Here is a 109,464-nt window from a genome sequence, read left to right on the forward strand (position 1 = left end):
GCCCGCCACCACACACCGTTCGCTGGACGATCTCATTTGGTCAGGACGAGCCATCTCTTGCCGTCGATGAGCTCGCGTGCGGCGTCGAGATGTCCGGCATGGCAGGCCGTCTCGGTGATGACGTGCAGCACGACCTCCCGCAGCGTGCGCGCCTGCCAGTCGGTGAACCACTCCGGCCACCACGCCGGCGCGGCCTCCATCGGGGTGGTGGTGATGACGGTGTTCGCGGCGTCGATCTCCCGCCGGTAGCAGCTGAGGACCGCTTCGACCGACAGGTCGTGGCCCACCTGCCAGGCGTCGTCGGCCTGGCCGAGCTCGTCGATGACGGCCCGGTCGCCGGCGACGACGGCGCGGAACCAGAACCGCTCGACGTCCAGGGCGAGATGCCGTACCAGGCCCAGGCAGCTCCAGGCCGACGGCAGGACCGGCCGCCGCAGGTCCGCCTCGCTCAGGCCCGCCAAAGCGTCGTGGACATGCCGTCGCTGATTGTTCAGGTAGGTGAGCAGGGTCTCGGTCTCCGGGCTCATCATCGACGCGGCTCCCGCCGGGCGTTCTCGTCGGCCCGGTCGAGCAGCGCACGGCGTTCGGGCTCGCTGCGCGCGACGGCGGCCGCCTGCCGGAACAGGGCCGCGGCGCGGTCGCGGTCGCCGCCCCGGGCAGTGAGGTCGGCTTCGGCGGCGATGGCCAGCGGATGACCGTCCAGCGCGCCATCCGAACACGACCGGGCCAGCAGCGCCAGCCCGGCCGGTGGCCCGTGCGCGTAGCCGTGCGCGACGGCCCGGTTCAGCTCGACCACGGGCGTGGAGTGCATCCGGGCCAGGTCGTCGTAGCAGCGGGCGATCGTCGGCCAATCCGTGCCGGACACCGACGGCGCGGTGACGTGGCAGGCGGCGATGCGCGCCTGCAGCCCGTACGGGCCGTCCTGCTCGACCCCGGCCAGCACCTCCAGGCCCTCGCTGATCGAGGCGCGGTCCCACCGGGCACGATCCTGCCTGTCGAGCGGCACCAGATTGCCCTCGGCGTCCTGGCGGGCATCGCGCCGGGAGTGCTGCAGAAGGAAGAGCGCCAGCAGCGCCGACACCTCACTCTGCCCCGGCATGAGCCGGCGCAGCAGCCGCGCCAGCCGGATCGCCTCCTCCGCGAACGCGGGCTCGCCGTCGGCGTCGTAACCCTGCGTGAACAGCAGGTAGAGCACCGCCAGCACGCCGGGCAACCGCTCGGCCAGGGCCGGGCCGGTCGGCACCCGGTACGGGATCCCCGCATCGGCGATCTTCCTCTTGGCCCTGGTCAGGCGCCGGGTCATGGTCGGCTCGGTGACCAGGAAGGCGCGGGCGATCCGCGCGGCCGGCACCGCGCAGATCGTCCGCAGCGTCAACGCCACACGCGCTTCCAGCGGCAGCGCCGGGTGGCAGCACGTGAAGATGAGCCGCAGCCGATCGTCCACGACCTCCTCCGCACCGACGGCTTCAGGGCCGTCGTGCCCGGCCGGCGCGAGCCTGGCCAGCTCCTCCAGCTTGCGGCGCTCCACCGAGGCGCGGCGCAGCGTGTCGATCGCCCGGTTGCGCGCCACCGTCATGAGCCAGCCGCCGGGGTTGGCCGGCATCCCCTCCTCCGGCCACCGCCGCACGGCCAGCGCCAGCGCCTCCTGAGCGCAGTCCTCGGCCAGCGTCCAGTCGCCGGTGACGCGGATGAGCGCGGCGACGATGCGCGGGCAGGCGTCGGCGGCCACTGCCTCCAGCGAGGCCGTCACTGTTCGAAGTCGGCGAACGGACGCAGCTCCAACCGTCCCGCCCTGGCCATCGGGTGAGCGCGGGCGACCTCGATCGCCTCGTCCAGGTCGGCGCATTCGAGCAGGTCGAAGCCCACGATCACCTCCTTGGTCTCGGCGAACGGGCCGTCGGAGAGGATGAGCTCGCCCTGGCGGACGCGGACGGTGGTCGCCGCGGACTCCGGCGCGAGGACCGCGCCCCGCAGCCGCCGCCCGCGCGCGTCGTTCTCGGCCACCCAAACCTCGACGTCCGGCTCGTTCTCCTTGTCCGTGTCAGGCTCGGTGTCGCTGCAGACGAACATCATGTACTTCATGACGCGCTCCTCGGATTGACGGCGTTCACCAGGGTGACGAACGGGCAGGCGGTTTCCGGACACGCCCACCGACATTCGCGTGGACCATGGTGCCACCGCCTTCCTGAGACCGCCATGAACCGGGGACGCGTCAGACGACGGAACCGTACGTGGGCTTGCCCGCCCAGTCGTAGGTGACGTACACGACACCGGCGTCGGTGGGCGTCACCCCCGTGAGCTTCAGCCCCGCCGGGGCGGCACCCTCGGCGAACAGCCGCTTTCCCTCGCCGAGCACGACGGGGAAGACCAGCAGCCGGTACTCGTCGACCAGCTCCGCCTGCTGCAGGGTGCGCAGGAGATCGCTGCTGCCCTGGACGAGGATCTCGCCGCCGGTGCTCCGCTTGAGCTCGGCCACCGTCTGAGCGGCCTCCCCCACCAGCACCTGGGTGTTGCGCCATGCGGCGTCCATCGGCTTCCTGGTGGTGACGTACTTCGGCATGCTGTTGATCTTGGCGCCGCCCTCCTCGTCCGGCACACCGGGCCAGTGCGAGGCGAGGATCTCGTACGACCTGCGCCCCAGCAGCATGCCGTCCGCGCGGTCCAGCTGCTCGCCCATGATGCGGCCGAACCCCTCGTCCACGTACGGGGGCAGCCATCCGCCGTGCGGGAAGCCGTTGGAGTCATCCTCACCGGGCCCGCCGGGACCCTGCATGACACCGTCCAGCGATACGAACGTCGAAACAACCAGCTTGCCGGCCATCTGTCACTCCTTGTTGTGGGACGGGGGAGCTGCTCTCTGACCCCGTGAGCATGGTGGAGTCCGCTTCAGGATTTCTTACGGTCATCCCTGGGTCGTGTAGGTGGCGATGATCACGCCGCTCTTCATGACCTTGGTGTCGGCCAGGGTCAGCGTCGTCGGGACGTCGCTCAGCGGCGCGGACACCGACGGACCGCCGACGAACACCGGGGTGATCCAGAACCGGACCTCGTCCACCAGACCCGCCTTGACCAGGGCGTGCGTGACCGCGCCGTAGCCGTACATCAAAATGTCCGCACCCGGCCCGGCCTTGAGGTCGGCGACCGCCTCGACCAGGTCGCCCCGCAGGACCTCGCTGTTGTTCCACTCCGGGTCGGTGAGAGTGGTCGAGGCAACGTACTTCTTGACGTTGTTGAAGTAGGCCGCGCCGGTGCTCGGGTCGCTCTCGTCCCGTGTCGGCCAGGCGGCGGCGAAGCCCTCGTAGGTGCGCCGGCCCATCAGCAGGGCATCCGCGGCGGCCGTCTGCTCGCCGGCGAAGGCGGCGGCCTCCTCGTCGAAGTAGGGCATGGTCCAGGCGGGGTCCTCGATGACGCCATCGAGGCTGATGTAGGTCGAGTTGATGATCTTACGCATCGTGTGTTCCTCCGAGGTTCGTACGTGGACCTTTCGATGACCACAACTCTGCCCGGAGCTCCTTACGCTTTGCTTCAGACCGCCTTACCGCCCTCTTCTCGCCTCTTCTCGACAGGCGATGTCACGGGCGGGCATCCAGGGCGCGGAAGTAGTCGGTCACGCGTGCGAAGTCGAGGCTGTCGCCGCGGAAGCCGACGTACTTGTCCGGCCGGATCAGGTACAGGCTGGGGCGGCGCACGCCGTAGCGGTTGTGGGCCTCGCTACGCAGGTCGGCGAAGACCCCGTCCATGAGGTCGTGCGGCAGGTGGCCGCGGGACCGTGTGGGATGGGCGGCGTAGGCAGCGGTCAGGACTTGGGCCCGCTGCTGCTGGATCTGTTCCACCAGCAGCTGGGCAACGTTTTTTGAGGTCATGGCCGACCGGAACGCTCAAGCGCGGAGCACGTGGAGATCTCAGATACGCAGAGTCGTCGCGTGGATTTCAGGAGGTCATCGTGAACCTCTCGGGAGTGGGAAAATTGTTCACTCTGTTATTGCCCGCGAGCTATGGGCGGATTCACACGGCAGGGTTTGAGGCCGCCGAGAACTCGATTCGCCCCATCGGGCAACAGCAGGCATGACACGAACACCACCGGAGGAGAGGGTCGAGGCGGACGACGCCGACCTCATCCGCCGGTCGATCGACAATCCCGAACACTTCGCCGGACTGTTCGACCGCTACATCCAGCAGATCCACCGCTATGCCGCCCGGCGACTGGGTGTGCAGGCGGCCGACGACATCGTGGCGGAGACGTTCCTGACCGCCTTCCGCTGCCGCGCGGCCTACGACCACGCGCAACCGCTGGCCCGACCGTGGTTGTACGGCATCGCGACCAACCTCATCGCCCGGCATCGGCGCGACGAGGAGCGCTTCCTGCGGGCACTGTCGCGTACCGGAGTGGAGCCACTGCCGGAGCCGATGGCCGACACGGTGATCGGCCGCGTCGCCGCGCAGGAGGAGGACCGCCGACTGGCAGGGGCACTGACGGGCCTGTCCAGAGGTGATCGCGACGTGCTGCTGCTGGTGGCGGTGGGAGAGCTGACTTACGAGGAGGTGGCCGAGGCGCTCGGCATCCCGGTCGGGACCGTGCGCTCGCGCCTGCACCGGGCCCGCAAGAAGGCGAAAGCCGCCCTCGGCACCGACCACGAGAAGAGACAGGACACATGATGGATGAGTTCGGACGGTTCCTCCACGCCACCCCGGCGATCACCAGCGAGGCGAGAGAGGCGGCGCGCGCTCGGTTGCAGGCGGCGATGCGCGAGCCGGACGCGCACAGGTCGGCTTCCCCGCCGCCGCGGCGCAGGCCGCGCCTGGCCTGGCGGCTGGCGCTGGCCGCATCGGTCGCGGTGGCCGTCGGCACCGGCGTCCTCTTGACCCGCGAGGGCGAACCACCTGCGACGACCCCGGTCGCCAGCGTCCGGGATCTTGGTGACAAGGCCGCCAAACGTGCCGAGACCGACCCGTATACGACCACTCCTTCGCCGGGCCAGTGGCTCTATGTGAAGCAGATCCAAGCTCCCGTCAAGGAACCGGACCCCGAGGTTGATCGCGACAAGCGGATGACTCTCGAGACGTGGCACAGCCTGGACGGCAAGCAGACCGCGCTGGACGACGGCACCGGCAAGATCGTCATCCACGATGTCGGCACCGGCGCAACGGCCGAGGACCTGGCTCGGGCACCGGTCACTCCCGAGGAGATGATCGCCAGGGTCGGGGCGGCGGTTGACGCGACTCCCGCCACAGAGTTCGACGACGTCAGCGCGGCCAGAGGGGAGCGGATCTTCCGGCGGATCTCCGAGCTACTGGCCGAGCAGCCGCTGGTCCCCGACGTGCGAGCCGCGCTGTTCCGGGCGCTGCCCACGATCCAGGGAGTCACTGTCAAGCAGGACGCGATCGACGCGGCGGGCCGCCACGGGATCGCGTTCGTCTGCACGGGAACCTGGGTGCGCTCCGAGATCATCGTGAGTGCTCAGGACTACCGGCTCCTGGGCAGCTACCGCGAAAGCGTCGCCGATCGCACCTACGTCCTCCATCTTGCCGGAGTCCCGCCGCGTACCGTCACCGCGGGCACCCTCCTGGAGTGGAGCGCACGCATGGAGACCAAGGTCGTCGACAAGCCCGGCGACCAGCCGTAGCGACAGGTCTGCGGAGCCGCTACATCTGAGCGGCCCTTCCATGACGAGGTTGCACGGCTACGTCTTGATGTAGATCGCCGAATCGGTGGGAGGCCCAAGCGGAGGACCAGTTTCCCCCGTTTGGGGCCCCCTCGCCGATCTCTGCCTCGACCTCTGATCGCCCCGGCGGCGCTCGATCAGCGCCAGATCTTCCTCATCCAGGAGGAACACCCGATCCAGGTCCGCACGCGCCGGCGGTCCGGCGCACCGGCCGTACGCCGCCGCCGCAACATCAGTCAGGAACTCCACCGGTACAGGCCGCAAAGTAGGGCCGACCCGCCAGTAACTAACTTTACAGTCATCAATCCGTTACACAATGAAACAGGCTGGATGCCCACCGTCATCGGAACGATGGATGGTGGCAATTCCACTCACCTTTGCTCGCTGACGCCACTGGCCGTTCCGTTGTCGATCAAGCCCCGTCTCCTGGTGAGATCAGGCCGGTCTCGTAGGCGACCACGACCGCCTGGACGCGGTCGCGCAGGCCGAGCTTGGACAGGATGCGGGCGACGTGGGTCTTCACCGTCGTCGGGCTGAGGGTGAGCCGGTCGGCGAGCTCGGCGTTGGTCAGACCGGTGGCGAGTAAGCGCAGTACCTCCAGCTCCCGGGGCGTCAGCTCCGACAGATCTCGGTGCAGGGCGGCCTTCGCCTCGTCGCGGCGGGCGAAGCGCTCGATCAGGCGCCGGGTGATGGCCGGGGCGAGCAGGGCGTCGCCGGAGCGCACCAGGCGCAGCGCGGCCACCAGATGCTCGGGGGTGACGTCCTTGAGCAGGAAGCCGCTGGCGCCTGCGGTGAGCGCGGCGTAGACGTACTGGTCGAGGTCGTAGGTCGTCAGGATGAGGACGCGGGTCTCGCTCGCGCCGCCGGCCAGGATCTGCCGGGTGGCCTCCAGCCCGTCCATCCGCGGCATCCGGATGTCCATGAGCACCGCGTCGGGCCTGGTCCGCCGGACGGCGGCGACCGCCTCAGCACCATCGGCCGCCTCGGCCACCACCTCGATGCCGTCAGCGGTGAGAATCATGCGGAATCCGGTGCGCACCAGCGCCTGGTCGTCAGCGATGACGACCCGCAGCGGACCTGGCACACCGGCAGCGCCGCCAGGCAAGCCGGGCACACCGGCAGGCGGGCCAGCCACACCGGCGGACGGGCCGGGCACACCGGCAGGCGGGCCAGCCACACCGGCGGACGGGCCGGGCACACCGGCAGGCGGGCCAGCCACACCGGCGGACGGGCCGGGCACACCGGCAGGTGGGCCAGCCACACCGGCGGACGGGCCGGTGACGCTGGGGCGTGGGCCGGTCATGCTGGTGTCCACGGCAGGCGGGCCTTGATCCGGTATCCGCCGCCGGGTCTCGGTCCGGCGTCCAGGGTGCCGCCGTAGACGGCGAGCCGCTCACGCAGGCCGATCAGCCCGCGACCGGAGCGCGGCAGGACCTTGCGCGCCTTCCGTGTCGCGCCGGTGTCGGTGACCTCGATCTCCAGCCAGTCGCCCGCGCACTCGATCGCCACGGACACCGTCGCGCCCGCCGCGTGCTTGATCGTATTGGTCAGGGCCTCCTGGACGACGCGGTAAGCGGCCAGGTCGATCCCGGCCGGCAGCGGACCGGACGGGAGCGACGTCGTGACATGCACCGCCATCCCGGCACCGCGCACCCGCTCGACGAGGGTGTCGAGCCGGTCGAGTCCGGGCTGCGGTTCGAGGCCGTCGGCCGGGTCGCCTGGATGCTCACCGTCCGGCCCGGCCAGCAGGCCCATGACGTGACGAAGCTCGGCCATGGCGGCTCGGCCGCCGGCTTCGACCGCGAGCAGCGCCTGCTTCGCCTCCTGCGGCGCCACGTCCATCACCTTGCGGGCCGCACCCGCCTGGATCAGCATCACGCTCACATTGTGGGTCACCACATCGTGCAGCTCGCCAGCGATCCGGGAGCGCTCCTCCTCGACGGCCCTGCGCGTGGCTTCCTCCTGGGCCCGCCGCAGGTCGGCCTGCCGCTGCGGCCAGAAGCGGACGAAACCCGCCAGAACCCCGGCGCTGAGCAGCACGACGAAGGGACCCAGCCAGCTCGGCAGCCCGGGGGCGACACTCTCGAACGCGGCCCCGGCCAGCACGGCCGCGAGCGCCAGGCTCGCCACCGCCACCGGCCGGTCCCGGCCGTACGCGATCACGCCGTAGGCGGCGATGGCGCAGGTCAGCACGGTGACCCAGGTCGCCACGTCGGACGTCAGCAGGGCTGCGGCCAGCACCGCCCAGAAGGTGACCAGCGGGAAACGCCGCCGGGCCGCCAGCGGCGACGCCGTCAACCCCACCAGCACGGCCTCGTACATCGCCGGCTCGGCCTGCCCGGGCAGGCCGGCGCCCGGCAACGGCGGCAACAGCGGCAGCGACGGCAAGGCCGGTGGCAGCGACCGGAGGCGCAGCGGCTCGATCAGCTGCGGTTGAGCGATCAGGAACGGGTCGCCGCCGGGGAAGAGGCCCGCGGCCACCACCGCGGCGGCGGTCAGCGCGATCGCCAGCGTCGCGTCCGTGACGAGCGCCCGGCGGGACGGCCTGGCGGACGCCTTCTCCGGGCGCAGCACATCGCGCACGTACAACTGCCACAGCCGCCGGTCACCTGTCTCCACCGGCACATTGTCCCCGCTGTCCACCGCGGCCGGCATCCACCCCGGGGACCAAGAACACGTCCTCGTGGCGTACATCGCAGGGATGACCTCCACGGCTGGATCCTCCCGGGGAGGTATCCGATCTCGGTGCGACGGCCGACGCGCGCGGATCCCGGTCGCGCCTAGCTTCGACTCCGATATCTCGCCTTTCAAGGAGAAATTTCATGACTTATGTGATGAACCCAGATCGCCGTAGTCTCCGGGGCGGGCTGGCCGTGACGCTCGCCCTGCTCACGACCGTCTCCTGCGCGTCCGTACCGGCGTCCCGAGCAGCCGTCGCTGAGCCGGGGCCCTCGCGGAATCTGGGCGCCGAGCCGGGCCCCCAGCGCATCCCGAACGGCAAGCCCGGTCCTTCACGCGAGCCCGCCGGCACGCCGGCCGCCCGGAGCGTGACGCCGGCCCTGCCCGAGCCCACCGGCTCCAAGCCGGTCGGCGTCACGACCCTGCACCTGAAGGACACCTCCCGCACCGACCCGTGGGTTCCTTCCGTGAAGGCGCGGGAGCTGATGATCTCCCTGTGGTACCCCGCCACGGCACCGGGACGCCGGCGGGCCCGCTACATGACGCCGAAGGAGTCGGAGCTCCTGCTGAAGGACGGAGAGATCACCGGCGTGCCGTACGACGTGCTGAGCAAGACCCGCACCAACGCCTTCCAGGACGCCGAACCGGCGGGCCGCAAGCGCGGCCTGCCCCTGGTCGTGCTCTCCCCCGGCTTCACCAAACCCCGCAGCGAGCTCACCGCCCTGGCCGAAGAGCTGGCCAGCAAGGGCTACGTCGTGGCAGGGATCGATCACACGTACGAGAACGTCGCCATGACGTTCCCCGGCGGACGGGTCACCACCTGTGCCGCCTGCGAGATCGACCACGACCCGGCGTTCTGGACGAAGCTGTCGGCGGGCCGGGCGGCCGACGTCTCCTTCGTGCTCGACCAGCTCACGGCGCGGCGCCCGAACACGAAGGCCGCCACCCTGATCGACCCGTCCCGCATCGCGATGGCCGGCCAGTCGGTGGGCGGCGCGAGCACCATCGCCGCGATGGTCAAGGACACCCGGATCCGCGCCGGCGTCAACACGGACGGCACCACGGACGGCTCGATCCCCGCCGGCGGACTGTCGCGACCCTTCATGTTCCTCGGCAAACCCGCCACGTACACCCCCGGATCGGGCAGGCCGGAAGCCGCCACCTGGGAGAATGACTGGAAGCTCCTGACCGGGTGGAAGCGCTGGCTGCTGCTCACCGGCGCGGTGCACCTGTCCTTCACCGACTACGGCACGCTGGTCGACCAGCTCGGCATCGACGTCGGCGCCGAGGTGGCCGGCGCCCGCTCGCTGGAGATCACCCGTAGATACGTCGGCGCCTTCTTCGACCTGCACCTGCGTGGCAAGCCGCAGCCCCTGCTGGACAAGCCGTCGGCCCGCTACCCGGAGATCACCTTCTGCACGGTGAAGACCTGCCGGTGAGCGGCTGAGGCCGTCAGGGAGACGGATCGGCCCTCGCCTCCCCCGTCTCCAGGTCGTACGGAATCGAAAGGTGCTGGTGGACCAGCACCCACGCGCCTGCCCCGCGCTCGAACACCCGCGTCCCCGACAATCGAAAGCGTCCCGATCACCCGCCCGAGCCGCCGCCGGCAGCTCCCCCCATCCCGCCCAACCGTCATCGCCGCCCTCTTCGATCCCGGACCGGTCCGCCTGGGCGCCCAGTAGATCAAACGGGCGCCTGCGGGCGTACAGAGGGCGTTCGAGGGTCACGCTCGTTGATCTGCTTGTGGCCTTGGTATGTCGCGATTTTTCACGAACCATTGGCCTTTACATTGTAGATCATATGAGCGGCGTCGAGGAGACGGCGTAGCGCCAGGAGGTCCGGGGCGACGGCCGTCACCAGGATGGCGGGGCCGGTGAGCGGGGTCAGCACGGCCTCTCCCGCTCCCGGATCACCGCCGAACAGCCGGACGCCGGAGCGCTCCCCCGCCAAGGCCGGATCGACGACGAGCAGTTGACCGACGGCTCGGTGACCACCGAGAACGGCGGGACCGTCCCAGGAAGCGGCGCCCGGACCGTACTCCGTCCGCTGGTCCAGCAGGAGGCGACCGTCGCGCCGGACGGTGAGACGACCGGTCAGCCGCCCCGGCGGCTCGTGGGCCCGCCCCAGGACCTGCTCCTCGCGCAGCACGAGCCGGGCGGTAGTGGCCAGATCGACGGCGCAGGTCTGGCGGAGGTTGCTGCGCGCGGCGGAGATCAGCGGCTTGGGCAGCCAGTGCAGCCGCGCCCCCTCCGCCACGGTCAACCGCACGTCGTAGGTGGCGTGCTCGCGGGTGGGGCCGCGCAGCGCGACGGTCGCGGCCGCCGAGGTGACGTGCAGGTGCGCCCCCTGCTCGGCGGTGACCTCGATCCGCAGCCGGTCTCCGCCGAGCGGGGCGCTCATCGCGCCCAGCACACACACCCGCGCCTGCCCTCCGTACGACCGGCTGCGGCGCAGCTCGAAAGGCCCGTCCCCGTCGAGAACGGGAAGCGCGGTGGCCCCGCCCACCGCGGTCGCCGTGATGCGCGCGGTGGCCCGCACACCAGGGCGCGTGGCCTCATGACCTGACCCGGTGGCCTCATGACCTGACCCGGTGGCCTCATGACCGCACCGGGCGGGCTCGTGACCCGGCCCGGTGGGCTCATGACCTGACCGGGTGGCTGCGACGGTCATGCGGTGCCTGCGGCCCAGGCGGCGAGGCGCTCGCCGACCCAGTCCGCCACCGGCATGACGCCGCCCTCGGACTTCAGCGCGGTGAAGACCACCGGGAGGCCGCCACGCTGGTCCTCGGCGTCGCGGGCCATCCTCGCCAGGTCGACGCCCACGTGCGGGGCGAGGTCGGTCTTGTTGATGACGAGCAGGTCGGCGGTGGTGATGCCGGGACCGCCCTTGCGCGGGATGTCGTCCCCGCCCGCGACGTCGATGACGAAGATCTGGACGTCGACGAGCCCCTTGGAGAACGTCGCGGTCAGGTTGTCGCCGCCCGATTCGACCAGGATCAGGTCGAGCGGGCCGACCTGATCCTCCAGGTCCTCGACGGCTTCGAGGTTGGCGGAGATGTCGTCGCGGATGGCGGTGTGCGGGCACGCCCCCGTCTCGACCGCCTGGATGCGCTCGGCGGGCAGGACGGCCTCGCGGAGCAGGAACTCGGCGTCCTCGCAGGTGTAGATGTCGTTGGTGACGACGGCGATGGACAGGTCGTCGCGCAACGTCCGGCACAGGGCCGCGACCGTGGCCGTCTTGCCGGAGCCGACCGGCCCGCCGAGGCCGATGCGCAGGGCACGGCGACGGCCGTCGGGACGTTCGAGGTCGGCGGGGCCGGCAAAGGCGTCCGCGTGGTGCAGGTGCATGGCTGCTCCGATGGGGTGAACGACTGAGGGTGAACGACTGAGGGTGAACGACTGAGGGTGAACGACTGAGGGTGAACGACTGAGGGTGAACGACTGAGGGTGAACGACTGAGGGTGAACGACTGAGGGTGAACGACTGAGGGTGAACGACGGGCATTGGACGACGAGGAGGGGAACGGCTAGGAGGCGAACAGGCGTGCCGGACGGGCGGCGTGGCGCTCGGCGGCGATGTCGAGCAGTGGTGCCGAGGCCGCGGGCAATGCGTCGACGCCCTCGGCGAAGACCCGTGAGGCGCATGCGGCGCCCCGCTCCGCGACGTCGTCGAGGTCAGTGGTGAGGCGGGCAAGGACGCCGGTGGCGTCGAACGGGTTGAGGCCCAGCAGGCGGACGGTGGCGGTGGCCGGCCCGCTGACGGACTCGTACGCCGCCACGTACGCGATCTCCAGCGGGGTGAGGCCCGCCGATCGGGCGGTGAGGCCGAGGACGACGGGCTGGTGCGCGCCGCGCGGCCGGGCGGCGGCGAGCTCGTCGAGCTCGGCCGAGGGCCAGGTGGCGCGGGCGGCCCGCATCAGCTGACGGCCCAGCCGGCGCGCGGTGTGCCGCAGGGCGGGGGCGGGGGTGCGGGCGTCGGCGGCCTCGTCCAGCAGCAGCGGGTCGTATCCGGCGGCGGCCGCGGCGGCGAAACCCGCCGCGACCAGCCCGCTGGTGTGCAGCCGGCCGCGACAGAACTCCGCCAGGCTCGCGACGTCGTGCACGCGACCCGCCGTGACGGCCGCCTCCGCCCCACCGGAATGGGCGTGCCCACCAGCGGGAAAGCGGCCATCGGCCAGGACGAACAGCGCGCCACCGGTCAACCGGCCCATCTGACTCATCCGCCCACCCGACCCGCCCGACCTATCCGGCCCACCGGGCTTACCCGGCTCACTTGGCCTATCCGGCCCATCCCGGCTCATCAGAAGAGGAAGTAGCGCTGGGCCATGGGGAGTTCGGTGGCGTAGGAGCGTTCGACGAGTTGGTCGTCGATCTCCGTCCGGACGTCCTTGGCCGTCGCTCCGCCGATCAGCACCGTGAACGTGTCGGGGTCGATGTCCACGTCGGGGGTCGCGCTGTTCTCCCGCATGTCCGCCTTACGCACCTCCCGAGTACTGCGTACGGGCCTGAACTGCTTGTCCAGTTTGAGCCGTTCGGGCAGGCCGCCGTCGATGGCCCGCTGGGTCACGAAGTTGACCGAGTTCGCGCGCGGAGCCCGGCCGGTCGCGCCGAAGACGGCACGGGGCAGGACCGGCTGCGGGGTCGGGATGGAGGCGTTGGCGTCGCCCACCTGCGCGTAGGCGAGCTGGCCGCCCTTGATGACCCGATGCGGCTTGATGCCGAAGAACTTCGGCTCCCAGAGCACCAGGTCGGCGAGCTTGCCCGGTTCGATCGAGCCGACCTCGTGGTCGATGCCCTGCGCGAGAGCCGGATTGATGGTGTATTTCGCGACATAGCGGCGGGCGCGATGGTTGTCGGCCCCGTCGTCACCGTCCAGGAAGCCCCGCCGGGCCTTCATGACGTGCGCGGTCTGCCACGTCCGCATGATCATCTCCCCGATGCGGCCCATGGCCTGCGCGTCCGACGACATGATGGAGATCGCGCCGAGATCGTGCAGGATGTCCTCGGCGGCCATCGTGGAGGGCCGGATCCGCGAGTCCGCGAAGGCCCGGTCCTCCTCCACCAGCGGATTCAGGTGATGGCAGACCATCACCATGTCGATGTGCTCCTTGACGGTGTTGTAGGTGAACGGCCGGGTCGGATTGGTAGAGGCGGGCAGTACGTTCGGCCGGCTCACGATGGTGATCATGTCGGGGGCGTGGCCGCCGCCGGCCCCCTCGACGTGGAAGACGTGGATGGGGTGGTCGCCGATGGCATCGATGGTGTCAGCGACCACACCCGCCTCGTTCAGCGAGTCGGCGTGCAGGGCGAGCTGGACGCCCGTCTCCTGGCACACCTCCAGGCACCTGCGCAGGACGGCGGGGGTCGCCCCCCAGTCCTCATGGATCTTGAAGCCCAGGACGCCCGCGTCCACCTGGTCGACCAGCGATTGTCTGGACATGGTGCTGCCCTTGCCGAACAGCCCGATGTTGACCGGGAAGGAGTCCAGCGCCTCGAACATCCGGTCGATGTGCCAGGTGCCGGGCGTGACGGTGGTGGCGGTGCTGCCCTCCGCCGGGCCCGTGCCGCCCCCGATGAGGGTGGTGACGCCGGCGGCGAGCGCCTCGTGGAGCTGCTCGGGGCAGATGAAGTGGACGTGGGTGTCGACCCCGCCCGCCGTGAGGATCTTGCCGTTGCCCGCGATGACCTCGGTCTCCGGACCGATGAGGAAGTCGGTGGCCAGCTCGTGGCCGTCGTGGATCGGGTCCATGGTCTCGTCGTTGTACGCCTTGCCGAGCGCGGTGATCCGGCCGTCGCGGATGGCGACGTCGGCCTTGACGACACCCCAGTGATCGAGGATGACGGCGCCGGTGATGACCGTGTCCGGCGGCTCCCCCTCGGAGTCGCGCGGCGCGCAGGACTGGCCCATCGACTCGCGGATCACCTTGCCGCCGCCGAAGACGACCTCGTTCCCGCTGCGTCCTGGGCCACCGGACCAGTCGTCGCAGATCTCGATCCGCAGGTTGGTGTCCGCCAAGCGAATGCGGTCACCGGTCGTCGGGCCGAACCGGTCGGCGTAGTCGGCGCGGGACAGCGGCTCAGCCATCGAGGTGACCTCCGACCTCGCCGCGCAGGCCCGCGACGATCCGCTTGCCCTCGATGGGCACCAGCTCCGCCTCACGCGGGCAACCGGGCTCGAACCGCATGGAGCTGCCGGCCGGGATGTGCAGGCGCTTGCCGTACGCGTCCGCCCGGGTGAAGGTGAGACCGGGGTTGGCCTCGTAGAAGTGGTAGTGGGAGCCGACCTGGACGGGCCGGTCACCGTCGTTGACGACCGTGACGGTCGTGATCTCCCGACCCACGTTGAAGTGCACGGGCTCGGCCTGCTCGGGATGCTCGACCTTCCCCGGGCTGACCCGCACCTCCTCCCCCGCCTCCGGGAACGGGTCGTGCACGGTGACCAGCTTGGTGCCGTCGCGGAAGGTCGCCTCGACCTGCACGTCGGGGATCATCTCCGGGACGCCCTCCATGACCTCGTCGCGGGTGAGCACCTTCCGCCCGGAGGCCATGAGCTCGGCGACGGTCTGACCGTCCCGTGCTCCTTCGAGCACGTGTACGGTCAGCAGCGCGACCGCCTCCGGATAGTTGAGCAGCACCCCCCGCGCCCGGCGCTTCTCGGCCACCTCCGCGGCCACATGGATCATCAGCCGTTCCTGCTCATGTGGAGTCAGATGCATCTCCGCCACCTCACCTTCCGTCGGCTCTGCTCACTGAACGTAAGCGTGCGACCACCCAATGTGACGTGGCGTGACAGTGAGGTGTCCCTCACCGGGAGGAAGCGGCGATCGATCAGGCGCTTGGCTCGGTGACCTTCAAGAACGCCGCCGTCGTGGCCACGAACCGGTCGGCGTCGTCGAGCCACGGATAGTGGCCTGCCCCCGGCTGCACCACGAGCTCGGCGGCCGGGAACAGCCCGGCGAACTCGGCCACGACGCCCGGGATCGAGTTCATGTCCACCTCTCCGGCCAGCAGCAGCACCGGCGCGTCGAAGGTGGCGAGCGCCGCGCGGGTGGCGGCCGGGTCGAAGGCGCCCTCGGCGCCGAAGGCGGCCGCCGCCTCGTCGTTCCGCCGGCCGTCCTGGGCCGCCAGATGGGCTCGGGCCGCCGCGTCCCATCGGCCGTAGAAGAACGGGTCGACGGCCGCCCAGCTGTCGCCGGTGGCGTTGCCGGCCACGATGTCCTCCAGAGCCGCGAAGGCCGGCGCGAACCAGGGCTCGTCCGCGCGGAGCCGCGCGAGCTCCAGCCGTGCCTGCCCGGTGGCGTCGATGCCGACGGCCCTGGTGCTCGGCGTGATCAGCGCGAGCCTGCCGACCCGTTCCGGGTGCCGGGCCGCGTACAGCGTCGCGAGGTTCGCGCCCGCGCAGTGCGCGAGCAGGTCGACCCGCTCCAGGCCCAGCTCCTCGCGCAGCGCTTCGACGTCATCGACGAGCCGGTCACAGCGGTAGGAGGCGGCGTCCCGCGGGATCGCCGACCGCCCGGTGCCCCGGGGGTCGAGCATGATCAGCCGCCGGTGCGCCGGCAGGCCGCCGAGCTCGCCGAGGTATTCGGTGTCCTGCATGCCGCCCGGCAGGCAGATCACCGGGTCCCCCTCTCCGGACACGTGATAGGCGAGGTTGGTCCCGTCGAATGCGGCGAAAGTGGGCATAGCGGGACATCATGGCAGCCGTGCCCCGGCTACGGCAACCGACTTTTCACCACACCCCTCACGCCCGGCCGATGACCTGTCCCTCGCCGAACACCCAGGGATCCGCCTCGCACTCGGCGATGAAATCGGCCGGGAAGCCCACCGCGAACTCCGTCGCCCCTTCCAGTTCCCCGATCGCCTCCTCGGGCAGCACCACGTCGACCGACCCCAGGTTGTCCCTCACCTGCTCGACGCTGCTGGCGCCGATGATCGGATGCACGCCGCCGTACCGGGCACGGGTCCACGCGAGCGCCACCTGGGCCGCGCTGACGCCCAGCTCGTCGGCGACCTTCCGCACGGCCCGCGCCACCGCGTGATCCCGCTCGGTGAGGGAGCCCGGATCGACCCGGGTCGGCCCCTCGACGCCACCCGGCACGGTGAACTTCGCCGACAGCACCCCACCGGCCAGCGGCCCCCAGGCGGCCACGCTCATCCCGAACGCCTCCGCCATCGGCAGCAGCTCCCGCTCGGCGTCCCGCTTGAGCAGGTTGTACGGCACCTGCACCCCGGCGAACGGCGTCCAGTCCCGCCACTCCGCCAGCGTGTTGGCCCGGCTCACCAGCCAGGCCGGCGCGTCGGAGATGCCCACGTAGAGGATCTTCCCGGCCCGGACCGCGTCGTCCAGCGCCCGCATCGTCTCCTCCACCGGCGTGTGGCGATCCCATAGATGCACCCAGAACAGGTCGAGGTAGTCGGTACGCAGCCGTCTCAGACTGCGCTCCAGCGACAGCGTGAGATTCTTGCGGTGGTTGCCGGCGGCGTTCGGGTCGCCGCCGTCACGGGAGAGCGTGTACTTGGTGGCGACGACGAACCGGTCCCTGCGGCCCTCCAGGAGCTCGCCGAGGACGCTCTCGCTCTCGCCGTACGCCGACGCCGTGTCGATGACGTTGCCACCGGCGCCGGCGTAGGCGTCGAGCATGGCGCGATACCTCGGCAGCGCGTCCCCTCGCTCGTAGAAGGACATCGCGCCGAAGAACAGTTCGGACACCCGCAGCCCGGTACGGCCCAGCAGTCGACAACGCAAGAAATCTCCCTTGATCGGACTTTCATCGAGCCTGCCCGGCCTGGCCACTCCTGGGGAGACCGCCGTGAGACCAGCCCTGCCAGGGCCACGCTGCGCCGATAAACTCCCGGGCATGGGAGACAACGAACTGGGCGCGTTCCTGCGCTCCCGGCGGGAGACGGTCACCCCCGCCGAGGTGGGGCTCCCCGACGGATCGCGCCGGCGCACGCCCGGCCTGCGCCGGGCCGAGCTGGCGACGCTCACCGGAATCAGCGTCGAATACCTCACCCGGCTGGAGCAGGGACGCGACCGCCGCCCCTCCGCCGAGATCCTCGCCGCGCTGGCCGGCGGCCTGGGCCTGTCCACCGACGAACGCGTCCACCTCTACCGCCTGGTCAAGACCGCCACCGGGGGCACCTGCCAGGGGGCGGAGCCGCTGGCCCGCGCGGTGCGCCCCACGGTCGCGGCGCTGCTCGACCGGCTCGGCGCGACCCCGGCGGTGGTGCTCAACCGGCCGGACGACCTGCTCGCCTGCTCCCCCGGTTTCGAGCGCCTGGCCGGCCCCGTCGGCCTGCTGGAGGGCCGGCCGCCCAACCTGGCCCGATTCGTCTTCACCGACGACCGGGCCAGATCCGCCTTCCCCGACTGGGAGCAGGTCGCCGGTCAGCGGGCCGCCGGCCTCAGAGCCGCCGCCTCACTCGGCGATCCGCACGCCGCGCGGCTCGCGGAGGAGCTGTCCGTCAGCGCGGGAGCCGGGTTCAGCGACCGGTACGACACCGCCGGCAGCCTTCCCGGGCGTACCGGCGTCGAGCGCTGGACGCATCCCTTCGCGGGTGAGCTGGTGCTCGCCTACGAGAGCCTCGACCTGCCCGGCCCGGACGAGCACCGGCTGATCGTCTACCTCCCGGCGGACGATGTCACCTCGGCCGCGCTCGACCTGCTCACCGAGCACACCCCGGCCTAGGGTCCTCGCGGCTCAGAGCTTGCCGAGGCCGCGGGCCAGGGCCGCGGCGGTGTCCGCGACGACCTTGTCGACGACGGGGGCGTCGATGGCCTTCCGGTTGGTGTAGATCGCCATGATGATGGGCGCGCCCGTCTTGCGGGGCCAGACGACCGCGATGTCGTTGCCGGACCCGTACTTCGAGGTGGTGCCGGTCTTGTCGCCGATCAACCAGCTCTTGGGCAGGCCGGCGCGGATGCGGGTGCCGCCGGTCTCGGTCGCGATCAGCCAGGCGTTCAGCCGCTGCCGGTCCTTGGCGTCGAGAGCCTTGCCCACCGTGAGCGCGCGCAGGTCACGGGCCATGGCCGCGGGCGTCGTGGTGTCCCGCTTGTCCTTCGGGCTCCAGTCGTTGAGCTCGGTCTCCCACCGGTCCAGCCGGGACACCGGGTCCTTCAACGTACGGAAATAGCGGGTCAGCCCGGCGGGGCCGCCGATCTGCTTCAGCAGCATGTTGCCCGCGGTGTTGTCGCTGCGGGTGATGGCCGCCTTGCACAGCTCGGCGACGGTCATCCCGTCCTTCACGTGCTGCTCGGTGATCGGGGAGTTCTCCTTCAGATCGGCCTTGGTCCAGCGCACGACCTTGTCCATCAGGCCGGGCTCGGAGGTGCGCGCCTTGTGCAGCACGGCCCCGGCGACGACCGCCTTGAACGTCGACAGCAGCGCGAACCGCTCACCCGACCGGTAGGAGATCGTCTTCCCGGTGGCGGTGTCGATGGCGTACGCGCCGATGCGGCCGTCGAAGGACGCCTCCAGCGCCCGCAACTCCTTCCTGGCCTGGGCCTCACCCGACGGCGCCCGGGTCGTCGCCGTCACCGTCGCGGCCGAGGCGGCGCCCGCGCCGAGGGCCCCGCCCGCCAGGAGGGAGAACGTCAACGCGGTCGCCTGCAGCGCCGCCGTGGAACGGCGGGTGCGGAGATGTCTCATGCCTTGTCCTTACTGTCGCTGTCAGCCGGCAGGAGCAAAGCAGATGTGATCAGCGGATGTCTAATAGCGATATCGCGAAGGGATCCATCAGGTTTCCCATATGGTCGCAGGTCAGACCGGTCGCGCGCGTCGCCCTCGGTCCGGGGCCGGCTATCCGCGTTCGGGCTGGGCCCTCCGGCGGCGACGGTGGACGCTGACGAGATAGGCCGTACGCGACCAGAGGGCGATCGTGAGTCCGGCGGCCGCCCATCCCGCCCACTCCCAGGCGGGTGCGCCCGATAACCAGGAGACCAGCGCCCAGAGGGCGAAGAGCGTCACTCCGCCGAGGGGGGCGGTCGTCACCGGATGGGTGACCATCCGGCGGTTCACCCAGGCGCTGACGGCGACCAGAATGGCGACGACTTCGGTGATGGCTATGAGGACTCTCTCGATAATGGCCATTTCTCTTTTCACTGGGGAGGGCGGGTCCACGCGGCCCTCTGGGTCCAGGAGATGTCACTGGATTAGGCTGCGTGAATGGCTCGTTATGGGACACAGTACGGTCCGGACATTACCTTCCTTGGTATTCCTCCCTGCGATCTGACCGATCCCTCAACCTATGATGACGCCGACGTGGTGATCGTAGGGGCCCCGTTCGACGGCGGCACCTCGCACCGGCCGGGCACCCGGTTCGGGCCGCAGGCGATCCGCTCCACGGACTACCTCCCGCACGACGGCACGCGGCCCAGTCTGGCGCTGCGCACCGACGGCCTGCGGGATCTCCGGGTGTACGACGCGGGCGACGTCGAGATGTTCTCGGGAGACGTCCTGAAGTCCCTCGCCGACCTGCGGGCCGAGGTCGCCAAGGTGGTCCGGGCCGGCGCGATCCCGGTGATCCTCGGCGGTGACCACGCGATCGCCTACGCGGACGCCTCCGGCGTGGCGGACGTGCTCGGCCATGGCCGGATCTCGATGGTCCACTTCGACGCGCACGCGGACACCGGTGACGTCGACTTCGGGTCGCTGTGGGGTCACGGGCAGCCGATGCGCCGGCTGATCGAGTCCGGCGCGCTGCGCGGGGACAGGTTCTTGCAGGTCGGGCTGCGCGGCTACTGGCCGGGGCCGCAGGTGCTGCAGTGGATGGCCGAGCAGCGGATGCGCTCGTACGAGATGACCGAGATCGGGGAGCGCGGTCTGACGACGTGCCTGACCGAGGCGTTCGGCATCGCCACCGACGACTGCGACGGCGTGTTCCTCTCGGTGGACATCGACGTCTGCGACCCTGGCGCCGCCCCCGGCACGGGCACGCCCGAGCCGGGCGGGCTGACCGCCCGCGAGCTGCTCGACGCCGTCCGCCGGGCCTGCCTGGAGCTGCCGGTCGTGGGCGTGGACGTGGTCGAGGTCAGCCCGCCCTACGACCACGCGGACATCACCGCCGCGCTGGCGAACCGGGTGGTGCTGGAAGCCCTGTCGGCGATCGCCCGCAGACGCCGCGACGCGCGGGACGGCACCACCTGGGACCCCCGGCGACCCCTGCTGGACGACCGCTGATCGCCGGCGATGCCCCGGAAATCTCAGCCCGCCGACGCTTGAGGAACCGTAGGTTCCTCAACGGATTCTAGGGTTCGAGTAACAGAAAGGGGCACCACATGTTGCGAGGACTCGCCACCGTCAACTTCTTCGCCGACGACGTCGAGGCGGCCGGGAAGTGGTACACCGAGGTGCTGGGCATCGAGCCGTACTTCGAGCGTCCCGGCAACGGGCAGCCCGCCGCCTACCTCGAGTTCAGGATCGGTGACCACCAGGCCGAGCTCGGCCTCATCGACCGGCGCTACGCCCCGCAGGGCGCGCCCACCGAGCCGGCGGGCGCGATCGCCCACTGGCACGTGGACGACGTGCAGGCCGCCCTGGAGCGGCTGCTCTCCCTGGGGGCCACGCCCTACCTGCCGCTCACCGAGCACGGCCCCGGCTTCGTCACCGCCTCGGTGACCGACCCGTTCGGCAACGTGCTGGGCATCATGTACAACAAGCACTACCTGGAGATGCTGAGCCGATGATGCGCTTCACGGACGCCGGCCAGTGGGAGTCGTGGCTGGCCGCACATCACGAGGACGACGGCGGCGTCTGGCTGCGGATCGCCAAGAAGGGCTCGGCCGACCCTTCGATCACGATCGTCCAGGCGCTGGAGGTCGCGCTGTGCTACGGCTGGATCGACAGCCATCGCAAGGCTCTCGACGAGCGCGCCTACCTGCAGCGCTACTCCCGCCGCCGCAGGAGCAGCCCGTGGTCGCGGGTGAACGTCGAGCGGGTGGAGGCGCTGACCGCGGCCGGGCGGATGCGCCCGCCCGGCCTGGCCGAGGTCGCCGCCGCCCAGGCGGACGGCCGGTGGGAGGCGGCGTACGCGGCCCAGCGGGACGCCACCGTCCCCGCTGATCTGGCCGAGGCGCTGACCGCCCGGCCGGAGGCGGCCGCCCGCTTCGAGGCGCTCGACAAGACGGCCCGCTATCTGCTCATCCTGCCGCTGCTGAAGGCCAGAACTCCGGCCGGGCGCGCGGCCCGGCTGAACAAGGCGATGTGCGGCCTGCTCGGCCGTTGATCGTCACCCTTCGGGCGTCTGCTGAAGCTTGGCGAGGGTCAGCACGTCACCGCCGATGCCCCAGCCCCCGTCGGGGACCTCCTCGACCAGCACCAGGGTGGTGGCGCGGGCGCGCTCGCCGTAGATCTCCACGTACAGCTCGGTGGTGCGGGTGACGATCTGCTCCTTCTGCTCGGGGGTGAGGGTGGCGGCGGGAACCTTGAAATTGGCGAACGGCATGATTGTTTCCTTTTCTATGGTGATGACAGCGGCGGGCGTCAGATGATGCCGCCGTTGGCGCGGATGACCTGGCCGTTGATCCAGTGGCCGGCCGGGGAGGCGAGGAAGGCGACGACCTCGGCGATGTCCTCAGGGGTGCCGAGCCGTTCCAGCGGGGGCAGGCCGGCCAGGCGGGCGATGGTCTCCTCGTCCTTTCCGTCGAGGAACAGGTCGGTCGCGGTCGGACCGGGCGCGACGGCGTTGACGGTGACGTCCCGGCCGCGGAGTTCGCGGGCCAGGACGAGCGTGATCGCCTCCACCGCGCCCTTGCTCGCGTTGTAGGCGCCGTAGTTCGGCGTGGCCAGGCCCACCTGGGAGGTGGAGAAGGTGATGATCGCCCCGCCGGGGCGCACCTTGCGGGCCGCCTGCTGGGCGACGACGAAGGTGCCGCGGATGTTGGTCCGGTGCAGCGCGTCAAGTTCGGCCAGGTCCAGGTCGGCGATGGGGCTTAGGGACATCCGGCCGGCGGTGTGCACGACGACGTCGACGCCGCCGTACGCGGACTCGGCCGTGCCGAACAGCGCGGCCACGGCCTGCTCGTCGGCGACGTCGGCCTGGGCGGCGACCGCCCGGCCACCGGCCGCGGTGACCTCCTTGACCGCGGCCTCGGCCAGGTCCCGGTTGCCGGCGTAGCCGATCACGACGGCGAACCCGGCGGCGGCCAACCGGCTCGCCGCCTGCCTGCCGATGCCACGGGACCCGCCGGTGACGATGGCGACACGAGGGTGGTCGGAATTGAGCTGAGACATGGGAACTCCCGCACTTGAAGGCGCTGTGCCGTACACGATGGCGTGGTCCGCCGCCCGTAGCCAGGGCCGCGTCCACCCTGGGGTTGCCATCCCCTGGTTCAAGCTTCGCCACCGGGTGATGATGAAGATGTGAACCTTTCTGAGCTGGCCGCATTCCTGAAGTCACGGCGGGCCCGGATCCGGCCGGCCGACGTGGGCCTGCCCACCGGACCCCGGCGCCGAGTGCCCGGCCTGCGGCGCGAGGAGGTCTCGCAGCTGGCCGGGCTGTCGGTGGACTACTACACCGAACTGGAGCGCGGAAGCAACGTCCAGCCCTCCGCCCAGACGCTGGCCGCCCTCGCCCGCGCGCTGCGCCTCAACGGCGACGAACGCGACCACCTGTTCCATCTGGCCGACCGGCCCCTCCCCCGGGCGGCGCACGGCCCGGCCGCGCACGTCCAGCCGGCTCTGCTCGGCCTGCTGGACCGGCTCACCACCACCCCCGCCCAGATCATCACCGACCTGCACGAGACCCTCGTGCAGAACGAGCCGGCCGCCGCGCTCGTCGGCCGGCCCCCGGCGGTACGAGGTCCGGCGGCGAGCTTCGTCCACCGCTGGTTCACCGACCCCGCCTCCCGGGCGCTCTACCCGTCCGAGGACCACCCGCACCACTCGCGCGCGTTCGTGGCCGACCTGCAGGCGGTCGCCGCCCGGCGCGGGCGGGACTCCGAGGTGGCCAAGATGGTGTCGGTGCTGCGGCGGCGCAGCGAGGAGTTCGCCGACCTGTGGGACACCCGCGACGTCGCGCTGCGCCGCAGCGACCACAAGCGCATCGTCCATCCCTCGCTGGGCGTCATCGAGCTGGACTGCTACTGCCTGTTCAGCGAGGACGGGCGTCAGCGCCTGCTGTGGTTCACCGCGCCGCCCGGCAGCCAGGGGGCCGCCCAGCTGGAGCTGCTGCTGGTCATCGGCACGCAGGAGCTGGCGACGGGGCCCGACATCCAGCTGAGGTGAGCACGATCGGCGTCGGTCAACTACGGTTGCTGACATGCCCGCCGTCGAGAATCCCGTCTCCCCGGAGCCCGCTGACGCGCTGGCGTCCGTGGCGGCGCTGAGGCGCCTGGCCGATCAGATCGAGGACGCCGCCGTCGAGCAGGCGATGCGGGCCGGCTGGAGCTGGCCGCAGGTGGCCGAGGCACTCGGGGTGACCCGCCAGGCGGTCCACAAGAAGCACGCCAAGCGGCTCATCGCAGCGGGCGTCACGCTGAGGAGACGGTGACCATGTCCGGCTTCGACAGGTATCTGCACACGATCATCGAGCAGGGCTCCGCCGAGGCCCACCAGGACGGCTCCGCGACGATCGAGGCCCAGCACCTGCTGCTGGCGATCGCCGCCCAGCCGGAGCCCACCCTGGAATCGGCCGGGCTCGATCACCGCACGATCCGGGACGCGCTGGAGCGGGAGTTCGAGCACAGCCTGGCCGCGGCCGGAGTCTCCCGCGCCACCTTCGACCTCCCCCGGCCGACCAGGAACCCCCAGCCTCCGACCCAGCTCGGCGCCTCCGCCAAGCTCGCCCTCGAACGCCTCGCGAGGTCCCATCGCAAGAAGGATCTGCGGCCGGGACACCTGCTGCTCGGCATCCTCCAGGCCCAGGCGGGCACCGTCCCGCGCGCCCTCGCCCTGGCCGGCGTCGACCGAGCCGACCTGACGGCCCGCGTCCTGCGCACCCTGCCGGACGCCGGCGAGTAGCCGCGGGCGCGGCCGGTCAGCCGTCGAGGAGCGCGGTGATCCGGGTGGCCGTCTCGAAGTCGATGCTCAGCCGGGTCTTGCCGATCGCGAGGGTGGTGCCGGTCGCGGCGTCCATCCCCGCGTAGCTGCCGCCGACGCCGCCCCAGCCGAACCAGGTGTCCTGGGTGCCCGGCGCGGCCCCCGGGCGGCCGCAGGCCAGGCCGAGGCTCCAGGACGACGGCATGCCGAAGAGCTCGTCGGGGCCGGAGTAGGCGACGCGGGTGAGGCCCCGCGCCCGCTCGGGGCTGAGCAGGCGGACGCCGTCGACCTCACCGAGCAGCGCGGCGTACAGGCGCGCGATCCCCCGCGCCGACACCTTCCCGCCTGCCGGGATGTCCGCCTGAAGGACGTCCGTACGGTTGCCGAAGGTCGCGTCGGGGTTCACCGCGGGCGGCGCGAGTTTCCAGAACGGCGAGTCCGCCGGCAGCTCGAACCCCGCGGCGCGCGGGTCGGCCTCCAGCCGGGCCGCGCGTGGGATCTCGGCGGCGGGCATGCCGAACCACAGCTCACCCGGAACGCCGAGCGGCTCCGCGATCTCGGTGCGGAGCAGCTCGGAGATGCGCCGTCCGGTCACGCGGCGGACGAGCTCGCCGAGGATGAAGCCGAAGGTGTAGGCGTGGTAGGCGGTCTTCGTGCCCGGCTCCCACCACGGTTCGAGTGCGGCCATCCGGGCACAGATGCGGTCCCAGTCGCACACCTCCTCCGGGGTCACGTCGGCCGGCAGGCCGGGGATCCCCGCGGTGTGGGTGAGCGCGTGCCGGATCGTCACCCCCTGCTTGCCGTGCTGCGCGAACTCCGGCCAGAAGTCGGCGATGCGGGCGTCGTACTCCGCCTCGCCGAACGCGCCGCGCTCGGCCAGGAGGTGCACGATCGTCGCCGTCATCGCCTTGCCCGCCGAGTACACGTAGAACGGCGTGTCCGGGGTCACCGGACGCCCGGTCGTCGCATCGGCCGCACCGGCGACGACGTCGACGACCTGCTTGCCGTCCTGGTAGACGGCGACCTGCAGGCCGGTCTCGGCGCCGCTGCCCACCAGCTCGTCGGCGAGCCGCCGTACCCGGTCCTCAAGCGTTGTCATGCTCATGTCCTCTCCGCCGACCAGATCGGCGCCTGTCACCGGCCCTGAAAGGGCACCGTCACCGTATAGGTCGAACGAGAGTGCTCCTTTTCGACATGTCTCACGAAATTTCTGGCCGGTGACCTCGAACCGGGCACCGCCCGAAGCCGCCGGGCGGGTGGCCGGCGCAGGACCTGGACGCCCGAGGGTGGGGGAAACTTGGCTGGTGACCACCGCGAACGAACCGCCCGTGACCAGTCCCTCCATCGTGCTGCTCACGCTGGCGCGCCGGATCGAGTCGGAGCTCAACGCCGCCCTGGCCCCGCTCGACCTCACCGTGAGCAGGCTCGGGCTGCTCGGGCACATCTCGGGGGTGCCCGGGGTGTCGTTCAGCGATCTGGCGCGGATGTCCGGGACGACGGTGCAGAGCGTCCATGGCGCGGTGAAGGCGCTGGCCGGCGCCGGACTGGTGCGCGACACCACGGCCCGGGCCGGCTCCGCCTCGGCGATCGAGCTCACGGCCGACGGCACCCGCCTGCTGCGGGCGGCGAAGGACGCGGTGGCGGTGGTCGACGAGCAGCTGTTCGGCCCCGACGCGGACCCGATCCAGCGGCAGGTGGCCGAGGCGGTCCGAGCGGCCTTCGGGTGACCTCCTTCTTGAAAGACCCCTCCCTTTCAGGCAGCCTGAAGCTTTCGCTGCTAGGCTTCAGGACACCTGAAGGTTGTGGAAGGAGACCGCCTTGGAAGGCATCCTGCTGTCCGTGCATGTGCTCGCCGGCATCGTGTTCGTCGGAGGCTCGGCCGTCGCGGCGAGCCTGTTCCCGCGCTACGCGCCGGTGGCGGCCGGCGCCGCGCCGCCGTCCGAGGAACGGAGCCGGGCCGTGGCCGTCGCGCTGCACCGCATCACCCGCGGCTACGGCTTCCTCGGCCTGGTCGTGCCCGTGGTCGGGATCGCCCTGGCCCTCGTCCAGGGCCGGATGAGCGAGATCTGGCTCAACCTCTCCATGGTCCTCACCGCCGTCGCGGGCGGCGTGCTGGCCCTGCAGATCTATCCGCGCCAGCGCGACGTGCTCGCCCGGCCCGGCGACGCGAAGGGGCTGCGCCGGCTGTCCATGCTGGCCGGGGTCTACAACCTGCTGTGGGCCGTCGTGGTCGTGCTGATGATCGTCCGCCCCGGCGCCTGACACCTTCACCGACACGACCGCGCCGGCCGCGTCGCCGGTGCGGGTTCGGCGCACCCTGTCGGGGAAGAGGTGGGCTCATGGAACAGTTCGCCGCGATGCCGCTGGCCGGCTGGCAGGACACCAAGGAGACGGTGCACCGGTTCTGCCAGGTGATCGGCAAGGTCCGGCTCGCCAGCGGGGTTCGGCGCAATCACTGGTGGAACGCGCCGTTCCATCTCACCGGGCGAGGTCTCACCACCCGGCCGATGGGCCAGGTCGACGGCAACCCGATCTTCACCATCGACTTCGACTTCCTCGGCCACCGGCTGGTCATCACCACCGTGGACGGGCGGGAGGTGTCGTTCGGTCTCCCCGGGCGGTCGGTGGCGTCCTTCTACGACGAGACCCAGCGGGCGCTGGACAGCCTGGGCGTGCGGGTGCGCCTGGACCTGCCGCACCCGTTCGACCTGCCGGACGCGGACCGGCCGTTCGCCGACGACACCGAGCACGCGGCCTACGACCCGATCATGGTCACCCGCTACTGGCAGATCCTCAGCCAGGTGAACCTGCTGCTGGAGGAGTTCGCCGCGGGCTACTCCGGCAAGACCAGCCCGGTGCACCACTTCTGGCACACCTTCGACCTCGCCTGCACCCGCTTCTCCGACCGCCGGATCGACCAGCCGGCCGACGCCGACCCGGTGACCCGGGAGGCGTACTCGCGGGAGGTGATCAGCTCGGGGTTCTGGTTCGGCGACCCGGCCTTTCCCGAGCCGGCCTTCTACTCCTACACCGCTCCGGAGCCCGAAGGACTCGACGGCGAGCCCCTGGCGCCCGAGGCCGCGCGGTGGATTCCGCAGCGGGGCGGCCACCTGGCCGTGCTCCGCTATGACGACGCCCGGGCCGAGGCCGACCCGCGCGCCGCCGTCCTCGCCTTCTACGACAGCGCCTACCAGGCCGGAGCCCGGCGCGCCGGGTGGGACATCCCCCGGTACGCCTGCCCCGGCGGGATCACCGACCCGCGGCCGAACGACGGCATGCGGACGGCTCAGGCGCCGCACTAGTCGCGCCGGTCAGCGTCGATGACCGGGCCGAGGCCGTCGAGCAGCGGTTTCAGGCCGAACTCGAAGAGCCGGTCGAGGTCGAGGTCGAAGCCGCCGGCCATCTCGCCGACGACCTTCACGAAGCTGGGGTACGCACCCGACGCGACGATGTCCCGCAGGGCGTCCTCCTGCCCGCTCATCCACTCGTCCCCGGTGAGCCCGGTGCCGGCGCGCGCCTGCCGTTCGAACTCCAGGTTGGCCGCGATGCCCTGGACGTAGCTGAAGAGCAGGATGTGCACGTGCATCTTGCCGGCGGCGTCGAGCCGGCCGTCCTCGATCGCGGCCAGGGCCCACTCGGTGTGCCGGAGCAGGCTGGGTGACGGCAGTGGCCTGGTCAGCGAGGTGACCTTGGCCATCCACGGGTGCGCGCGGTAGGCGGCCCACTGCAGGCGGGCCGACGTCTCCAGGCGGGCGCGCCAGCCGGGCGGGGGCTCCTCGGGCAGGGGGAACTCCCTGAGCACCGCGTCGATCATCAGCATGAGGAGGTCGTCCTTGCCGCCCACGTGCCGGTAGAGGGACATGGTGGCGGCCCCGAGGCGGCCGGCGACGCCGCGCATGGTGAGCTCCGGCAACCCGTCGGCGTCGGCGATCTCGATGGCGGCGCGCACGATCCGCTCCCGCGTCAGGTCGTTCTCCGACAGCAGGGGCCGCCGGGCGGGCGCTCCGCCGTCGCGCGGCCGCGCGACCAGCGTGCCCACGCGCGGCTCGGCGACCACGACGCCTTCCTGCGCCAGGACCGTCAGCGCCTTGGCGGCGGTGGCCAGGGCGACGCCCCAGTCGCGGGCGAGTTGCCTGGTGGACGGCACCCGGTCGCCGGTGCGCAGCCGCCCGTCGGCTATGCGGCCCTTGATGTCATCGACGATGCGCGCGTACGGCGGAGCCATCGAAAGTCCTTTCCTGTACTAGTACAGACTCTACTCGATAACCCTTGTAACGTGCTGTTTGTACGACGTACATTCACATCGCGTACAACGTCAACAGAGTTTGGAGCGCATCATGAAGGTTCTCGTGTCCGGCGCGAGCGTCGGCGGCCCCGTGTTGGCCTACTGGCTGCGCGAGCGCGGCTTCGAGGTGACGCTCGTCGAGCGCGCCCCCGCGCCGCGCCTGGGCGGGCAGGCCGTCGACATCCGCGGGGCCGCGCTGACCGTGGCGGATCGGATGGGCATCCTGGAGCGGGCCACCGCCCTGAGGACGACCATGCGCGGCATGTCGATGGTCGACGGTGACGGCCAGGAGATCATGCGCAGCACCGAGGAGACGGTCAGCGGGGGCCGGTTCGACAGCCCGGACATCGAGATACTCCGCGACGACCTGACCGCGCTCGTCACGGCGGCGGCCGGCGCCACCTACCGGTACGGCGACTCGATCGCCGAGCTCACCCAGGACGAGCAGGGGGTGGACGTCACGTTCGAAAGCGGCGGCCGGGGCCGCTACGACTTCGTGGTCGGCGCCGACGGCCTGCACTCGAACGTCCGGGGCCTCGTCTTCGGCGACGAGTCGCGGTTCCTGCGCCACCTCGGCATGTACGTCGCCATCTTCACCGCCCCCAACTTCCTGGATCTGGACCACTGGCAGACCTGGCACCGGGACGGCGACGCCGGGTTCGGCCTGTTCAGCGACAGGGACCCGAGTGTGATGCGGGTCAACCTGGGCTTCGCGGCCGGGCCGATCGACTACGACCACCACGACGTCGACCAGCAGCGGCGCCTGGTCCGGGAGCACTGCGCGAAGCTGCGCTGGGAGGCGCCGAGGCTGATCGAGGCCATGGACAAGGCCGACGACTTCTACTTCGACGCGATGGCCCAGGTCGAGATGGAGCGCTGGTCGAAGGGCCGGGTCGCGCTGGTGGGCGACGCCGGCTACTGCGCCTCACCGATGTCGGGCCAGGGCACCAGCCTGGCCATGGTCGGGGCGTACGTCCTGGCGGAGGAGCTGGGCCGGGAGCCCGCCGGCGCGTTCGACCGCTACGAGCGGCGCCTGCGCCCGTTCGTCGCGCTGAACCAGGCCCTCGCCCTGGAGCAGCAGGAGGGCCAGGGCGCCGCGCCGGAGAACGTCCAGAGAGCGGCGAACGCCATCACTCTGGACTGAAATGTCAGAGATTTGTGTTATCTCAGACATGTCGGTAATATCGTTCGCATGGCATATGAAGTGGAGTTGGCCTTCGCCGACGAGGTGGGGCGTCATTTCGCCCGGCAGAACGCCCTGCCGCCGATGACCGGGCGGGTCGCCGGGTGGCTGATGATCTGCGATCCGCCGCAGCAGACCATCGCCGAGCTGAGCGAGGCGCTGCGGGCCAGTCGCAGCGCCATCAGCGGCGCGGTCACCATGCTCGAGGAGTGGTCCTGGATCCAGCGGTCGAGAGCCGCCGGCGAGCGCGTGGACCGGGTCAGCCTGCATCCCGCGATCTGGCTGAGCATGGTGGACAAGCGGGCGGAGTACACCTCGCTCGGCGCGCTGGCCCGGCACGGCCTGGACGCGCTCGGCGAGGCCTCCGCGGCCCGCCGGGCGCGCCTGCTGGAGACGGCCGCCTTCGCCCGCTTCCTCGCCGAGCGGATGCCCGCGCTGGCGGCCGAGTGGCAGGCCTACCGGGAGACCCTGCGCGCCTCGGGCGAGCTGCCCGCCGATTCAAGGACGAGCTGACCCACCCCGATGAGGAGACCCCTGATGACCTTTGACGTGACCCGCTGGCAGACCCGCTTCGACGAGCTGCGCGCCGCCCACCATGTCCCCGGAGCGTCCCTGGCCGTGCTGTCCGGCGGTGAGCTGCACGAGCTGGCCGGCGGGGTGCTGCACCGGGGCACCGGGGTGCCGGTGACGACCGACTCACTGTTCCTGTCCGGCTCGATCGCCAAGGTCTACACCGCCACGCTGGTGATGCAGCTGGTCGACGCCGGCCTGCTGGATCTCGACGCGACCGTGGTGAGCGTGCTGCCCGAGTTCGCCACGCCGGATCCGGCGGCCACCGCGACCATCACCATCCGGCAACTGCTCAGCCACACCGGCGGCCTGACCTGTGACTTCACTTTCGACTCCGGTCGGGGGGACGACTGCCTGGCCACCTACGTCAAGGCCGCGGGGCAGGTCGCGCTGGACTGCCCGCCGGGCACGGCCATCTCCTACAGCAGCCTCGGCTACGTCGTGCTGGGCCGGATCGTCGAGGTGCTGACCGGGCAGACCTGGGACCAGGCGCTGAAGGACCGGCTGCTCACCCCGCTCGGGCTGGGCCGGTCGGTGACGCTGCCCGAGGAGGCGCTGCGGTTCCAGGTGGCCATGAGCCACCTCGGGGACCCGGGCCGCGACCCCGACCCGGCGCCCGCCTGGGATCTGATGCCGCGTTCGGCGGGACCGTACGGCCGGGTGATCGTCTCCGCGGGCGACCTCGCCCGCTTCGCCCAGGCGCACCTCGACGGCGGGCGCGGCGTCCTGTCCGCCGGCGCGGTCGCCGCGATGCGGCGCCGCGAGGTCGACAGCCCGGACAAGTGGACCGTCAGTGCCGACGGCTGGGGCCTGGGCTGGACCCTGTACGACTGGAACGGCGTCTTCGGCTACGGCCACGACGGCGCGGCCATCGGCCAGTACGCCTACCTGCGCGTCGTCCCGCACGCCGGGGTGGTCGTCGCCCTGATGACCAACGGCGGGGGCGCCCGGCGGCTGTACGCCGAGCTGTTCCGCGAGTTGCTGGACGAGCTCGCCGGGGTGCGCATGCCGGACCCGTTCGGGCCGGCGGCCGAACCGCCCGTGGTGGACATGGCGCGGCTGGTGGGCGACTACCGGCGCGAAGGGGTCGTCGTCACCGTCGCCCAGGACGACGACGGCGCGCGCATCCGCTATGCGTTCGTCGACGGCATGAAGGACTTCTCGCCGCCGCTGGAGATGGACCTGGTGCCGGTGTCGGAGACGGTCTTCGCCGCGACCGGCGGCGGCTCCTCCTTCAGCGAGGAGCACGTGCCCGTGGTGTTCTCCACGCTGACCGACGGCACCGACTGCGTGTACATCGGCATGCGCGCCACCCCGAAGAGCGTCCCGATCAGCGGGTGAGCAGGTCCCGCAGGGCCTTGGCGAGGTCGGCCGGCGCCTCCTCGGCCATGAAGTGGCCCCAGGTGACGGGGATGTGACGCAGGTCCGGCGCCCAGGCGCGCCACAGCGCCGCCGCGTCGAAGCCGAGCGCGCTCCCCCAGTCCTGCTGCAGGACGGTGACCGGCATCCGCAGCCGGTTCCCGGCGGCGCGGTCGGCCTGGTCGTGCTCGACGTCGATGCCGGCGGAGGCGCGGTAGTCGGCCACGATCGAGTTCACGGCCGCGCGGGAGGCGTCCAGGTAGGCGGCGCGGACGTCGGCCGGGATCGCCTGCGGGTCGCCCGCCCAGATGTCGAGGAAGTGGCCGAAGAAGGCGTCCGGACTGGCGGCGATCAGCCGCTCGGGCAGGCCCGGCGGCTGGGCCATCAGGTAGAGGTGGAAGCCGACGGCGGCGGTGGTGCCGTGCATGACGTCCCACATGTCCAGGGTGGGCAGCACGTCGAGGCAGGCCAGGTGCGTGATCGTCCGGGGGTGGTCCAGGCCGGCGCGGAAGGCGACCAGGGCGCCGCGGTCGTGCCCGGCCAGCGCGAACCGGTCATGCCCCAGCTCCCGGGCGAGGGTGACGATGTCGGCCGCCATGGTGCGTTTGGCGTACACGCTGCCGTCGGTCTCGGCCGGTTTGTCGCTGGCGCCGTAACCGCGCAGGTCGGGGCATATCACGGTGTGGTCGGCGGCCAGGTCGGCGGCCACGTGCCGCCACATCAGGTGTGTCTGCGGGAAACCGTGCAGCAGCACGATCGGGCTGCCGGCGCCGCCGACGGCGGCGTTCAGTGACACGCCGTCGGCGACGGGCACCCGTTGGTAGTCGAAGCCGGTGATGACAGGCGCCATGGTGTTGCCCTTTCGTCGGTTGCTCTCAGCCTGCCGGGCGTGAATGAGCATCCGGTCAGCGCGCTAGCGTGACCTGGAGGAAGGGACGGTCGGACGCTGGAGAAGGCACGGTCGGACGCTGGGAAGAAGGGGCTGTCTGACGCTGGGAGGAAAGGGCGGGCGGACGTGCGGGTCGAGTTCGGGGTGCTGGGGCCGGTGGCGGCCTGGGACGACGGCGGGGACGCGGTCGCCCTGAAGGGGCCGCGGCACCGCGCGGTGCTGGCCCGGCTGATCGTCGCCCGCCGGCGCGTCGTCCCGGTCACCGACCTGGTCGAGGACCTGTGGGACGATCCACCGCCCGGAGCGGTGGGGGCGGTGCGCACCTTCGTCGCCGCGCTGCGCCGCGCGCTGGAGCCCGATCGCCCGCCCCGCTCCCCCGCCCGGCTCCTCGTCACCGTGGGACCTGGGTACGCCCTGCGCGCGGAGCCGGACGCGGTGGACGCCTGGCGCTTCGAACGGGCCGTGGCCGCCGCCGCGACGCTGCCTCCCGAGGACGGGCTCGCCCGGCTGGCCGAGGCGCTCGGGTGGTGGCGCGGGCCGGCCTACGCCGGGTTCGCCGACCAGGACTGGGCCCGCACCGAGCGCTCCCGGCTGGCCGAGCTGCGGCTGCACGCCGTCGAACGCCAGGCCGAGGTCCGGCTGGCGCTCGGCCGGGATGCCGAGGCGGTGCCGGACCTGGACGCGCACGTGACCGAGCACCCCTGGCGCGAGGACGCCTGGCGGCTGCTGGCGCTCGCGCTGTATCGCGCCGGCCGGCAGGGCGACGCGCTCGCCGTGCTGCGCCGGGCGCGCACCCTGCTGGCCGAGCAGCTCGGGGTGGACCCGGGCCCGGCGCTGCGCCGCATGGAGACCGACGTCCTCCAGCACGCCGACCACCTCGACCTCCCCTCGGGGCCGGGCAGCGCGGCGGCCCGGATCTGGGCGCAGACGGCCGCCGTCTATGACCGCACCGTGACCTCCGGCGCCAGGGCCAGGCTGGAGTCCACGGTGAGCATGCTGCGCAGCCTCGCGGTGACCGGCGGCACCGGCCTGGAGGCCGCGCGCCGGCATCGGCTGGCGGCCATCGCCGCGGCCGAGGAACTGGGCGACGCCGACCTGACCGCCCGGGTGATCGGCGCGTACGACGTACCGGCGATCTGGACCCGCTCCGACGACCCCCGGCAGGCGGCCCGCGTGGTGGCAGCGGCCGAACGCACCCTCGCCGACCTCCCCGAAGCCACCGGTACGTACGGCGTGACGGGTGGGCATGAGGTGGCGCGTACTCGGCTGCTGGCCACGATCGCCCTGGAGTCGCGCGGCACCTCCTCGCCCCGGGGGCCCGAGGCCGCGCGGCAGGCCGAAGAGCTCGCCCGCCGCCTGGACGATCCCGCGCTGCTGGCGTTCGCGCTCAACGGGGTCTTCATGCAGACCTTCGAACGGGCGGGCCTGGCCCCCCAGCGGGATCGGATCGGCGCCGAGCTGGTCACCCTGTCCGCCCGGCACGGCCTGATCACCTATCAGGTGCTCGGCCACCTCATCCGCCTCCAGGCCCGCAGCGCGCTCGCCGACTTCGCGGCGGCCGACTCGCACGCGGCCGAGGTGGATCGGCTGGCCGGGCGGCACGAGCTACCGCTGGCCAGGGTGTTCACGCAGTGGTACCGGGCGATGCGACTCGCCGAGACCGGCCGGGCGTCCGTGGCCGAGACGGCCTACCGGGACGCCGCCGCACGCCTGAACGGCGCCGGCATGCCGGGCCTGGAGCACGGCCTCCTGCCGCTCGCACTGCTCTGCCTACACCTGCGGCACGCACCGACCGTCCGTCCCGGCGGCCGCGAACGGCTCGCATCGACCGGCTGCCCCGAGGGCTTCGGGTCGAGCGGGCTGGGGAACGAGCGCATCGATTGGGGGCCGTACGGGCCCTGGGTTCGTCCTTTGGTGCTGCTGGGCCAGGGGCGGCGGGCGGAAGGCGCCGACGCCCTGCGTGACGTCCCCGAACCGCCCCGGGATCTGCTGTTCGAGGCTCTGTGGTGCCTTATCGCGCGAGCCGCTGTCGGCGCCGGCGACCGGGAGACGATGCGGCGTGCGCACCGCGCGCTCGGGCCCGCCGCCGCGGAGCTGGCCGGGGCGGGCAGCGGGCTGCTCACCCTCGGGCCGGTCTCCGGATACCTCGCCGACCTCGCCGCCGCCCTCCGCTGAGACGAGCTGTTCGTACGGCTAGAGGTTGGCGCATTCTTTCCCCCTGGCAGCCCAGGTCAGAGGATGCGCACCAGTGCTTTTCCGGCAACCGGGGCGTAGGGTTGCGGTATCGAGTGCTTCTCACGCGCCGGCATGCACGCCGGTGTCACCCGCGGCGACAGACCGCTCACATCTCCTTAGACGCTGGGCCCGCCGGACATCCGGTGGTCGCCTCACATTCGCGCTTGTCCGAGAGGAGAAGCTGATGACCGTCACCGACACGGCCCCACTCGGTGGGGCGGGGCCCGCCGAGCCGACCACCGTCCAATTGTCCGGCGAGCTGGATCTCGTCACCTGCCCGGCGCTGCGCGACGAGCTGCACGACGTCCTGCGCTCCAGCACCCGCCTGCTCGTACTCGACCTGTCCAGCGTGACCTTCTGCGACGCCTGCGGCCTCAGCCTCCTCATCGACCTCCAGCGGTGTGCCCGGCAGCGCGGGATCGTCCTCGCCCTGACGCAGCCGCGTCCCTGCGTGTCACGGCTGCTGCGCATCTCCGGCCTGGAGCGCAGTTTCCCCTTCGTGGTGTGAGCCGAAGGAGCGCCGGTAGGCGGCGGGCGTGGTGCGCACGATGCGGTGAAAGCGCCTGCGCAGGTTGGTGGCGGAGGACAGCCCGACCCGTACGGCGATCGTCTCGACCGGCAGATCGGTCTCCTCCAGCAGCGCCCGCGCCGCCGAGACCCGCTGGCCCAGCAGCCAGCGGCCCGGGCTGACACCGAGCCGGTCGGCGAACCTGCGGGCGAGCGTCCGCGCCGAGACCCCGGCCTGGGCAGCGAGGTCGTCGACGGTGAGCGGTTCGTGCAGTCGTTCGGCGGCCCAGTCGAGCACCGGGGCCAGCGAGTCGGGCGCCCGGCCAGATTCCACCGCGTACTGGAGTTGCCCGCCTTCGCGGTGCGGGGGCATGACCATGTGCCGGGCGACGTGCGCGGCGTAGGCGGCGCCGTGGTCGGCCCGGACCAGGTGCAGGCACAGGTCGATGCCCGCGGCGGTACCGGCGCTGGTGGCCACGTCGCCCAGGTCGATGTAGAGGGTGTCGGCCTCGACCAGCACCCGGGGAGAACGGGCGGCCAGCGCGGCGGCCATCCGCCAGTGGGTGGTGGCCCGGCGGCCGTCGAGCAGTCCCGTCTGAGCCAGCAGGAAGGCGCCGGAGCAGAGGGCGACGATGCGCGCCCCGCGCCGGTGGGCCCGCCGCACCGCGTCGAGCACGGCGGGGCCGGCGGGTTCGTCCGGCCGCTGCCAGCCGGGGATCACGACCGTGTCGGCCGTCTCCAGCGCCGCCAGGCCGTCGCGCACGGCCATGTCATAGCCCGCCAAGGTCGGCACCGCTCCCGGACGTTCGGCGCACACCGAGAAGTCGTAGCGGGTGGGCAGGCCGGGACGGGACACGCCGAAGACCTCGGCGGCGCACGCCAGCTCGAAGGTCGACTGCGGGGGCAGGACGAGGGCCACCACCCGGTGCGGGCTCATGGCAGGAATGTACCTGAACGCGTCAATCCAGACACTGGGCCGGGTCCCGCCCACCGGCCACGATGGGCGGCATGACACAGGAACCCGATGACATCCAGGTCACGCAGGTGGACGAGGTGGAAGGGGTCGAGGTGGTCCCCGGGATCGTCCGGCGCCGGCTGCCGGCCACCGCCTGGGCCCGCGGCTGGATGTACGACTTCGCGCCCGGCACCGAATGGCCGGAAGTGGACGTACACGATGGAGAGGAGCGTTATTACGTCGTGTCGGGAGAGTTTCTCGACCGGGGGCGGCGGCTCGGGCCGGGCAGTTATGTGGTGTTCGCGCCGGGCAGCGCGCACCGGCCCCGTACCGAGACCGGGGCGCGCATGCTGGGCATCAGCATCCTGCCCAGGTAGGGGGCCGTCAGGCTATGCACCTCTGGGTCGGCCTTCACCCAGGTAGGGGGCCGGTCAGGCGCCGGTGAGTCTGTGCACCTCCGGGTCGACCTTCAGGCCCAGGTCGGGCTGCCCCAGCCAGTCCAGCGTGACGGAGGCCGCCTCGGCACGCTCCCGCAGCGTCAGCCGGATGCCGTACACCGACAGCAGGAAAGCCTGCAAGGAGTCGATGCCGAAGGACGCCCGTACGGCCTCGTCGCCCAGGCCGAGGATCTGACCGGGACAGAACCAGTCCCCGCCCGGCAGAGGGTCCGGCAGCGGCTTGCCGATCCGCACCACCACCGGCGTGCGGGCGCCGTCCGCGGCGACGGCCTCCACCCGGCGCTCGGCGACGACCTCACCCAGCTCGTACGTCTTCGACATGCGTTTCCTCTCCCCGGCGGACTCCCCCACACGATAGCCAACGATCATGCGTGGCCGAGTGCGCCCGCGTGCGCGGCGGCCAGCGCGATCCGGGCCGCCTTGTCGGCGAGGGCCTCGTCGACCGGGTCGCCGGTGATCAGCAGGTCGAGGTAGATCCGCGCGGCCAGCGTCTTGAGGAGTTCGGCGGGGTCGGTGCCGGCGGGCAGCTCGCCTCGGGCGACGGCGCGGGTCACCACGGGCTCGGCCCGCCGCAGCCGGTCGTGGAAGACGTGCCGTCTGGCCTCGGCGATCTCGGGGAGGTGGGCGGCGCCGGTGAACATGGCGGCCAGGATGGCCTGCCCGGCCGGCGTGGTGAACGAGTGCGCGAGCGAGCGGGCGAGCGCGCGCAGGTCGGCCTCGACCGTCCCGGTGTCGGGGTCGGGGATGTCCATCGCCATGTGCTCGGCCACGGCGTCCACGATCAGGCTTTCGCGGTCCTTCCAGCGCCGGTAGACGGTCGTCTTGTGGACACCGGCGCGCTGGGCGACGGCGTCCACGCTGAACGCCGCGTAGCCCTTGTCCACCAGCTCGGCGAGCGTGGCGGCATGAACGGCGGCCCGGACTTTGGCGCCGCGCCCGACAACCGGACGATCAGACTTCATTGCAACTCCGAGTTGCGTTATGCGGGCATGATGGGCAGGATCAATCTATCGCGACTTGGAGTTGCGATAGATAGAGGTGCTCCATGAACAACTCTCCCATCCCCGATCAGACGGGACGGCTGGTCGTCGTGACCGGCGCCAACAGCGGCATCGGCTACGTCACCGCCCGCGAGCTGGCTCGCCACGGCGCCCACGTCGTGCTGGCCTGCCGCGATCCCGGACGCGGACAGGCCGCCCTCGACCGCCTGCGTACCGAGGCGCCCGGCGCGCGTCTCGAACTGCGCCAGGTGGACCTCGCCAGCCTGGCCTCGATCCGCGCGTTCGCCGCCGGATGGGACCACGACCGGCTCGACCTGCTGGTCAACAACGCGGGCGTGGCCATGGTGCCGTTCGCCAGGACCGAGGACGGTTTCGAGTCCCAGTTCGGCGTCAACCACCTGGGCACCTTCGCGTTGACCGGGCTGCTGCTCCCCCACCTGCTGGCCGCGCCGGATCCCCGCGTGGTCACCGTCAGCAGCGAGGGCCAGCGCTTCGCCCTCTTCGACCTGGACAATCTCAACGCCGAACGCCGCTACCGCACCGCCTTCGCCTATGTGCAGTCCAAGCGGGCCAACCTCTACTTCGCCACCGAGCTGCAGCGCGCGGCGGACGCGGCCGGGGTGCGGCTGCGCAGCATGGCAGTCGCCCCCGGCCTCACCCGGACCAACGTCCTCACCGGCGGCGCCAACAGCGACCGCGGACGCCTGTACGCGGCGCTGACGCGGCTGGTCGTGCGGCTGGCGTTCCGGCCGACGGCGGAAGGTGCCAGGACCTCGCTGTACGCCGCGACCGCACCGGAGTTGCCCGGAGGCAGTTACATCGTGCCCGACGGGCCGCTGCAACTGCGTGGCGAGCCCGTACGCCGCACCGGGGAGCGCGCCATCCGGGACACCGACACGGCGCGCCGGCTGTGGCGGCTGTCCGAGCGGCTCACCGGCGTCACCTACCGGCTGCCCGCCGAACGGTTCGACCCGGCGCCGACGTCCTGACCGGGAAGAACCCGCGCGGGCGGCCGACCCTCCACCCGCGACCTGGCTCAGGCAGGTACGGCCGGGCCTCTGGACAGGTACGAGGAGCGGCCGGGTCCCTCGAAAACGCATGGTCGGCGGCCGGGGAGACCGGCCATGCTGTGGGCGTGGACTTCACCTCGAACGAGTCGCCCGCCGATGGGTGAGGCGCGCAGGGCGACAGCGGCGGACGCCGATGAGCTGGTCCGGCTGCGGGCGGTGCTGCTGGCCCACATGAGTGGGCGGGATCCGGCCGGCGACGACTGGCGGCGGGCCGCCGCTGAGATGTTCAGGGCCCGGCTGGACGAGCCGGACCCGACACTGGCCGCCTTCGTCGTCGACCGGCCCGACTGGCCTGACCGACCTGACAGGCCCGATCGGCCGGGCGCGCTGGCGGCGTGTGCGGTCGGGGCCGTCGACCAGCGGCTCGGCGGGCCGGGCAACCCCGCCGGGACGACCGGGTACATCTACAACGTCGCCACCGATCCGGACCAGCGGCGGCGCGGCTACTCGCGGCAGTGCGTGACGGCCCTGCTCGACTGGTACCGCGACCGGGGCATCGCGGCGGTCTTCCTGCGGGCGTCGGCGGAGGGCGAGCCGCTGTACCGCTCGCTGGGCTTCGCCCGCACACCCGACCCCTCGATGCTGCTCCGGTTCCCCCTGGCCTGACCCGGACAGAGCCGGGCGCGGCGTCTCACCCGTCCAGCGCTTCCAGGCGCACGCTCTCCCCGATACCCGATACCCGATCCGGCCGGATGGCCGGGTCGGGCCGCCGCTAGTCGCCGTGAACCGGGTTCTTGGCGACCCGCTTCTCCGACACGATCAGCCGCACCGTGCCGGCCTGCTCGGGCTCCGCGGCCCAGACGACCCAGTGGTCGCCGACCGTGGCCGACTGCTCGCGGGGGTTCATGGAGAAGCCGCCGCCCGGGCTGGGCTTGATGATCTGGAAGGACACCCGCAGCCCTCGCCTGCGGGCTTCGGCCACGACCTCGCCCACGGTCCGCTCGTCGGGGGTGTAACCGTCGAGCATCTCGCCTTCGGTGTCGGCCCGCTGGTGCGCCTGGTAGCGCTCTCCCGGCTTGGCCGGGCGCCCCAGGTAGGCGACGCCCTTGCCGTGGAAGCCGGACATTAGGTCAATGTCCGGCACTTGCCGTTGTGTTGCGGATCGCCCTGAAGCATCGAGACCGCCTGACCCTACGCCCGGGAGTTGTTGACCCTAGAAGCTAAGGCTGTTAGCTTTGCGGCTATACACCTTAATAAGGGAGCGGGCATGACGGAGTTTCTGGAGATCGACGGTGAGCGGATCGGCTACGAGGTCACCGGTGCGGGCCCGCTGGTCGTGCTGGCCCACGGCATGGGCGACAGCAGGCGTGCCTACCGCTTCGTGATCCCCCGGCTGGTGGCGGCCGGATACCGGGTGGCGAGCATGGACCTGCGCGGCCACGGCGACTCCAGCACCGGCTGGTCCTCCTACACCCGCACCGACACGGCCGGCGACATCCTCGCGCTGATCCGCCTGCTGGGCGGCCCGGCCGTGATCGTGGGCCACTCGTTCGCGGGAGGCTCCGCCACCATCGCGGCGGCGCGGGAGCCCGAGCTGGTCAGCGCCCTCGTGGAGATCGCCCCGTTCACCCGGGCGCAGCAGCCCGACCTCGGCGGCCTGCTGCGCAACTCCCGCTACCGCAAGGGCATGACGCGGCTCATGGGCACCGCCCTGTTCCGCAGCGTCGGGCTGTGGAAGAGCTACCTGTCCCACGCCTATCCGGGGACCAGGCCGGCCGATTTCGCCGACTACCTCGGCACGCTCGAAGGCGAGCTGCGCCGGCCCGGCCGGATGGCCGTCGTCACCAAGATGGGCATGGCCGCCCCCACCGACGCGGGCGCCCAGCTCGGCCACATCCCCTGCCCCGCCCTGGTCCTCGTGGGCACCCTGGACCCCGACTGGAACGACCCCAGGGCCGAGGCGGACGGCATCGTCGCGGGCATGCCAGCCGGGCTCGGCCGGGTCGTGATGATCGAGGGCGCCGGCCACTACCCGCACGCGCAGTTCCCCGACGAGGTCGTCACGGAGATGCTGTCGTTCATCGAGGAGCGCAAGCGCCAGACACCCAGCTGACCTGGTCTTGGCGCACAGTTTGTGGTGTCTTACCTGGTCAGCGCCTCGGCCTCGCATGCCGCCCCCCTAACGTGATCGGGTGGACGGAGGGGCATGGTGAGCTTGCGGCGCGACCTGTCCGTGCGGACCCGGATGACACTGCTGTCCTGTGTCGTCATGACGCTGCTGTGCACGGCGCTGTCCGGGGTCATCCTGATGAGCGCCCACGGGCACGCCACCGATGACCGCAGCGATCGCATTCTCCTCGCCGACGTGCACACGGTTCGCCAGATCCTGCGGGACCCGCTCCCCTCCGTGCTTCCCGACCACCGGATCGCGGTCCTCCAGGTGGTCGCCCCGGACGGCCGGATCGTGGCGGCGAACGCGCGGATGCTCGGCCACCCCCGGGTGGCCTCCTTCACCCCGCGCGGGCAGAGCGTGCGAGCGGACCAGATCATCTGTGATCTGCCGAGATTTCCGCACCGGTGCCTCATGGTCGTGGCCGTGAAGATCGACCGGCCCGGGGGCGAGTGGCTGATCTACGGCGCCGATCCCGTCGTCGCGTGGTACGTCGATCTCTCGCTGCTGGCCGCCCTCCTGCTCGGATCCATGCTGCTGATCGGCGCCACGGCGATCGGCGCCTACCGCACGGTCAGCAGGACCCTCGACCCCGTGGACGCCATCAGTGCCGAGCTGGCCGAGATCGCCTCCACCGACCTCGGCCGCCGGGTGCCCGTACCCGAGCACCGGGACGAGATCTGGACGCTGGCCGACACCGCGAACCGGACCCTCGCCCGGCTGGAGGCGACAGTCGAGCAGCAGCGGCGGTTCGCCTCCGACGCCTCGCACGACCTGCGCAGTCCGCTCACCGCCATCCGCACCCAGGTGGAGGAGTCCCTGCTGCACCCGGACCAGGCGCACTGGCCCGCCACCGCGCGAGCGGTGCTGGCCGGCGTCGACCGGCTGGAGGCGATCGTCAGCGACCTGCTCACCCTCGCCCGGCTGGAGTCCGGGGCCGGGCGCGCCGACGACCGCCTGGATCTGAGCGAGCTGGCCGGGTCCGAGCTGGCGCGCCGCGCGCCGCTGACGGGCGTGGAGGCCGACCTCCGGCCGGGCGTGCTCGTCCGCGGGGACCGGCTGGAGCTCGCCCGGCTGCTCACCAACCTCGTGGACAACGCCGCCCGCCACGCCACCTCCACCGTGACGGTCTCGGTCCGGCGCGAGGGCGACACGGCAGTGCTCGAAGTGACCGACGACGGCCCCGGCATCCCGCCCGGCCAGCGGGAGATCGTGTTCCAGCGCTTCGCCCGGCTGGACGCGGCCCGCAGCAAGGACAAGGGCGGCACCGGGCTCGGCCTGGCGATAGCCCGGGAAAGCGCCCGCCGCCACGGCGGCGAACTGAACGTCGAGGACTCGGCGAGCGGCGCGCGCCTCGTCCTCCGCATCCCACTGGCCTCGTGAGCGCCCTGCCCGTCACTGCTTCATGACGGGATTCATGCTTTTCCGTCCGCAGACGCCCTCATGATGCGGATTCGCGGTGTCGCGTCCGCAGACGCCCTCATGATGCGGACTCGTGGTGACCCGTCCGTGGACGGCCCTCATGGCGCCGCGGTGCGGAGGTGGCGGTTCGTGGTGGCGAAGAGGGCGAGCAGGACGAGCCAGCCGCCGAGCGCGAGCGTGGTGGCCCGTGGGCCGAGGGCGGCGATCATGGCGCCGCCCAGCATGGTGCCGATCGACAGCGCGCCCATGGTGAGGGTCTGCACGGCGGCCGAGGTACGACCACGCAGCGGCTCGGGGGTGACGGTGAGCCGGTGGGTGCTGATGGCCACCGCGCAGATCGGCGCGATCACGGATTCGGCGGCGGCGACCAGGCCGAGTGACAGCGGCCCGGTGGCCACGGCGTACAGGGGGAACAGCAGGGCCTCCACCCACAGCATGGTCACCGCGATCGCGCCCAGGGGGAAGCGGCGCGCGGCCCGCTCGGCCAGGAGCGATCCGGCCAGGGCGCCCACCGCCGCGCCGCTGAAGATCAGGCCGATCTGCACCGAGGTGGCCCCGACCCCCTGGGCGAGGGTGACGATGACCAGGTATCCGGCGCCGTACCGGAGGTTGTCGCCGGTCTGGACGAGGGCGAACAGGCGGATCACCGGCTGCCGCCACAGCCAGCCGACGCCTTCCCGGATCTCGGCGGTGACGCGGCCGGCGGGCGCGGCGGCGGGCCGCTCGCCCTGGAACGGCGCGCGCATCAGGCGGAGGGCGGCCGCGGAGGCGACGAACGAGACGGCGTTGACCACGAACGGCGCCGTCCGGCCGAGCTCGTGGACGAGGGCGGCGATCGAGGCGCCGCCCACCCGCAGTGTGTTCAGCGCCCCCTGGGTGACGCCGAGCGCGCGGGTGAGCCGGTCAGGTCCGACGATGGTCGGCAGGGCCGCGGTGCCGGCCGCTTCGAAGAGGGTGGTCAGGACGCCGGCCAGGGCGGCGACCGCGTACAGGTGGGGCAGGGTGAGCCGATCCAGCCACAGGGCGAGGGCGACGCCGCCGGCGAGGGCGGCGCGGCCGAGCTCGCACCAGATCATGGTGCGCCGGCGGTCCCAGCGGTCCGCGAGCGCGCCCGCGACCAGGCCGAACAGGAGGTAGGAGGCGGTGTTGAGGCCGAGGACGAAACCGCTCTGCCCGGACGAGCCGGTCATCGCCAGCACGAGCAGCAGGAAGGCGAAGTCCTGGATGTGGTCGCCGGCGGAGGAGATGACGCGGCCGGAGAGAAGCAGGGTGAAGTTTCTGTCCCGTCGAAGGGGGATCATGCGATGACGCTCCGTTACCGAATGCGGACACAAGGATGGCGATGCCTCGTGCCGGGCGCTATTCGATCGGAGCGGTGCGCATGGGGCGGAGGTTAGCAGCGCGGGTGCGCGGGCCGCGACTGGTTTCCGGGCTCCGAATGATCTACCTGCCGCTGTGGGATCCAGGGGAGTTCGGGACGGCTGATCACGGTCACCGGCCCGGATCGAGGGGAAGCCTCACAAGACATACCCCGATGAAGGGAAATGCCGGACATGACCGTCACCAGGGAAGAGACGAAAGTTCACGGCCCGGAACTGGCCGAGAAGGTGAAGAAGCTCATCCATGAGGGGAACGTGCGCCGGATCATCGTCAAGGACTCCCACGGGCACACCGTGCTGGAGGTGCCGGTCACCGTCGGCGTGGGCGCGTTCATCCTCGCGCCGGTCATCACCGCCGTCAGCGCCCTGGCGGCGCTGGCGGCGGAGTGGAACATCCAGATAGACCGGACCGGCGACGGCGCGACCGGGCCGGAGAACGAGATTATCGGCGGCTCGGGATCACGGCCAGCGGGCACGGCGAACGATGGAGCAAGCCCTGGCTGACCGAGCCGAGCACCAGCCCCGCGAACGTGCCCCGCCCGCGTGACCCGACCACCAGCAGGTCGGCGCCCGTCGCGGCCTCACGCAGCGCTTCCACGGGGTGCCCCTGCACGATCTCCTCCACCACGTTCACGCCGGGGTGGCGTTCGCGCTGCCCGGCGAGGGCCTCCTGCACCATCAGCCGCTCGGCGCCCTCGTCGGTCGGCTCCGGCCCCGGCCAGGTCCAGGCGTAGACCACCCGCAGCCGGGTGCCGCGCAGTTCGGCCTCGGCGAAGGCGAAGTCCAGCACCCCCTGCGAGGCCGGCGACCCGTCGATGCCCGCCACGATCTCACCCCGCGGCAGCGACGGCAGCTCGCTCACCAGCACCACGTCGCAGGCGGCCCGCCCGGCCACACCGTGGGCGACGGAGCCGACCAGCATGCCGCGCACGCCGCCCAGCCCGTGGCTGCCGATGACCAGCAGCTCGGCCTCCTCGCTCACGGCGATCAGGGCGGCGCGCGGGTCGCCGGGCAGCAGGGCCGTCTCCACGGTGAGCTGCGCCTGCTCGGCGCGGGCGCGGTCCTCGGCCGCCGCCAGCACGGACTGGCCGCCCTGCCGCATCCATCTGGCCACCTCGGCGTAGCGACCGGTGTCGGTGCCGGCCGCCCACTCGGTGATGGCATGCGTGATCTTCAACGGCGCCTTGCGCAGCGCCGCCTCCTTGGCCGCCCAGGCCACGGCCTCCAGCCCCGCGTGCGATCCGTCGACGCCCACTACGATCATGTGTCTACCCCTCTTTCCTCAGCTGTTCCCGAGCCTATGCCCCGGAGATCCACGATCTGGCGGAGCCCTACGACCTCGGCCGAAGGGACTTTGGTCTCTTCCCTGCGGCGAAACCAGTGACTACGGTCGTGAGCATGATTCGGGTGTTCCTTGTCGACGATCATGAGGTGGTCCGGCGTGGCGTCGCCGCCCTCCTTGACTCAGAGGACGACATAGAGGTCATCGGCGAGGCGGGCACGGCGGAGTCCGCGATCGCCCGCATCCCCGCGCTCAAGCCGGACGTGGCCGTGCTCGACGTGCGGCTGCCCGACGGTAATGGGGTGGACGTGTGCCGTGAGGTGCGCTCCAAGGTGCCGGGGCTGGCCTGCCTGATGCTGACCTCCTACACCGACGACGAGGCGCTGTTCAACGCGGTGATGGCGGGCGCGGCCGGCTACGTGCTCAAGCAGATCCACGGCTCGGACCTGGTCGGCGCGGTCCGCACGGTGGCCTCCGGGCAGTCGCTGCTCGACCCGCAGACCACCGCCTCGATGCTGCAGCGGCTGCGGGACCGGTCGGCCAAGCAGGACCCGCTGGCCGCGCTGTCGGATCAGGAGCGCACCATCCTCGACCTGATCGGCGAAGGACTGACGAACCGGCAGATCGGCGAGCGGATGTTCCTGGCCGAGAAGACGGTCAAGAACTATGTGTCCAACCTGCTGTCCAAACTGAACATGCAGCGCCGTACCCAGGCCGCGGCCCTGTCGGCCCGGCTGCGCGCCGACCGGCGCGACTGAGCTCACCTGCGCGCCACCGGCACAACTGAGCTCACAGCGGGACGGCCCAGCTGAGCACCGTGCCTCCCGTCTCGGGAGAGGTGACGGCGAAGGAGCCGCCCAGCCCGGTCGCCCGCTCCTCCAGGTTGCGCAGCCCGCTGCGCCTGCCCTCGCGCGGCAGCCCCACACCGTCGTCCTGTACGGTCAGCGCGAGCTCGTCGCCCGACACCTCCACCGCCACGCTCGCCTTGGCGGCCTTGGCATGGCGCACCACGTTGGACAGCGCCTCGCGCAGGACGGCGAGCAGCTGCTCGGCGATCTCGTCGGGCACCCGGTTGTCCAGCTGGCCCTCCATCCGCAGGCCGGGCATGAAGCCCAGGTGACCGCGGGCGGACTCGACCAGCTCGACGATCTGCGCGCGCAGGCCGGGCCCGGCCGGGCCCGCCGGGCTCTGCAGGGCGAAGATGGTCGAGCGGATCTGCCGAATGGTCTCGTCGAGCTCGTTGATGGCGTGCTGCAGCCGGTTGGACGCCTCCGGCCTGTCCACCAGCCGGACCGCGCTCATCAAGGTCATGGCGATGGCGAACAGGCGCTGGATGACGACGTCGTGCAGGTCCTTGGCGATGCGGTCGCGGTCTTCGAGCAGGCCGAGCCGTTCGGCGTCGCGGCGGGTCTCGGCCAGCTCCAGCGCGATGGCCGCCTGACCGGCGAACGCCTCCAGCATGCGCAGGTCAGCGCCGCTGAAGGGCAGCCGGCCCGACCGCTTGGCCAGCGCCAGCACGCCGCGCACGCTGGTGCCGGAGCCGAGCGGGATGAGCAGCTCGGGGCCGTAGCCGAGGTCGCGCAGCGGGCAGTCACCGTCGTGCAGTTCGTCCGCGGAGGCGGCCTGCCCGCTGGTGTAGACCCGCCCGGCCGCCGTCGCCTGCACATCGAAGGTGAGCTCGATCGTCTCCCCGCCGGCCTCCCCCTCGGCGAAGTCCACGCCCAGCACCCCGCCGCTCTCCTCCGGCAGCAGCACCTGGACGAGGTCGGCGTCGGTCATCTGCTGGGCGCGGCGGGCCATCATGGTGAGCACCTGGTGCGGTGCGGCGCCGGACAGCAGGCTGGTGGTGATCTCGGCGGAGGCCTGCAGCCACTGCTCGCGCCGGCGGGTCTCTTCGTAGAGGCGGGCGTTCTCGACGGCAACCCCGGCCGCGGTGGCCAGCGCGATGACGATGGCCTCGTCCTCCTCGTCGAACTCTCCCCCGCCGCGCTTCTCCGTCAGATAGAGGTTGCCGAAGACCTCCTCGCGCACCCTGATGGGCACGCCGAGGAAGGTGCCCATCGGCGGGTGTCCGGGCGGGAAGCCGTAGGACTCGGGGTGGTCGGAGATCCGGCCCATGCGCAGCGGGCGCGCGTCCTTGATCAGCAGCCCGAGCAGGCCGAGCCCGTGCGGCCAGTGCTCGATCTTGGCGATCTCCTCCTCGCTCAGCCCGACCGGGATGAACTGCACGAGCGTGCTCTCCTGCCCGACCACGCCCAGCGCGCCGTAACTGGCGTCCACGAGCTTGGTGGCGGTCGCCACGATGCGGCGCAGCACGGTCGCCAGGTCGAGATCACTGCCCACCGAGACCACGGCTTCGAGCAGGGCGTGCACGCGGTCCCGGGTGGCGAGCACGGTGTTGAGCCGGACCTGCAGCTCGGCCAGCAGGTCGTCCAGCCGCATGTGGGGGATCAGCGGGCTCTGCTCGCTCTCCGTCATACGGACCAGTCTCGCACCCGTGCCTGCCGCCGCCCACCCCAGCTCGGTGGGCGGGAAGCCCGCTCACTCCGTCAGGTCGGACAGGGGCCGCCGGACGGAGTTCGTGTCCTCGAAGGTGATGCCGAGCCGCATGATCATCTGCGGGAACTCGCCGGAGCACAGCTCCTGGCGCAGGAACTCGCGCAGGTGGCCCAGCTCCAGCACCTGGGTGTGGAAGGCGGCGCTGACGCCGTAGGCGCTGGCGTGCAGCAGGACGCGCTGCAGCGCCTCCCCGGCGGCGATCCAGTCCCGCCTGCTGTCGCCGGAGGTGGTGAGCATCGCCACGACCCCGGCCGACGTCTGCGTGCTCTGGTCCCCCTCGCCGCCCCAGTCGTGACGCCAGGCGTAGTCGCGCTGCGCGAAGCGCGGGTCGGTGCGCACCGGCTCGCGCGGGTAGCCCTCGGCCGGCACCCCGTCCTGGCGCGAGCTGCCCGGGGGCCGGGCCCAGCGGATCACCTCCAGGCTGAACCGCCGGTCCGCGGACTGCACCCCCTGGGCGGCCCTGGTGAGCGAGGCGAGGACCTCCACCGCCTGCGGCGATCTGACCGGCGTGAGCTTGGCCCCCTCGCCGGCGGCGTCCTTGACCAGCGCGTCGATCAGCCGGTCCGGCACCGGAAGGCCGACGAATCCGGCCCGGTGGGTGCGCCGCCGCTCGATCTCGGCGCTGAGCAGCCGGGTGCGCTTGTCAGGCTCGATCGCTGCCCCCGCCCTGACGGTCGCCAGCAGCGCCGGTTTGTCGGGGTCGGGCAGGATCCGCACCACCTGCTCGAATCCGGCCCGGCGCAGCGCCGTACGCATCGTGAACAGCGCTGCGCCGCAGCTGATCAGCAGTTCCCTGCCGCCCTCGTCGCTCACCCGCAGCTTCCTGTCCGTGTCCGCGCGCAGGCTGATCTCCTCGGGCGACACGGCGAAGCTCCAGGGCTGCGTGTTGTGCACCGAAGGAGCCCAGCGGGCGGCCTCCACGGCCGCGTCCAGGGCGTGCGTTGTCGTAGCGGTCATCTCCCCCACCTCCAACGAGACGATGTGTCTCCAGCTCACCACGTCGAGTGAGGCGTACGTGAGTGCCGAAGGTCCCGCGCGGGCCAGGCCATAGGCCCCGAAAGCGCAGGTCAGGACGCGCTCGGGAGTGCCGAAGCCGATGCCCCCGTCAGGGGCGGGGCATCGGCTCGGCGGTGGTTCGGGTGGAGCTCTCACATCAGGGGCGGGACGATCATCAGGTCCTGCTGGTCGTAGGTGATCCCGGAGACGACGTCCACCACGCCCTCCACGCCGCGGATCGTCTCCACCAGGGCGATGGCCCGCGAGTTCCAGGTGACGTGCCCGCCGATGGTGACCACGCCCCCGTCGATCTCGACGGTGAACGCGCCGAGGTCCGGGAGCAGCCCGCGGATCTCCGCCTCCAGCTCGGCGGCCGGCCGGGTGAAGACCCGCAGCACGTCGCGCTGGTGCACGGTGCCGACGATGCGCCCGGTCGCCGGGTCGATGACGGGCAGCTGCTTGATGTGCTTGTCGTGCATCAGGCGCGCGGCCTCCCGGACCGGCGTCCCGGGGGTCACCGTGATTGCCGGTGTGGTCATGAGTTGCACCGCGGTGACCCCCGCGGCCTTCTCGCGCTCCTGCCGCGACCTGCGCGACTCGAAGATCGAGACGCTGTGCCGTACCTGATCCGTCTCCTTGAGCAGCAGATCGTCCTCGGAGACGACGCCGACCGGCCAGCGGTCGGCGTCGATCACGGTGACCGAGCCGACGGCGTAACGCTTCATCGCGCCGATGATGTCGCCGAAGGACGCCTCCTTCAGCACGGCTATGGCCACGCGCCCCATCACGTCCTTGACCTGGATCGCCATGATCTCCACCTCTCTCTCGTCTCCCAGCCTGCGCCGCGGTGGTCGGCGGTGGCAGCGGCTAAGGTCCCGCCCGGTCCGGTCTTTGGTCCTCACGCCCGGGGACGGACGACCGCCACCGGGCACCTGGCGTGGTGCAGCACGGCGCGGCTGACCGAGCCGAGCAGCACCGAGGCCACGGCGCCATGCCCGTGCGATCCCACGACCAGCAGGTCCGCGCCCGCTGACGCCTCGGCGAGCGCCTCGGCCGGCGACGCGGGCCGTACGTCCTGGACGACCTTCACCTCCGGGTACGTGGCCTGGAACGCCGCCACCCGCTCGGCCACCGCCTGGTTCCGTGCCGTGCCGACCTCGTCCGGGTCGTAGGTGACCTCGGGCACGAAGGCGTGCACCGGCGCCTGCCAGGCGTGCAGGGCGCGCAGCGTGGCGCCGCGCACCTGGGCCTGCTCGAAGGCGTAGGCCAGCGCGGGCTCGCACTCGGGCGTGTCGTCGACGCCGACGACGACCTCCCCGCGCGGGGGCCGCCGCTCACCGTGCACGACCACCACGGGGCAGCGGACATGCCCGGCCACGTGCGTGCTGACCGAGCCGAGCAGCGCCCCGGCGAGCCCGCCGCGACCACGGCTGCCGATGACGAGCTCAGTGGCCCGCTCTCCCTCCTGGCGCAGCACGCTCACCGCCGAGCCCTCGACGAGATCCGCGGTCACCTCGACGTCGGGCCGGCGCTCCCGCACCAGAGCCACCGCCTCGGCCAGGGCCTGCCGGCCCACCCGCCGCGGCCCGTCCTGCGACGCCTCCGCCGGGTTCTTCGAGATCTGGAACGGGCCCCGGTCCACGGCGTACACGATCCGCAGCGGCAGGTGCAGCCTGAACGCGTCATTGGCGGCCCACTCCACCGCCGCCCGCGAGGCCAGGGAGCCGTCGACACCCACGATGATCATGATGTCCTCCTTCTGTCGACTTCCATCGCATCGCGGCCCGCCGCCGTCGGGCAGGGCCAGAGGTCCCGTCGAGCCTGGTCCAACGGCCATGGATGGCGCCGGATCGCACGGGTAGCGTCCTTGCATGGCCGCCATCGATCTGTCCAGCCAGCGCGCCGTGGTGTTCGACACCGACGGCGTGGTCACCGACACGGCGCGGGTGCACGCGGCCGCCTGGAAGCACGTGTTCGACAGCTTCCTGCGCGGCCGTTCCGCGCCGTTCGACATCCGGGCCGACTACCTGCGCTACGTGGACGGGCGGCCACGCCTGGACGGCGTGCGCACGTTCCTGGCCTCCCGGGGCATCTCCCTGCCGGAGGGCGGGCCGGACGACGAGCCGGACGCGCCGACCGTGCACGGCCTCGGCATGGCCAAGGACGCGCTGTTCGTCCAGCAGATCGCCGAGCACGGGGTGGCCGCCTTCCCCTCGACGGTCGCGCTGCTGCACGAACTGCGCCGCCGGGGCTGCCGCACCGCCGTGGTGTCGGCGAGCCGCCACTGCCACGCCGTCATCTCCTCCTCGGGGCTGATCCACCTGTTCGACGCGCTGGTCGACGGGAACGACGCGGCCCGGCTCGGCCTGCCGGGCAAGCCCGACCCGGCGCTGTTCGCGGAGGCCGCGCGCCGGCTGGGGCTGCCCGCCGACGAGGTGACGATCGTGGAGGACGCGCTGCCCGGCGTGGAGGCCGGCCGCCGGGGCGGATTCGGGTTCGTCGTGGGCGTGGACCGGTCCAGGACGCAGGCGGCGGCGATGCGCGCCGCCGGGGCCGACGCCGTCGTCAGCGACCTGGCAGAGCTGTCCGTCACCGGCCGGGTGCCCGTGGGACCGCGATGAACGCCTGGACGCTGTCCTACGACGGCTTCGATCCCGGCGCCGAGCGGCTGCGGGAGGCGCTGTGCACGCTCGGCAACGGCCGGTTCGCCACCCGGGGGGCCACCCCTGACGGGCTGACCCGCACCCCCGGCACCTACGCCGCCGGTTGCTACGACCGGCTGACCTCGCCGATCGCCGGCCGTACGGTGATCAACGAGGACCTCGTCAACCTGCCCGACTGGCTGCCGCTGACCTTCGCCACACCCGGCTGCGACTTCTTCCGTCCTGAGCGGCCCGGCCTGCTGGACTACCACCAGGAGCTCGACCTGTGCCACGGGGTGCTGCTGCGCACGCTGCGCCGGCGGGACGAGGCGGGCCGCGTCACCCGGGTCCGCCAGCGGCGGCTGGTGTCCATGGCCGACTCCCTGCTGGCGGCGCTGGAGACCACCTTCACCGCCGAGAACTGGTCGGGCCCGCTGCGGGTGCGCGCCGCCCTGCACGGCGACGTCGCCAACCGGGGCGTGGCCCGCTACCGCGACCTGCGCGGCGACCACCTGACCGGGCACGCCACCGGCTCCCGCGACGACCTCACCTGGCTCACCGCCGTGACCCGCTCCTCGCGGATCACCGTCGCGCTGGCGGCCCGCCTGGACGCGCCGGCGCGGCCGGAGGTGACCGCCGAACGGACCGCCGTCACCTCCGACCTGGTGCTCGATCTCGTCCAGGAGGAGCCCGCGACGGTGACGAAGGTGGTGGCGCTGGTCACCTCGCGCGACCACGCCATCCACGACCCGCGCTCCGCCGCCCTGCGTCAGGCGCGGCGGGCGCCCCGCTTCGAGGAACTGCTGGCCAGGCACGCCGCCGCGTGGGACGGACTGTGGCGGCGGGCCCGGATGGACTTCACCGACCCGGAGCTCGCCCGGATCGTCCACCTGCACATCTTCCACCTGCTGCAGACGCTGTCGCCGCACACCGCCGACCTCGACGTCGGGGTGCCCGCCCGGGGACTGCACGGCGAGGCGTACCGGGGGCACGTGTTCTGGGACGAGCTGTTCGTGCTGCCGTGGCTGAACCTGCGCTTCCCCGAGGTCTCCCTCGGCCCGCTGCGCTATCGGTGGCGGCGGCTGCCGGAGGCCAGGGCGGCCGCGCGCGCCGAGGGGTTCGACGGCGCGATGTTCCCCTGGCAGAGCGGCAGCGACGGCCGCGAGGAGACGCAGACCCTGCACCTCAACCCGGCTTCGGGCCGCTGGCTGCCGGACACCTCCCACCTGCAGCGGCACGTCGGCCTGGCCATCGCCTACAACGTGTGGCAGCACCGCCTGGCCACCGGCTCCTCCCCGCCGTGGTGCGTGGAGCTGCTGATCGACATCGCGCGGTTCTTCGCCTCGCTCGCCGTCCTCGACGAGCCTTCTGGACGGTACGAGATCCGCGGCGTCATGGGCCCCGACGAGTATCACACCGGCCGTCCCGGCGCCCCCTCCCCCGGCCTGGACAACAACGCCTACACCAACGTCATGACCGTGTGGCTGCTGATGCGCGCCCTGGAGCTTCGCCACCTGCCGATCGGCGTGTCCGAGCGGGAGGCCGAGCGCTGGGACGACATCACCCGGCGGATGCGGGTCGACTTCCACGACGGCGTGATCAGCCAGTTCAGCGGCTACGCGGACCTGGCCGAGCTGGACTGGGCGCGGTACGAGGGGGTGCGCAGGCTGGACAGGGCTCTGGAGGCCGAGGGCGACGACGTCAACCGCTACAAGGCCGCCAAGCAGGCCGACACGCTGATGCTGTGCTACCTGCTGACCAGCGGGGAGCTGCGCGCGATCCTCGAGCGGCTCGGCTGTCCGGCCGGGCCGGACCTGATCCCGCGCACGATCCGCTACTACCTGGACCGGACCAGCCACGGCTCCACGCTCAGCGCCGTCGTGCACGCCCAGGTGCTGGCCGAGGCCGAGCACGAGGAGTCCGGCAAGCTGCTCGGCGAGGCGCTGATGAGCGACATCAGGGACGTGCAGGGCGGCACGACGGAGGAGGGCATCCACCTCGGCGCCATGGCCGGCACGCTCGACCTGCTCCAACGCCGATACCTGGGGCTGGAGGCGCGTGGTGACGGCCTCTGGGCGGAGCCGATGCTGCCGGACCGCTGCGGGGGCGTGGCGCTGAACCTTCAGGTGCGCGGGGTACCGTACAAGATCGACGCGCGCGACGGCGAGATGCGCGTGAACGGCGAGACACTGATCCGTGGCGCAAGCCGCATCGTCACCTTTGAACGAGGGGGAATGAACATGACCGGCACCGGCGATCTCGGACGCCGCATCGCGCATCACCGCGAGCGCCTCGGACTCACCCGCGAGCAGGTCGCCGAGCGGGCGGCCGTCACACCCGGGTACGTCGAATACCTGGAGGAGAGCACCGGCAGCCCGAGCACCGACGCCATCGCCCGCCTGGCCGGCGCGCTGGAGACCACCGTCGACGAGCTGCTCGGCGGCGCCGCGGACCGTCCTCCGGGGCGCGGCCCCGCAGCGGCGGCGCCGGTGCTGGAGGAGCTCGACGAGAAGGAGTGCCTGCGGCTGATCGCGCCGGGCGGCATCGGGCGGGTGGCATTCAACGGCTCGCACGGCCCCACGGTGCTGCCCGTCAACTACCAGGTGCACGAGGGCGCCATCCTGTTCCGCACGGCCGCGGGCGGCCCGATGGACCAGGACCTGCGCACCGGCATGCAAGGGGTGGAGATCAAGGTCGGCTTCGAGGTGGACCAGATCGACGAGGCGCACCGTGAGGGCTGGAGCGTCCTGGTCCAGGGGCCGGCGCACCACGTGTCGGAGGAGGAGACGGCCGCGCTGATCGGCGCGGACGTGAGCCCGTGGGCGGGCGGCGACCGCCGGCTCTATGTCCGCATCATCCCGTCGCAGATCACCGGCCGCCGCATCCACGGCCTGTGACCCGTACGACCTGAAGCCGCCGACCGGCAACGGGCGGCGGCTTCGCGCCGACCTTGGGCGCGGCGGCTTCGGCCGACCTTGGGCGCGGCGGCTTCGGCGCTGGTCTCGGTGGCTGCGTGGGGCCGGGCGGCGGTCAGGCGGGGTGGGGTGGTGAGGGCGGGTCGCCGCGCAGGGGGACGACGGCGACCGGGCAGTGCGCGCGGTGCAGGACCGCGTGGCTCACCGAGCCGAGCACGGCCGCGGCGAGCCCGCCGAGGCCGCGCGAGCCGAGCACGAGCAGGTCGGCGTCGCGGGAGGCGTCCGCCAGCGCCGGCGCGGGATGCCCGCGCACGACGGACCCGGCCACCTCGACCTCCGGGTACCGCTCCCGCCAGGGCAGCAGCCGCTCCTCCAGGTCGAGGTCCTCGGGCGGCAGCGGCCCGTAGCCGGCCGGATGGGGCGCGGTCCTCGGGTACGGCCTGCCGTAGACGGCGTGCAGCCGCGCGCCCCGCGCGCCCGCCTGCTCCAGCGCGTACGCGACGGCCGCGTCGGTGTCGCTGGAGCCGTCGAAGCCGACGACGACCTCGCCGTGGTTCACGTGCACCGGGCCGCGGACGATGACGAGCGGGCAGCGCGTGTGCCCGGCCAGGCCGAGCCCGGCGGAGCCCAGCACCAGCCCGGTGAACCCGCCCAGCCCTCTGCTGCCGATCACCACCGTGTCGGCGGTCTCGGACTCGGTCCGCAGCCGCTCGACCACCGCGCCGGTGACCATGGCGGTGGTCGTCCCCAGGCCGGGTGCGCGGGCGCGGGCCTGGTCCGCCGCGGCTTCGAGCAGCCGCTGGCACTGCTCGGTGTGGGATTCGTGCACGCCGCTGTGCGGGTGCTCGGCGACCCACGGCTGACGCACGACCACCACGCGCAGGGCGAGCCGGCGCCTGGCGGCGTCGTCCACGGCCCAGTCGAGCGCCCCGGCCGCGGCCTTCGAACCGTCCACTCCCACGACCACGAACCTGCTCATCAAAGTCACCCCTAACACCCGACGACGTCCCCGCTCAACGGCGATCTATGCCGCGATGAACGGCGCGTACGAGATCGCACAGGAACGGCGTGAGCGCAGTGAGCGTACGGCCTGCTCGGCCTTGACCTCCTGGCTCACGCCGATGACCACGTTGACGACCAGGATGGCCAGGATGGCCGCGCCCTCCGGCACCTCCCGCAGCACCACCAGCGTGACCAGCCCGGCGATCAGCAGCAGGATCGACAGCGGGTCGGCGAGCTGGCGGGCGACCCGGATCGGCACGGACGGCGGTCTCGGCTCCGGCAGCTCGTTGGGGCCGTGCTCGGCCGGCAGTCGCGCGGCTTCGGTGTCACTGATCCCGGCCGACACATGCGTCGTTACGTCCATGCCTCCACTTGATCGCCGGGGTGCCGCGCGGAGCGGGAGGCGCAGGACCCGGGTGGATGGGATCTTCGGCCTTTCGCGGTGGCTGCGGCAGTACCTCAGCTCCTTCGTGCCCCGAGGACCCTCACCGCTACCGGGCTCGTCGCTGACGAGGAGGGTCCGGTCAGCGGGCCAGGCGCTTGTCGCGGAGAGTCCGGTCAGCGGGACCGGGCTGAGCCGACCGGCATGCGCTGACGGGCTGCGGGTGTCAGGGCGTCCACCACGACGACCGGGCAGGGCTGCCGGCGCAGGCAGGACAGCAACACCGCCCCCAGCCTGCCGTCCCCGGCCCGCTGCGCTGCCGAGCCGAGTACGAGCAGGTCGGCGCCGTGTGCCGCGTGGGGCAGCGCCGTCTCCGGCCTGCCGCGCACCAGCCGGGACTCCACCTGAAGGTCCGGCCCCGCCTCCCGCGCCAGCCCGGTCACCCGTTCCAGGACGGCCGTCGCGGACGACAGCTCGGAGGCCAGGTCATCGCGCGGCGAGTAGCGGGCGTACGGGGCCCTGGTCTCGGTACGGGTGCCCCACGCGTGCACGATGAGCAGCCGGCCCTGGTCGCGAACGGCCTCGTCCACGGCCCACAACAGCGCGGCGTCGGAGTCGGGGGTGCCGTCGGCGCCGACGACGATCTGGCGAAGTTCCATGCCCTCATCCTCCGGCGGCGAGGCCGGAGGATGCCAGGGCCGTTCCGCCCCAAGGTCTGGGACCTTCGTCAGCATTCCGGGCGCGAACGTCCGCGCCCGCCCAGCGCGTGGGCGGCTCGTCGGTGCTGTCGGCAGGGTGAGCCGGGTGATGGCGGACGTGTGATCTAGGGGGTTGCGGGCCCCTGATCGTCGCTGCGGCGGGGCCGTACCACCGCGACCGGGCAGGTCACGTGGTGCAGCACGCCGTGCCCGACGGAGCCGAGCACCGCCGAGGCGAAGCCGCCGAGCCCGCGCGAGCCCACCACGACCAGGTCGGCGGTCTCCGACGCCTTGATCAGCGCGGAGACCGGGTGGTCGCAGACCTGCTCGTCGGTGATCAGCAGGTCGGAGTGCTGCTCCCGCCACGAGATCACCCGCTGGCGTGCCGCGTCGATCTCCTCCTGCATGATCCGCTCCACCAGCCCGTCGTACGCCGCCGCGTACGGCGAGAAGGCCGGCATCTGCCAGCCGTGAACGACGTGCAGTTCGGTGTGGCGGGCGCGGGCCTGCTCGAGGGCGTAGCGCATGGCCGCGGCGGCGTGCTCGGAGCCGTCGTCGCCAACCACGATCCGGCCGTGTTCCGTCACGGAGGGGGCGCGCACGACGACGACCGGCCCGCGGGCGTGCCCGGCCACGGCCATGCCGACCGAGCCGACCACCATCCCGGCGAAGCCGCCGAGCCCTCTGCTGCCCAGCACCAGGCTGTCCGCCGTCTCCGACTCGGTGATCAGGGCCGTGGCCACGGTCCCCGGCAGGAGTGCGGTGGTCACCTCCACGCCGCCGCCCAGCCCGCGGGCCCGGTCGGCCGCCGCCTCAAGGGTGCCGACGCAGTATTCGTAACCGTCGCTTCCGGGCGGCCACTGCTCACAGACGTGCACGATCCTCAGGTCGCGCCCTCTGCGGCGGGCGTCGGCCACGGCCCACTCCACCGCCGCCGTCGCCGGCGCCGACCCGTCCACACCCACCACGATCTGTCCGGCCATGTCCCCATCTCCTTCGCTTCCCTCCAGCTTCACCGCTGCCGGTGGGTCACGCCCGGGGCCGAAGTCCCCGCCGCGGATGCCATTGGTCCCAACATCGGGTTCCGCGACCGGTCGCACCTGGCGTCGCCCTCGATTTCCTGCCAATGCCGTACCTCCTAGTGTGTCCGGATGACGAGCCATCAGGAGCGACTCGCTCTTCCCCTTGACCTCGACCAGGACATGGTCGCCGAGCTGGGCCGATACGCGGTGGACTTTCTGGCCGAGCGGATCGGCGAGCTGGAGTCGGCCCCGGCCAGCGACTACCGGCAGGCCGGGCACCTGGCGGAGCTGCTGCTGGGGCGGCCGCCGGGTGCGGAGCCGGGGGACTTCCACGAGCTGCTGGAGACCTTCCGCCAGGCGGCCGGCCAGGGGGTGAACACGGCGGGTCCGGGCTACCTCGCCTACTTCCCGGCGGGCGGCCTGGTCTCCTCGGTGCTGGCCGAGATGCTGGCCCAGGCGGCCAACCGGTTCACCGGGGTCGCGCAGACGGCCCCCGCGCTGGTCGCCATGGAGCAGAGCGTGCTGACCTGGCTGTGCGACATGTTCGGCCTGCCGGCCGGTGCGGGCGGGGTGGTCACGACGGGCGCCTCGCTGGCGACGCTGTCGGCGGTGGTCGCGGCCCGGCACGACCGGCTGGGCGACGACGCCCGCGACGGCACCCTGTACGTGACCGAGCACACCCATCTCAGTGTCGCCAAGGCCGCCAGGATCGCGGGCCTGCCGGCCGACCGGGTGCGCCTCGTACCGGCCACCGCCGAGCTCAGGATGGACGTCGGCGCCGCCGCCGAGCTGATCGCGGCCGACCGGGCGGCCGGGCTGCGGCCCTTCCTGCTGGCGGGCACCGCCGGGACCACCAGCACGGGCACCGTCGATCCCCTGCCCGAGCTCGCCCGGCTGGCGCGCGCCGAGGGGCTCTGGTTCCACGTCGACGCCGCTTACGGGGGCGGCTTCCGGCTCACCGGGCGCGGCCGGGCCAGGCTCGCCGGCATCGAGGAGGCCGACTCGGTCGCGTTCGACCCGCACAAAAGCCTCTTCATGCCGTACGGGACCGGTGTGTTGCTGGTGCGCGACCCTGCCGTACTGCACGCCGCGCATGCCGCTGACGGGCAGTATCTGCAGGACCTCGACCGGCTGGGCGACCTGCCGGACTTCGGGAATCTGGGCGTGGAGCTGACCAGGGAGTTCCGCGGTCTGCGGCTGTGGCTGCCGCTGCACCTGCACGGCGTGCGCGCTTTCGCCGAGGCGCTGGAGGAGAAGCTGGACCTCGCCGCGTTCGTGCACCGCGAACTGAGCCAGGATGCGCGCGTCGAGCTGCCGTGGGAGCCGGATCTGTCCGTCGTGGTGTTCCGGCTGCGCGGTGCGGACGAGGCCAACCGCGACCTGCTGGCCAGGATCAACGCCACCCAGCGGATCTACCTGTCCAGCACCGCCATCGACGGCCGGTTCTATCTGCGCCTGTGCGTGCTGAGCGTCCGTACCCGGGCCGAGCATGTCTATCAGGCGCTGCGCACCATTCAGGATTGTCTCAACAATGAGATATCGTCTCAGATGTGAGACAGGATTCTCTGGACGAACGGCTCGCCCACCGGCTGGCGGCGCTCCGGACGGAGCACGGCTGGTCGCTGGACGAGCTGGCCGTCAGGTCCGGCGTCAGCCGCTCGACGCTGTCGCGGCTGGAGCGCGCGGAGATCAGCCCGACGGCCGCCCTGCTGGGCAGGCTGTGCGCGGTCTACGAGCGGACGATGTCGCGGCTGCTGGCCGAGGTCGAGTCCGAGCCACCGGGGGTGGTGCGCGCCGCCGAGCAGGCGGTGTGGCGCGACCGGGCGTCGGGGTTCACCCGCAGGTCCGTCTCCCCGCCCCATGCGGGGCTGCGTGGCGAGGTCGTCGAGGGACTTCTGCTGCCGGACGCGGACATCTCCTACGACGCGCCGCCGGTGGCCGGGCTGGAGCAGCACCTCTGGGTGCTGGACGGGGCCGTCGAGATCACCATCGACGGGCAGGCGCACCGGCTGGAGACCGGCGACTGCCTGCGCTTCCGCCTCTGGGGCGGCTCACGCTTCCGCTGCCTCGGCACCACTCCGGCACGTTACGCGCTGCTGGTCGTCCTGCCCTGACCCGAGAATCGGAGACCCCCGTGCACACCATCGAACGCCTGCCCGCCGAAGACTTCCCCGGCTGCGTCAAGGGCCTCGCCGAGGTTCTGACCGATGCCGTCGACGACGGCGCCTCGGTGGGTTTCCTGACGCCGTTCGACCGGGAGGCCGCGGCCGTCTGGTGGCGGGAGCGGGCGCCGGCGGTGGCCGACGGCAGCCTTATCGTCTGGGTCTGCCGCGACGCCGGCGGGATCGTCGCCACCGTCAGCCTGGCTCTGCCGGGCAAGCCCAACTCCCGGCACCGCGCCGAGGTCTCCAAGCTGCTGGTGCACCGCGACGCCCGCGGCAGGGGACTGGCCCGTGCCCTGCTGGCCACCGTCGAGGCGGCGGCCGTCGAAGCCGGCGTCTCCCTGCTGGTCCTGGACACGAGGACCGGCAGTGCGGCCGAGCGGCTCTACCTCACCGGCGGCTGGACCCTCTTCGGTGTCGTCCCCGGCTACGCCGCCGACCCCGACGGCTCGCTGCAGGACTGCAGCTTCTTCTACAAGCCGATTGCCTGAGGTACGACGCGGCCCGTCCGTACCGGATGTCCCGGTGTGCGCACGTCCGGTGTTGTTCCTGTCGGTGCTAGAATGAACCCGCTGGTGCCGAGTTGCCCGGCCCGCCTCCGCGAGATCCGCGTCGAGGCACAAAACTCCCCCATGAGCTCACCGGTACGACGGGCAGGCTTCCCGTTATGGATACCAACCGACTCCCCCACCAGCTCGCCCGCACCCGGCGCTTCACCCTCGGCGTCCCCCGCGCCTTCACCCTCTCCCCCGACGGGAACCGAATCCTGTTCCTGCGCAGCCGCAGCGGCGAAGACCGGACGAGCTGCCTGTGGCTGCTCGACGGTGACCAGGAGCGACTGCTCGCCACCCCGGAGACGCTCGCCGTCGCGGGGCCCGTGCCCGAGGCCGAGCTGATCCGGCGCGAACGGGCCCGGGAGACCGCGGCCGGCGTGGTCGCGTACTCGGCCGACGCCGCCCTGCGCATCGCTGTCTTCGCCGTCGACGGCGCGCTCTGGGCGGTGGACCTCGACCCGGCCGGACCCCGGCCTGCCGGCGGCGTGCTCCGGGCAGACCTCGATGGCGCCGCCGGACCGCGCCCTGTCGCCACCGCCGGACCGGTGACCGATCCCCGGCTGGACCCCACCGGCAGCCGGGTCGCCTACGTCACCGGTGGCGCCCTGCACGTCGCCGACCTGGCCGGCGGTGGAGACCGGCCGCTCGCCGTACCCGAGGGGGAGGACATCACCTGGGGCCTGGCCGAGCACGTCGCGGCGGAGTCCATGCACCGCACGCGCGGCCACTGGTGGTCGCCGGACGGGACCCGGCTGCTCGTCGCGCGGGTGGACACCTCGGCGGTGCGGCGCTGGTGGGTCGCCGACCCGGCCGACCCCGCACGGCCACCCCGCGAGATCGCCTACCCCGCCGCCGGGACCGCCAACGCCGAGGTGACCCTGCACCTGCTCGACCTGGCGGGCCGGGCCGTCGAGGTCGACTGGGACAGGACCGCCCACGAGTACGTGACCGCGGCCGGCTGGGACGCGCACGGCCCGCTGATCAGCGTGCAGAGCCGCGACCAGCGCTCACTCCGCGTCCTGTCCGCCGACCCGGACACCGGCCGCACCACGCTCCTGCACGAGCAGCGCGACGCCGCCTGGGTGCAGCTGATCCCCGGCACCCCCGCCAGGACCGCCTCCGGCGCGCTGGTCCACACGGCCGACTCCGCCACCACCCGGCGACTTCTGGTGGACGGCCGGCCGGTCACCCCGGAGGGCCTGCAGGTCCGCGAGGTGCTGGACGTGACGGGCGAGAGCGTGCTCTTCACCGCCGGCGACGAACCCACCGAGACCCACCTGTGGGCGTACGAGGACGGCCTGGTCCGCCTCAGCGACGGGCCGGGCGTCCACACCGGCGCTCGCGGCGGCGGCGCGCTGCTGATCTCCGCGCACACCGAGCGGGGGCGCGCCTTCCGGGTGACCCGGCAGGGCCGGACCGTCGCCACCGTCGCCTCCCTCGATGCCGAGCCGTCCATCACCCCGCGCGTCACCTGGCTGCGGGTGGGTGCCCGGGAGATCCGTACGGCGCTCCTGCTGCCCTCCTGGCACCGGCCGGGCGGCGACCCGCTCCCGGTGCTCATGGCGCCGTACGGCGGGCCCGCGGTGCAATTGGCGGTCCGGGCCAGGACCTGGTTCCTGTGCGAGGCGCAGTGGTTCGCCGAGGCCGGGTACGCCGTCGTGGTCGCCGACGGGCGCGGCACTCCCGGCCGTGGGCCCGCGTGGGAGAAGACCGTGCACCGCGACACCCTCTCCGCCCCGCTGGAGGACCAGGTGGCCGCCCTGCACGCCGCCGCCGAGCACTGCCCCGACCTTGACCTGGGCCGGGTCGCGATCCGGGGCTGGAGCTACGGCGGCACCCTGGCCGCCGCCGCGGTGCTGCGCAGGCCGGAGGTGTTCCACGCCGCCGTCTCCGGCGCCGCCCCGAGTGATCAGCGCCTGTACGACACGCACTGGCGCGAACGGTTCCTCGGCCACCCCGACGAGCATCCCGACGCCTACGACCGCTCCTCGCCGATCGGTGACGCGGCCCTGCTGCGGCGGCCGTTGCTCCTGGTGCACGGGCTGGCCGATGACAACGTGGTGCCGGCGCACACGCTGCGCATGTCGGCGGCCCTGCTCGCGGCGGGCCGCCCGCACCAGGTGCTGCCGCTGTCCGGCGCCACCCACCTGCCGGCCTCCGAGGCGGCCGTCGAGGGGCTGCTGCGGTTCCAGCTGGAGTTCCTCCGAGACGCTCTGCAGCGGGTCGATCAGCCGGAATAGGCGGCCGCTGAGGCCGCTCGCTGCACGACGCCGGGCTATACGATCACCGGATGTCCGTGCCCCCGTCACGCGTACGCCGCACCCTCCGCTGGTCGCGCCGGCTGGCCGCCGTCGCGATCAGCCTCTGCGCACTGGCGGGCGCGGGGCGGCTCCTCGTGCCCGCCACCGCGGGCCCCACCGGCGAGCCCCCCGGAGTCGAGCGGCAGCTCACGTTCCTGCGCGCGGCGCTCGGCGCCGGAGCCGGCGACGACGCGCAGCGGCTCTTCCCCGAGGGCTACTTCTTCCTGCACGCCCTGTACGGCCTGACCTGGGCCGAGCTCGGCATGCGGCGGCCGGCCGGCGAGCGGCCGGTGGCGTTACGCGAGGCCCGCTGGGCGCTGGCGCGACTGGAATCACCCGCCGGCCGCGCCCCGTTCAGCCCGGACCTCACCCCTGCCTACGGCGTCTTCCACCGGGGCTGGAGCAACCTGCTACGCGGCCAGGTGCTGAGCCTCCAGCCCGCCGGGCGGCGCGACCCGGCCGAGACGCGCCGGTTCGCCGACGACTCCGCCGCCCTCGGCGCCGCGTTCGACGCCGCCGCCTCGCCCTACCTGGCCGCCTACCCGGGCCAGGCGTGGCCGGTCGACTCCACCGTGGCCATCGCGTCCCTGCGACTGCACGACACGCTGCTGCCCGCCCGGTTCGCCAGGACCACCGAGCGGTGGCTCCAGGAGGTACGGCGGCGGCTCGATCCGCGCACCGGCCTGCTCCCGCACCAGGCCGATCCTGACACCGGCGACCCGATCGAGGTGGCCAGGGGCAGCTCGCAGAGCCTCATCCAGCGTTTCCTCGTCGACATCGACCCGGCCTTCGCCGGCGAGCAGTACGTACGCTTCCGCGACCGCTTCCTCGCCACGCCCCTGGGCCTCGGACCGGCCGTACGCGAGTATCCCCACGGCATGGACGGGCCCGGCGACGTCGACTCCGGCCCGCTCCCCCTCGGGATCAGTCTCTCGGCGACCGCCGTCACCCTGGGCGCCGCCCAGGTCCACGGCGACGCGCCGCTCGCCGGCGCGCTGGCCGGCTACGGCGAGTTCGCCGGGCTGCCGTTCGGCACCCCGTGGGCCAAGCGGTACGCCTTCGGCCTGCTCCCCATCGGGGACGCTTTCCTGGCCTGGTCCAAGACCGCGCGCCCGTGGGTGGCGGCCCTGCCCGCGCCGCCCCCGGCCGTCGTCTCACCGTGGTGGCGCGTCCCGTTGTTGTCGATCCTGTCGCTGCTGGGTGTCCTGCCCTGGCTGCCCGCGCTCGTACGACGTCGGCGCCTTTACAAAGTAGATCACTCTGTCATCACCTGAATTGCGGAACGAATCTTTCCGCGATGCTTCCTAGGGTTTACCCATGACCGCGAGCAAAGAGATCCGCCCCTTCCACCTCGACATCCCCCAGGCTGACGTGGACGACCTGATCGACCGGCTGGACCGGACCCGCTGGCCCGACGAGGCGCCGGGAGCCGACGGGAGCCGCGGCGTGCCGCTGAGCCATGTCAGAGAGCTCGCCGACCACTGGCGGACGACCTTCGACTGGCGCGAGCAGGAGGCCGAGCTCAACTCCCACCCGCAGTTCACCACGGAGATCGACGGCCAGCGCATCCACTTCATCCATGTACGTTCTCCGGAACCTGACGCGCTCCCCTTGATCCTCACGCACGGCTGGCCCAGCTCACCGATCGAGTTCCTCAAGGTGATCGGCCCGCTGACGGATCCGCGGGCGCACGGCGGCGACCCCGCCGACGCCTTCCACCTGGTCATCCCGTCGCTGCCGGGCTACGGCCTGTCGCCGCTGAGCGACGCCTCCTGGGGCAGCCTGTTCCGCGTCGCGCAGGCCTGGGCGGAGCTGATGAGCCGGCTCGGCTACGACAGGTACGCGGCGCAGGGCACCGACGCCGGATCGGGGGTGTCGATGCTGCTCCCGATGGTCGCGCCGGAGCACGTCACCGGCGTGCACATCAACGGACCCGGGCCGTACCCCCTGGGCGGCTCTGTCGACCTGGACGGACTGTCGGGCGCCGACCTGGCCCGCGCCGAGCGGTTCAACGCCTTCCAGAGTGACGGGCTCGGCTATCTGCACCTGCAGTCGACCCGGCCGCAGACGCTCGCCTACGGCCTGACCGACTCCCCCGCCGGACAGCTCGCCTGGATCGCCGAGAAGTTCGCCGAGTGGACCGGCCCGGCGGACGAGCCCATCGACCGCGACCAGCTGCTGACCATCATCAGCCTCTACTGGTTCACCAGGTCGGGAGCATCCTCGGCCAACGCCATGTACGAAGGGATGCGCGGCTTCGCGCAGATGGCCGGGCAGGAGCAGGAGCAGGCGCACGCGGGCCCGCCGATGGGCGTCGCGGTGTTCGCCGCCGACTTCAGCATCCGCGCGCTGATCGACCCGGCGAACGCCATCGCGCACTGGTCGGAGTTCGACCAGGGCGGCCACTTCCCCGCCATGGAGGTGCCCGGCCTGCTCACCGGCGACATCCGGGCGTTCTTCCGCGAACACCGCTCGTGAACAGCGCCGTTCGCGGGCCTCTCCGGGATCGGCCGCCTCCCCGATCGCCGTTCACAGCCCGGCGGCAAGTACGATCAGCGGGTGACCGAAATAACCGAGACCATGACCGGTTGGCTCGCCCCTGAGGAGCTGGAGTCGGTGCGGGGCAGGATGCCGATCCTCTACGTGGACGCCGTGCCCGTACGGGTCGACGACGCGGGCGTGGTGACCCGCGTCGGCCTCCTGCTACGCATCGCGCAGGACGGCGGCGTGAGCCGTGCCCTGGTCTCCGGGCGGGTGCTCTATCACGAGCGGATCCGCGACGCCCTCCTGCGCCACCTGGAGAAGGACCTCGGCCCGGTGGCGCTGCCCAGCCTGCCCGCCTCCCCGGTGCCGTTCACCGTGGCCGAGTATTTCCCGACCCCCGGCGTCACCCCCTTCCACGACCCGCGCCAGCACGCCGTCTCGCTGGCCTACATCGTGCCGGTGCGCGGCGACTGCCGTCCCCGCCAGGACGCGCTCGACCTGGAGTGGTTCACCCCTGACGAGGCCGCCTCGCCGATGGTGCAGCAGGAGATGACCAGCGGCCAGGGCGTGCTGCTCAAGCAGGCTCTCGCCTTCGTCGGCCGCCTGCCCTAGAGCGCCGGCTCCCCTTTCAGCACGTCACCCGGGGGACATCATCGCGCTCATGCGGCCTGGGATGCGATCGCCCGGCGTCCGATAGTCCCCTCGTTCGATACGGCGGCGTCATCGCCGTGCCACAGGGCGGCCATCCGCGTGCGAGAGCCTGGCCGCCGACACCTCGTTCTCCCGTTCGGATGGTCCCTTGTCTGCTCGTCCCGTCGTGGCCACGCGCCGCCTGTCGTTCCCCGATCTTCGCCACCTGACCCCCAGGGTGCTGCGCACCGAGCTGCTGTCCGGGCTGGTGGTGGCGCTGGCCCTCATTCCCGAGGCGATCTCGTTCTCGATCATCGCGGGTGTGGACCCGAGCATCGGCCTGTTCGCGTCGTTCACGATGGCCGTGGTGATCTCCGTCGTCGGCGGGCGCTCGGCCATGATCTCGGCCGCGACGGGCGCGATCGCGCTGGTGGTGGCGCCGCTGGCCCGCGAGTACGGGCTCGGTCACCTGGTCGCCGTGGTGATCCTGGGCGGGGTCTTCCAAGTGGTGCTGGGGGCGCTCGGGGTGGCGAAGCTGATGCGGTTCGTGCCGCGCGGCGTGATGGTCGGGTTCGTCAACGCCCTGGCCATTCTGATCTTCATGGCGCAGGTGCCGGAGCTCACCGGCGTGCCCTGGGTGGTCTATCCGCTGGTGATCGGCGGGCTGGCGCTGATGGTGTTCTTCCCGCGTGTGTCCACGGTGGTGCCCGCGCCGCTGGTGTCCATCGCCGTGCTGACCGCCATCACGCTCGGCGCCGGCCTGGCCGTGCCGACCGTCGGCGACAAGGGCGTGCTGCCGTCCTCGCTGCCCGTCCCGGGTCTGCCGGACGTGCCGTTCACGCTCGACACCCTCACCCTGCTGGCCCCGTACGCCATCGCGTTCGCGCTGGTCGGGCTGATGGAGTCGCTGATGACGGCCAAGCTCGTGGACGACATCACCGACACCCGCTCCAACAAGACCCGCGAGTCCATCGGCCAGGGCATCGCCAACATCGTCACCGGCTGCTTCGGCGGCATGGGTGGCTGCGCCATGATCGGCCAGACGATGATCAACGTGAAGAACGGCGCCCGCACCCGCGTCTCCACCTTCGCCGCCGGCGTCTTCCTCATGGTGCTGTGCATCGTCTTCGGCCCGTGGGTGTCACAGATCCCGATGGCCGCACTGGTCGCCGTCATGGTGCTGGTGTCGGTCGGCACCTTCGACTGGCACTCCATCGCACCCGCCACCCTCAAGCGGATGCCCTGGGGCGAGACGATCGTCATGGGCATCACCGTCGCCGTCGTGGTCGCCACCCACAACCTGGCCGTCGGCGTGATCGTCGGCAGCCTGGTCGCCCTGGTCATCTTCGCCCGCCGGGTCGCCCACCTGGCCACCGTCACCGCCTGCCTCGACCCCGACGGCGAGCAGGTGGTCTACGCGGTCACCGGCGAGCTGTTCTTCGCCTCCAGCAATGACCTGGTCTACCGGTTCGACTACGCCGGGGACCCGGACGACGTCGTCATCGACCTCACCGGCGCGCACATCTGGGACGCCTCCTCCGTGGCCGCCCTGGACGCGGTGGAGACCAAGTACGCCGCCCGGGGCAAGAAGGTCACCGTCGTGGGGCTCAACAAGCCCAGCGCCGACCTGCACAGCACCCTCGCCGGGCAGCTCACCGGCGGCCACTGAGCGAGACGGATCACTCCCCTCGCCGCTGGGACGGCGAGGGCGCGGGCGGCCGCTGCCGGGCGGTGGCGGCGATGACGCTGTCGAGCAGGCCGGGGAAGATCGCGTTCAGGACCTCGTGGCGCAGGGAGTTGAGCTTCGCGGTGCCCCGATAGACCTGGTTGATGACCCCGGCCTCGCGCAGGACCCGGTAGTGGTGGGTGCCCGTGGACTTGCTGACCGCCAGGTCGATCTCCGAGCAGGACACCTCCCGGCCGGCCTCGGCGAGGAAACGCACCACCTCCAGTCGCATGGGATCGGCGAAAGCATGGAGGACCGCCTCCAGCCGGATCTCCTCGGGCGTCGGATGCTCCAGGACTCTCACAGGGCAATAGTACGACAGGTCTCGTAGTTCGACACTTATCGTAGTACGGTAGCCGTCGTACAACTAGGAGGCCCCATGCTGTTCGACCCGATCACCCTGCGATCGCTGACCATCCCCAACCGTGTCTGGATGGCCCCGATGTGCCAGTATTCGGCCGCCATCGACGGCCCGATGGCCGGAGTGCCCGGCGACTGGCATTTCACCCACCTGGCGACCCGGGCGGTGGGCGGTGCCGGGCTGATCCTGGCCGAGGCCACCGCCGTCTCCCCGGAAGGCCGGATCAGCCCCGCCGATCTCGGGCTGTGGAACGAGCGCCAGCAGGAGGCGTTCTCCCGGATCACCCGTTTCCTCACCGAGCAGGGCACCGTGCCCGGTATCCAGCTCGCGCACGCGGGCCGCAAGGCCTCCACCGACCGGCCCTGGCTCGGCGGTGCCCCGGTGAGCCCCGCCGACGGCGGCTGGCGGCCGGTCGCCCCGAGCGCGATCCCCTTCGCGGACGACCACCCGGTGCCCGAGGAGTTGCCGGTCGAGCGGATCCGCCGCGTCGTGGCCGACTTCGCGGCCGCCGCCGAGCGCGCCCACCGGGCCGGCTTCCGGGTCGTGGAGATCCACGGCGCGCACGGCTATCTGATCGGCGAGTTCCTCTCTCCGCACAGCAACCGCCGCACCGACGCCTACGGCGGCTCCTTCGAGAACCGCATCCGCCTCGCGCTGGAGGTCGCCGACGCCGTACGCGCCGTCTGGCCCGAAGACCTGCCGGTGTTCTTCCGCATCTCGGCCACCGACTGGCTGCCCGACGGCCAGGGCTGGAACGGGGACGACACCGTACGCCTGGCCAAGGAACTGCTCGCCCACGGCGTCGACCTGCTCGACGTCTCCACCGGCGGCAACGCCAAGGGGGTGCGGATCCCCACCGGCCCCGGCTACCAGGTGCCGTTCGCGAGCCAGGTGCGGGCCGAGACGGACCTGCCGGTGGCCGCGGTCGGCGAGATCACCGACCCGCATCAGGCCGAGTCCATCCTCGTCTCCGGCCAGGCGGACGCCGTCCTGCTCGGCCGCGAGCTGCTCCGCGCCCCCTACTGGCCCCTCGACGCGGCCCGCGAGCTCGGGGTACGGACGCGCCGGCCCGACCAGTACCACGACGTCTTCTGAGCGTCGAGCGGCCGTGGCGGTCCGACAGCGTTGAGCGGCCGTGGCGGTCCGACGCCGTCCTCACCTGCGTTCTCTCGCGCCCCGGTCGTGCGGGCCGGGGTGCGAACGGGATCTCGCGGCGCGGCGGACGGCCGCCGCCGCGACGTTACGCGGCATCCGGCCGAAGACGATGCTGTGAAAGGGAGAGATCAGCCACCAGTAGAGGTGGCCGAGCAGCCCGTGCGGATGGAACACCGCCCGCTGTCGATAGACCGTCCGGCCGTCCTCCTGGCACTGGCTCAGCTCCAGCCAGGCCAGCCCGGGGAGCCTCATCTCGGCACGCAGCCGCAGCAGGTGGCCCCGTTCGATCTCCTCCACCCGCCAGAAGTCGATGGAGTCACCCACCCGCAGCCGCCGGGGGTCGCGACGGCCCCGGCGCAGGCCCACCCCGCCGGCCAGCCGGTCCAGCGCGCCACGGGCGCGCCAGGCGACGGGCAGGGAGTACCAGCCGTTCTCGCCGCCGATCCCCTCGATGACCTCCCACAGCGCCTCGGGGGGCGCGTCGACGGCTCTGGTGCGCCGGTCGATGTAGAGGCTGCCGCCGGCCCAGCCCGGGTCGGTGGGCAGGGGATCGCTGGGCGCGCCCGGCGTGGACGCCGACGACCACCGCGTCGCCACGTCGGCCTCCTTGATCTTCTGCAGGGCCAGCGTGACGGCCTCGCGGAAGCCGATCAGCCCGTCCGGCGGATCCGGCACGTACGCCGCGATGTCGTGCTCCCGGCAGACGGCCGGGTCGCGCAGGGACTCCACCAGGGGGCGGGCGATGTTGGCGGGCACCGGGGTGACCAGGCCGACCCAGTGGCTGGACAGTCCCGGGCTCAATATCGGCAGCGGGAGGATCAGGCGTCGCGGCAGGCCGGCGACGGCGGCGTAGTGGTGGATCATGTCCGCGTACGTGAGCACGTCGGGACCGCCGACGTCGAAGGCGCGGTCGACGGCGTCGGGGATGCCCGCCCAGGCGACGAGGTAGCGCAGCACGTCGCGGACGGCGATGGGCTGCGTACGGCTGCGCACCCAGCGCGGCGTGGTCATCACCGGCAGCCGTTCGGTGAGGTAGCGCAGCATCTCGAAGGAGGCCGACCCCGATCCGATGATCATCGCGGCGCGCAGGACCACGGCCGGCACCCCGGAGGCGAGGAAGATCTCGCCGACCTCGGTCCGTGAGCTCATGTGCGGCGACAGGTGGCCGTCCGAGCCCGGCGTGAGACCGCCGAGGTAGACGATCCGCCGCACGCCCGCCGCCTCGGCGACCCGCGCGAACCCGCGGGCGGCCATCCGGTCGGCCTCCTCGAAGCCCTTGCCGCCGCCCATGGTGTGGATCAGGTAGTAGGCGACCTCGACCCCGCGCAGCGCCTCCGCCGTGCGGCCGGGATCGCTCGCGTCGGCTTCGGCGACCTCGACCCGCCCGGCCCAGGGCAGGTCACGCAGCCGTGCCGGAGAGCGCACCATGCAGCGGACGTCATGTCCCGCCGCGAGCAGCTCCGGGACCAGCCGTCCGCCGATGTAGCCGGTCGCGCCCGTGACCAGGCATCGCGTCATCCGTCACACCTCCCGAAACCGTCTTTCTCATATCCGGAGCCGTTCAAGACCGACGACACGCGCTCTTTGTCCGCTTTTGGAATAGCCACAACCCCAGGCTTCTCGACGCCTCCGGACACTGGATTCAGGCACTACGCCGACGGCTCCAGCGAACCGAGGAGACCATGGTGAAACGATTCCTTCTGGCGACGGCTCTGACGCTGACCGCCACGATGAGCACCACCAGCGCTTCCGCATTCTCCCCCATGCCCGAGGCCTCACCCGAAGCCAGCCCGTTCGGTCCCGCGTGCTCCGCGATCGAGGGCTCCCTCCCCACCATCGCCGGCCAGCCGGTCGGGACCGCGATCTCCGACGTGAAGGAGCTCTCCACCCTGGCGGACGCGCTGGAGCAGGCGGGTCTGACCGACAAGCTGAACTCGGCCGAGGATCTCACCGTGTTCGCCCCGACGAACGAGGCGTTCGAGGCGATCCCGCAGGAGACCCGCGACAAGGTGATGGCCGACAAGGCGCAGCTCACCAAGATCCTCAGCAATCACGTGGTCGAGGGCCGGAACGAGCCGGCCGACCTCGAGGACGCCACCCTCACCACCCTCGGCGGCGGCGAAGTGACCGCCAAGGGCTCAGAGGACAATCTCATGGTCGACGACGCCAAGGTGGTCTGCGGCAACGTGCCGACGAAGAACGCCACCGTGTACGTCATCGACAAGGTCCTCATGCCGAAGTAGCGGCGCGTCGTCAGGCGTCCCACGCCGGGACGCCTGACCCGCCCCGGTCAGGACGTCCAGTGCCGCGGACGGGTGAGCGTGGGCGGGAGCCGGGTGGCGGTGTCGCCCTTGGCCGCGTTGAGCTGCGACTGGGTGAGGAAGATGCCGCCGGTGAGGTCGGCCCCGCTCAGGTCGGCGCCCCGCAGGTCAGCGCCGATGAGGTCGGCCCGCCGCAGGTCGGCGCCCTTGAGATCGGCGCCGATGAGGTAGGCGCCGCGCAGGTTGGCCCCGGCCAGGTCGGCGCCCTTGAGATCGGCCCCGATCAGGTCGGCCCCTCTGCGATCCTTCTTACGACGACCGGCGCCGGCCCTCACCAGCTCGCTGGTGCGCAGCAGCAGCACGTTGACCCGTTGCCGGTGGCCGGCGACATCCAGCTCCAGCAGGTCGGCCGGGCTCCGGCGGGTCAGGCTCTCGGTCTCGGCCAGCATCGGCCGCAGGTCGCCGTGGACCGCGCGGGCGGCCGGCAGGCTCAGCGCCTCGGTGAGGTAGGCGAGCAGCTCGTGCAGCTGCCGCATGACCGGGAACACCTCGAACATCTGCTGGGCGGTCTCCGGGTGCCGCCGCCAGTCGCGGCCTTCGTAGGTGACCTGGGAGACCTTCTGCCCCGCGCCGAAACAGTCGTAGACGGTGCAGCCGGAGAAGCCCTCCTGCCGCAGGCGCTGGTGGATGCCGCAGCGGAAGTCGGCCTGAAGGTTGCCGCACGGCTGCCCGGCGGGCTTGTCAACGGCGAAGTCCGCGGAGGCGGCGAAGGGCAGCGCGACGCAGCACAGCCCGAAACAGCTCGCGCAGTCCGCCCGCAGGGCGCGTTCGTCCGACATTCGCTCAGTCCTCCCAGAGATCACCGTCCATGGTAGGCGCAGCTCAGCTCAGCTCGTGTCGACGGTGACGGTTCCCGCCGGTACCGTGCCGGTCGGCTCGCACGGGCAGGACGGAGGCGTCAGCCTCCTTGGGCCGATACCAGGGCCGACCTGACCGACGCCATGACGAGGTCGCGCACCGGCCGCGGCGCGTCCAGGAACGCGGTCAGGTCGCCGCCGCGGCCTTCCAGCAGCCCCGCGCCGACGTTGGAGAACGTCGACATGGTGTGCCCCACCTGGTACGGCTCCAGCCCGGCCAGCGCCGCCCGCGTCTCACCCAGCGGCACCGGCCGGTACTCGACGGGCCGGCCGAGCGCCTCGGCCAGCGCCTCGGCGAGCTCCCGCCCGCCGACCGCCTCCACACCCTCCAGCTCGTACGTACGTCCCGCGTGCCGTCGCGGCGCCCCCGGAGCCAGGTCCGCCTGCGCCTCAGCCGCCACGCGCACGGCCACGGCGGCCAGGTCGTCGCGGGCGACGGCCGACAGCCGCCCGTCGCCGAGCGGCGCGGCGAACACCCCGCTCGCCGCCGCCACGGCGGCCCCGGCCATGGCCAGCCCGGCCGGGATCTCGGCGTACAGGCCGTTGCGCAGGACGGTGACGTCGAAGGGCGCCTCGGCCAGCCGCGCCTCGGTCCAGCGGTGCGCGAGCGCGATCGTGAGCCGCTCCCCCGAGCCGGCCAGGCTGGTGTAGATCACATGCCGGACGCCGGCGGCGGTGGCCGCCCGCACCACGGCGCCGTGGCGGGCCAGGACGACATCGTCCTCGGCATACCCCGCCGAGACGAACACCAGCACGTCCACGCCCGCGAAGGCCGGCTCCAGCGTTTCCGGCCGGTCGAAGTCGGCGAGCCGCGCCGCCCCGTCGTCCCCGGAGCTGCTGGCCCCGGCCGTCTCCAGCCCGCCCACGGCCTGCAGCCCGGCGAGGATCGCACCGCCAAGTCCCCCCGACACGCCGGTGACGAGAATCATGAGACCACTCCTATTGTTGATGCGCAGATGAAGCAAAGGGTGAAACAACGCCCAGCATGGGGGTGCCCGGGCACCCGCTGTAAGGAGGCACTCTCATGTCAGTCGCGCACACGGAGGTAACGCCCCAGGCCCCCGGGCCGTGCGGGGATGAGGACTGTGGCATCCGCGACGTGCTCGACCGTCTCGGCGACAAGTGGACGGTGCTGGTGATGGTGGAGCTGAGCAAAGGGGTGCGGCGGTTCAGGGAGCTGCACCGGGCGATCCCCGGCATCTCCCAGCGGATGCTGACGCTGACGACGCGGCGGCTGTGCCGGGACGGGCTGGTCGAACGGACGGCGTACCCGACGATCCCGCCGCAGGTCGAGTACCGGCTGACGCCGGTCGGCCGAAGCCTGGCCGAGACGATCGAGCGGCTGGCCGACTGGTCAAGGGAGCACAAGGACGCCATGGCAGCCGCCCGGGAGCGGTGGGACGCGGCCTACCCCGGCGAGGCGAGCGAGCCCCGCTGATCACAGGGGACGTGCGGTGACACGGGGGTGACCTGACCCGGCCGCCGCGCGACGACGCCCGGCGCGGCTACTCCCGCGCGGATCGCGCGTTCACCTCGTTCCACTTGTGCAGAAGCTGAGGCACCTCGCTCCGGAGGAACGCGAAGAAGCGCCGGGTCTCGTCCATCCGGGCGCCCGCGGGCGTGTCCGTGCCGAGCACCTCGACCCCGTCGCGCGCGCCCTCCTCGAAGCGGCGGAACACCTCGTCACTCGACGCCGCCGCTCTGTACCACGCCGCCTGGTCGACGCGGTAACGATCGCGACGCTCTCCGGGGTCCCGCTCACGGGTCACCATCCCGACCCGCATCAGGTACTTCACCGCGCCCGACACGGCCGACGGGCCGACCTGCAGCACGTCGGCGAGCTCGGCGGCGGTACGCCGGCCGTCGTCGGCGATGAGGAGCGCCGCGAGCACCCGGGCGGCCATCCGCGGATAGCCCGATTCGGACATGATCAGGGCGAAGCGTTCGAGGAACCGCAGCCCATCGGCCGTTGGCACGTCGCCGCTGCTCTCGATCACGTCACTCCCGTCGTCAGCTCTGCCGATCATGCTTCCCTCTGCGCGTCATCCCCGCCGGCCCAAGGCTACCGCTTTTCCAATCTTCACGAATTTCGTGAAATTCATGTACGCTCGCCTCATGTCAAACGTGATCTCCGTGTCCGGCCTGGTCAAGACCTTCGGCCGGACGCGGGCACTCGACGGGCTGGACCTGACGGTCCAGGCCGGTGAAGTGCACGGCTTCCTCGGTCCCAACGGGGCCGGCAAGTCCACCACCATCCGGATCCTGCTCGGCCTGCTGCGTCAGGACTCCGGCACGGCTCGGCTGCTGGACGGCGACCCCTGGCGCGACGCGACCACACTGCATCGCCGGCTGGCCTACGTGCCCGGCGACGTGACCCTGTGGCCGACCCTGTCCGGCGGCGAGACGATCGACCTGCTCGGGCGGATGCGCGGCGGGCTCTCCCCTCAGCGCCGGGCCGAGCTGCTCGACCGGTTCGAGCTCGATCCGCGTAAGAAGGGGCGCGCCTACTCCAAGGGGAACCGGCAGAAGGTGGCCCTGGTCGCGGCGCTGGCCTCGGATGCCGACCTGCTCATCCTGGACGAGCCCACCTCCGGCCTCGACCCGCTGATGGAGACGGTCTTCCAGGAGAGCATCCAGGAAGAGCGGCGCAAGGGACGCACGGTGCTGCTGTCCAGCCACATCCTGGCCGAGGTCGAGGCCCTGTGCGACAGGGTGAGCATCATCCGGCGCGGCCGCACGGTGGAGACGGGCACCCTCGCCGAGTTGCGCCACCTCACCCGCACCTCGATCACGGCCGAGCTCACCGGCCCTGTCCCCCCGCTCACCGGAACGGCCGGCGTGCACGACCTGTGGACGCAGGGCAACCGGCTGCGCTGCCAGGTCGACGGTGACGCGCTGGACACGCTGCTGGGCGAGCTCGTGAGAGTCGGCGTGCGGAGCCTGGTCAGCCGGCCGCCGACGCTGGATGAGATGTTCCTGCGTCACTACGCGGACGATCTGACGGGCGCGGCCGGAGAGCGCGCGGTGGTGCGGCGATGAGCGCCCTCACCGGCACCGGCGGCCTGATCCGGCTCATCCTGCGACGCGACCGGGTGCGGGCGCCGGTCTGGTTCGGGCTGGTGGCGCTGCTCGTGATCGGGGTCGCGGCCTCGGTGGCCGGCGCCTACCCCACCGAGGAGGCGCGCCAGGTCTTCCTCCACACGACCAACGGCGACCCGACCCAGCTCATGATGATCGGCCCGATCTATGACCCGTCCCCCGGAGGGCTCGCCGCGTGGCGCGTACGCGGGCAGGCCGCCCTGCTCATCGCGCTGGCGAGCCTGTCGCTGGTGATTCGCGGCACCCGCGCGGAGGAGGAGACCGGCCGTGCCGAACTGCTGGGCTCGACCGTGGTGGGCCGGCACGCGGCGCTGACGGCCGCGCTGACCGTGGCGTTCGCCGCCAACCTGGTCACCGCTCTGGTCGTGGCACTCGGGCTGATGAGCCAGGGCCTGCCCGCTCGGGGCTCTCTGGTGATGGGACTGTCGGTCGCCGCGGCCAGCTGGGTCTTCGCCGCGCTCGCGGGCCTGACGGCCCAGCTGACCAAGACCGCTCGCACCGCCACCGGCATCGCCGTCACGGCGATGGGCCTCCTGTACGCGGTGCGCGCGGTCGCCGACGTCGGGGAGAGCTCCTGGGTGTCCTGGCTGTCACCGTTCGGCTGGACGCAGCGCATGCGGCCCTTCGCAGGCGACCACGCCTGGCCGCTCCTGCCCGTCATCGGCCTGATCCTGCTGCTGGTGGCCGTCGCATACCGGACATCCGCCCGCCGGGACCTGGGGGCCGGGATCCTCCCTCCCCGGCTCGGTCCCGCCCACGCGACGCCGGGCCTGCGCAGCTCGCTCGCCCTGGCTTGGCGACTGCAGCGGGGCACGCTGCTCGCCTGGGCCGTCGCGTCCACCGCTTTCGGCGCCGGGCTGGGAGGCGTGGCGCGGAGCGCCGCCGAACAGCTGAACGCGAGCGAGGCCCTCAGAGGGCTGATCGAGCGGATGGGCGGCAGCCGTCCCGTTGACGGCTTCTTCGCCTTCGTCATCTACCTGATGAGCCAGGTCATCACGGTGTACGCGATTCAGGCGACCCTGCGACTGCGGGCGGAGGAGACCTCCGGCCGTGCCGATGCCGTCCTGGCCGGCCCGGTCGGCAGGCTGCGCTGGGCAGGCGGCCACCTGGCCATCACCGCGGCCGGGTCCGGGATCGTGCTCGCCGGGCTCGGTCTCGGGATGGGGCTGGTCCATGGGCTCTCCACGGGAGATCCGGGCGGCGAGATCGCGCGACTGCTGGGTGCGAGCCTGACGCGGCTGCCTTCGGTCCTGGTGCTGGCCGCCATCGCGGCGCTGGTGTACGGCCTGCTGCCACGGCTCGCCGCGATCATCGCCTATACCGCGCTGGGCCTGTGCCTCGCGCTCGAGTTCGCGGTCGAACTGCTGCGCGCCGACCCGTCGGTGTTGCGGGTGTCGCCGTTCGCGCAGACCCCTGGGCTGCCGATCGCCGAGTTCACCGTGACGCCGCTGGTCCTGCTGGCGGCCGTCGCCACCGGGCTCACCGCTGCCGGGCTGGCCGCCCTCTACCGTCGCGACCTCGGCTGACCCGCGACCATCGCGGCGTTGAGTCTGGCCCGCGACCGAGGAGAGCCGAGACATGGCTCAGCCGGTCGCCGAAGCCGCCGTCCGGCCGGGAGCTCGATAGACCGAGACGGCGAACGGCCGGTGCGCCGCGGTCTCCACGAACTCGCTCACCCGCGACACCGCCCCGCTGGCGTCGACGAAGCGGTGCAGCCGCCTCGCCTCCGGCCAGGGGTGCACCAGCACCAGAACGCCGCCGGGGGCCAGCAGGCCGATCAGCTGGGCGCTGGCCTGGCGCAGCCGGTCGCCACGGCCGACGTAGTAGAGGGTCTCCGAGCAGAACACCAGGTCGTAGCGGTGCTCGGCGGTGAAGGTGAGCAGGTCGGCCGCGACCAGCAGCGTCCGGTCAGCGGCCTCGGCGACCCGCTCGGCGGCCCGTCGCAAGGCCCGCTCGGAGATGTCCACCGCCGTGACGTGCGCGTCCGGATGGGCCCGGACGAGCCGCTGGGTGAAGACGCCCTCGCTGCAGCCCATCTCCAGGATGCGCCGGTAGGGGCCGGCGGAGACCTGGGCGAGCGTGGCGGCGTACTTGGCCTGCTCGTAGGCGTCCGTGCCCATGTTCCACGGGTCGGGGCGGCGGTGCCACCAGTCGAAGTAGCGGCGCAGCAAGGCTCCCTGCCCCCGCGAGGAGAGCAGGGAGAGCGTCCGGAAAAAGGCGCGGTGCATCTTGTCCGCCAGGTCTTTCGCGGCGGTCATGCTGTCCCTACCGCTCGCGGGACCCTGGCGCGCAAGCAACTCATCGCTCAATCCTGCATGACGTCGATCCACCGTGCGCGGAGCCGCGCGCCCCGTTCAGCCGCCCCGCGCGGCCGCCTCGTCCAGCCGCCCCGCGCGGCCGCCTCGTTTAGCCGTCCCGTTCAGCCGCCTCGTTTAGCCGTCCCGTTTAGCCGTCCCGTTTAGCCGTCCCGTTCAGCCGAAGGTGATGCGGCCCGCGCCGGAGATGGCGCCGGTGCCGCGGATGGCGCAGGTGAGCACGCTGTCGGAGGACGTGATGCCGCCGCGTGAGCGGGCGCCTGCCAGCGGCCCGCTGGTCACCGTGCCGGTCAGCAGCCCTCCGCCCGCGCTGCGGTCCGCCAGGTCGCCGCCGCCGGTGCGCAGCTTGGAGCTGCCGATCGGGCGGCCCGCCGCGTCGTACCAGGTGATGGTGGCGATGCCGCGCAGCCCTCGGGTGCCCGCGCAGGAGGCCTGGCCGGCGGCGCGCAGGGTGATCCAGGCCGACCGGAGCCGGGGACGCGAGCCGCGACAGCCGCTCAGCCACAGGGCGCCGCGCACGGTGACCTTCGCCGGCATCAGCCTGAGCTCCGGGACGAACGCCGGCGGGCTGCCGGGCGGCGTGCCGACATCGCAGGCCAGCGTGGCCGGGCCGGGCGCGGCCGGGCCGGGCGCGGCCGGGAGGAGGGGGACGGTGCGAGCCTGGGCCGGAACGGCGGTGAGGCTCAGCACGGCCATAACCCCTGCTGCGGCGGCGCCGATCGACGTGACGTTCATGAGACCCCTGACAGTCAGTGATGGTTGCATCACATTCTGTAGCACTCGCCTGGCGGGTGGGGTGAATACGAACAACCTTCGGGGCCGCGTCGCGCTCACCGTGCACGGTCTCGCCTTCCGGCCCGCCGATACAGCCCCGTATCGCCGTGCCGGTCTCCTTCCGGCCCGCCGATACGGGGCTGAGCCGCAGGTGAGGGCTTTACCGAGCAGGCGGCGGGCAGGGCGGAAATTGTCGGTGGGACACGGCACGATAGGACCATGACTGACGCGCCCCCCATCACCGTCCTGCCCGACCACGCCGCCTACGTGGCGGCGGTGCAACTGGCAGTGGACGCCAACGCGGCCTACTACGGCGCGGGCGAGTCGTCGCTGGACGACGACTCCTACGACCGGTTGTTCCGTGGCATCCAGGCTTACGAGGCCGAGCACCCCGACGAGGTGGTGCCCGACTCCCCCACCGGCAAGGTGGCCGGTGGGGCGGTGGTCGGCGATGTCCCGCACACGGTGCCCATGCTCAGCCTGGACAACGTGTTCTCGGCCGAGGCGCTGGCCAAGTGGGTGGCCGGGCTGGAGCGGCGGCTCGACCGTCCCGTCGCGGCCTACAGCGTGGAGCCCAAGCTCGACGGCCTGGCCATCTCGGCCCGTTACCACGGGGGACGGCTGGTCCAGCTCGTCACCAGGGGGGACGGCGCGGCGGGTGAGGACGTCTCGCACGGGATCGGCACCATCGTCGGGCTGCCGCCAGAGCTGGCCGAGCCGGTGACGGTCGAGATCCGCGGCGAGGTGCTGATGACCAATGAGCAGTTCGAGGACGCCTGCGCCAAGCGGCAGGCGCACGACGGCACGACCTTCGCCAACCCGCGCAGCGCCTCGGCGGGCACGCTGCGCGCCAAGGACCGGCCCTATGTCTGCGAGCTGACCTTCTTCGGTTACGGCGCGCTGCCGCTGCCTCCGGACGACGACTCCGAGCTCGCCACCCGGCTGCGCGAGCTGCCGCACAGCGAGGTCATGCGGCTGGTCGCCGAGCTCGGCGTGTCGACCACGGCGGCGACGCCCGTCGCCGGCATCGTGGCCACCTCCCTTGAGCGGATCCAGGAGCGCATCGGCGAGCTGGCCACCGCCCGGCCGGAGCTGCCGTTCGGCATCGACGGCATCGTGATCAAGGCCGACAGCGCGGCCGACCAAGCGGAGGCCGGGTTCGGCACGCGGGTGCCGCGCTGGGCGATCGCCTACAAGCTGCCCGCCACCGAGAAGATCACCAAGCTGCTGGGGGTGGAATGGGGCGTCGGCCGCACCGGCATCATCGCCCCACGGGCCAGGCTGAAGGAGGTCGAGCTCGACGGCAGCAAGGTCAACTACGCCACGCTGCACAACCCCGCCGACATCGCCCGGCGCGGGCTCAAGCTCGGTGACTCCGTCATGGTGTACAAGGCGGGCGACGTGATCCCCCGGGTGGAGGCGCCCGTGGTGCATCTGCGTACGGGTGAGGAGGAGGAGATCCCCATCCCCGAGGTCTGCCCCAACTGCGGGAGCGAGATCGACAAGTCGCAGGAGCGGTGGCGGTGCGTGCAGGGTCGTGCCTGCAAGGCCGTCGCCTCCATCCTCTACGCCGCCGGGCGCGACCAGCTCGACATCGAGACGCTGGCGGAAAGCCGGATCGTCCAGATGATGGACGCCGGGCTCATCGTGGACTTCGCCGACCTGTTCACCCTCACCCGGGAGCAGATCCTCGACCTGGACCGGATGGGCGAGACCAGCACCGACAAGCTGCTGGCGGCCATCGAGCAGGCCAAGAGCAGGCCGCTGAGCAGGGTGTTCTGCGCGCTCGGGGTGCGCGGCACCGGGCGGTCGATGTCCCGCCGGATGGCACGGCACTTCGGCACGATGGACGCCATCCTCGCGGCCGACTCCGAGGCCATCCAGGTCGTCGACGGCATGGGCAAGGAGAAGGCGACGCTCATGCTGGCCGAGCTGGCGGAGCTGCTCCCGCTGATCGACAAGCTGAGGGCGGCCGGCGTCAACATGACCGAGCCGGGCGTCACGCCGCCCGCTCCGGGCGGCGTCGCGTCGGCCGCCGGAGCCGTCGACGGCGAGGAGGCCGGGGTGGCCGGTGGCCCGGGAGAGGCCGCCCTGGGGGACCCGGTCATGGAGCTGCCGCTCGCCGGGAAGACGGTCGTGGTCACGGGTTCCATGACCGGCAAACTGGGCGAGCTGTCCCGCAACGAGATGAACGAGCTGATCGAGAGGGCCGGCGGCAAGTCGTCCTCCAGCGTCTCCGCCAAGACGGGCCTGCTGGTGGCGGGCGAGAAGGCCGGATCCAAGCGCGCCAAGGCCGAGTCCCTGGGCGTGGAGATCATCACCCCTGACGACTTCGCCACCGTGGTGGCCGCCTTCCTCTGACGCGCCAACGGGACTGGCCGGAGACTGCCAACGGGGCTGGTCTGGGGCTGCCAACGGGACTGGCCGGAGGCTGTGGGTGTAGTGGGAGCGCGGGTTTCGGCGGCGCAGCCGAAGGCTGTGGGTGTGGGTGTCGTGGGAGCGTAAGTTTTGGCGGGGTGTCAGGGGACGGCGGTGAGGTGTTCGACGGGGGTGTAGGGGTCGGCGAGGCCGAAGGCGGTGGGGCCGAAGCAGTCGAGGGCGTCGGGGGTGCGCATGAGATCGGGGGTGGAGATGGCGAAGACCGTCAGGCGCTGGCCGTACGACAGCGCTTCGGTCGTCACCGGGGTGCCCGTCTCGCTGTTGAGGGTGCAGATCAGGTCGGGGACGATGGCCACCACCCGGCCGTTGCGCCGGGCGACCAGGTGCTCGTTCTGGAAGGTGATCTCCAGCTGGTCGCGTGGATCCGCCAGGTCGGCGAGGGTGACGTGGCCGCGGGCGAAGCCGTCCACGGTCTTGCGGTCCACGTCCGTCACCTTGCCTCTGAACAGCACCAGGCCGTGCGTGTAGAGCGTGCCGGACAGGGCGGCGGCCAGCGCCTGGAAGGGGTCGGCGTGCTCGGCGCGGGCCTGCCGGAGCGCGGCGCCGAGGCGGCGGGCGAGGGTGAGCGTGCCGGGCACCGCGGTGCGGCGGACGGTGGCGGCGTCCATCGGATAGTCGCTGATGTAGGAAGCGCCGCCCATCTGAATGGTCATGGCGCGGGCCAGCCACTCCATCCGGCGGTTGTCGGTGGCGTTGATGATGCCGGTGTCGCCGTGGTCGGAGGCGATGGCCATGGGCGAGCCGGAGACGCCGTAGACCGCGAAGGTCTCCATCTGCAGCTCGGGGAAGGCGCGGCCCATGCCGTCGGCGTCCACGACCGGCAGGCCGAGCTGGGCGCCGAGCAGGAGCGGCATCATGCTGTTGAGGCCGCCGCACTCGATCGGCATGGTGGCGGCGGCGGTCCGGCCGAGGTGGGCTTCGAGGGCGCGCAGGGCGGCGATGTTGCCCGCGCCGGACGGCAGCTTCTCGATGAAGACGGTGGGGGCGCCCATCATCGCCGACGGGATGACGAGGGCGTCGTCGGGCAGCTCCGCGGCGTCGATGATGGTGACGGTGCGGCCCGCTTTGAGCTGCTGTTCGACGAGGAGGCGGCCGATGTAGGGATCGCCTCCCCCGCCGGTGCCGAGGACCGCCGCGCCTTCGGCCAGGTCGCGCAGTCCTTCGAAGGTCAGGGCGTAACCCACTGGGGCTCCTCCTCCGTGCGGCTATGGCGGGCGAGGTCGAGGTCGCCGACCGCTTTGACGCGGACCCGTACGGCGTTGCCGGGCAGGTAGCCGACGTGGACCTCGTCGATCTCGACCACGTCGACGGTGTCGCGGGCGGCGCCGGCCGCGACGGCACGTTCGACGGCCTCCGTGCGCGCCTGGTCGAGGACGTCCTCGCGGGTGTGCGTGGCGGTGATCGCGAACAGCCGGTCCACGTCGCCGCCGATCTGGCCGATGGCGGCGCCGATCGCGTTGGCGACCGCGTGGTGTTCCGGGCGGTGTACGGAGGGGATGCCGGGCAGTTCCGCGGGCATGAGGACGCTGCCGCCGCCGACGATGATGACCGGCAGCGGCGCGGCGGACACCCGCATCCGTTCGACCAGGTCGGCGACGCGGGCGGCCATCCAGTCGATGCCGCGCCGGACCAGGTCGGGGTCGAGGTGGCGGACGAGGGCGGGGTCGCCGATGTCGGCCAGGCCGGCCGCGACGGCGAGGTCGGTGGCCGTCAGGACGGAGCCGCCGAAGACGAGCGCCTGCTCGGTGAGCTGATAGCCGACGGATTGCGGCCCGACCGCCAGCCCGTCCCGGCTCGCCTGCCGGCCGGCGCCACCCTGCCTGCCTGAGCCGCCGTATCCGTCACTGCCACCATGCCTGTCCCTGCCACCCTGCCTGCCTGAGCCGCCGTATCCGTCACTGCCACCGTGTCTGTCCCTGCCACCCCGTCTGTCGGCTCCACCATTCCTGTCAGCTTCACCGCGGCTGTCAGCGCCGCCGTGCCTGTCTGCTTCGCCGCGCCCGTCGCCGCACCAGCCCTGTCGCCGGTTCGGTCCGTACTCCGTGCCCGGTCTGTATCCCAGGGCGTGGGTGACGTGGCTGCCGCCGCCGAGGCCGATGGACAGCACGTCGGGCATGCGGAAGTTGGTGCGGACGCCGCCGATGTCCACCTCGCCGGTGGCGGCTCTCGGGTAGCCGCCGGTGAGCACGCCCACGTCGGTGGTCGTGCCACCGATGTCGACCACGGCGCAGTCGGCCCGGTCGGCCAGGAACGCCGCGCCGCGCATGCTGTTGGTGGGGCCGGAGGCGAAGGTGGCGACGGGATAGCGGCGGCAGTGGTCGGCGTCCATGAGGGTGCCGTCGTTCTGCGACAGGAACAGCGGCGCGGCCACCCCCACGGTGCGCAGCGCCTGCTCGAACGCCTCGACGATGTCGTCGGCGAGGTCGCGCAGGCAGGCGTTGACGACGGTGGCGTTCTCCCGCTCCACCAGACCGACCCGGCCGATCTGGTGGGACAGACTGATGTGCAGGTACGGGAGTTCGGCGCGCAGGATGGCGGCGGCCTGCTCCTCGAGCTCGGTGTTGACGGGCGAGAACACCGAGGAGACGGCGACGCTGCGGATGCCGCTCGCCTCGATGGCGGCGGCGACCCGCTTGAGCTGCTCCGGGTTCAGCGGGGAGATGGGGCGGCCGTCGAACTCGTGGCCGCCGTCGCACAGGTGGACGCTGGGCCGGATCGCGGTCAGCAGCCGGTGCGGCCAGTCGACGAGGGGCGGCAGCGCGGCGGTGGCGGGCAGCGCCAGCCGGACGACGGCGGTGGGGGCGAGGCCGCGGCCGGTGACGAGGGCGTTGGTGAAGTGGGTGGTGCCGATCATCACGGCCGTGATGCGGGCGCGGTCGACCCGGCCGGCGGCGAGCAGCCGGCGCAGCGCGGTGACGACGCCGCCGGTGACGTCGTGAGTGGTCGCGGTCTTGATCTCGGCTACGACGGTGGTCTGGTCCATGAGGACGGCGTCGGTATGCGTACCGCCTACGTCGATCCCTACGCGCACTGGTGCTCCCGCTGATCAGGTGGTGCGTGGCTTCGCGCTCAGGCGGCCGATGACCGCGTACAGGATGAACGCCGCCACCAGGGCGTTGAGGGCGGGAATGCCCCAGGTCACGAAGTGGCCGATGAGGGCGGCGGCCGGCCAGGCGATGAGCGCGGCGGGCACCCAGCCTGGCGCCGAGGCGGGCAGCTCGCCGCGGGCCCGGGACTCCGCCAGGTCGGCCCGCCAGCGGCGGACCACGTAATACTCGGCGATCAGGATGCCTGCGATGGGCGGCACGGCGACGCCGAGCAGGATCAGGAAGCCCACCAGGTGGTCGGCGATGCCGAACGCGGCGAGCGCGGTGCCGACCAGGCCGAGGGCGATCGTGACCTTGGCGCGGCTGACCCGCAGGCCGAAGGCGGTGTCCAGGGCGTTGGTGACGCCGAGCGAGGAGGAGTAGAGGTTCCAGTCGTTCACTTTGAGTGTGGCGGTGACGAGCACGATGGTGCCGACCACGCCGGAGGTGGTGGTGACGATGGCGACCACGTCTCCGGTACGCAGCGCGTGCGCGAGCAGGACGCCGACGAGGGCGAGGACGTACTCGCCGAGAGTGATGCCGACGATCGTCTGCTTGACGACGTCGGCGGCGCTGCGGTTGAACCGGCACATGTCCGGGCTGATCGTCGCGCCGACGATGAATCCGCCCGCCACCAGGGTCGCCCCCTGGGCCAGGCTGATGACGGGGCCGGGAGGGGCGGAGGCCACGAGGTCGCCGAGCGGCTGCTTGGCCAGCTCGACGGCGATGGCCCAGCCGGCCAGGGCAAGGAAGGCGGGCACGGTGATCCACGCGGTCCAGGCCATGCCGGCGAACCCGTGCACCACGATGGCGGTGATGACCAGGCCGCCGAGCACCGACCAGACCCAGACGGGCGGACCGCCGAGCAGGGCGGCCAGGCCCTGCCCGAGCACGGCGGACTGGACGCCGAACCAGCCGAGCAGGCTGACCGCGAGGACGACGCCGACGAGGCCGGAGCCGTAGCGGCCGAACCCGGCCCAGCGGGCCAGGAGGGTGGTGGACATTCCTTCGCGCATCCCGGCCACGCCGACGGCGATGGCGGCGAGCTCCAGGATGGCGGCGCCGATGGTGATGGCGAGCACGGCGTCCCAGAAGGTCATGCCCATGCCGAGGGTGGCGCCGAGCAGGAACTGGGACAGGGCGCTGAGCAGGCCGAATCGTTGTACGGCCACGGTGGCCCAGCCGTAGCGGGCGTTGGGGGGCACGCGCTGGAGCGCGTAGTCGTCGCGGACGATTCCCTCATCGGACAACGCGGCGTCAGCCGGTTTCGTCATGCGGGCTCCTGTGACGCGGGTGGGGGCGTGATTGAGACGTTAAGTCGGTTCGCGATCTATGAAAAGGGTCAAGCGCGATCTACGCCGTGACCTCGTCTCGCCGACGTCTGACGGCGGGGGATTTGCCGCGAACGCCGACTACCGAACGTGACCGCACGGGCGCGTCCAGGGAAGGTGATCTCGCGCGAAAAAGGTGCCTAAGTAGCCGTCTGACCAGGAGTAATACAAGTTCACCCGGCCAGGTGTGGCGTAGTGGCACAGGGGGGAGACACGAATACGTACAGTGACGAATCGATGTCACTAAGTGATCAGGGGGGATCATGAAGGGTAGTTTCATCGCCGCTGGCGGGGTGCTGCTGGCCGCCGCTGCCATGGCCACGGCCATGGTGGGTACAGCCGCCGCCGACGACGACAAGCGGAACCAGCGGGCGTCCATGTGTGTCCTGGACGCCCAGCAGGACGCAACCTGGCTCCGCATCGACCAGCACTCGGTCACCGCGGGCACCCGGGACGCCAGTGCGTGCAAGGGTCGCGTGATCTACAGGGTCGATGACGACAAGAAGGACGACCGGCGGGACAAGGACGACGACAAGAACGACCACAGGCGCGACAAGGACGACGACAAGAACGACCACATGCGCGACAAGGACGACGACAAGGACGACGATCACGGCCACCACCACCACGAGTGGCTGCAGCCGGGCTGGTGGGGCCTGGACGGCTTCGGCGGCTGATGATCAACGGGTCGGCCCTGGGACCACACGGGTTCCAGGGCCGGTCCTGGCCGTGCGCCCGGAGAAGGGCCGAGCGCGGGCCCGAGAACTGGTTCGCGGCGATCGAGAACCTGGTGCGGATCCTGCGCGAGACGGGTCTCGACGCGCGCACCGACCGCCTCTTCCTCGCCCCTGTGGCCCTGTGTCCTGAGCCGTTGGCGGAAAAGCTGGCCACCGGCATGGATTCATGGTCGTTTGGAGGGGTGAAGGCCGCTTATGACGAGATCGCCGACTGGTACGAGCAGGAGTTCCTCTCCCGGGGCGACCCTCTGGGCCTCCAGCGGGTGCTGCGCGACCTGCTGGGCGAGGGGCGGGGACCCTGCCTGGAGATCGGCTGCGGCACGGGCGTGCACGCGGCACTCGTCCGTGAGCTCGGCTGGACGCCGGCGGGCGTCGACCTGTCCGCCGGGATGCTGCGACACGCCCGGGGCCGCCTCCCGGCCGTACGCGGCGACGCTGGGCGGCTGCCGGTGCGCGACGCCCGGCTGCCCGCCGTGATCGCGATGATGGCGCACACCGACATGCCCGGCTACCCTGCGGTGCTGCGCGAGGTGGCCAGGGTGCTGCGGCCCGGCGGGATGTTCGTGCACGTCGGCGTGCACCCGTGCTTCTGCGGCGGGTTCGCCGACCGGACCGACCCCGAGGAGGTGCTGGTACGGCCCGGCTACCTCGACGGCCGCTGGACGAAAAAGTCCTGGACCGACCAGGGGGTTCGCGACAAGGTGGGCGCGAGCCACTGGCCGGTGCCGGACCTGCTGCATGCGTTCCTGGAGGCGGGGCTGGTGCTGGAGCGGTTCGCCGAGAGCGGCGGGGCCGTGCCGGTCGTGCTGGCCATCAGGGCGCGTAAACCTCAGCCGTAAAGCCACTGGAACCAGGCGCGCGGACCTCGGCCGTAACGTCGCCGGCGGCAGGCGCGTCGGTCTCAGTCGTAGAGTCGGTGGAGCCAGGTGTGCCAGGCGGGGCTCTGGTTCTCGGTGGCGCCGAACAGGTGGTGGGAGGCGATCATCGTGCCGCCCATCCCCTGCAGGAATCTGTAAAGGGCGTCGTCGGAGCGCACCCCGAGGGTCTGGGGGCCGAGGTGGTAGACGACGCCTTCGACGGGGGCGAGGCCGTCAGGTGCGAAGCGGACCTTGTCGCCTGCCGACGGGTGCCCCAGCTCGGCGTACAGGATCTCCCAGGCGCGCGGCCAGTCGGTGATGGGCGGGCCGAACTCCGTGAGGGGAGTGGCGGTCCGGCCCGCGAAGTGGCCGAGGTATTCCACCAGGGTGGCGAAGAACATCGCCAGACCGCCGGCCATCGCCTCGAACTCGGTCTCCCAGTCGTCGCCCGGCAGGAAGCCGCTGGTCACCATGCGTACGGTGGTGCTCGCCCGGTCACGGCCCTCGATGAGGAACTCGTAGGCGACGAACCGCCCGTCCTCGGCCGTGCCGCTGGTGTGCGCGAAGCGGTGCGGCGGCTCGGCGGCGGTCACGGTGGAGGCCGGCAGGTCCATGCCGCCGAAGGCGGTGCTGACGACGCCCCCCGCCACCTCGTTGCGGCCCATGAACCATGAGTCGATGCCAGGGCCGGTGGAGATGGCCTCCCACACCTCCTCGGGCGTCGCCTCCACCAGAGCTTCCTGGGGAAGCTCGAACTCGTGGCCCACCTCAGTGCTCCTTCGTCACGGCGGGGTGCACGGCGACCACCAGGCGGTGGTCGCGGCCGCCCTCGGCGCTCTCGTCGTGGTATTTGCTCACCAGCGAGGTGACGGCGCCGGCCAGCTCCTCGGCGAAGGCGGCGCGGTCGGCCGCGGAGGCGAAGCGGATCTCGCCGTCGATGGCGAAGGTGGCCACCCGCTTGCGGGCCTCGGTCGCGCCGGTGACCAGCGAGCCGACGTCGCGGACGAGCTGGGCGGCCAGGGCCAGCAGCCAGCGGGCCGACAGCCGGTCGGGGGATCTGGCGGGGTCGGGCTGCACCGAGGCCAGCGCCGTCGGGGAGATCACGAACGAGGCGGCCGTGGCCTGCATGACCCGCTCGGTGACGTTGCCCTTCTTGCGCTCCTCGACGAGCTCGACCAGGCCGTGCCGCTCCAGCGTCCGGAGGTGGTAGTTGACCTTCTGCCTGGCCAGGCCGACCTTGGCCGCCAGGGAGGTGGCCGAGCCGGGCTCGACCAGCTGGGCCAGCAGCTTGGAGCGCATGGGGTCGAGCGACGCCTCCGCTGCCGCGGGGTCCTCGATCACTGCCACTTCGTACATGCGCCCACGATCGCACCGAAAAAAATACTTGTCAAACAGCCCTCCCTGCATGCCGGGACTCGACCGTACAACGCCTGAAATTTCCAGATAAATGCGGACGCGGACGTTCCGCGATGGCTTCTACCCTGGTCGTACAGCTTGAGGAGGACGTGTGATCGAGATGTCGTGGCAGCAGGTCAGCGCCAGGAGGCTGGCGCGTGCCGGGCTGGCCGCGCCGGTCCAGGACGGGACCCCTGCGCAGGTGGTGACCGCGATGTGCGGGGCGCACGCGCAGGTGATGTCGGCGAGCGAGCTGTCCATCGCGCTCCGCCTGGAGAAGGCCACCCGCGCGGACGTACGCCGGGCGCTGTGGGAGGAGCGCAGCCTGGTCAAGACGTACGGGCCACGCGGCACCGTACATGTGCTTCCCGCCTGCGACCTGCCCGGATGGGTGGGCGCCCTGTCGTCGCTGCCCACGGGGCGCAGCCCCTTCGCCGAGAGCGTCCGGATGACGCCGGAGCAGACCGACGAGGTGGTGGCGGCCATCCGCACGGTGCTGGACGGGACATGCCTGACGATCGACGAGCTGACCGACGCGGTCGTCGCCGCCACCGGGCCGTGGGCGGGCGAGCCGGTCATGCCCGCCTTCCAGACGATGTGGCCGCGCTGGCGGCAGGTGATGGGCCTGGCGGCGCACCGGGGCGCGTTCGTCTTCGGCCCGGTCAGGGGCCGCAAGGTCACCTACACCGCCCCACCCGGCGGTCTCCGTCCCGCCGACGGGCGGGCCGAGCTGGTCAAGGGCTATCTGAGCGCGTACGGTCCCGCGACCTCCGGCCAGTTCGCCCGGTGGCTGGGCGCGCCGAAGCGGTGGGCCGAGGCGCTGTTCGCGTCGATGGAGCTGGAGCAGGTCCTCTTCGAGGGCGAGCGCGCCTGGGTGGTGGCCGGCGACACCGAGGTGCCCGACGAAGCGCCGCGAGGGGTGCGGCTGCTGCCGTACTTCGACGCCTACCTCGTCGCGGGCATGCCGCGCGAGCTGCTGTATCCGGGACCGGCCGCCGAGCGGGCGCTGGCGGGCGGGCAGGCGGGCAATTTCCCGGTGCTGCTCGTGGACGGGCAGGTGGCGGGCGTGTGGCACCAGCGCCGCTCGGGCAGCAGGATCGACGTCACGGTGGAGCCTCTGGCCGAGCTCGGCCGGGCGCGGCTGGACGAGCTCGACGAGCAGGTGGCCCGGGTCGGGGAGATCCTGGAGGGCAGGCCCCGGCTCACCGTCGGCGCGGTCACCGTGGGGCCGCATGCCTGAGATTTCCTGACCTGACGCACCCGCAAACATGGGCAGCCGTTGGGCATGGATCCACCTGACGAGCGGTAGGCCTGGGGGGACAGTCTCGTTCGAGGAGTTTCGACGTGTCGCTCACCCAGGTCCGGCCCACCTGCGCCCGTGGCGTCTTAAGGCCGCCTTCCCGGCGATCTCTCCGCTGTGGGTACGCCCGCGCCGGAGGTCGCTCAGGACCGTGCGCGTGGCCCCGCAGGCACCCGTGCCACCGACCGGCCGTGGTGCATCCGGTCCTCGTGGTGCCCGCCCCGCCCGTACTGCCCGTCCCGCGGCCGGTGCCCGCCCGGGTCAGCACGCCGGCGGAGGTCCAGACCGGCAGCCACGACGAGCCGCGCCAGGGCTGGCAGCACCTGGGGGGCACCCGGCTGCCGCGCGACCGCTTACTACCGTCCTCGCGACAAGCGGGTCGCCACAGCTTCGGCCCGATCATGTGGCCACCGCTGTTCACCGCCGGTCTGGGCTGGCTCACCCGCATCGCCGTCGAGCGGACCTTCGGCCGCGGGCTCGCGGCCGGCAAGCACGCCTGATGGTCCCTCAGAGGGCGGTAGGGGCCGCGAGCCAGGCGTCCACCCCGGCCAGGAGGCCGGCCTTGAGCTCCGGCCGGGCGAACGACGCCTCGATGCCGGCCCTGGCCAGCCCGGCCAGCGCCGGGTCACCGTAGCCGAAGACGTCCCGCGCGCGGCCGTACTCGTCGGCCAGGGCGGTCTCGCCGTCGGTGTTGAGCGTGACGACGAGGCCGGCGGCGCCCAGCAGCGGCAGTGGATGGGCCGCCAGCGCGGGGACGACGCCGAGCAGGACGTTGGAGGTGGGGCAGACCTCGAGCGGGATGCCCCGTTCGCGCACCTCCTCCACCAGGGCGGGGTCCTCCAGCACACGGATGCCGTGGCCGAGCCGTTCGGCGTGGCCGAGGGTGAGGGCCTCGCGGATGCTGGCGGGCCCGGCGAACTCCCCCGCGTGGTGCACCAGGCGCAGACCGGCGTCCCTGGCCGCCTCGAACACCTCGGCGAACGGCGCCAGCGGGTGGCTCTCGTCACCGGCCACCCCGATCCCGATCACGTGCTCGTAGCGGGTGGCGAGCCGGTAGGTCCGCCAGAGCCGCTCGACGGGCCGCCGCCGGGAGTGGTCGAGCAGCACCCGGCACTCGATGCCGTACCGGGCGCCTTCGGCGAGGCCGTCGAGCACCGCCTCCAGCGGCATCTCCGGCGCCCCCAGCCGCTCGCCGTGGGCGGCCGCGGTGAAGGTGACCTCGGCGTAGCGGGTCCCCTGCGCCGCCTCGTCCTCGCAGAACTCCAGCGCCACCCGCCGGAAGTCGGCGGCCGTGCGCAGCAGGTCGCGCACGCGCCCCCGCTGGTCGGCGAAGGCGCGGAAGCTCGCGAACCCCTCCTGCGGCGCCGGCTCGCCGCCGAGATCGCGCACGGTGCCGGGCCGTACCGTGCTCTCCAGGTGAACGTGCAGGTGGGCCTTGGGCAGCGCGCGGACGTCTCTCACCCGCAGCACCCTAATGACCAGCGGGTACGGCGCGCATCCGGGTTTTATCGCCGCCTGGTGACCCGGATCTTCGACTGCTTGTGCGGTCCCCGCTCCCAGTCGTCCATGAACGCGGCGTCCAGTCCGTGCCGGTCGGCCAGCGCCACCAGGGTCTCGGTGCGGTAGTAGAAGTCCTCGCGCAGCACCTGGTGCTCCTTGCCTTCGGTGCGGTCGAAGGTGAAGTCGAACCAGCCCGCCGGCCGCATGACCCGGCCGATGTGCGCGAAGCACTCGTCGATCACCTCCAGCGGCGAGTGGGAGAAGACGCTGTGGGCGTGCACCACGTCGAAGTGCTCGTCGGGCAGGAAGGCGAAGCGCAGGTCGCGTACCGGGGTGAGGTAGGGCAGTTTGTCGCGCAGACCGTGCGTGGCGACGGTGTCGTGGGCGGCCATGAGGATGTCCGGCGAGATGTCGATGCCGTAGTAGTTGCCGGTGTGCAGGTAGTCGATGAACAACCGCCCGGCCCGCAAGTTGCCGCAGCCGATCTCCAGCATGCGGCATTCGGGCTTGAGCCCGTGCTCCACCAGATAGTCGAACTGCATGCGGCCCAGCGCCAGCCAGCGCTTGTGCGAGTGGGACCCGACGGCCCCCTCGGGGCTGCGCGCCGTGTCGGACTTCATGACCGCCCGGTAGTAGGCGACGTGGTCGCGGGAGCGCAGGCGAAGCCACGAGTCGCGGGCGAGTCTGCGCAGGTGCGGCACGACCTTGTGGGGGTGCTTGAGCGCGTACGAGGCCTGGTGGACGAGGCTCGAACGAGGGCGTGTCATGTGATGTACCGCCAAAGGTAGATCCAGCCTCTGTCACGGGCCGGAGAGGTGGGCACGGCCGTCCTGAAGGGAATGTAAATCACCTGCCCGAACCGCCGAGCGGCTCGCGTGACACTCTTGAATCGCCATTTGCGCAGCCTTTCTCCATGACGGTTACCCGCGAAGGCGCACGGCCATTCCGAGGAGTTCGATGACGCGGGTCCGCTATGCCACCGTCGCCGCGCCGGGCGGCGTCAACGAGGACTACGTGATCGCCGGGCCGTCCTGGGTGGTGGTGCTGGACGGCGCGACCGCACCGCAGGGGGTCGACTCCGGGTGCGTGCACGACGTGAGCTGGCTGGTGCGCACCCTGGCCGGGGCACTGGCGGTCCGCCTCGACGGCGACGAGTCCCTGCCCGGCGTCCTGGCGCGGGCCATCGCCGCCACCATGGACGCGCACGCGGCGACCTGCGATCTGGGCAACCCGAACTCCCCCTCCTGCACCGTCGCCATCGCCCGCCGCCGCGGCGACCGGCTCGACCATCTGGTGCTGTGCGACTGCGCCATCGGGCTGTGGCATCGCGACGGCACGGTCACGGTCGTCACCGACGACCGGCTGGAGCACCTGCCCGGCGGCCGGCCGTACTCGCTGGAGCTGGTCGCGTCGCTGCGCAACAGGCCCGGTGGGTTCTGGGTGGCGAGCACCTGCCCCGAGGCGGTGGCGCAGGCGCTGACCGGCTCGACGCCGGTGGCGGACCTGCGCGGGATCGCCCTGTTCACCGACGGGGTGACGAGACTGGCCGACTGGTACGGATATTCCTGGGAGCTCCTGGTCAGCGGCGCCGCGCAGGCACCCGAGGACCTGACGGCGCTGGTGCGCGAGCAGGAGCGGGCGCACGGCCCGGTGCGCGGGAAGGCGCACGACGACGCGACCGCGGCCTGGCTGTCCTTCGAACCCGGTTGAGACGGGCGTCACAAGCTGTCGGTGCCGTTGGGTAGCTTAGGGGGTGAACAATTCTCCCGCTCGTGGTAGGGGGCCGATTTCCCGAACTCGACACGCACCCGACGCCGGCGCCGCCGCCGACTCCGTCCAACCCGAGCGAGGAGATCGCCTTGACCCAAGCAGCAGCAGAGGTTGTCGTCGACCTGGACGACAACACGACCTCAGTCATCGGCACCGACTCCGTCAAGACCTACCTCAAGGAGATCGGGCGGGTGCCGCTCCTGACCGCCTCTCAGGAGATCGACCTGGCCAAGCGCATCGAGGCCGGGCTGTTCGCCAGGGAGCGGCTGGACACCGAGGACGGCCTCAGCGGTGAGCTCCGCGCCGATCTCGAATGGATCTCCGACGACGGGGACCGGGCCAGGCAGCGGATGCTGGAGGCCAACCTGCGCCTGGTGGTGTCCATCGCCAAGCGCTACACCGGCCGCGGCATGCTCTTCCTCGACCTGATCCAGGAGGGCAATCTCGGCCTGATCCGGACGATCGAGAAGTTCGACTACCGCCTCGGCTACAAGTTCTCCACCTACGCCACCTGGTGGATCAAGCAGGCGATCACCAGGGCCATGGCCGACCAGGCGCGCACGATCCGCATCCCGGTGCACATGGTCGAGATGATCAACAAGGTCGCGCGGGCCCAGCGGACGCTGCAGAGCGACCTCGGCCGTGAGCCCACCCCGGAGGAGATCGCCGCCGAGACCGAGCTCACCACCGATCGGGTGATCGAGGTGCAGGGCTACGGCCGCGAGCCGATCTCCCTGCACACGCCGCTCGGGACGGAGGGCGACAGCGAGTTCGGCGACCTCATCGAGGACACCGAGGCCGTCTCCCCCGCCGAGGCCGTCTCCTTCACGCTGCTGCAGCAGCAGCTGCGCGCCCTGCTGGACGACCTGTCCGAGCGCGAGGCGGGCGTGATCTCCATGCGGTACGGCCTGACCAACGGCAAGCCGATGACCCTCGACGAGATCGGCCGCATCTATGGCGTGACCCGCGAGCGGATCAGGCAGATCGAGGCCAAGACGATGTCCAAGCTGCGCCACCCGTCCAGGGCGATGGCGCTGCGCGACTACCTCGGTTAAGCGCTCGCCCGCCGGCCTTCCGAGGGGTGCCGCCACGCGAGGGTGCCGCCCGGCGCGCCCGCGAAGGCGAGCAGGCCGGCGCCCTCGGCGGCGAGTTCGGCCATGGCTCGCTCCGGCAGCGGGCCGAAGGGCCGCAGTTCCAGCACGCCGTCCTTGATGTCCCACATGCCGGCGACGATGCCGTCGACGAGGAAGGTCGGGAAGATGACGGCGCCCACGCACACGGCCTTGCGCTGCTCGTCCGTCATCATCCGGGTGCGGTCGGCGTAGGCGACGATGAGGTTGTCGAAGGCGGGCAGGAACCGCACGGGAGCGGGCACGTCCTCCTCGGCGAGCGGCGCGTCCGGCAGGTCGTAGAGGACACGACCCTCAGTGTCGTGATATTTCCGCAAAGGCATGGCCTCGATCACCGGCCGCAACCGGGTCAAGCCTGACCACATCTGCACGTCCATCACGCTCGCGGGGCCGAAGGCGGCCAGATAGCGGGTGACGAGCCGTTCGATGGGCGGGGCGTCGTCCAGCGGCCTGCCGAGCCACTCCTCGGCCAGCGTGAACGGCGTCGCCCCGCCCCGGTTCCAGACGCCGCTCGGCGGGGCGTGCACCACCGGCACCAGCGCCTGCGCCGACCAGCCGAGCGCCATCGGCTCGACCTCCGGCCAGCGCTCCAGGAGCAGGTCGCGGAGCTGGGGCCGGGTCAGCGTACGGCCCGCCAGGTGCCCGCGGGCCAGCGTCACCAGCTCGTCCAGGTCCACCTCGCCGGTGGCCCGGCCGAACCCGGCCTGCCGGGCCCGCGACATCGGCGCCTGCATCATCGGCCGCAGCCACAGGTAGTCGTCGGCCAGGGCCAGGTGCTGGGTGCTGCGCAGCAGCGACCCGCGTACGACCTGCCTGCCGTACAGCAGGGAGGTCAGGTCCTCCTGGGTGAAGGAGGCCAGCCGCGACCACAGGCCGTAGTACGGCGGGTTGACGTCCTGTCCCTGGAGGGCGACCAGCCGCTCGATCGCCCGCAGCGGGGACAGCGGCGAGCGGGCGAGCAGGAGCTGGCGGTCCAGCGTCGTACGGTTGAGCACCCGGCGGTTCAGCTTCATACCGGCAGGCTAGGAGTTATTGCGGAAAGGAAGCTTCCGCGTTGAGCAGCTCGTCGAGCGCTTCGCGCAGATGCCCGGCCAGCTCCCACGCGTCCGGCACCATCGTCCGGTCGGTGACCACCCCGAAGTCGAGTGAGCCGTCGTAGGAGAAGGCGGTGATGTTCACCCCGCCGCTCATGTCGGTGATCACCGAGACCGGATAGTGGTGCAGCAGCCGCACGCCGGACACGTACAGCGGGAACTGCGGGCCCGGCACGTTCGAGATGAACACGTTGATCGGCGGCACGGTATGCCCGACCAGCCCGAACGCCGACCTGGAGGCCAGCCCCATGAGCGCGGCGGGCATCGACTCGCTGAACTCGCGCAGCCAGCGCGCGGGCGACAGCGAGAACCGGTCCTTGATCCGCTGCATCGCGAGCCGCACCTCGTGCAGCCGGGCCACCGGATCCTCCAGATGCACGGCCAGCGGCGCGGTCATGATCGTGACCTGGTTGCCCGTCCCCTCGTCACCCGCCGCGCGCAGCGAGAACGGCACCCCGGCCACCAGCGGCTGGTCCGGCACCCCGCCATGCCCGGCGAGCCAGCGCCGCAGCGCTCCGGCGCACACCGCCATGACCACGTCGTTGACGGTGACGTCGAACTCCTTGCGCACCGCCTTGAACTCCTCCAACGGCAGCGCGACGAACGCGAAGCGCCGATGCGCGGAGATCGGGCCGCTGAACGGCGTCTTCGGCGCGGGCAGCGACGGCAGCTCGGGCGTCTGCCCACTGCCCGCGGCCCGGCGCGCCAGCGCCGCGACGGTCCCGCTGCCGGGCAGCGCCGACACGATGGGGATCTCGTCCAGGTGCGGCGCCGCGCGCGCGACGAACCGCAGCGCCTGCGCCGGGTTGCCGGCCATCCGGGACAGCCCGCGCGCCACCATCTCGGCCGGGCCGGGCGGCGGATCGTCGACCTCGGGCTCGTGCTCGGGCGGGGGCGCGGGGACGGGCCCGAGGTCGAGCAGCGCGGCCAGCACGTCCGCGCCGCCGACGCCGTCCACCGCCGCGTGATGGATCTTCACATAGAGTCCGGTACGCCCGCCGCTCAGCCCGTGGATGAGGTAGATCTCCCACAGCGGCTTGCCCCGGTCCAGGCGGCGCGGATGCAGCCGGGCCACCTGCTCGGCCAGCTGCCTGTCGTCCCCCGGCGGCGGCAGCCCGATCTCCCGTACGTGATAGTCGAGGTCGAGATCGTCTTCGCGCACCCAGTAGGGGTGGTCCAGCCCGAACGGCACCGGGGCCAGCTTGCGGTGCAGCGCCGGGACGTACGGCAGCCGCGCCTGCAGCAGGTCCTGCAGGTCGGCGCGGTTGAGGCTCCCCTCGAGAATGGCCAGGCCGGCGATGTTGGCGACGTTCGTGGCGGTCTCGAAGTGCAGGAACTGCGCGTCCAGGGCGGTCAGCTGGGACATGGTGAAATGGTGCCACTTCCGCCTTGAACCAACCAGACTCAGCCCCCCACTTCAAGTCGGCGGCCCAGCACGTGCCGGGATGGCCCGGTTGAGGTTCCGCAGGGTGAGCATGAACCCTTCATGCACTTTCCTATCGAATCAGTACGTTCCGCCTACCCCGCCTTGGCCGACGGCCACGCCTACCTCGACGGCGCGGCGGGCACCCAGGTCCCGCAGGCGGTGATCGACGCCATCGCCGGCGCCTACCGGGCCGGGCTCGGCAACGTGGGCGGCGCCTTCCCCGCCAGCCACCGCTCGGACGCGATCGTGGCGGCGTGCCGGGCGGCCGTCGCCGACCTGGTCGGCGGGCACCCCGACGGGGTCGTCCTCGGCCCCAACATGACGACCCTCACCTACCGGCTGGCCGGGGCGCTGTCCAGGGAGTGGGGGCCGGGTGACGAGGTGGTGCTGTCACGGCTGGACCACGACGCGAACGTGCGCCCGTGGGTGCAGACCGGGGCGACGATCCGCTGGGCGGAGGCGGATCCGGTGACCGGTGAGCTGCCGGTGGAGCAGTACCGCGAGCTGATCGGCGAGCGCACCCGGCTGGTGGCCGTGACGGCGGCGAGCAACGTGCTCGGCACCCGCCCCGACGTGGCCGCGATCACCGCGCTGGCGCACCGGGCCGGGGCGCTGACGTACGTGGACGGGGTGCACGCCACCGCGCACGGCCCGGTCGACATGCGGGCGCTGGGCGCCGACTTCTACGCCACCAGCGCCTACAAGTGGTCGGGCCCGCACATCGGCGCGGTCGTCGCCGACCCGGCCCTGCTGGAGACGGTCAGGCCGGACAAGCTGGCCTCCTCCTCCGACACGGTGCCCGAACGGTTCGAGCGGGGCACCGCCGCCTTCGCCGACCTCGCCGGGGTGACGGCGGCCGTGGACCATCTGGCCGCGCTGGCACCCGGCACGGGGACGCGCCGCGAGCGGCTGCTGGCCTCGATGACGGCCGCGGAGGAGCACGAACTGGCGCTGTTCGGGGTCCTGCTGGCGGGCCTGGAGACGATGCCGCACGTCACCGTGTACGGCAAGCCCGCCAGGCGTACCGCCACCGCGTACTTCACCGTGGCCGGGCGCACGCCTCTGGAGGTGGCCGAGCACCTGGCGGCGCGCGGCGTGAACGTGTGGAACGGCCACAACTACGCCTGGGAGCTCACCGCCGTGCTCGGCATCCGCGACGCGGGCAGCGCGGTGCGGGCCGGCCTGGTCCACTACAACGACCGCTCCGACGTGGACCGGCTCCTGGAAGGCGTGGCCGGCCTGGGCTCGTGACAGCGGCGCTCTCCGGACCGCCGCACATCTGATCACCGGTGCGGCGGGGGCCTGTCCGTCGCTTCCGCGTTCAGGGAGCACCGCCCGGCTTCTAAGATCACCCCATGAGCCTGCCCGCCGTGCCCGACCTGGCGGCGTCGCCCGTCGAGCCGGCCCGCGACCCCTACCACATCTACCTCGCCTCGCTGACCAGCCCGGAGTCGCGGCGCACCATGCGCGGCTGCCTCGACCGGCTGGCCCGGCTGCTCACCGGCGACGAGTCCGTCACCGGTGCGGGCCAGCCGTGGCACCTGCTGCGCTACGAGCACACCGTGCGCATCCGCACGCTGCTGACCGAGCAGGGCTGGTCGGCCGCCTACGTCAACAAGCACCTGGTGGCGCTGCGCAGGGTGCTCAAGGAGTCCTGGCGGCTCGGCCAGACCAGCGCCGAGGACTACGCGCGCGCCTCCGACCTGGCTCCGGTACGGCAGAGCCGCCTGCCCACCGGGCAGCACGTGCCGCCGGAGGTCGTCGGGGCGGCCCTGTCGGCCTGCGACGACTCGGCGGCCGGGACGCGGGACGCGGCGCTGATCGCGGTGCTGTACTCAACCGGCTGCCGGCGCGCCGAGGTCGGCGGGCTGACGCTCGCCGACTACGATCCGGGCGCCCGCTCGCTGCGGGTGCGCGGCAAGCGCGACAAGGAGCGCCTGGTCTATCTGACGGCCGAGGCGATCGGCCTGCTGGAGCGCTGGCTGAGGGTGCGGGGCCGGACGCCGGGGGCGCTGTTCAGCCCGATCAGCAAGGCCGGGCGGCTGCGGCTGCGCGACGACCGGCCGGTGGGGCTGACGGGGCAGGGCATCGCCGACATCCTGGCCCGCCGGCTGGGCGAGGCGGGCGCGTCCCCGCGCACCGCGCACGACTTCCGCCGCACCTTCATCGGCGAACTGCTGGACGCCGGCGTGGACCTGGCGACCGCCCAGGCATTGGTGGGCCACTCCTCCCCAGCCACCACCGCCCGCTACGACCGCCGCCCCGAGCGCACCCGCCGCGAGGCCGTCGACCGCCTCCGCCTCCCCCCGGCCCGCCCCCTGGCCTGACCGGGGCGACAACACCGACCACCTCCTCGCCCACTGGCCTGCCCCATGAGCGGTCACACCGACCGCCTCCCCCTACCTGACCTCGGGCGATACACGACCTCCTCCCCCGCCCCTGGCCTGACGTCGGGCGATCACACCTCGGAACTCCGGGGCGCGGATGGTGACGGGCGCCGGGCCGGTGAGGGGTCTTGTCAGCCGGCGCGGGCGGGCCCGGTGCCGATCGGCCGGGCTCGGTCCTTGCGGTGGTCGCCCGGCGTGTGGCGGTACCACTGCTTGAAGGCGAGGTGGAAGCCGACGGTGGAGCGGTAGCCGACGCGCGGCGCTGACCCGGGACGGGCTGGAGGGCAGGGTGCTGGACGCCGGCGGTCCCGAGGCGGTGACCGGTCACGAGCTGGCCGCGGCCTTCGGGCCCGAGGTTCGTTACGCCGGGCAGGACGTGGACGCGTTCGAGGCAGGACTGGCCATGGCGCTGGGCGCGGTGACGGCGGCCGGGGTGGCGGAGACCTACCGCTGGATCGCCGCCAACGACCCCGTCAAGCTCTACGGCCCCGGCCCGGCGCTGGACCTCCACCCGGCCGCCCCACGGACCTGGATCGCCGCCCAGCGCCGACCTGGTAGCCGTGGGCGCGCCCGCGCCTGCGCAGCGCGCCCAGGACCAGCAGCCGTACCGGCTTCATCGAACCCTCCCAGTAGCAGCTAGCCAAATTTGGCTAGCTGCTACTGGGAGCTTACCGCACCAACGTGGAGGAAATCGGCGTAGCGGCCGCCGCGGCGGTCGACGACCGCCTCGCTCCACGGGTGAGTCAGGGAGGGCGCGTGGTCGATCAGTCCTTCGGCCAGCTGGTCGCGCTGTGACCGGTCCCGCGCCGTGTCGCCGGTGGTCGTGGTCATGATGATGTCCCCCCTCGTTCTTGCGGAGGTATGGGAGCGATCTTCCCTCGTCTCCGCGCGGTCCAACCCTCCTGTTCCGGGTCCCGCACGACCCCTGGACGGCTCGCACATCCGCCCCATTAGGCCCTCCGCTCCCGAACATGTCCCCAGCCGCCAGGTAGCTGCGAGCTCCAGCGATAGATGGCCGGGGAGATCCAGAGCTATCTGGCCGAGGATGGTTCCGGAGCGGTCAGCTGACTCTTCCAACGGGGGTCAATGAGTACGGCGGCGGGGTGCGAGCACCTCGGTGACCTTGGCGATGGCTTCGGGGCCGGGTTTGACGTAGCGCATGGCGGTGCGGGGGTTCTTGTGCCGGGTCTTGCCCATGATGAGATGCAGCGGTACTTCGGCCTCACCGAGGTGGGTGGCGGCGCTGTGACGCAGCTGGTGCAGGTCGAGCCCGGCGTACTTGTCCAGCAGGACACGGGCGCGGTCGTAGCCGAGGCGGGCGCGGCCGGTGTGCGGGCAGATGTCGGCGGCGGCCGGACGGCGGGCCGGGACGGGGTGCCGTTCGGACAGGAACACCGGCCCCTGCGTGCGCGTACTGCCGTCTGGGAGCCGGAGCAGGCGGGGCAGCAGGCGGGCAGTGCCCGTCTCCCAGTACACCCACTCGATCGCGCCGCCCTTGGACCGGGCAGGCGCCCGCCGATGCTCCAGGTCCAAGTCCTCGACGTTGAGCGCCAGGACCTCCGTGGCCCGGGCCGCGGTCTCATAGAGCATCCGCCACAGGGTCTTCTCGCGCAGCGGGATGTCGCGGCGGGACAGCAGCTGGTGGATGGTGGTCTTGGCGACCGCGCGGGTCTCGTCGGTGGTTTCCCTGCGGCGTTCGGCCTCAGTCGGGACGGACGGCGCGGCCCAGTGTTTCTTGGTGCGGCACCAGGCGAGCCAGGAGGCGATGGCGGCGCGGTTGCGGTTCCAGGTCGCCGGCGCACTCGTTCCCCACAGTTCGGCGAGGGCAGTGCCGATCTCGGCGTCGGCGATCTCGGCGAGCGGCCGGTCGCGGCCGAGGCGGTCGATGACGCGATCGATCGCGGAGGCGTAGGCGCGGTGGGTGTTGGGGTTGGCCGTGCGCGGGGTGGCGAGGTAGGCGTCGGCGGCTGCGGCGAGGGTGACGTGTCCGCCGTGCAGGGCGGCGACCTTTGGCACGGCACTCATGCCGGCCGCCGGGCGACGTCGGTGGCGATGTACCGGATAACGTGCCGGAGTCGTGCGCTCCCGTCGGGGACGGTTCTCCTGGTCGCCGCGGCATCGCGATCGCTCATGTACGTGATAATAAGCCATTATCACGTACATGATGGCGGCCGGATGTGCATAGTCGGGACTGGATGGGGGGCGAAACGTTTCCTAGCGAGCGAGGCTCCTCGCTGCAGTCCGTCACGGCGGCTGCACCGCCTCAGTGCGCGGGTCCGGTCAGGCGGCTTATAGGGGTGCCGGGCTGGTCATGCACGTTCGCTACCGCGCTGGTCTGGTCCGTGCCCGCCTGGGTGAGGAAGATCCACGTCCCCTAGACGCCCCACGTCAGGCCGAGCAGCGAACTCGCGGCGTAGAAGCCCATTCCGTTGGTGGAGCCGGCGGCGGCGATTTTCGCGGCGCGGTTGCGGTATGCCTGGGAGGCGGCGACGACGTCGAAGCGGAAGGCGACAACGATGAAGGTGAGGCCGGTGAGTCCGGCGGCGCTACCGCCGACGGTTGCGGCGAACGTGGTCCACATGGCGATTGCTCCTGTGCGATCTGTGATGGGGTGGAAGGTCCCGGTGCGATGAAGTGCGGTGGGCGGCGGCCGTCGCGCCGCCCACCGCCTCGCGGAACTATCTTGTTTCGACCTTGGCGATCGGGTGTTCGCCGTTCTCCAGGGCGTTCACCGCGTTCTTCCAGGCCGGGTCGTCCGGGTAGAGCCGGCTGCGCAGGTAGGCCCACACGAGAGCCCGCAGGGTCGCCACGCGCTCGGGATTTTCGTCGTTCGTCTCTGCGGCGTCGTATCCGGAGATGCCGCCGAAGATGTGACCGGCGCCGTACATGGTCAGCAAAGTCTTGTTGCCGGCGGGGCTGGCCGAGTAGGCGTCAGAACGGTAGCTGAGCCGATCGGAGAAGTAGGGGTTGAGGTCCTCGTCGCCCGCGACGATCAGGCCGACGCCTGTCATCTGCTTGAAATCGGTGTATTGCAGCACCGGGTAGTTCGTCTTGGCCCAGTCGGCGAAGTGGTCGTCGCTGCCGATGCCTGGAGCTCCGATGAGCACTCCGGCCTTGACCCGGGAGTCGGAGAGGTCCTTCGGGCGGTCGTCGTTCGGGTCCAGCATTCGGGCTCCGAGGAGGAGCGAGACGGTGTTGCCGCCCAGGGAGTGTCCTACGGCGCCGACACGATCCCTGTCGATCCGCCGTTCGGCGAGACCAGGGACGGTGGCCTCGATGTCGTCGAGGCGGTCGAGGATGTTGTGCATGTCTGTGGCGCGGTCACGCCAGAACAGGGGCGCGTCCTTGAGGTCGGTGTCGCGCAGGCCGAGGGCCGTCGAGTCCAGGTGGGTCGGCTGGATGACCGCGAATCCGTGGGCGGCGAAGAAGTTCGCCAGCGGCCCATAGCCGTTGTAGGAGGACAGAAAGTTCGCCATCCCGTGCCCGTGGGACAGGAGGATGAGCGGCAGGTCGGTGCCGCTCGCGGGGATCGATACCTTGACCTGCAGCGGCACGGGCCGGCCGGGAACGTCGAGGGTGACTGGGTGGTAGGTGAGGACGGGTTGCGACGCGTTGACCGGGATGTTGGCGGCGTCGCTGTACGGCTTGCTCATCGAAGTTTCCTGATCAGTTCTGGGAGTAAGCCATCCGGCAGACTCCATGGTGATAGCCGCCGGCGGGTGAGCACTCTGTGCTTCCTGGACGTTGAGTCCTGGTGAAAGACCGTGCCCCTGCCGATCGGCCGGGAGAGTTGATCGCTGATGGATGTCGTGCCCGCCCACCTGGGCGTGAGCACTGCTTGATTAGGTTGCTGAGGTTCTCCCGCTGGACTGCTCAGGGTGATCGGGATCGAGAACGGGAGAACCGTTGCGCTTGTTCGTGGGGGGATGACCGGGCCGAGGACCACCACGATGTGCAGGTGATGGACGGCTCCGGCCGGTGGCTGGCCAAGGCCCGCCTGCCCGAAGTGTGTGGCCGGAATGGCCCGGCCACACGCCATCGTCGGCGAGCTGGCCGAGGACCAGGACCGAGGTGCTGGGGGCATCGAGACCGATGGGCAGGGGTGGATGTGGCGCGGCACCATCGTCGGCGTCGCCGTGCCCACGATCGCGTTGTCCGACACCCCAGCAGCATCGCTGGCATGCCCCCCCCCCCCCCGACCAGGACCATCCGGATCGAGCGTCCGGCCGGCGCGGGCGGCCGCGGGACAGCCGTGTCGGCCATGGCCGATCACCCCGAAGTCAAACAATAACAAGCACACTCGTGTTGTTGCTATGAAACTATAACAACTCTACTCAAGGAGTTGTTTCGGGTAATGCCATAGACTTGAGGGCATGACCGAGGCCACCACCGGGCGCAGGGAACGCAAGAAGGCCCGCACCAGGCAGGCGATCGCCGACGCCGCGCTGGAGCTGTTCCTGGAGCACGGCTTCGACCGGGTGGCCGTCAAGGACGTGGCCGAGGCCGCGGATGTGTCGATGAGCGGGCTGTTCAAGCACTTCCCGACCAAGGAGTCCCTGGTCTTCGACGAGGAAGACGATGTCCAGGCCGGCCTGATCTCCGCGGTGCGCGACCGCCCAAGAGGCGTATCGGTTCTGGAAGCCTTGCGCGACTGGCTGCTGGCCCGCGCCTGCGCGGCGACCGCTGACCCGGACGCCGTCGCGTTCCTCGGCCTCGTCGCCCGCACCCCGGCGCTGAGCGACTACGCCCGCCGCATGTGGCTACGGCACGAAGAAAAGCTGGCCGAGGAGATCCGCCAAGCCGGGCCGGACGCCCCCGGCGCCGGCATCGCCGCCCGCGCGCTGGCCCGATTCGTCCTGGACCGCACCCAGCCCTGGCAGCGTGACGATCCGCGCGCCGAGATCGACACAGGTTTCGCCCTGCTCGCCCACGGCTGGCCCGCCCCCGAACGCCAAGTGCCGCCGCACCACCCTCCGCAGGCAACGCCTACGTCCCCGGCCCGCCCACCGGGACTACGCGAACGCAAGAAGGCCGCCACCCGGCAGGCCATCACCGATGCCGCGCTGGAGCTGTTCGCCGCCCGCGGCTACGACGACGTCGGTGTCCGCGAGATCGCCGAAACGGCCGGCACCTCGATCGCCACCCTGTTCGCCTACTTCCCCGACGGCAAGGCCAGCCTGGTCTTCCCCGGCAGCCGCAGCCAGCTCGTCGCCGACCTGGTCAACGCCGTCCACCGCCGCGCACCCGGCCAGAGCGTCCTGGAAGCGCTCCACGACTTCATGGCCGGGCGCGGCCCGTTCGTCCCCGACCCCGCCCCTGACCAGCGACGCGCGCTCGACGTCATCCAGGCCACCCCGGAACTGCGCGACTATGCGCTGCACTCCTGGGCCGCGGCCCAGCAGCCGCTCACCACGGCCATCACCCAAGAGGCCGCTCTGCCGGCCGACGACTCGTCTGCCCGGTTTCTGGTCCGCCATGTCCTGCAGATCCCCGACCTGGCCAACATCATCGATGCCGACACCCGCCACACCCTGGACGTCATCACCGCCCTGCTTGAGCGCGGCTGGCCCGGCTGCCTCACGGCGTAGTCAAAGGTCCAGGGCCGCCTGGGCGAGCCGGGCCAAGATGCCGTGCTTGCCCTGCAGCCGCCGGAACTCACTGCTGATCTCGTTTTCGACCTTCTTCTCGGCCCGCACGCTGATCTTGCCGGCAGCGCTGGATCGACGCCGAGAACGGCACCTACGCGCGGCTCTCCCACGAGGTCCCCTTCGACGAGAACGGCAACGTCGCCCCCTCCAACCGCGTCCTGCCCAAGACCCTCCCTGCGGACGCCGACCCGATCACGAAGATCTTCTTCGACTACTACCGCACCGAGCGCGGCTACCACCCGCGCTCGATCAACTCCACCACCGCGTGGACCGCGACCACGCCGATGTCGTTCTCCGCCTTCCAGCAGATGACGGACATCGACACGCTGGCGCCCCGCAAGGACCTCCTGGTGGCCGGCGCCGACGCGCACTCCCGCTACTACTCCGAGGACGTCCAAGCGAAGGCCCCCGACACCGTCGACCTCGTGATCGTCCCGGGCGCGGACCACGTCGACTTGTACGACCGCAAGGACCTCGATCGTTATCTAGGGTTGTTGGCACCTTCTCGCAGGTCAGAGAAATGTGATCTTGTCAGGCACGTCAGGCATATTCGGCCTCGGGGAACAGCCGAACAGTCGATAGCGACAAGTGCTGATCAACGTCTTGGCCAGGTGACATCGCGATGGACACCGAGCCGGACGACCTGCGAAGGCGCACCGGCTCGCGTTGTCATTGCGGGCTCGCCCCGCCCCTCTCTGTCAGACTCCTGTGAGACATGGGACGAACGATTCCTTTTGAGATGAAGCAGGGCGAGGCAGGACGATCAGGGCAGTGACGATGGCCCTCGCTGGCCAGGCCGAAGACATCCTGCCACTACTGACTGTTCGGCTGTTCCCCGAAGCCGGGATACGCCCGCCCGCGTCGGATCGCCGTGCCCGTGGTGCTCCGCGGCAAGTACATCGGACCGACACGGTATTTGTAGGATGATCCCGATCCGGGTTTCCACTCTTCCGGTCGGCCCAAGCCCTCGGGGACCTCGTGAATCAGCCCTTTCGTCGTGGGCGGCCAATGCATGACAGCTCGTCTGGCGCTGGTGACGGTCGCCCGCGACGCGGCAGCATGACGCTGTCTCGCGGCTGGTCGTTCGCAGCTGCCGCATGTGTCCTTGTCATCGCGCTCTGGGCCAGCGGCGCGCCAGCCATGGTGTACCCGCTCTACGCCCAGCAGTACGGCGTGAGCGAATTTGTGACGACAGCGCTCTTTGCGCTCTACCCCGTCACACTCGTTGCCTCGCTGATCCTGTGGGGATCACTGTCAGACACCTTAGGAAGGCGGCGTGTTCTCCTGATCGGAGTCAGTATCGTCGCCGTTGGAACAGTCCCCTTTGTCTTCATGGACCACCTCGTCGCCCTCTTCGCGGGTCGGGGGTTGCAGGGCGTTGGGGTGGGCATCGCGATGGGGGCGGCAAGCGCGGCGCTCGTGGAACATAGCCCGAGGCGCGGAACGACGTTCGCGAGCTCGATCAACACCGCCGCCACGGCAAGCGGTACTGCGATCTCCCTGTTGTCGGGCGGTGCCCTTGTCGAATATGCGCCCGCCCCAACACGTCTGCCGTTCGTCACCTTACTCACCGCAACGATAGGGTTGTTGTGCCTCCTTTGTTTCCTGGCGGACGCGCGTGTCAGCCAAGCTAAGAGCTGGAGGCCGACGCCGCTTCATCTCCCCACGGCGAACCGCGGCAGCTTCTGGCTGGGCGTTGTGTCAATCAGCGTCGCGTTTGTCATGGGAGCCGTGATCTTGGCCGTCGGAGCGCAGATCGCGGGTGACTTGGTGGGCGCGGACAATGCCCTCCTAGCAGCGTTGCCGCTGGCTTCTTGGGCTGTGGCGATTCTCCCAGCATCGATGTGGGCGCAGCGCCGTGAGCCGCATAGGGCCAGCTTGGTCGGCGGCGTTCTAGCGGTCTTCGGCCTCGCCGCGATGATGCTCGCTGCCGGGTATGGATCCCTTGCAGTGTTTGTCCTAGCCACCATCATCAGCGGCGCGAGCTACGGACTGATGTTCTACGGCGGAATCGGTTTGGTCAACGAAGCTGCCCTGCGCGACGCGCGAGCGGCCACCCTGTCCACGATGTATCTTGTCGCCTACTTCGCGCAGGGGGCGACAGCGGTGGTGATCGGCTGGGCGGCGAGCGTCTGGGGGCTAGCAACTGCGATGGCGGCCGGATTACCAGTCATCGCCACGCTGAGCGTCGGAGTCACGATCCTGACCGTCGTACACCGCCGTCATCAAGGGACAGGCCGAGCAATTTCGGGATGACTCCTGCCGGAGCGGGACACCATCCTGCACGGCGCGTGCCTGCCCGACGCACGGTATCAATCGTGGAACGGCATGAGCGCGGAGCGCTCTCTGGAGACCTGGGATTCTTGGAGGGCGATCCCGCTCAACTGCGCGATCCTGCTCCAGGTCGCGGCAGAGCCGGAACAGTGGTCTTGGGACTATCCGGCCGGGAATGAACTCTAAGGCACCCGCCGCAGGTCAGGCGGGCTCGCCGATCATCGTGGTTCGCATCTGATGCGAGATTCGCGCGTCCGTTGCTGAGCTCAGGGGCGCTCGGGGTGAGGGTTCGTCAGAGGGAGTGAACCCGAGAGTGATGGACGGGGGGCTGGTGAACGCGCGGCTGGTTTCTGCTCGAACATGGCGGGATAAGTCCGGCGCGATAACTAGCTTTATGTCAAGGCGCCCGGGACTCTTGGTCACTCTCAGCTACTTTGCGGTGCTGGCCGAGGTCAGATCCGCGCACGGCAAGGCGCCTGACCTGGCGATCGAGATCCGGCACGTCCGCGAGGTCGCCGTGGCGGGGCCGTTGCTCGTGGCGGCCTACGAGGAGTGGCAGCACGGGCGGGGCCGCCTCGCGACCGTCGTTCTCCGCCAGGACCAGGGCGGGCTGAGCTGGCTGCACCTCCAGGAGACCTGGATCGAGCCGCCCGACGCCTGAACCGACCTGGGGCTGAGGACGGCGCGCGGAGACCGTACGGAACTGAGACCGCGCGGAAGGCCGTACGGGATTGAGACCGCGCGGGAAGGCGTACGGGATCAGACGCTCAGGAGGGAGAAGGCGCGGTCGGCGGCGCGCACGGCGTCGGGTCGCAGGTCGGCGAGGGGGACGCCGTCGGCGAGGGCCTGCCAGTTGCGGCGGGCCAGGACGCGCTGGACGGCCAGGACCTGTGCGGCCAGCAGGACGGCGGTCAGCTCGTCGAGGGTCTCGGCGAGTGCTTCGGCCAGCGCGTTCTCGTCCTGGGCCATGTGGTGGAACAGCCGCGAGGCCAGGCTGGGCGTGCCGAACACCATCCGGTGGAAGCCCATGACCTCCGGGTGGTCGTTCAGCCCGGTGACCGGGTCGTGCCGGGCCAGGCCGTCGAGGAAGTGGCGGTGCAGGGCCGCGACGGGCGTCCGGCCGGGATCGCGTCCCCGTACCACGCGGGCCTGCTCGCCCTGGTGATCGGCGATGCGGTGCAGGACGAGGTCCTCCTTGGTCGGGAAGTACTTGAACAGCGTCGGCTTGGAGACCTGCGCGGCGGCGGCGACCTCGGTGACGGGCACCTCGTCGAAGCCGCGCTCCAGGAAAAGCCTGATGGCCGCCGAGGAGATGGCCTCCCGCACGCGCTGCCGCTGCAGCTGTCGCAGTCCTGTCATGAGCACACCCTAGCAAACTGTTAACCTGGTTAAATTATTGACCGAGTTAACAGGGGGTGCCGTGTCCGCGCTCGACGAAGAGAGGCTTGACGAAGAGAGGCTGTACGTCCAGCGCTGCGTGGCCGGGCTGAGCAGGATGCTGCACGACGCCCGCGAGAACGTCGTGGTCGGCGAGAGCGTGGCGGGTGACCGTTACAGCGCCGAACGGCTCGGCCGCCACCTCAAGAGCCTGGCCAAGGAGCTGAGCGAGGAGCCGGACGGGCCGCCGTTCTTCGGCAGGCTCGACTTCGGGCCAGGGTCGGCCGAGCACCGGGGGCGCAGCTACCACATCGGCAGGCGGCACATCAGCGGCGAGCGCGGCGGCCCGCCCCTGGTGATCGACTGGCGCGCGCCCGTCTCCCGCGCCTTCTACCGCGCCGGCGCCCGCGACCCGCAGGGCGTCGCGGTGCGCCGCCGCTTCGGCTGGTCCGGCCGTACCCTGACCTCCTTCGAGGACGAACGGCTCGAAGCGGGCGAGGAGGACCGCACCGGCCGCCTGCTGGCGGCCGAGATCGAGCGGCCGCGCGTCGGCCCGATGCGCGACATCGTCGCCACCATCCAGCCCGAGCAGGACGATCTCGTACGGGCCGCGCTGGCGGAGTCGATCTGCGTGCAGGGCGCGCCCGGCACCGGCAAGACCGCCGTCGGCCTGCACCGGGCCGCCTATCTGCTGTACGCGCACCGCGAGCGGCTGCGGCGCGGCGGCGTGCTGGTGCTCGGGCCCAACCAGGCCTTCCTCGGCCACATCTCGGCCGTGCTGCCCACGCTGGGCGAGGTCGACGTCGAGCAGACCACCCTGGAGCAGCTCCTGGCGACGGTGCCGGTGCGGGCGGAGGACAGCCCCGCGGCCGCGGGCGTCAAGCACGACCCGCGGATGGCCGTGGTGCTGCGCGAGGCGTTGTACGCACGTATCCGCAAGCCCGCCGAGCCCGTCGTGGTGGCCGACGGCTCGGCCCGCTGGCGGGTCCGGGAGGACGAGCTGCGCCGCCTGGTCGACGACACCCGCCGCGACGCCCTGCCGTACACGACCGGTCGTGAGCGGGTGCGCGCCCGCGTGGTGGAGCTGGTGCGGCGGCAGGCCGAGGCGCGCGGGCGGACGGCGACCGCGGCCTGGACCCGCATGGCGGGCAGGGCCGTCACGCCGTTCCTGGACGCCGTCTGGCCCGCCGTCCGGCCGGAAGAGGTGCTGCTGGAGGTGCTGAGCGGCCAGACGCCCGCCGACGCCCTCACCCCGGCCGAGCACCGGGCCATCCTCTGGTCCCGGCCGCCGCGCGGCCACCGGAGCGCCCGCTGGACCGCCGCGGATCTGGTGCTGCTCGACGAGCTCGCCGGGCTGCTGGAGCGGCCGCGCGGCTACGGCCACGTCATCGTGGACGAGGCACAGGACCTGTCGCCGATGCAGTGCAGGGCCGTGGCCCGGCGCAGCGAGCACGGCTCCATCACTGTGCTCGGCGACCTGGCCCAGGGCACCACGCCGTGGGCCGCCCGGTCCTGGCCGCCGCATCTGGAGCTGCTCGGCAAGCCCGGTGGCCGGCTGGTCGCGCTGACCGAGGGGTTCCGGGTGCCGGCCGAGGTGGTGGAGCTGGCCGGCCGGCTGCTGCCCGCGCTGGAGGTGGACGTGCCCGTCACCCGCGCGCACCGCGCAGGCGGCCGGGCGCGCCTGATCGGCGTTTCCGAGCTGCGGCACGGCGTGGTGGAAGCGGCGCGGCAGGCGCT

Annotated in this window: 111 protein-coding genes and 1 pseudogene (1 of these 112 cut by a window edge); 54 read left to right on the plus strand and 58 right to left on the minus strand. The window is 71.8% G+C overall.

The window, feature by feature from the left end; all coding sequences use genetic code 11:
* Window positions 1-32: 32 nt before the first annotated feature.
* The 6 genes from IEY87_RS13650 to IEY87_RS13675 all read right to left on the minus strand — a co-directional run bounded on the left by IEY87_RS13650 (window position 33) and on the right by IEY87_RS13675 (window position 3,863).
* The gene (locus IEY87_RS13650; RefSeq protein WP_225277355.1) at window positions 33-530 is read right to left on the minus strand and encodes a DinB family protein; all 498 of its coding nucleotides are present in this window, start codon (window positions 528-530) and stop codon (window positions 33-35) included.
* Window positions 527-1,750, minus strand: coding sequence for an RNA polymerase sigma factor (locus tag IEY87_RS13655; RefSeq protein ID WP_225277354.1), 1,224 nt, complete (start codon window positions 1,748-1,750; stop codon window positions 527-529). The genes IEY87_RS13650 and IEY87_RS13655 overlap by 4 nt, the downstream gene beginning before the upstream one ends.
* Entirely contained in the window at window positions 1,747-2,082 is a 336-nt protein-coding gene (locus IEY87_RS13660) for a YciI family protein (RefSeq protein ID WP_189138994.1), read from the minus strand. Before IEY87_RS13660 ends, IEY87_RS13655 begins: the two co-directional genes overlap by 4 nt.
* Before the next feature lie 130 nt (window positions 2,083-2,212).
* Window positions 2,213-2,821, minus strand: a complete 609-nt coding sequence (locus tag IEY87_RS13665; RefSeq protein ID WP_189138995.1) for a dihydrofolate reductase family protein — start codon at window positions 2,819-2,821, stop codon at window positions 2,213-2,215.
* 81 nt (window positions 2,822-2,902) lie between these two features.
* On the minus strand, window positions 2,903-3,451 hold the full coding sequence (locus tag IEY87_RS13670) for a dihydrofolate reductase family protein (protein WP_189138996.1): 549 nt from the start codon (window positions 3,449-3,451) through the stop codon (window positions 2,903-2,905).
* A gap of 121 nt (window positions 3,452-3,572) precedes the next feature.
* Window positions 3,573-3,863, minus strand: a complete 291-nt coding sequence (locus IEY87_RS13675) for a hypothetical protein (protein ID WP_189138997.1) — start codon at window positions 3,861-3,863, stop codon at window positions 3,573-3,575.
* 202 nt (window positions 3,864-4,065) lie between these two features.
* Here IEY87_RS13675 and IEY87_RS13680 point away from each other — a divergent pair, with 202 nt between their 5' ends.
* Entirely contained in the window at window positions 4,066-4,656 is a 591-nt protein-coding gene (locus tag IEY87_RS13680; RefSeq protein ID WP_189138998.1) for an RNA polymerase sigma factor, read from the plus strand.
* Window positions 4,653-5,624 (plus strand): CU044_5270 family protein, encoded by a 972-nt coding sequence (locus IEY87_RS13685; RefSeq protein ID WP_189138999.1) that lies wholly within the window; start codon window positions 4,653-4,655, stop codon window positions 5,622-5,624. The genes IEY87_RS13680 and IEY87_RS13685 overlap by 4 nt, the downstream gene beginning before the upstream one ends.
* A gap of 451 nt (window positions 5,625-6,075) precedes the next feature.
* Here IEY87_RS13685 and IEY87_RS13690 read toward each other — a convergent pair whose 3' ends face one another.
* On the minus strand, window positions 6,076-6,747 hold the full coding sequence (locus IEY87_RS13690) for a response regulator (protein ID WP_189139000.1): 672 nt from the start codon (window positions 6,745-6,747) through the stop codon (window positions 6,076-6,078).
* A 215-nt stretch (window positions 6,748-6,962) separates the two neighbouring features.
* Window positions 6,963-8,282, minus strand: a complete 1,320-nt coding sequence (locus IEY87_RS13695) for a sensor histidine kinase (RefSeq protein ID WP_225277353.1) — start codon at window positions 8,280-8,282, stop codon at window positions 6,963-6,965.
* A 203-nt stretch (window positions 8,283-8,485) separates the two neighbouring features.
* Here IEY87_RS13695 and IEY87_RS13700 point away from each other — a divergent pair, with 203 nt between their 5' ends.
* Window positions 8,486-9,781, plus strand: coding sequence for an alpha/beta hydrolase family protein (locus tag IEY87_RS13700; RefSeq protein WP_225277352.1), 1,296 nt, complete (start codon window positions 8,486-8,488; stop codon window positions 9,779-9,781).
* A 13-nt stretch (window positions 9,782-9,794) separates the two neighbouring features.
* On the opposite strand, the gene IEY87_RS47175 is transcribed toward IEY87_RS13700, so the two are convergent.
* The 8 genes from IEY87_RS47175 to IEY87_RS13740 all read right to left on the minus strand — a co-directional run bounded on the left by IEY87_RS47175 (window position 9,795) and on the right by IEY87_RS13740 (window position 17,086).
* Window positions 9,795-9,911, minus strand: a complete 117-nt coding sequence (locus IEY87_RS47175; protein ID WP_189139002.1) for a nuclear transport factor 2 family protein — start codon at window positions 9,909-9,911, stop codon at window positions 9,795-9,797.
* Window positions 9,912-10,109: 198 nt separating this feature from the next.
* Entirely contained in the window at window positions 10,110-10,880 is a 771-nt protein-coding gene (locus tag IEY87_RS13710; RefSeq protein WP_225277351.1) for an urease accessory protein UreD, read from the minus strand.
* Window positions 10,881-11,008: 128 nt separating this feature from the next.
* Window positions 11,009-11,689 (minus strand): urease accessory protein UreG, encoded by a 681-nt coding sequence (ureG, locus tag IEY87_RS13715; RefSeq protein WP_189139004.1) that lies wholly within the window; start codon window positions 11,687-11,689, stop codon window positions 11,009-11,011.
* 178 nt (window positions 11,690-11,867) lie between these two features.
* Window positions 11,868-12,560: an urease accessory protein UreF gene (locus IEY87_RS13720; protein WP_225277350.1), complete on the minus strand. Its 693-nt coding sequence runs from the start codon at window positions 12,558-12,560 to the stop codon at window positions 11,868-11,870.
* Between the two features lie 80 nt (window positions 12,561-12,640).
* Complete coding sequence (locus IEY87_RS13725) at window positions 12,641-14,425, minus strand: urease subunit alpha (protein WP_189139005.1); 1,785 nt, start codon at window positions 14,423-14,425, stop codon at window positions 12,641-12,643.
* A complete protein-coding gene (locus IEY87_RS13730; RefSeq protein ID WP_189139006.1) occupies window positions 14,418-15,056 on the minus strand; it encodes an urease subunit gamma in 639 nt (212 codons plus the stop codon). Before IEY87_RS13730 ends, IEY87_RS13725 begins: the two co-directional genes overlap by 8 nt.
* 112 nt (window positions 15,057-15,168) lie before the next feature.
* Entirely contained in the window at window positions 15,169-16,023 is an 855-nt protein-coding gene (locus IEY87_RS13735; RefSeq protein WP_189139007.1) for an alpha/beta fold hydrolase, read from the minus strand.
* 58 nt (window positions 16,024-16,081) lie between these two features.
* Window positions 16,082-17,086, minus strand: a complete 1,005-nt coding sequence (locus IEY87_RS13740) for an aldo/keto reductase (protein ID WP_189139008.1) — start codon at window positions 17,084-17,086, stop codon at window positions 16,082-16,084.
* Window positions 17,087-17,198: 112 nt separating this feature from the next.
* Here IEY87_RS13740 and IEY87_RS13745 point away from each other — a divergent pair, with 112 nt between their 5' ends.
* Window positions 17,199-18,029, plus strand: a complete 831-nt coding sequence (locus tag IEY87_RS13745; RefSeq protein WP_189139009.1) for a helix-turn-helix domain-containing protein — start codon at window positions 17,199-17,201, stop codon at window positions 18,027-18,029.
* Window positions 18,030-18,041: 12 nt separating this feature from the next.
* Here IEY87_RS13745 and bla read toward each other — a convergent pair whose 3' ends face one another.
* Complete coding sequence (gene bla / locus IEY87_RS13750) at window positions 18,042-18,989, minus strand: class A beta-lactamase (RefSeq protein ID WP_189139010.1); 948 nt, start codon at window positions 18,987-18,989, stop codon at window positions 18,042-18,044.
* Between the two features lie 150 nt (window positions 18,990-19,139).
* Window positions 19,140-19,430, minus strand: a complete 291-nt coding sequence (locus tag IEY87_RS13755; protein WP_189139011.1) for a hypothetical protein — start codon at window positions 19,428-19,430, stop codon at window positions 19,140-19,142.
* A gap of 75 nt (window positions 19,431-19,505) precedes the next feature.
* On the opposite strand from IEY87_RS13755, the gene speB reads away from it, so the two are divergent.
* The 3 genes from speB to IEY87_RS13770 all read left to right on the plus strand — a co-directional run bounded on the left by speB (window position 19,506) and on the right by IEY87_RS13770 (window position 21,564).
* Window positions 19,506-20,519, plus strand: coding sequence for an agmatinase (speB, locus tag IEY87_RS13760; protein ID WP_189139012.1), 1,014 nt, complete (start codon window positions 19,506-19,508; stop codon window positions 20,517-20,519).
* A gap of 98 nt (window positions 20,520-20,617) precedes the next feature.
* Window positions 20,618-21,025: a VOC family protein gene (locus IEY87_RS13765; RefSeq protein ID WP_189139013.1), complete on the plus strand. Its 408-nt coding sequence runs from the start codon at window positions 20,618-20,620 to the stop codon at window positions 21,023-21,025.
* The gene (locus IEY87_RS13770) at window positions 21,022-21,564 is read left to right on the plus strand and encodes a YdeI/OmpD-associated family protein (RefSeq protein ID WP_189139014.1); all 543 of its coding nucleotides are present in this window, start codon (window positions 21,022-21,024) and stop codon (window positions 21,562-21,564) included. The genes IEY87_RS13765 and IEY87_RS13770 overlap by 4 nt, the downstream gene beginning before the upstream one ends.
* 3 nt (window positions 21,565-21,567) lie before the next feature.
* Here the strand turns inward: IEY87_RS13770 and IEY87_RS13775 are convergent, their stop codons facing one another.
* The gene (locus tag IEY87_RS13775; protein WP_189139015.1) at window positions 21,568-21,783 is read right to left on the minus strand and encodes a tautomerase family protein; all 216 of its coding nucleotides are present in this window, start codon (window positions 21,781-21,783) and stop codon (window positions 21,568-21,570) included.
* 38 nt (window positions 21,784-21,821) lie between these two features.
* Window positions 21,822-22,571, minus strand: coding sequence for an SDR family oxidoreductase (locus tag IEY87_RS13780; protein ID WP_189139016.1), 750 nt, complete (start codon window positions 22,569-22,571; stop codon window positions 21,822-21,824).
* 129 nt (window positions 22,572-22,700) lie between these two features.
* Between IEY87_RS13780 and IEY87_RS13785 the strand changes: the two genes are divergently transcribed.
* The 3 genes from IEY87_RS13785 to IEY87_RS13795 are packed head-to-tail and all read left to right on the plus strand — an operon-like array spanning window position 22,701 to window position 24,299.
* Window positions 22,701-23,564, plus strand: coding sequence for an MmyB family transcriptional regulator (locus tag IEY87_RS13785; RefSeq protein WP_189139017.1), 864 nt, complete (start codon window positions 22,701-22,703; stop codon window positions 23,562-23,564).
* Between the two features lie 34 nt (window positions 23,565-23,598).
* The gene (locus tag IEY87_RS13790; RefSeq protein WP_189139018.1) at window positions 23,599-23,829 is read left to right on the plus strand and encodes a hypothetical protein; all 231 of its coding nucleotides are present in this window, start codon (window positions 23,599-23,601) and stop codon (window positions 23,827-23,829) included.
* A 2-nt stretch (window positions 23,830-23,831) separates the two neighbouring features.
* Complete coding sequence (locus IEY87_RS13795; protein WP_189139019.1) at window positions 23,832-24,299, plus strand: Clp protease N-terminal domain-containing protein; 468 nt, start codon at window positions 23,832-23,834, stop codon at window positions 24,297-24,299.
* Window positions 24,300-24,315: 16 nt separating this feature from the next.
* On the opposite strand, the gene IEY87_RS13800 is transcribed toward IEY87_RS13795, so the two are convergent.
* Complete coding sequence (locus IEY87_RS13800; RefSeq protein WP_189139020.1) at window positions 24,316-25,416, minus strand: serine hydrolase domain-containing protein; 1,101 nt, start codon at window positions 25,414-25,416, stop codon at window positions 24,316-24,318.
* 205 nt (window positions 25,417-25,621) lie between these two features.
* On the opposite strand from IEY87_RS13800, the gene IEY87_RS13805 reads away from it, so the two are divergent.
* The 3 genes from IEY87_RS13805 to IEY87_RS13815 all read left to right on the plus strand — a co-directional run bounded on the left by IEY87_RS13805 (window position 25,622) and on the right by IEY87_RS13815 (window position 27,619).
* Window positions 25,622-26,044 carry a MarR family winged helix-turn-helix transcriptional regulator gene (locus IEY87_RS13805; protein ID WP_225277349.1) on the plus strand — a complete coding sequence of 141 codons (423 nt, stop codon included), beginning with the start codon at window positions 25,622-25,624 and terminating at the stop codon, window positions 26,042-26,044.
* A 91-nt stretch (window positions 26,045-26,135) separates the two neighbouring features.
* The gene (locus tag IEY87_RS13810) at window positions 26,136-26,579 is read left to right on the plus strand and encodes a hypothetical protein (RefSeq protein ID WP_189139022.1); all 444 of its coding nucleotides are present in this window, start codon (window positions 26,136-26,138) and stop codon (window positions 26,577-26,579) included.
* Window positions 26,580-26,656: 77 nt separating this feature from the next.
* Window positions 26,657-27,619, plus strand: a complete 963-nt coding sequence (locus tag IEY87_RS13815; RefSeq protein WP_189139023.1) for a DUF5996 family protein — start codon at window positions 26,657-26,659, stop codon at window positions 27,617-27,619.
* On the opposite strand, the gene IEY87_RS13820 is transcribed toward IEY87_RS13815, so the two are convergent.
* The gene (locus IEY87_RS13820) at window positions 27,616-28,542 is read right to left on the minus strand and encodes a TetR/AcrR family transcriptional regulator (protein ID WP_189139024.1); all 927 of its coding nucleotides are present in this window, start codon (window positions 28,540-28,542) and stop codon (window positions 27,616-27,618) included. The two genes, IEY87_RS13815 and IEY87_RS13820, sit on opposite strands and share 4 nt — an antisense overlap.
* A gap of 112 nt (window positions 28,543-28,654) precedes the next feature.
* Between IEY87_RS13820 and IEY87_RS13825 the strand changes: the two genes are divergently transcribed.
* Genes IEY87_RS13825 through IEY87_RS13835 form a run of 3 tightly spaced genes read left to right on the plus strand, consistent with a single transcriptional unit; the run spans window position 28,655 to window position 31,696 of the window.
* On the plus strand, window positions 28,655-29,746 hold the full coding sequence (locus IEY87_RS13825; RefSeq protein WP_225277348.1) for an FAD-dependent monooxygenase: 1,092 nt from the start codon (window positions 28,655-28,657) through the stop codon (window positions 29,744-29,746).
* A 48-nt stretch (window positions 29,747-29,794) separates the two neighbouring features.
* Window positions 29,795-30,298, plus strand: a complete 504-nt coding sequence (locus tag IEY87_RS13830) for a GbsR/MarR family transcriptional regulator (RefSeq protein ID WP_189139025.1) — start codon at window positions 29,795-29,797, stop codon at window positions 30,296-30,298.
* Between the two features lie 24 nt (window positions 30,299-30,322).
* Window positions 30,323-31,696 carry a serine hydrolase domain-containing protein gene (locus IEY87_RS13835; protein ID WP_189139026.1) on the plus strand — a complete coding sequence of 458 codons (1,374 nt, stop codon included), beginning with the start codon at window positions 30,323-30,325 and terminating at the stop codon, window positions 31,694-31,696.
* Here the strand turns inward: IEY87_RS13835 and IEY87_RS13840 are convergent.
* Complete coding sequence (locus IEY87_RS13840) at window positions 31,686-32,564, minus strand: alpha/beta fold hydrolase (RefSeq protein WP_189139027.1); 879 nt, start codon at window positions 32,562-32,564, stop codon at window positions 31,686-31,688. The two genes, IEY87_RS13835 and IEY87_RS13840, sit on opposite strands and share 11 nt — an antisense overlap.
* 165 nt (window positions 32,565-32,729) lie before the next feature.
* On the opposite strand from IEY87_RS13840, the gene IEY87_RS13845 reads away from it, so the two are divergent.
* Both IEY87_RS13845 and IEY87_RS13850 read left to right on the plus strand, forming a co-directional pair.
* Window positions 32,730-34,778 carry an AfsR/SARP family transcriptional regulator gene (locus IEY87_RS13845; protein ID WP_189139028.1) on the plus strand — a complete coding sequence of 683 codons (2,049 nt, stop codon included), beginning with the start codon at window positions 32,730-32,732 and terminating at the stop codon, window positions 34,776-34,778.
* 244 nt (window positions 34,779-35,022) lie between these two features.
* The gene (locus IEY87_RS13850) at window positions 35,023-35,346 is read left to right on the plus strand and encodes an STAS domain-containing protein (protein ID WP_189139029.1); all 324 of its coding nucleotides are present in this window, start codon (window positions 35,023-35,025) and stop codon (window positions 35,344-35,346) included.
* On the opposite strand, the gene IEY87_RS13855 is transcribed toward IEY87_RS13850, so the two are convergent.
* Window positions 35,293-36,282 carry a helix-turn-helix domain-containing protein gene (locus IEY87_RS13855; RefSeq protein ID WP_189139030.1) on the minus strand — a complete coding sequence of 330 codons (990 nt, stop codon included), beginning with the start codon at window positions 36,280-36,282 and terminating at the stop codon, window positions 35,293-35,295. The genes IEY87_RS13850 and IEY87_RS13855 overlap by 54 nt on opposite strands.
* Before the next feature lie 71 nt (window positions 36,283-36,353).
* Here IEY87_RS13855 and IEY87_RS13860 point away from each other — a divergent pair, with 71 nt between their 5' ends.
* Window positions 36,354-36,677, plus strand: coding sequence for a cupin domain-containing protein (locus IEY87_RS13860; RefSeq protein ID WP_189139031.1), 324 nt, complete (start codon window positions 36,354-36,356; stop codon window positions 36,675-36,677).
* Between the two features lie 54 nt (window positions 36,678-36,731).
* Here the strand turns inward: IEY87_RS13860 and IEY87_RS13865 are convergent, their stop codons facing one another.
* Both IEY87_RS13865 and IEY87_RS13870 read right to left on the minus strand, forming a co-directional pair.
* Window positions 36,732-37,079, minus strand: a complete 348-nt coding sequence (locus tag IEY87_RS13865; protein ID WP_189139032.1) for a DUF6968 family protein — start codon at window positions 37,077-37,079, stop codon at window positions 36,732-36,734.
* A gap of 44 nt (window positions 37,080-37,123) precedes the next feature.
* On the minus strand, window positions 37,124-37,720 hold the full coding sequence (locus IEY87_RS13870) for a TetR/AcrR family transcriptional regulator (protein ID WP_189139033.1): 597 nt from the start codon (window positions 37,718-37,720) through the stop codon (window positions 37,124-37,126).
* Window positions 37,721-37,803: 83 nt separating this feature from the next.
* Here IEY87_RS13870 and IEY87_RS13875 point away from each other — a divergent pair, with 83 nt between their 5' ends.
* Both IEY87_RS13875 and IEY87_RS13880 read left to right on the plus strand, forming a co-directional pair.
* On the plus strand, window positions 37,804-38,748 hold the full coding sequence (locus IEY87_RS13875) for an oxidoreductase (protein WP_189139034.1): 945 nt from the start codon (window positions 37,804-37,806) through the stop codon (window positions 38,746-38,748).
* Window positions 38,749-38,925: 177 nt separating this feature from the next.
* On the plus strand, window positions 38,926-39,435 hold the full coding sequence (locus IEY87_RS13880; RefSeq protein ID WP_189139035.1) for a GNAT family N-acetyltransferase: 510 nt from the start codon (window positions 38,926-38,928) through the stop codon (window positions 39,433-39,435).
* 106 nt (window positions 39,436-39,541) lie between these two features.
* Here the strand turns inward: IEY87_RS13880 and IEY87_RS13885 are convergent, their stop codons facing one another.
* On the minus strand, window positions 39,542-39,895 hold the full coding sequence (locus tag IEY87_RS13885; protein WP_189139036.1) for a hypothetical protein: 354 nt from the start codon (window positions 39,893-39,895) through the stop codon (window positions 39,542-39,544).
* Between the two features lie 141 nt (window positions 39,896-40,036).
* Between IEY87_RS13885 and IEY87_RS13890 the strand changes: the two genes are divergently transcribed.
* Both IEY87_RS13890 and IEY87_RS13895 read left to right on the plus strand, forming a co-directional pair.
* A complete protein-coding gene (locus IEY87_RS13890; RefSeq protein WP_189139037.1) occupies window positions 40,037-40,882 on the plus strand; it encodes an alpha/beta fold hydrolase in 846 nt (281 codons plus the stop codon).
* Window positions 40,883-40,975: 93 nt separating this feature from the next.
* Window positions 40,976-42,322: a sensor histidine kinase gene (locus tag IEY87_RS13895; RefSeq protein WP_225277347.1), complete on the plus strand. Its 1,347-nt coding sequence runs from the start codon at window positions 40,976-40,978 to the stop codon at window positions 42,320-42,322.
* 137 nt (window positions 42,323-42,459) lie between these two features.
* Here IEY87_RS13895 and IEY87_RS13900 read toward each other — a convergent pair whose 3' ends face one another.
* On the minus strand, window positions 42,460-43,662 hold the full coding sequence (locus IEY87_RS13900; protein ID WP_189139038.1) for an MFS transporter: 1,203 nt from the start codon (window positions 43,660-43,662) through the stop codon (window positions 42,460-42,462).
* Window positions 43,663-43,914: 252 nt separating this feature from the next.
* Here IEY87_RS13900 and IEY87_RS13905 point away from each other — a divergent pair, with 252 nt between their 5' ends.
* Window positions 43,915-44,244, plus strand: coding sequence for a DUF4342 domain-containing protein (locus IEY87_RS13905; protein ID WP_189139039.1), 330 nt, complete (start codon window positions 43,915-43,917; stop codon window positions 44,242-44,244).
* On the opposite strand, the gene IEY87_RS13910 is transcribed toward IEY87_RS13905, so the two are convergent.
* A complete protein-coding gene (locus IEY87_RS13910) occupies window positions 44,183-45,004 on the minus strand; it encodes a universal stress protein (protein ID WP_189139040.1) in 822 nt (273 codons plus the stop codon). The genes IEY87_RS13905 and IEY87_RS13910 overlap by 62 nt on opposite strands.
* Before the next feature lie 134 nt (window positions 45,005-45,138).
* On the opposite strand from IEY87_RS13910, the gene IEY87_RS13915 reads away from it, so the two are divergent.
* Window positions 45,139-45,780, plus strand: a complete 642-nt coding sequence (locus tag IEY87_RS13915) for a response regulator (RefSeq protein WP_189139041.1) — start codon at window positions 45,139-45,141, stop codon at window positions 45,778-45,780.
* Window positions 45,781-45,811: 31 nt separating this feature from the next.
* On the opposite strand, the gene IEY87_RS13920 is transcribed toward IEY87_RS13915, so the two are convergent.
* The 4 genes from IEY87_RS13920 to IEY87_RS13935 form a co-directional block, all read right to left on the minus strand.
* Window positions 45,812-47,500 (minus strand): sensor histidine kinase, encoded by a 1,689-nt coding sequence (locus IEY87_RS13920; RefSeq protein WP_189139042.1) that lies wholly within the window; start codon window positions 47,498-47,500, stop codon window positions 45,812-45,814.
* A 63-nt stretch (window positions 47,501-47,563) separates the two neighbouring features.
* Complete coding sequence (locus tag IEY87_RS13925) at window positions 47,564-48,538, minus strand: Acg family FMN-binding oxidoreductase (protein ID WP_189139043.1); 975 nt, start codon at window positions 48,536-48,538, stop codon at window positions 47,564-47,566.
* A 191-nt stretch (window positions 48,539-48,729) separates the two neighbouring features.
* Window positions 48,730-49,386 (minus strand): CBS domain-containing protein, encoded by a 657-nt coding sequence (locus IEY87_RS13930; RefSeq protein WP_189139044.1) that lies wholly within the window; start codon window positions 49,384-49,386, stop codon window positions 48,730-48,732.
* A gap of 89 nt (window positions 49,387-49,475) precedes the next feature.
* Window positions 49,476-50,324 carry a universal stress protein gene (locus tag IEY87_RS13935; protein ID WP_189139045.1) on the minus strand — a complete coding sequence of 283 codons (849 nt, stop codon included), beginning with the start codon at window positions 50,322-50,324 and terminating at the stop codon, window positions 49,476-49,478.
* Between the two features lie 124 nt (window positions 50,325-50,448).
* Between IEY87_RS13935 and IEY87_RS13940 the strand changes: the two genes are divergently transcribed.
* A complete protein-coding gene (locus tag IEY87_RS13940) occupies window positions 50,449-51,198 on the plus strand; it encodes an HAD family hydrolase (protein ID WP_189139046.1) in 750 nt (249 codons plus the stop codon).
* Window positions 51,195-54,116 (plus strand): pyridoxamine 5'-phosphate oxidase family protein, encoded by a 2,922-nt coding sequence (locus IEY87_RS13945; protein WP_189139047.1) that lies wholly within the window; start codon window positions 51,195-51,197, stop codon window positions 54,114-54,116. Before IEY87_RS13940 ends, IEY87_RS13945 begins: the two co-directional genes overlap by 4 nt.
* A gap of 133 nt (window positions 54,117-54,249) precedes the next feature.
* Here IEY87_RS13945 and IEY87_RS13950 read toward each other — a convergent pair whose 3' ends face one another.
* The 4 genes from IEY87_RS13950 to IEY87_RS13965 all read right to left on the minus strand — a co-directional run bounded on the left by IEY87_RS13950 (window position 54,250) and on the right by IEY87_RS13965 (window position 57,199).
* A complete protein-coding gene (locus IEY87_RS13950; protein ID WP_189139048.1) occupies window positions 54,250-55,113 on the minus strand; it encodes a universal stress protein in 864 nt (287 codons plus the stop codon).
* A gap of 45 nt (window positions 55,114-55,158) precedes the next feature.
* On the minus strand, window positions 55,159-55,500 hold the full coding sequence (locus IEY87_RS13955; protein WP_189139049.1) for a cation-transporting P-type ATPase: 342 nt from the start codon (window positions 55,498-55,500) through the stop codon (window positions 55,159-55,161).
* Window positions 55,501-55,694: 194 nt separating this feature from the next.
* The gene (locus IEY87_RS13960; protein ID WP_189139050.1) at window positions 55,695-56,177 is read right to left on the minus strand and encodes a universal stress protein; all 483 of its coding nucleotides are present in this window, start codon (window positions 56,175-56,177) and stop codon (window positions 55,695-55,697) included.
* Window positions 56,178-56,341: 164 nt separating this feature from the next.
* On the minus strand, window positions 56,342-57,199 hold the full coding sequence (locus IEY87_RS13965) for a universal stress protein (protein WP_189139051.1): 858 nt from the start codon (window positions 57,197-57,199) through the stop codon (window positions 56,342-56,344).
* 168 nt (window positions 57,200-57,367) lie between these two features.
* On the opposite strand from IEY87_RS13965, the gene IEY87_RS13970 reads away from it, so the two are divergent.
* The 8 genes from IEY87_RS13970 (at window position 57,368) to IEY87_RS14005 (ending at window position 67,037) form a co-directional block, all read left to right on the plus strand.
* A complete protein-coding gene (locus tag IEY87_RS13970; protein ID WP_225277346.1) occupies window positions 57,368-58,792 on the plus strand; it encodes a pyridoxal phosphate-dependent decarboxylase family protein in 1,425 nt (474 codons plus the stop codon).
* A complete protein-coding gene (locus IEY87_RS13975; RefSeq protein ID WP_189139052.1) occupies window positions 58,789-59,352 on the plus strand; it encodes a helix-turn-helix domain-containing protein in 564 nt (187 codons plus the stop codon). The genes IEY87_RS13970 and IEY87_RS13975 overlap by 4 nt, the downstream gene beginning before the upstream one ends.
* A gap of 20 nt (window positions 59,353-59,372) precedes the next feature.
* Complete coding sequence (locus tag IEY87_RS13980; RefSeq protein WP_189139053.1) at window positions 59,373-59,891, plus strand: GNAT family N-acetyltransferase; 519 nt, start codon at window positions 59,373-59,375, stop codon at window positions 59,889-59,891.
* Window positions 59,892-60,067: 176 nt separating this feature from the next.
* Window positions 60,068-62,194: a prolyl oligopeptidase family serine peptidase gene (locus tag IEY87_RS13985; protein ID WP_189139054.1), complete on the plus strand. Its 2,127-nt coding sequence runs from the start codon at window positions 60,068-60,070 to the stop codon at window positions 62,192-62,194.
* A 50-nt stretch (window positions 62,195-62,244) separates the two neighbouring features.
* The gene (locus IEY87_RS13990) at window positions 62,245-63,528 is read left to right on the plus strand and encodes a hypothetical protein (protein ID WP_189139055.1); all 1,284 of its coding nucleotides are present in this window, start codon (window positions 62,245-62,247) and stop codon (window positions 63,526-63,528) included.
* A gap of 43 nt (window positions 63,529-63,571) precedes the next feature.
* Entirely contained in the window at window positions 63,572-64,732 is a 1,161-nt protein-coding gene (locus IEY87_RS13995) for an epoxide hydrolase family protein (protein ID WP_189139056.1), read from the plus strand.
* A gap of 81 nt (window positions 64,733-64,813) precedes the next feature.
* Window positions 64,814-65,350, plus strand: a complete 537-nt coding sequence (locus tag IEY87_RS14000) for an NUDIX hydrolase family protein (protein ID WP_189139057.1) — start codon at window positions 64,814-64,816, stop codon at window positions 65,348-65,350.
* 205 nt (window positions 65,351-65,555) lie between these two features.
* Complete coding sequence (locus tag IEY87_RS14005) at window positions 65,556-67,037, plus strand: SulP family inorganic anion transporter (RefSeq protein ID WP_189139408.1); 1,482 nt, start codon at window positions 65,556-65,558, stop codon at window positions 67,035-67,037.
* Between the two features lie 10 nt (window positions 67,038-67,047).
* Here the strand turns inward: IEY87_RS14005 and IEY87_RS14010 are convergent, their stop codons facing one another.
* The gene (locus tag IEY87_RS14010; RefSeq protein ID WP_225277345.1) at window positions 67,048-67,398 is read right to left on the minus strand and encodes an ArsR/SmtB family transcription factor; all 351 of its coding nucleotides are present in this window, start codon (window positions 67,396-67,398) and stop codon (window positions 67,048-67,050) included.
* A 75-nt stretch (window positions 67,399-67,473) separates the two neighbouring features.
* Between IEY87_RS14010 and IEY87_RS14015 the strand changes: the two genes are divergently transcribed.
* Window positions 67,474-68,550 (plus strand): NADH:flavin oxidoreductase/NADH oxidase, encoded by a 1,077-nt coding sequence (locus tag IEY87_RS14015; protein ID WP_189139058.1) that lies wholly within the window; start codon window positions 67,474-67,476, stop codon window positions 68,548-68,550.
* A gap of 60 nt (window positions 68,551-68,610) precedes the next feature.
* Here IEY87_RS14015 and IEY87_RS14020 read toward each other — a convergent pair whose 3' ends face one another.
* Window positions 68,611-70,128, minus strand: coding sequence for an SDR family oxidoreductase (locus tag IEY87_RS14020; RefSeq protein ID WP_189139059.1), 1,518 nt, complete (start codon window positions 70,126-70,128; stop codon window positions 68,611-68,613).
* Window positions 70,129-70,292: 164 nt separating this feature from the next.
* Between IEY87_RS14020 and IEY87_RS14025 the strand changes: the two genes are divergently transcribed.
* Complete coding sequence (locus IEY87_RS14025) at window positions 70,293-70,853, plus strand: fasciclin domain-containing protein (RefSeq protein ID WP_189139060.1); 561 nt, start codon at window positions 70,293-70,295, stop codon at window positions 70,851-70,853.
* A gap of 47 nt (window positions 70,854-70,900) precedes the next feature.
* Here the strand turns inward: IEY87_RS14025 and IEY87_RS14030 are convergent, their stop codons facing one another.
* Both IEY87_RS14030 and IEY87_RS14035 read right to left on the minus strand, forming a co-directional pair.
* Window positions 70,901-71,710 (minus strand): pentapeptide repeat-containing protein, encoded by an 810-nt coding sequence (locus tag IEY87_RS14030; protein WP_189139061.1) that lies wholly within the window; start codon window positions 71,708-71,710, stop codon window positions 70,901-70,903.
* Window positions 71,711-71,829: 119 nt separating this feature from the next.
* Window positions 71,830-72,717, minus strand: a complete 888-nt coding sequence (locus IEY87_RS14035; protein WP_189139062.1) for an NAD(P)H-binding protein — start codon at window positions 72,715-72,717, stop codon at window positions 71,830-71,832.
* Between the two features lie 95 nt (window positions 72,718-72,812).
* Between IEY87_RS14035 and IEY87_RS14040 the strand changes: the two genes are divergently transcribed.
* On the plus strand, window positions 72,813-73,226 hold the full coding sequence (locus tag IEY87_RS14040; RefSeq protein WP_189139063.1) for a winged helix-turn-helix transcriptional regulator: 414 nt from the start codon (window positions 72,813-72,815) through the stop codon (window positions 73,224-73,226).
* Between the two features lie 67 nt (window positions 73,227-73,293).
* On the opposite strand, the gene IEY87_RS14045 is transcribed toward IEY87_RS14040, so the two are convergent.
* Complete coding sequence (locus IEY87_RS14045) at window positions 73,294-73,815, minus strand: GbsR/MarR family transcriptional regulator (protein ID WP_189139064.1); 522 nt, start codon at window positions 73,813-73,815, stop codon at window positions 73,294-73,296.
* An 88-nt stretch (window positions 73,816-73,903) separates the two neighbouring features.
* Between IEY87_RS14045 and IEY87_RS14050 the strand changes: the two genes are divergently transcribed.
* Together IEY87_RS14050 and IEY87_RS14055 are read left to right on the plus strand one after the other, a co-directional pair.
* Complete coding sequence (locus IEY87_RS14050) at window positions 73,904-74,827, plus strand: ABC transporter ATP-binding protein (protein WP_189139065.1); 924 nt, start codon at window positions 73,904-73,906, stop codon at window positions 74,825-74,827.
* Entirely contained in the window at window positions 74,824-76,413 is a 1,590-nt protein-coding gene (locus IEY87_RS14055; RefSeq protein WP_189139066.1) for an ABC transporter permease, read from the plus strand. Before IEY87_RS14050 ends, IEY87_RS14055 begins: the two co-directional genes overlap by 4 nt.
* 57 nt (window positions 76,414-76,470) lie before the next feature.
* On the opposite strand, the gene IEY87_RS14060 is transcribed toward IEY87_RS14055, so the two are convergent.
* The gene (locus tag IEY87_RS14060) at window positions 76,471-77,145 is read right to left on the minus strand and encodes a class I SAM-dependent methyltransferase (protein WP_189139067.1); all 675 of its coding nucleotides are present in this window, start codon (window positions 77,143-77,145) and stop codon (window positions 76,471-76,473) included.
* 213 nt (window positions 77,146-77,358) lie between these two features.
* Window positions 77,359-77,937: a hypothetical protein gene (locus tag IEY87_RS14065; protein ID WP_189139068.1), complete on the minus strand. Its 579-nt coding sequence runs from the start codon at window positions 77,935-77,937 to the stop codon at window positions 77,359-77,361.
* A 258-nt stretch (window positions 77,938-78,195) separates the two neighbouring features.
* Between IEY87_RS14065 and ligA the strand changes: the two genes are divergently transcribed.
* A complete protein-coding gene (gene ligA / locus IEY87_RS14070; protein ID WP_189139069.1) occupies window positions 78,196-80,337 on the plus strand; it encodes an NAD-dependent DNA ligase LigA in 2,142 nt (713 codons plus the stop codon).
* A gap of 158 nt (window positions 80,338-80,495) precedes the next feature.
* Here the strand turns inward: ligA and IEY87_RS14075 are convergent, their stop codons facing one another.
* From IEY87_RS14075 to IEY87_RS14085, 3 genes are read right to left on the minus strand one after another with little or no spacing between them, the layout of a single operon-like run.
* Window positions 80,496-81,599 (minus strand): S-methyl thiohydantoin desulfurase family protein, encoded by a 1,104-nt coding sequence (locus tag IEY87_RS14075; RefSeq protein ID WP_189139070.1) that lies wholly within the window; start codon window positions 81,597-81,599, stop codon window positions 80,496-80,498.
* Entirely contained in the window at window positions 81,584-83,446 is a 1,863-nt protein-coding gene (locus tag IEY87_RS45715; RefSeq protein ID WP_225277344.1) for a hydantoinase/oxoprolinase N-terminal domain-containing protein, read from the minus strand. The genes IEY87_RS14075 and IEY87_RS45715 overlap by 16 nt, the downstream gene beginning before the upstream one ends.
* 15 nt (window positions 83,447-83,461) lie before the next feature.
* Complete coding sequence (locus IEY87_RS14085; protein WP_189139071.1) at window positions 83,462-84,775, minus strand: purine-cytosine permease family protein; 1,314 nt, start codon at window positions 84,773-84,775, stop codon at window positions 83,462-83,464.
* A 320-nt stretch (window positions 84,776-85,095) separates the two neighbouring features.
* Between IEY87_RS14085 and IEY87_RS14090 the strand changes: the two genes are divergently transcribed.
* A complete protein-coding gene (locus IEY87_RS14090) occupies window positions 85,096-85,509 on the plus strand; it encodes a hypothetical protein (protein ID WP_189139072.1) in 414 nt (137 codons plus the stop codon).
* A complete protein-coding gene (locus IEY87_RS14095; protein WP_225277343.1) occupies window positions 85,509-86,408 on the plus strand; it encodes a class I SAM-dependent methyltransferase in 900 nt (299 codons plus the stop codon). The genes IEY87_RS14090 and IEY87_RS14095 overlap by 1 nt, the downstream gene beginning before the upstream one ends.
* 62 nt (window positions 86,409-86,470) lie before the next feature.
* Here the strand turns inward: IEY87_RS14095 and IEY87_RS14100 are convergent, their stop codons facing one another.
* Window positions 86,471-87,193 (minus strand): SRPBCC family protein, encoded by a 723-nt coding sequence (locus tag IEY87_RS14100; RefSeq protein ID WP_189139073.1) that lies wholly within the window; start codon window positions 87,191-87,193, stop codon window positions 86,471-86,473.
* 1 nt (window position 87,194) lies between these two features.
* Complete coding sequence (locus IEY87_RS14105; protein ID WP_189139074.1) at window positions 87,195-87,782, minus strand: ArsR/SmtB family transcription factor; 588 nt, start codon at window positions 87,780-87,782, stop codon at window positions 87,195-87,197.
* 160 nt (window positions 87,783-87,942) lie between these two features.
* Here IEY87_RS14105 and IEY87_RS14110 point away from each other — a divergent pair, with 160 nt between their 5' ends.
* Together IEY87_RS14110 and IEY87_RS14115 are read left to right on the plus strand one after the other, a co-directional pair.
* The gene (locus IEY87_RS14110) at window positions 87,943-89,061 is read left to right on the plus strand and encodes a winged helix DNA-binding domain-containing protein (protein ID WP_189139411.1); all 1,119 of its coding nucleotides are present in this window, start codon (window positions 87,943-87,945) and stop codon (window positions 89,059-89,061) included.
* Between the two features lie 251 nt (window positions 89,062-89,312).
* Complete coding sequence (locus IEY87_RS14115) at window positions 89,313-89,621, plus strand: hypothetical protein (RefSeq protein ID WP_189139075.1); 309 nt, start codon at window positions 89,313-89,315, stop codon at window positions 89,619-89,621.
* Between the two features lie 7 nt (window positions 89,622-89,628).
* On the opposite strand, the gene add is transcribed toward IEY87_RS14115, so the two are convergent.
* Complete coding sequence (gene add / locus IEY87_RS14120) at window positions 89,629-90,582, minus strand: adenosine deaminase (protein WP_189139076.1); 954 nt, start codon at window positions 90,580-90,582, stop codon at window positions 89,629-89,631.
* Window positions 90,583-90,626: 44 nt separating this feature from the next.
* Window positions 90,627-91,388 (minus strand): class I SAM-dependent methyltransferase, encoded by a 762-nt coding sequence (locus tag IEY87_RS14125; RefSeq protein WP_189139077.1) that lies wholly within the window; start codon window positions 91,386-91,388, stop codon window positions 90,627-90,629.
* A 190-nt stretch (window positions 91,389-91,578) separates the two neighbouring features.
* Between IEY87_RS14125 and IEY87_RS14130 the strand changes: the two genes are divergently transcribed.
* Together IEY87_RS14130 and IEY87_RS14135 are read left to right on the plus strand one after the other, a co-directional pair.
* Window positions 91,579-92,331, plus strand: coding sequence for a protein phosphatase 2C domain-containing protein (locus tag IEY87_RS14130; RefSeq protein ID WP_189139078.1), 753 nt, complete (start codon window positions 91,579-91,581; stop codon window positions 92,329-92,331).
* Between the two features lie 215 nt (window positions 92,332-92,546).
* Window positions 92,547-93,446: pseudogene (locus IEY87_RS14135) on the plus strand (RNA polymerase sigma factor); the annotation flags it as partial.
* On the opposite strand, the gene IEY87_RS14140 reads toward IEY87_RS14135, so the two are convergent.
* Both IEY87_RS14140 and IEY87_RS14145 read right to left on the minus strand, forming a co-directional pair.
* Window positions 93,443-94,534, minus strand: a complete 1,092-nt coding sequence (locus IEY87_RS14140; RefSeq protein ID WP_189139080.1) for a winged helix DNA-binding domain-containing protein — start codon at window positions 94,532-94,534, stop codon at window positions 93,443-93,445. The pseudogene IEY87_RS14135 and the gene IEY87_RS14140 overlap by 4 nt on opposite strands.
* Before the next feature lie 16 nt (window positions 94,535-94,550).
* The gene (locus IEY87_RS14145) at window positions 94,551-95,981 is read right to left on the minus strand and encodes a WS/DGAT/MGAT family O-acyltransferase (protein ID WP_189139081.1); all 1,431 of its coding nucleotides are present in this window, start codon (window positions 95,979-95,981) and stop codon (window positions 94,551-94,553) included.
* A gap of 120 nt (window positions 95,982-96,101) precedes the next feature.
* On the opposite strand from IEY87_RS14145, the gene IEY87_RS14150 reads away from it, so the two are divergent.
* The 3 genes from IEY87_RS14150 (at window position 96,102) to IEY87_RS14160 (ending at window position 99,068) form a co-directional block, all read left to right on the plus strand.
* The gene (locus tag IEY87_RS14150) at window positions 96,102-97,292 is read left to right on the plus strand and encodes a cysteine desulfurase-like protein (protein ID WP_189139082.1); all 1,191 of its coding nucleotides are present in this window, start codon (window positions 96,102-96,104) and stop codon (window positions 97,290-97,292) included.
* Between the two features lie 104 nt (window positions 97,293-97,396).
* On the plus strand, window positions 97,397-98,368 hold the full coding sequence (locus IEY87_RS14155) for a tyrosine-type recombinase/integrase (protein ID WP_189139083.1): 972 nt from the start codon (window positions 97,397-97,399) through the stop codon (window positions 98,366-98,368).
* A gap of 349 nt (window positions 98,369-98,717) precedes the next feature.
* Window positions 98,718-99,068, plus strand: coding sequence for a hypothetical protein (locus IEY87_RS14160; RefSeq protein WP_189139084.1), 351 nt, complete (start codon window positions 98,718-98,720; stop codon window positions 99,066-99,068).
* A gap of 17 nt (window positions 99,069-99,085) precedes the next feature.
* On the opposite strand, the gene IEY87_RS14165 is transcribed toward IEY87_RS14160, so the two are convergent.
* From IEY87_RS14165 to IEY87_RS14180, 4 genes are all read right to left on the minus strand, one after another.
* Window positions 99,086-99,259 (minus strand): hypothetical protein, encoded by a 174-nt coding sequence (locus IEY87_RS14165; protein ID WP_189139085.1) that lies wholly within the window; start codon window positions 99,257-99,259, stop codon window positions 99,086-99,088.
* 252 nt (window positions 99,260-99,511) lie between these two features.
* On the minus strand, window positions 99,512-100,453 hold the full coding sequence (locus IEY87_RS14170) for a tyrosine-type recombinase/integrase (protein ID WP_189139086.1): 942 nt from the start codon (window positions 100,451-100,453) through the stop codon (window positions 99,512-99,514).
* Between the two features lie 349 nt (window positions 100,454-100,802).
* On the minus strand, window positions 100,803-101,009 hold the full coding sequence (locus IEY87_RS14175; RefSeq protein ID WP_189139087.1) for a hypothetical protein: 207 nt from the start codon (window positions 101,007-101,009) through the stop codon (window positions 100,803-100,805).
* 97 nt (window positions 101,010-101,106) lie between these two features.
* Window positions 101,107-102,081, minus strand: a complete 975-nt coding sequence (locus IEY87_RS14180) for an alpha/beta hydrolase family protein (protein WP_189139088.1) — start codon at window positions 102,079-102,081, stop codon at window positions 101,107-101,109.
* A gap of 720 nt (window positions 102,082-102,801) precedes the next feature.
* On the opposite strand from IEY87_RS14180, the gene IEY87_RS14185 reads away from it, so the two are divergent.
* The 3 genes from IEY87_RS14185 (at window position 102,802) to IEY87_RS14195 (ending at window position 107,011) form a co-directional block, all read left to right on the plus strand.
* Window positions 102,802-104,016 carry a TetR/AcrR family transcriptional regulator gene (locus IEY87_RS14185; protein WP_189139089.1) on the plus strand — a complete coding sequence of 405 codons (1,215 nt, stop codon included), beginning with the start codon at window positions 102,802-102,804 and terminating at the stop codon, window positions 104,014-104,016.
* Between the two features lie 1,119 nt (window positions 104,017-105,135).
* A complete protein-coding gene (locus tag IEY87_RS14190) occupies window positions 105,136-106,332 on the plus strand; it encodes an MFS transporter (protein WP_189139090.1) in 1,197 nt (398 codons plus the stop codon).
* A gap of 433 nt (window positions 106,333-106,765) precedes the next feature.
* Window positions 106,766-107,011: a hypothetical protein gene (locus IEY87_RS14195; RefSeq protein ID WP_189139091.1), complete on the plus strand. Its 246-nt coding sequence runs from the start codon at window positions 106,766-106,768 to the stop codon at window positions 107,009-107,011.
* Window positions 107,012-107,109: 98 nt separating this feature from the next.
* On the opposite strand, the gene IEY87_RS14200 is transcribed toward IEY87_RS14195, so the two are convergent.
* Window positions 107,110-107,709: a TetR family transcriptional regulator gene (locus tag IEY87_RS14200; RefSeq protein ID WP_189139092.1), complete on the minus strand. Its 600-nt coding sequence runs from the start codon at window positions 107,707-107,709 to the stop codon at window positions 107,110-107,112.
* A 61-nt stretch (window positions 107,710-107,770) separates the two neighbouring features.
* Here IEY87_RS14200 and IEY87_RS14205 point away from each other — a divergent pair, with 61 nt between their 5' ends.
* A protein-coding gene (locus IEY87_RS14205; RefSeq protein ID WP_225277342.1) for a HelD family protein crosses the window boundary here: on the plus strand, window positions 107,771-109,464 show its 5' portion. It continues 295 nt past the right edge of the window; only the first 1,694 of its 1,989 coding nucleotides appear in the window; it begins with the start codon at window positions 107,771-107,773; its stop codon lies off the right edge, out of view.

The sequence above is a fragment of the Nonomuraea glycinis genome (genome assembly GCF_014646515.1).
GTDB classification, from domain to species: domain Bacteria; phylum Actinomycetota; class Actinomycetes; order Streptosporangiales; family Streptosporangiaceae; genus Nonomuraea; species Nonomuraea glycinis.

What these genes read in the sequence shown, in the direction of transcription:
- IEY87_RS13865 (WP_189139032.1), bottom strand. Translation starts at nt 37,079, where the DNA reads ATGTCGAAGACGTACGAGCTGGGTGAGGTCGTCGCCGAGCGCCGGGTG.
- IEY87_RS14105 (WP_189139074.1), bottom strand. Translation starts at nt 87,782, where the DNA reads ATGTACGAAGTGGCAGTGATCGAGGACCCCGCGGCAGCGGAGGCGTCG.
- ureG (WP_189139004.1), bottom strand. Translation starts at nt 11,689, where the DNA reads ATGCACCTGCACCACGCGGACGCCTTTGCCGGCCCCGCCGACCTCGAA.
- IEY87_RS13950 (WP_189139048.1), bottom strand. Translation starts at nt 55,113, where the DNA reads ATGAGCAGGTTCGTGGTCGTGGGAGTGGACGGTTCGAAGGCCGCGGCC.
- IEY87_RS13755 (WP_189139011.1), bottom strand. Translation starts at nt 19,430, where the DNA reads ATGGCCATTATCGAGAGAGTCCTCATAGCCATCACCGAAGTCGTCGCC.
- IEY87_RS14190 (WP_189139090.1), top strand. Translation starts at nt 105,136, where the DNA reads ATGACGCTGTCTCGCGGCTGGTCGTTCGCAGCTGCCGCATGTGTCCTT.
- IEY87_RS13670 (WP_189138996.1), bottom strand. Translation starts at nt 3,451, where the DNA reads ATGCGTAAGATCATCAACTCGACCTACATCAGCCTCGATGGCGTCATC.
- IEY87_RS14165 (WP_189139085.1), bottom strand. Translation starts at nt 99,259, where the DNA reads ATGACCACGACCACCGGCGACACGGCGCGGGACCGGTCACAGCGCGAC.
- IEY87_RS14015 (WP_189139058.1), top strand. Translation starts at nt 67,474, where the DNA reads ATGCTGTTCGACCCGATCACCCTGCGATCGCTGACCATCCCCAACCGT.
- IEY87_RS14040 (WP_189139063.1), top strand. Translation starts at nt 72,813, where the DNA reads ATGTCAGTCGCGCACACGGAGGTAACGCCCCAGGCCCCCGGGCCGTGC.
- IEY87_RS14060 (WP_189139067.1), bottom strand. Translation starts at nt 77,145, where the DNA reads ATGACCGCCGCGAAAGACCTGGCGGACAAGATGCACCGCGCCTTTTTC.
- IEY87_RS13700 (WP_225277352.1), top strand. Translation starts at nt 8,486, where the DNA reads ATGACTTATGTGATGAACCCAGATCGCCGTAGTCTCCGGGGCGGGCTG.
- IEY87_RS13860 (WP_189139031.1), top strand. Translation starts at nt 36,354, where the DNA reads ATGACACAGGAACCCGATGACATCCAGGTCACGCAGGTGGACGAGGTG.
- ligA (WP_189139069.1), top strand. Translation starts at nt 78,196, where the DNA reads ATGACTGACGCGCCCCCCATCACCGTCCTGCCCGACCACGCCGCCTAC.
- IEY87_RS13870 (WP_189139033.1), bottom strand. Translation starts at nt 37,720, where the DNA reads ATGAAGTCTGATCGTCCGGTTGTCGGGCGCGGCGCCAAAGTCCGGGCC.
- IEY87_RS13855 (WP_189139030.1), bottom strand. Translation starts at nt 36,282, where the DNA reads ATGAGCCCGCACCGGGTGGTGGCCCTCGTCCTGCCCCCGCAGTCGACC.
- IEY87_RS13970 (WP_225277346.1), top strand. Translation starts at nt 57,368, where the DNA reads ATGACGAGCCATCAGGAGCGACTCGCTCTTCCCCTTGACCTCGACCAG.
- IEY87_RS13960 (WP_189139050.1), bottom strand. Translation starts at nt 56,177, where the DNA reads ATGGAACTTCGCCAGATCGTCGTCGGCGCCGACGGCACCCCCGACTCC.
- IEY87_RS13925 (WP_189139043.1), bottom strand. Translation starts at nt 48,538, where the DNA reads ATGACCGCTACGACAACGCACGCCCTGGACGCGGCCGTGGAGGCCGCC.
- IEY87_RS13730 (WP_189139006.1), bottom strand. Translation starts at nt 15,056, where the DNA reads ATGCATCTGACTCCACATGAGCAGGAACGGCTGATGATCCATGTGGCC.
- IEY87_RS13875 (WP_189139034.1), top strand. Translation starts at nt 37,804, where the DNA reads ATGAACAACTCTCCCATCCCCGATCAGACGGGACGGCTGGTCGTCGTG.
- IEY87_RS13680 (WP_189138998.1), top strand. Translation starts at nt 4,066, where the DNA reads ATGACACGAACACCACCGGAGGAGAGGGTCGAGGCGGACGACGCCGAC.
- IEY87_RS13850 (WP_189139029.1), top strand. Translation starts at nt 35,023, where the DNA reads ATGACCGTCACCGACACGGCCCCACTCGGTGGGGCGGGGCCCGCCGAG.
- IEY87_RS13790 (WP_189139018.1), top strand. Translation starts at nt 23,599, where the DNA reads ATGCCCGCCGTCGAGAATCCCGTCTCCCCGGAGCCCGCTGACGCGCTG.
- IEY87_RS13775 (WP_189139015.1), bottom strand. Translation starts at nt 21,783, where the DNA reads ATGCCGTTCGCCAATTTCAAGGTTCCCGCCGCCACCCTCACCCCCGAG.
- IEY87_RS13880 (WP_189139035.1), top strand. Translation starts at nt 38,926, where the DNA reads ATGGGTGAGGCGCGCAGGGCGACAGCGGCGGACGCCGATGAGCTGGTC.
- IEY87_RS14035 (WP_189139062.1), bottom strand. Translation starts at nt 72,717, where the DNA reads ATGATTCTCGTCACCGGCGTGTCGGGGGGACTTGGCGGTGCGATCCTC.
- IEY87_RS13930 (WP_189139044.1), bottom strand. Translation starts at nt 49,386, where the DNA reads ATGGCGATCCAGGTCAAGGACGTGATGGGGCGCGTGGCCATAGCCGTG.
- IEY87_RS13765 (WP_189139013.1), top strand. Translation starts at nt 20,618, where the DNA reads ATGTTGCGAGGACTCGCCACCGTCAACTTCTTCGCCGACGACGTCGAG.
- IEY87_RS13815 (WP_189139023.1), top strand. Translation starts at nt 26,657, where the DNA reads ATGGAACAGTTCGCCGCGATGCCGCTGGCCGGCTGGCAGGACACCAAG.
- IEY87_RS13745 (WP_189139009.1), top strand. Translation starts at nt 17,199, where the DNA reads ATGGGAGACAACGAACTGGGCGCGTTCCTGCGCTCCCGGCGGGAGACG.
- IEY87_RS13905 (WP_189139039.1), top strand. Translation starts at nt 43,915, where the DNA reads ATGACCGTCACCAGGGAAGAGACGAAAGTTCACGGCCCGGAACTGGCC.
- IEY87_RS13985 (WP_189139054.1), top strand. Translation starts at nt 60,068, where the DNA reads ATGGATACCAACCGACTCCCCCACCAGCTCGCCCGCACCCGGCGCTTC.
- speB (WP_189139012.1), top strand. Translation starts at nt 19,506, where the DNA reads ATGGCTCGTTATGGGACACAGTACGGTCCGGACATTACCTTCCTTGGT.
- IEY87_RS14065 (WP_189139068.1), bottom strand. Translation starts at nt 77,937, where the DNA reads ATGAACGTCACGTCGATCGGCGCCGCCGCAGCAGGGGTTATGGCCGTG.
- IEY87_RS13945 (WP_189139047.1), top strand. Translation starts at nt 51,195, where the DNA reads ATGAACGCCTGGACGCTGTCCTACGACGGCTTCGATCCCGGCGCCGAG.
- IEY87_RS13895 (WP_225277347.1), top strand. Translation starts at nt 40,976, where the DNA reads ATGGTGAGCTTGCGGCGCGACCTGTCCGTGCGGACCCGGATGACACTG.
- IEY87_RS14130 (WP_189139078.1), top strand. Translation starts at nt 91,579, where the DNA reads ATGACGCGGGTCCGCTATGCCACCGTCGCCGCGCCGGGCGGCGTCAAC.
- IEY87_RS14055 (WP_189139066.1), top strand. Translation starts at nt 74,824, where the DNA reads ATGAGCGCCCTCACCGGCACCGGCGGCCTGATCCGGCTCATCCTGCGA.
- IEY87_RS13720 (WP_225277350.1), bottom strand. Translation starts at nt 12,560, where the DNA reads ATGAGTCAGATGGGCCGGTTGACCGGTGGCGCGCTGTTCGTCCTGGCC.
- IEY87_RS13890 (WP_189139037.1), top strand. Translation starts at nt 40,037, where the DNA reads ATGACGGAGTTTCTGGAGATCGACGGTGAGCGGATCGGCTACGAGGTC.
- IEY87_RS13800 (WP_189139020.1), bottom strand. Translation starts at nt 25,416, where the DNA reads ATGACAACGCTTGAGGACCGGGTACGGCGGCTCGCCGACGAGCTGGTG.
- IEY87_RS13770 (WP_189139014.1), top strand. Translation starts at nt 21,022, where the DNA reads ATGATGCGCTTCACGGACGCCGGCCAGTGGGAGTCGTGGCTGGCCGCA.
- IEY87_RS14175 (WP_189139087.1), bottom strand. Translation starts at nt 101,009, where the DNA reads ATGTGGACCACGTTCGCCGCAACCGTCGGCGGTAGCGCCGCCGGACTC.
- bla (WP_189139010.1), bottom strand. Translation starts at nt 18,989, where the DNA reads ATGAGACATCTCCGCACCCGCCGTTCCACGGCGGCGCTGCAGGCGACC.
- IEY87_RS14025 (WP_189139060.1), top strand. Translation starts at nt 70,293, where the DNA reads ATGGTGAAACGATTCCTTCTGGCGACGGCTCTGACGCTGACCGCCACG.
- IEY87_RS13675 (WP_189138997.1), bottom strand. Translation starts at nt 3,863, where the DNA reads ATGACCTCAAAAAACGTTGCCCAGCTGCTGGTGGAACAGATCCAGCAG.
- IEY87_RS14150 (WP_189139082.1), top strand. Translation starts at nt 96,102, where the DNA reads ATGCACTTTCCTATCGAATCAGTACGTTCCGCCTACCCCGCCTTGGCC.
- IEY87_RS13660 (WP_189138994.1), bottom strand. Translation starts at nt 2,082, where the DNA reads ATGAAGTACATGATGTTCGTCTGCAGCGACACCGAGCCTGACACGGAC.
- IEY87_RS14090 (WP_189139072.1), top strand. Translation starts at nt 85,096, where the DNA reads ATGAAGGGTAGTTTCATCGCCGCTGGCGGGGTGCTGCTGGCCGCCGCT.
- IEY87_RS13650 (WP_225277355.1), bottom strand. Translation starts at nt 530, where the DNA reads ATGATGAGCCCGGAGACCGAGACCCTGCTCACCTACCTGAACAATCAG.
- IEY87_RS13935 (WP_189139045.1), bottom strand. Translation starts at nt 50,324, where the DNA reads ATGATCATCGTGGGTGTCGACGGCTCCCTGGCCTCGCGGGCGGCGGTG.
- IEY87_RS14125 (WP_189139077.1), bottom strand. Translation starts at nt 91,388, where the DNA reads ATGACACGCCCTCGTTCGAGCCTCGTCCACCAGGCCTCGTACGCGCTC.
- IEY87_RS13820 (WP_189139024.1), bottom strand. Translation starts at nt 28,542, where the DNA reads ATGGCTCCGCCGTACGCGCGCATCGTCGATGACATCAAGGGCCGCATA.
- IEY87_RS14180 (WP_189139088.1), bottom strand. Translation starts at nt 102,081, where the DNA reads ATGAGCAAGCCGTACAGCGACGCCGCCAACATCCCGGTCAACGCGTCG.
- IEY87_RS14085 (WP_189139071.1), bottom strand. Translation starts at nt 84,775, where the DNA reads ATGACGAAACCGGCTGACGCCGCGTTGTCCGATGAGGGAATCGTCCGC.
- IEY87_RS14200 (WP_189139092.1), bottom strand. Translation starts at nt 107,709, where the DNA reads ATGACAGGACTGCGACAGCTGCAGCGGCAGCGCGTGCGGGAGGCCATC.
- IEY87_RS13990 (WP_189139055.1), top strand. Translation starts at nt 62,245, where the DNA reads ATGTCCGTGCCCCCGTCACGCGTACGCCGCACCCTCCGCTGGTCGCGC.
- IEY87_RS13835 (WP_189139026.1), top strand. Translation starts at nt 30,323, where the DNA reads ATGACCTTTGACGTGACCCGCTGGCAGACCCGCTTCGACGAGCTGCGC.
- IEY87_RS13995 (WP_189139056.1), top strand. Translation starts at nt 63,572, where the DNA reads ATGACCGCGAGCAAAGAGATCCGCCCCTTCCACCTCGACATCCCCCAG.
- IEY87_RS14140 (WP_189139080.1), bottom strand. Translation starts at nt 94,534, where the DNA reads ATGAAGCTGAACCGCCGGGTGCTCAACCGTACGACGCTGGACCGCCAG.
- IEY87_RS13685 (WP_189138999.1), top strand. Translation starts at nt 4,653, where the DNA reads ATGATGGATGAGTTCGGACGGTTCCTCCACGCCACCCCGGCGATCACC.
- IEY87_RS13795 (WP_189139019.1), top strand. Translation starts at nt 23,832, where the DNA reads ATGTCCGGCTTCGACAGGTATCTGCACACGATCATCGAGCAGGGCTCC.
- IEY87_RS14095 (WP_225277343.1), top strand. Translation starts at nt 85,509, where the DNA reads ATGATCAACGGGTCGGCCCTGGGACCACACGGGTTCCAGGGCCGGTCC.
- IEY87_RS13900 (WP_189139038.1), bottom strand. Translation starts at nt 43,662, where the DNA reads ATGATCCCCCTTCGACGGGACAGAAACTTCACCCTGCTTCTCTCCGGC.
- IEY87_RS14020 (WP_189139059.1), bottom strand. Translation starts at nt 70,128, where the DNA reads ATGACGCGATGCCTGGTCACGGGCGCGACCGGCTACATCGGCGGACGG.
- IEY87_RS14110 (WP_189139411.1), top strand. Translation starts at nt 87,943, where the DNA reads ATGTCGTGGCAGCAGGTCAGCGCCAGGAGGCTGGCGCGTGCCGGGCTG.
- IEY87_RS14170 (WP_189139086.1), bottom strand. Translation starts at nt 100,453, where the DNA reads ATGAGTGCCGTGCCAAAGGTCGCCGCCCTGCACGGCGGACACGTCACC.
- IEY87_RS13840 (WP_189139027.1), bottom strand. Translation starts at nt 32,564, where the DNA reads ATGGCGCCTGTCATCACCGGCTTCGACTACCAACGGGTGCCCGTCGCC.
- IEY87_RS14030 (WP_189139061.1), bottom strand. Translation starts at nt 71,710, where the DNA reads ATGTCGGACGAACGCGCCCTGCGGGCGGACTGCGCGAGCTGTTTCGGG.
- IEY87_RS13780 (WP_189139016.1), bottom strand. Translation starts at nt 22,571, where the DNA reads ATGTCTCAGCTCAATTCCGACCACCCTCGTGTCGCCATCGTCACCGGC.
- IEY87_RS13920 (WP_189139042.1), bottom strand. Translation starts at nt 47,500, where the DNA reads ATGACGGAGAGCGAGCAGAGCCCGCTGATCCCCCACATGCGGCTGGAC.
- IEY87_RS13885 (WP_189139036.1), bottom strand. Translation starts at nt 39,895, where the DNA reads ATGTCCGGCTTCCACGGCAAGGGCGTCGCCTACCTGGGGCGCCCGGCC.
- IEY87_RS13825 (WP_225277348.1), top strand. Translation starts at nt 28,655, where the DNA reads ATGAAGGTTCTCGTGTCCGGCGCGAGCGTCGGCGGCCCCGTGTTGGCC.
- IEY87_RS13955 (WP_189139049.1), bottom strand. Translation starts at nt 55,500, where the DNA reads ATGGACGTAACGACGCATGTGTCGGCCGGGATCAGTGACACCGAAGCC.
- IEY87_RS13665 (WP_189138995.1), bottom strand. Translation starts at nt 2,821, where the DNA reads ATGGCCGGCAAGCTGGTTGTTTCGACGTTCGTATCGCTGGACGGTGTC.
- IEY87_RS13915 (WP_189139041.1), top strand. Translation starts at nt 45,139, where the DNA reads ATGATTCGGGTGTTCCTTGTCGACGATCATGAGGTGGTCCGGCGTGGC.
- IEY87_RS14050 (WP_189139065.1), top strand. Translation starts at nt 73,904, where the DNA reads ATGTCAAACGTGATCTCCGTGTCCGGCCTGGTCAAGACCTTCGGCCGG.
- IEY87_RS13735 (WP_189139007.1), bottom strand. Translation starts at nt 16,023, where the DNA reads ATGCCCACTTTCGCCGCATTCGACGGGACCAACCTCGCCTATCACGTG.
- IEY87_RS13910 (WP_189139040.1), bottom strand. Translation starts at nt 45,004, where the DNA reads ATGATCGTAGTGGGCGTCGACGGATCGCACGCGGGGCTGGAGGCCGTG.
- IEY87_RS14045 (WP_189139064.1), bottom strand. Translation starts at nt 73,815, where the DNA reads ATGATCGGCAGAGCTGACGACGGGAGTGACGTGATCGAGAGCAGCGGC.
- IEY87_RS13725 (WP_189139005.1), bottom strand. Translation starts at nt 14,425, where the DNA reads ATGGCTGAGCCGCTGTCCCGCGCCGACTACGCCGACCGGTTCGGCCCG.
- IEY87_RS14145 (WP_189139081.1), bottom strand. Translation starts at nt 95,981, where the DNA reads ATGTCCCAGCTGACCGCCCTGGACGCGCAGTTCCTGCACTTCGAGACC.
- IEY87_RS14155 (WP_189139083.1), top strand. Translation starts at nt 97,397, where the DNA reads ATGAGCCTGCCCGCCGTGCCCGACCTGGCGGCGTCGCCCGTCGAGCCG.
- IEY87_RS13830 (WP_189139025.1), top strand. Translation starts at nt 29,795, where the DNA reads ATGGCATATGAAGTGGAGTTGGCCTTCGCCGACGAGGTGGGGCGTCAT.
- IEY87_RS13940 (WP_189139046.1), top strand. Translation starts at nt 50,449, where the DNA reads ATGGCCGCCATCGATCTGTCCAGCCAGCGCGCCGTGGTGTTCGACACC.
- IEY87_RS14185 (WP_189139089.1), top strand. Translation starts at nt 102,802, where the DNA reads ATGACCGAGGCCACCACCGGGCGCAGGGAACGCAAGAAGGCCCGCACC.
- IEY87_RS13965 (WP_189139051.1), bottom strand. Translation starts at nt 57,199, where the DNA reads ATGGCCGGACAGATCGTGGTGGGTGTGGACGGGTCGGCGCCGGCGACG.